Below are 115,343 nucleotides of genomic sequence, written 5' to 3'. Positions count from 1 at the left end.
AGTCGTTTCACAATGGACAGGCGTTCCTTTGCAGCAGCTAGAGAAGAAAGAAAGCGAACGATTGATGGAATTAGAAACCATTTTACATCAACGGGTCGTTGGCCAAAATGAAGCAGTTGAAGCTGTTTCACGCGCTATCCGTCGTGCGCGTAGTGGCTTGAAAGACCCAGCAAGACCGATTGGTTCCTTCATGTTCTTAGGACCAACAGGGGTTGGGAAAACAGAACTTGCCAAAGCCTTAGCCGAAGCGATGTTTGGCAGCGAAGAAGCGTTGATTCGCGTGGATATGTCTGAGTTTATGGAAAAATACAGTACTAGCCGTTTAATCGGTTCTCCTCCAGGTTATGTCGGCTACGAAGAAGGCGGCCAACTAACTGAAAAAATTCGTCAACGTCCTTATTCCGTTATTTTGCTAGATGAAGTAGAAAAAGCCCATCCAGATGTCTTTAATATTTTATTACAAGTCTTAGATGATGGCCATTTAACGGATGCCAAAGGACGAAAAGTCGATTTCCGTAACACGATTTTAATCATGACCTCCAACTTAGGGGCAACAGCGATTCGTGAAGAAAAACATGTCGGCTTCAATGTGAAAGACATTTCTAAAAATCATGAATTAATGCAAAAACGAATCATGGAAGAATTGAAAAAAGCTTTCCGTCCAGAGTTCTTAAACCGAATTGACGAAACGGTTGTCTTCCATTCCTTGAAACAAGAGGAAATTCATGAAATCGTAAAAATTATGAGTCAATCTGTCGTGAAACGGATGGCCGAACAAGAGGTTAAAGTGAAAATCACACCAGCTGCAATTGAAGTTATTGGTAAAGTTGGGTTTGATCCAGAATATGGCGCACGTCCAATTCGTCGGGCCTTACAAAAAGAAGTGGAAGATCGTTTAAGTGAAGCCCTTCTTTCCGGTCAAATTCAGTTAGGGGATAAAGTAACCTTAGGTGCTAGCAAAGGCAAAATTACGTTAAATGTGCGGGCACCAAAAGCACCAAAGACAGAAGCGAAAGAATTACAAACTGTATAGATGAGATGCAAAGGAGGTCGGGACAGAAGTGTTTAACTCCGAGAAATAAGCCGAAGGGGTTGCTTCTGTTCTCGCCGTGTATCAGTTTTTGAGCGTGGAGCAAAAATCCAAAGTGATTTTTGCTCCACGCTCCTTTTTCTATTTTCCAGTGGCGATTTCTTTTTGAGAATTGCCAGATTGATTTTTCTGTGCTACGTTAATAAGGAGGGGTGATGGAATGGAACAATCTTTTTTTCGAGAATTACTACATTATCAACGTCCAAAGGATAATCCTTTTCGACTAGTGTTTGCTGGCTTGGTTATGTTCAGCATTCTTTTTTTGGGCTATATCAATCATCAATTATTGATTTCAAGTTTTGGCTCGTTAGGTATTTTTACTTTTTTATATTATCAGCCGTTACCATTAAAACAGTTAATGACTCGTTTATCTGTGGTCGGTAGTTACCTTTTTTTAGGAAATTTGTTAGGCATGTTATCGACCCATATTGCATGGCTCATTCCCATTGTTGTTGCACTGGTCGGTTTTGGTGGCCGCTTTTTCTTTGAAGTCTACGATATTTCAAAACCAGGGGCCTTCTTTGGTGTGATGGTGACAGCGATGGGTGCCAGTACGAGCATTCCGTTAGCAAAAATTCCGTTCATGAGTGGCTGTATGTTATTAGGCATTGGCTTTTCCATTTTGTTTGCACTAGTGTTGCATTTTACAGAGAAGGAAATCAGTGCCCCGCTAGCTAAGCGATCATTACGGGAACGAATTTATCGGCATCCAGAAGCGCCATTAGATAGCATATATTATAGCTTTGTCTTATTTTTTGCTGTATATATCAGCGAAAGTTTACATTTACAGAATCCGTATTGGTTAGTCGTTTCCTGTGCATCCATTTTACAAGGAGACAATTTACGTGCGATTAAGCAGCGAAATATTCAGCGAATTTTTGGCACAACGATTGGATTGGTTATTTCCGCTTTTCTGCTTAATTTAGCTTTGACAACTTTTGAATCGATTGTCGTGATTACAATCTTATTTGTGACCGTTGAGTATTTTATTCGTCGTAATTATGGATTGGCGCAATTTTTCACAACGCCTATGGCTCTGATGCTGTCATTGCTCGTTCGTCAGCAGTACGTGATAACGTTGATTCAATTCCGCTTTTTGGGGATTGTTTTAGGCAGCTTGTTAGGCTTAGCGGCAGCGTGGTTATTCACCGTTGTAGTAACGTTTTATGAACGAAAATACCACTTGAATGAGTGACCAAAGAACAGATGATCAGTAATTAAAAAAGAACATTTGGTAGGTAAGCGGATGGTGCTTCTCTACCAAAATTTTTTTCGGAAACATTGTGAAAAATGTACGTTTAATACAGATAAGCTCTTTTAAAGTTTGTGAACGTATGATACTATTAAACGGTCATAAAGAAGGAGGCTATATTTATGATTGAACTGATTGCAACTGCAGAATCTGTTGAGCAGGCTGTAGAATTACTCGCAACAGGTGTGGATACATTATATATTGGAGAAGAAACATTCGGGTTGCGTTTGCCCGTATCTTTTACACGAGATGAACAACGCGAGATTGTGAAACGTGCACATGAAATGGGCAAACAAGTGCTAGTTGCAGTAAATGGCATTATGCACCCTGAAAAAATGAAATTAGTCCCAGAGTATCTGACATTTTTAAAAGAAATCAACGTCGATAAAATTACTTTGGGTGATCCAGGTATTGTGTTTATTATGCAACGAGATGGATTAGAAATTCCTTACGTTTATGATGGTGAAACCTTAGTAACGAGCTCACGTCAAATCAATTTTTGGAGTAAACGAGGAGCCATCGGAGCTGTTCTAGCTCGGGAAGTACCTTTTGAAGAAATGGTAGCAATGGAAGAAAACTTAGCAGTTCCAGCTGAAATTCTTGTCTATGGGGCGACGTGTATTCATCAATCGAAACGCCCATTAATTCAAAATTACTACAATTACACAAAGAACGACAAAGGGGTTACGAAAGACGAAGGGCTGTTTATTTCTGAACCCAAAAAACCAGAAACCCACTATTCCATTTATGAAGATAGTCATGGTACGCATATTTTTGCCAATAACGATGTGAACTTGATGAATGAGTTAACAAACTTGTATGACCATCACTATCGCACATGGAAGCTCGATGGCCTTTACACGCCAGGTGAAAATTTTGTCGCGATTGCTCGCTTATTTGCCGAAGCGAAAGCAGCACTTGAAGCGGGAACTTGGTCAGAAGATCAAGCAACTCATGCAACAGCTGAAATTGAAAAATTACATCCAACAGGTCGTGGCTTAGACAATGGTTTCTTTGATTTAAGTGCCGATGCAATAAAATAAATTGATTCATTTAAGGGGAAGAAGAACATGAAAGTAATGACAGAACGAACATTGAAGCGTCCCGAGGTGTTGGCTCCAGCCGGGACGCTAGAAAAACTAAAAGTCGCAATTCGTTACGGTGCTGATGCCGTTTATATCGGAGGGAATGCCTACGGTCTGCGTAGCCGCGCAGGAAATTTCACGCCAGAAGAAATGGCGGAAGGCGTAGCCTTTGCCCGCGAACATAATGCGAAAGTTTATGTCGCTGCCAATATGGTCACTCATGAAGGAAACCAGGAAGGGGCAGGAGCGTTTTTCAGAGAATTGCGAGACATCGGAATTTCAGCTGTGATTGTTTCCGATCCAGCTTTAATCGAAATTTGTGCGACAGAAGCACCAGGTTTACCCATCCATTTATCGACACAAGCTTCAGCAACTAACTATGAAACATTAGAATTTTGGAAAAATGAAGGCTTAGAACGTGTGGTATTAGCGCGCGAAGTTTCAATGGAGGAAGTTGCAGCGATTCGTGAAAATACGGACATTGAAATTGAAGCCTTTATTCATGGAGCAATGTGTATTTCATATTCAGGACGTTGTACTTTATCCAACCATATGTCGATGCGGGATGCCAATCGTGGCGGTTGCTCTCAATCTTGTCGTTGGAAATACGAGTTATTTGATATGCCTTTTGGGACAGAACGTCGGAGCAAAACCAGCGAAGGGGAAGTTGAAGAAGAGTTTTCAATGAGCGCCGTAGATATGTCTATGATTGAACATATTCCAGAATTAATTGAAAATGGTGTCGATAGTTTTAAAATTGAAGGCCGCATGAAATCCATTCACTATGTTTCGACAGTCGCTAATGTGTATAAAAAAGCCGTCGATTCTTACATGGAAGACCCTGAAAACTATGTCTGCCAACAAGAGTGGATTGATGAATTATGGAAAGTAGCACAACGTGAATTAGCAACTGGTTTTTATTACAATACACCAAGTGAAAATGAACAATTATTCGGCGAACGTCGTAAAATTCCACAATATAAATTTGTTGGTGAAGTGATTGCGTACAACGAAAAGACGCAAGTCGCGACGATTCGTCAACGGAACCTTTTCAGTGTCGGCGATGAAATTGAATTTTATGGTCCTGGGTTTACCCATTTCCACCAAACCGTTAAAGAGATGTATAATGAAGACGGTGAAGCGATCGATCGGGCACCTAATCCCATGATGTTATTAACAATGGAAGTGACGCAACCTGTTGCAGTCGGCGATATGATTCGTAAGAAAAAATAAACCAGCCAAAAGGAGGAGTAAATATGAGTGTCCGCGTGAATGATTTATTAAAATTACCGTCTTTGCGAGAAGCAACGGTACTTTCTGGTAAAAACCAATTGGACACATCTGTTGCTTCTCTTTCTTTTTTAGAAGTCTCTGATATGTCTTTGTTTTCGGAAAAACTTCACAAAACAAATGAATACCATGCTGGTGAAATTTTGATTGGTTCATTTTGTGCCATTCGTCATGATGTGGTGAAGCAATGCGAAACGATTCGGCATCTACATGAATTAGGCGAGGTAGGCCTAATCTTGTACTACGTCGGGATTATCGTACCGAAAGTTGCAGAGGAAGTGATTCAATTAGCGGATTCTTTAGGTTTTATTTTAATCCAAATGCCTAAAAACGATCCCACATTACGCTATAACGAAGTCATTTATGAAGTCATGAAATTGTTAGTCAATAAAAATAAAATGACTTCTTTTGCAACGGACCTCTTGGAAAAAGTTTCCCTTTTGCCTGAACAAAACCGCAGTGTGGAAATGACCTTGAAAATCCTATCCGATTTTTTAAAAGTCAATATTGCGTTAACCACCTATACCAATGAAATCATCAGTACCATCAATTGGCCGCGAAGCACGAAATTACCCTTAACCAAGTTACTTTATCAATCACAAGAGAAAGTAGCGTTGGGAGAAACGACCTACTTCATTACCTCGCAAAAACTTCCTCAGAAAGATGGACAAACATTGAAGCTTTACTTCATTCGAGAAGAAGAGCAGTTAACCTCTTTTGAGATGAATCAAGCGGTGGAAGTCGTTCAGATGGCTCTGAATTTATGGGGGAAAAACTATGACGAAGTCAGTGAGTATGCCTTAGTCCAAGCAATCATTAACGATGAAAGTGATAAGATGTACCAATTAGCCAAAAAATTAATGATTGATATTTCTTCTGTCGAAACGATGTGGCTTTTGCCTATTTGGCAACAAGGACAAGAAATCCACGCTATTCAGCAAGATTTGAAAGATTTCCTACGTTACTATTACCAAACAACGATTGTCCAGCAAACAGAAAATTACCTGATTGTTCTCTTAGGTAATTATTTACACAAACAGCCTGAAGCCACGATTAGTAAAGAATACTTGCAAGCCACAGACTATCAGGACTATTTAGGTGAAATCATCCTTTGTCCGAAAGTTCGTAACACGACTGAAGTGCGTGTCAGCTACCAAACTGTTAATCAAGTCGCGCCGTTTTTAAAGCGTGTCTATCCACAAAGAAAAGTGTTATCAATCGCGGAAATTCGTACAGTTCAACAAATGATGACGTGTCTCCAAGCAGGAGAAGAAGCAATCCAACAACGCTTAGCAGTTATCCAACCTCTCTTAAAAGAATCAGAACAGTTAATGACATTAGGGACGTTTTTACTAGATGCAAGTAGTGATTTTAAAGAATGCGGAGAACGCCTATTTGTTCATAAAAATACGGTCAAATATCGTATCAGTAAAATTAATGAAGCGCTCGGCTATGATATGACCAACGCCGCCGAAGCCTATGAAGTCTATTTGGCGATGATCTTATATCGCTTGGTCACGAATGAATGAAAAAAGCAGACAGAGGTCGGGACAGAAGTGTTTAACTCCGAGAACCAAGTAGGTACTGTTCAACATCTATTTACTTTGCAAATAGTGTTTCTCAGCAATAAGAAGGAATTTCCGAAAATTGTCATAAAACACAACGAGGAACGAGTTGATGTTGCATGATACCTACCCGGTGTTCTTTAATTTTTGGAGAATTTCGGCTTATTTCCGAAGGAGTTGCTTCTGTTTCCGCCGTTTATCAATTTTTAAGCCTGGGACAAAAATCCAAAGTGATTTTTGTCCCAGGCTCTTGTCTGCTTTTTATTTTAAGCCAAAACTTCCTTGATATTTTTTTCAATTTGAAAAAGACCTATGACTGATTTTTCGTTATAATTGAAAAAATAATTAAGGAGGAATGAGAATGAAATTAAAAAACGAGCAACAACAATCGTGGCTTAGCTTAGCATTTGTTTGGGCGGGCGCAATGATTAGCGTGCCAGGATTAATTATTGGAGGAACGTTAGTTGCAGGTATGCCTTTATGGGAAGCTTTGTTAACAGGATTTATTGGTTACGGTATTATTGTTATTTTAATGATTTTACAAGGAATTCAAAGTTCCGACTTACAAGAACCTTCTGTCAAAGTCGCTTCTCAAGTGTTTGGCATTCAAGGTTCGCAAAAGATTATTTCCATTATTCTAGCGATTGCTTGCTTAGGTTGGTTTGGTTTGCAAGCCAATGTCAGCGGTGGCGCCTTCACAAACTTTTTAAAAATTTACGGCATTGATTTACCTGTGTCGCTTTCTTCCTTAATCTGGGGAGTTATCATGCTTATTTCGGCTCTTTATGGCATAAAAATATTGAAAATTCTGAATTATTTTGCGGTTCCTGTGTTAGTTCTGGTTTGTCTTTATGGCTTGGTGGCTTCGTTAAGAAACAACGGTTGGGAAGCTGTTAGTCAATATACCCCTCAAACAGCAGGAAGCTTTATGTCAGGTCTTTCAATGACTGTCGGTTCTTTTGCATTAGGTGCAGTAATTGCTGGAGATTACTCTCAATATGTTTCTTCTCGTAAAGATGTGGTTAAAGCGGCCACCTTAGGGATTTTACCGACAGGCTTGTTGATGATTGGCGTTGGTGCGGTCTTGACCATTGCTTCGAACACCGCAGATATCACGGAAGTTTTTATGAATCTCGGTTTTCCAGTTTTAGGAATTATTGCGCTAATTTTAGCAACTTGGACCACGAATGCCGTGAATGCTTTTTCTGGCGGACTGGCCTTGATTAATGTCTTTGATATTCCAAAAGAAAAAGAAAAAGTCGCTGTCGGTGCGGCCGGCGCCATTGGGACCTTATTAGCAGTTGTGGGGATTTTAAATTACTTTACGCCGATTATGTCCGTCCTTTCTGCGATGGTTCCACCAGTGGCTGGTGTAATGATTGCTGCCTATTGGTTGATTAACAAAGGCGATCGAACCAAATGGCAGCCAACGCCTGGCGTGAATAAATTAGGTGTTTTTTCATGGCTAATTGGTGCTGCAGTGGGGGGCATTCCGGTGATTATGAGTTTCTTTCCCAATGCCCCTCAATTGCCTAACCAACCGCTAATTGGCATTGTTTTATCGTTTGTTATTTATTATTTCGGTGCAAAACGTCAACAGACGAACACCGAATCATTAGAAATGGAATGAAGAAGAGGAGTGTCGGAGAATGCGTTATTTAGATGCAGAAGCAATTGAGAATATAGCCACAGGAGCAGCTTTTTTAGGGACAGGAGGTGGCGGTGATCCCTACATTGGTAAAATGATGGCTTTGTCCGCCATCGAAGAAAACGGACCTGTCAAACTGGTTTCTCCAGAAGAAATTGCCGCGGAGGATTTTTTCCTACCCGCCGCAATGATGGGTGCCCCATCTGTCGCAATTGAAAAATTTCCCAAAGGCGACGAATTTGTCCGTGTCTTTGAGAAGTTAGGAAAATATTTAGACCAAGAAACGATTGCGGGGACCTTTCCAATGGAAGCAGGGGGCGTCAATTCAATGATTCCAATTGTTGTTGCAGCGAAGCTAGGCATTCCCTTGGTGGATTGTGATGGTATGGGTCGGGCCTTTCCAGAATTGCCTATGGTAACGTTCCATTTGAATGGGATGTCAGCGACCCCTATGGCAATTACCGATGAAAAAGGAAATATTGGCATTATGGAAACGATTGATAATACTTGGACAGAACGTCTTGCTCGTGTTCAAACGGTTGAAATGGGCGCCAGTGCTTTAGTGAGCATTTATCCCGCGACAGGCAAACAATTACAAGACTATGGTATTCACAACATCGTGACATTATCAGAAGAAATTGGCAAAGTGATTCGAGGTACCTATGCAGATGAACAAGAAAAACGCCAAGCATTAGTAGAAGTTACGGATGGCTTTGAATTGTTCCAAGGAAAAATTCTAGATGTAGAACGAGAAGTAAAAGGTGGCTTCAATTTGGGACGTGTCAAATTGAGTGGCTTAAACAGTGATGCTGGTTCAGAAGCAGTTGTCCATTTTCAAAATGAAAATTTAATTGCCGAGAAAGATGGCCAAGTGATTGCGATGACGCCTGATTTGATTTGTATGGTAGATTTGGAAACTTTAACGCCTGTGACAACAGAAAGCTTGAAATACGGCAAACGTGTCCAAGTAATGGGCTTGAAAGCGAATGCCGCTTGGCGAACGAAAAAAGGTATCGAAACAGTGGGTCCTCGGTATTTCGGCTACGAAATGGATTATCAACCACTAGAAAACTTAGTAGCGAAGGAGGACAAATAAATGTATAAAATCGGTATCGATGTCGGCGGCACAAATACAGATGCTGTTATTTTAGATCATCAATTAAACTTGATTCATTCAGTGAAAGTTCCAACAACCGATGATATTCAAACAGGGATTGCCGGTGCCTTAAATAAAGTCTTGGCAGAATCAGCAGTGGACCCAACCAAAGTCACACATGCAATGTTGGGCACGACCCAATGTACGAATGCCATTGTTGAACGAAAAAAATTAGCAAAAGTTGGGGTCCTTCGTTTGGGCTATCCAGCAACCGCTTCGGTCTTGCCTTACACAGCTTGGCCCAAGGACTTAGTGGCTACTCTTTCAGAAACGTATGCTTTAGCACATGGTGGCTACGAATATGATGGACAACAATTGACTGCACTGGACGAAGAAGAATTACGTGGGATTTTGGCCTCTTGGCGAGGAGAAGTAGAGGCAATCGCAGTAATTGGCGTTTTTTCTTCTTTAAAAAGTGACCAAGAATTGTTTGTTCAAGCGCTTGCGAAGGAAGTGTTAGGGGCAGATGTTCCTGTATCTTGCTCCTCAATGATTGGGTCTGTCGGTTTAATTGAACGGGAAAATGCAACAATTTTGAATGCTGCGTTGCACAAAGTAATTAAAGTGACCAGCGAAGGCTTTGAACAAGCCTTAGAACAAGAAAAAATTCATCACGCCCAAGTGTAATTATGTCAAAATGATGGTACGTTAATGTCGTTAACGTATGCCAAACAGTTTCCTATTTTAACCATTGCTTGTGGACCAACAAATAGTATTCGTGGCGCTTCTTACTTAGCTGGTTTGAAAGATGCGGTTGTTTTAGATGTTGGTGGCACAACGTCAGACATTGGCGTGTTAGTGGATGGCTTTCCAAGAGAATCTTCACTGGCCGTTGATGTTGGCGGAGTACGGACCAATTTTAGAATGCCAGATATCATGTCAATCGGTGTCGGCGGCGGCAGTCTAGTGCGTGAACAACCAGATGGTTCTGTGACAGTTGGCCCCGACAGTGTCGGCTACCGTATTACACAAGAGGCCCTTGTTTTTGGCGGCACACAATTAACGACCACTGATATTGTGGTTCGCTTAGGCCATGCCCAAGTCGGTGATCCTAGCAAAGTAGCTCATTTAGACCAAACGTTTGCGGAAAAAGTGTACCAAAAAATTGGCGAATTGGTCAGTGAAGCGATTGATCGCATGAAAACCAGTTCTGCAGACGTGACGGTCGTTTTAGTTGGTGGTGGAAGTATTATCATCCCCGAAGAATTGACAGGTGTTAAAGCGCTAATTCGCAACGAAAACGGGGCAGTGGCGAATGCCATCGGTGCCTCTATCGCTCAGATTAGCGGACAATACGAACAAATTTATGTCTATTCAAAAATCCAACGAGACGCGGCGTTGGCCGATGCCCAAGAAAAAGCCGTCCAACAAGCTGAACTTGCGGGTGCAGTTCCTGGCACAATCGAGTTAGTCGAGGTGGAAGAAACACCACTCGCCTATCATCCAGAAAATGCAACACGCTTACGAGTAAAAGTGGTTGGGAACATGTACTAAAAGAAAGGAAATCCTCTGGCATATGAGGGTTTCCTTTTTGTGCTATAGTCTCATCTTTACTTTCGAGTCAATTCAGTTTCAATGCGTTTTAAAATCCTCTTGTTCGCAATTATACCAAGTTCTTCTGTTGAGTTAAGCATATAAATCGTTGATTTCCCATTTCCTTTGTTTAACAAAGTACCTTGTTGGACTAAGCTGGTAACGGTTTTTCTAATTTTATAGTCAGAGTACCCACTATTTTTTTGAATATCTTTAATTTTTGCTTGTCCGTGATCCATCAAGTATAAAATAATTAATTGTTCAATATCAGTATAACCTTTTAGGCTATCTTTCATATTAATTTTCCAGATTTTGATAGTGGTTGCATCGAAATAGGTATCAATATCAGGTGCTTTTAAACTATTTTTAGTCGCTGCATCTATTATTCTAGGTCCTCCAGACCCTGCCTTCTCAGCAATTCCTACTCTCCTAAACAAAGTTGAAATAATCGGATTTCTAGTGACTGAATAACTTCCATGAATAAATTCTTCTTTAGACACTTTCATTTCTCCTGGATTGTAGAACTCAATATAATCATCGTAATCTGCAATCTTAATGACATGATCTGAATCATAATACGCATGCATTAAGACATTTACCAAAGCTTCTTTTAGTGATAATAATAGATCTGATTTATAGGAACCGCGAGTCATATCTTGTGATTGTCTAAAAGTATCAGGAATTGCGAGAGCGAATTTTTCAATGACAATAGTGTAAAAAGAGAAAATATTCATCTCTGGATAGTTCATATCACCTGTGGAAACTCTATCTAACCAATCGCTATCTAATGAACTTTTTTTCTTAAAATAATCCAATTGAAACTTTTTAAACCTGTCTGTAATTGAATGATATTTTCCAAAAAATAATAGTCCGCCAGTTGTTAATTTATATACATTATCGCTGTTCATTCTATCCTTTTTCAGGACACCCAAATTTATAAGTAACTCTTCATCTGAATAATCTAAGTATTTTTGCTCCTGAGTATTTTTATAAAGTAATTCTCTATATTCTTGAATTGTTTTTGTGTTTAAATCGTCCAGAGTATAATTATTTAGTAGCTCAGTATCTATATCGTTCTGAGAATCGACAATTAGGTATTTAAATTGATTATCATCTGCTTTTCGATCACCATCATCTGTTCTTATGTAGGTATTCGTTTTATTTCCATTTAGATAAATAGGTCTTCTTTCAAATGAAGCTTTTGGGACTTTAATTTGTATAATTGATTTTCCAGCAACTTTTAATGTAATAACATCTTCATTACTCAATAAATTAGCGCTCACTTTTTTCTTGTCGTGAATAAGATTCCAAAAATCCCTAAGGATCATTTCTGGCTTATCAACGCCAACAACTCTATAGCCATCGGGTATTTCTTCTACACCTAAAATAATTATACCACCCTTAGTATTTGCAAATGCGCTGTATGTACTCCAGATATCTTTGGAAAGAGAAGTCTGTGATTTTTTGTACTCTAATTGCCAACTTTCTTTTGGATGTGAAAAGATTTCGTCTTTTAATTCTATAAATTGATTCATACGTCCCCTCCTTAGTAATAAATTCAAAAGTAAATCAAAAGTAAAAAAACTGAGTGGTATCAAGCTTTTGAGTGATTTTTTCAAAAGAAAAAGTCATTTTTGAAAAGAAAACCAAAAGAATTGACATATAGATAAAATGTGGTATAATTTTAGGTTTCAATAATTAAATTGTATCATTAAAAAACTTTTTTTTCTAGAAGATTTTAGCAAGAAGTAGTTAAATGAACCAAGTAAATCAATCATAACTAGGAATTCCCTTCGACAATGCTACGATTGAATTCCTTTCCCCCAGTTCTTTTACGGAACGAATCAATGAAACAGAAGCAGCAGAAAACTAAACAAAAGTAAGTAATTCGACTGTCTTTTTTTGCTATTTTTTGCGATAATAAGGGAGAAAGTTCAAATTGAAAGGGAGCCAGAATAAATGAAAACCTATGATTATATTGTTATTGGTGGCGGTAGTGGCGGGATTGCTTCTGCTAACCGCGCAGGAATGCACGGAGCCAACGTCCTTTTAATTGAGGGTAATGAAATTGGTGGGACCTGTGTCAACGTTGGTTGTGTGCCTAAAAAAGTCATGTGGCAAGCCAGCAGCATGATGGAAATGATGGAAAGAGACACAGCAGGCTATGGGTTTGATGTTGAAATCAAAAATTTTAGCTTTAAACAATTAGTTGAAAATCGTGAAAAATATATAGACTTCTTACATGGTGCGTATAATCGTGGTTTAGACAGTAACAACATTGAACGTATCCATGGTTACGCTACGTTTACTGGGGAGCAAACAATTGAAGTCAATGGGACAGAATATACGGCGCCGCACATTTTAATTGCGACAGGTGGTCGTCCGAAAAAACTAGGTATTCCAGGAGAAGAATATGCCTTAGATTCAAACGGCTTCTTTGCATTAGAAGAAATGCCAAAACGTGTGGTCTTTGTCGGTGCGGGTTACATCGCAGCCGAATTAGCAGGAACCTTACATGGCTTAGGCGCAGAAACACATTGGGCCTTCCGTCAAGAACGACCATTACGAAGCTTTGATGACATGCTTTCTGAAAAAGTCGTAGAACGCTATCAAGAAATGGGCATGCAAATTCATCCGAATGCAACACCAGCTAAAATTGAAAAAACGGCGCAGAATGAGTATGTTATTACATTTGAAAATGGTGAATCAATTACGACAGATGCCGTGATTTTCGGGACAGGCCGTCAGCCGAACACGGATCAATTAGGCTTAGAAAATACGAAAGTAGCCCTTGATGAAAAAGGCTACGTCAAAGTAGATAAATTCCAAAATACCACGCAAAATGGTATCTACGCAGTCGGTGATGTCATTGGTAAAATCGACTTAACACCAGTCGCGATTGCCGCTGGTCGGCGCCTGTCCGAACGCTTATTTAACGGACAAACCGATTTATATCTGGATTATAACTTGGTACCAACGGTGGTCTTTACCCATCCACCAGTTGCGACAATTGGTTTGACGGAAAAAGCAGCGCTTGAAGAATATGGTGAAGACCAAGTGAAAATCTATCGCTCTAGCTTTACACCAATGTATTTTGCTTTAGGAGAATACCGTCAAAAATGCGACATGAAATTAATTTGTGTCGGCAAAGAAGAAAAAATTGTCGGTTTGCACGGCATCGGCATCGGTGTTGACGAAATGCTACAAGGCTTTGCAGTCGCTATTAAAATGGGCGCGACCAAAGCAGATTTTGATAATACTGTTGCGATTCATCCAACAGGCTCAGAAGAATTTGTAACAATGCGATAAAAGGCGAATAAACCCAAAAAAAAGAGCGTTGCATCAGCAACGCTCTTTTTTGAATACACGAGTTATACTATTTGATTGGTAAAAAGTAATTTTTTATATCATGCCAATAACCACTTTTCCATCTTTTAACTACTGACTTTTCCAAGAAATATGCTATGATTAAAAAAATCAGCAAAACAGAGGGTAGGGAGTTAGAAGATGGATAAAATTAGAATTAACAACTTGAAATTTTTCACAAAAAATGGTGTTTTGGCAGAAGAAAAACGTCTAGGACAGCAAGTAGAAATCGACCTTGAAATGCAGTTGTCGCTAGCCGAGGCAGGGCGAACAGATGATGTCACCCAAACTGTCAATTATGCCGAAGTGAATGAATTGATTGCCCAACGAGTAAACAATCACTCGTACGATTTAATTGAAGGTTTAGCGAGTGCTATTTTAGATGATATTTCCGCAGATTATCAAGAACAATTGGACAAAATTATCATTAAAATTAGAAAATATAGTGTGCCGATGCCCGGCCTTTTTGACAATATTGAAATTGAAATGGAGCGAGAAGTATAGATGATTGGCTATGTAGCATTAGGTAGTAACGTCGGCGATCCGTACACAAATTTAGTGAAAGCCCGCAATTATTTAAACGAAGACCCGCAGATTCAGGTCGTGGCTTCTTCAAAACTTTATGAAACGGATCCTTACGGCTATACAGACCAAGATGATTTTTTGAACGCCGTATTGAAAATTGATACTAGCTATACCGCTGAAGAATTACTGGCTGTTACCCAAGGGATTGAGCAAGCAATGAAACGTAAAAAATTAATTCACTGGGGTCCGCGGATTATTGATATTGATATTTTATTATTAGGGGAACAGTCAGTCACGTTGCCTCACCTACAAGTTCCTCATCAAGAATTAACAAAACGGTCATTTGTTTTGATTCCCTTAAGTGATGTTTACGCAGAGGAACAACTATTGGGCGCGCCAATAGCTACGTGGATTCAGCGCAGTGGCAATCAAGAAGAAGTGCGAGTAAGCGAAAAGGAATGGTAGAGATGGAGCAGGAAAAACAAGCGCAAATTGAGCAGGCAGTTACCACAATCTTAGAAGCAGTGGGGGAAGATACTCAACGGGCAGGACTCATTGATACACCCAAACGCGTAGCTAAAATGTATGCAGAAGTTTTTAGTGGATTAACCGAACCTGAATTTGACGATTATAAATTATTTGATAGCTTAAATGAAGGCGAAATGGTTCTAGTAAAAGATATTGCCTTTTATTCAATGTGTGAACACCATTTATTGCCATTTTATGGAAAAGTACATGTCGCTTATCTGCCAGAAGGTGGCAAAGTATTGGGACTAAGCAAGTTACCAAGATTAGTAGAACATTGTGCCAAACGTCCCACAGTTCAAGAAGATTTAACAGTGACAATTGCCCGCAAACTCCAAGAAAATATTCCCGTCAAAGGCATTGCAGTAGCCATTGAAGCGGAACATATGTGTATGACGATGCGCGGCGTGAAAACACCACAAAGTAGCACCAAAACATTTCAATTTACCGGACTATTTAAAGAACAAGAGTGGAAAAATCAATTTTTAATGGAGATACGTTAGAAAATGGAAATCATTGTCGGCACGAATAACCAAGGTAAGTTAAAAGAAATGCAATCAGGACTTAAGGACCCAGCTATTCAACTTGTCTCTTATCGAAAGTATACAACCAGTCAAGAGCAACCGGCAGAAACTGGCACTACGTATGCTGAAAATGCTTATCTAAAAGCACGCTTTTTCCAACAATTAATTGGACGCCCAGTGTTAGGTGATGATGGCGGCTTAACGTTAACTGCTTTTCCTGATTTATTAGGTATTTATACAAGCCGCTTTTTCCATTCAGCTAATCCGGAAGAACAGAACCGCGAACTGTTGCACTTATTTGAAGGGCAACAGTCGACTCGCGAGTTAACCTTATCAGCCACGTTGGTCTATGCACTCGATGACGACAAACTGTTGCAAACGGAAGCCGCTTTGACTGGTGAATTAGTTGAACCGCGCGGTACAGGCGGTTATGGCTTTGATCCGATTATTTATTTACCAGACCGAGGCAAAACCTTAGCGGAGTTGTCCATGAGTGAACGAATGAAGATAAGTCCTAGGATGCAGGCTTTACGAAAGATGATTCAGCAGATAAAGGAGCAATATGACAATGATTGATTTAAAAAAGAATTACCAAATTATGGGGATTGTCAACACGACCCCCGACTCTTTTTCTGATGGCGGTAGCTACACAACGGTCGACGTGGCCTATCAACATGCGCTTCATCTACTAGAAGCGGGGGCCGATATTTTAGACATTGGCGGCCAATCCACACGTCCTGGCTACGAAGAAGTTTCTCCACAAGTTGAGGCAGACCGAGTATTACCGTTAATTAAAAAAATACGTGAGACTTCTCTAGCGCCGATTTCTGTGGACACCTACTATCCCGAAGTAGCAGAAGCCGCGATCCAAGCTGGCGCCACAATGATTAATGACATCAAAGGATTAGACACTCCGGGGATGGCAGAAGTCCTCGCACAATATCCTGAAATCCAAGTTGTGATTATGCATTCTAGAAAACGCCAATCTCTTTCTTTAAAAGAAGAGTTGCACCAATTTTATACAGAAAAAATTGAACAATGCCAAAAATACGGGCTTTCCTTAGAAAAAATTTGTTTCGATCCAGGGATTGGCTTTCATAAAACTGTCGCAGAAAACCTTCAACTGTTAAAAGATCCTAACGCCTTTCGCTACCAAGATTATCCGTTACTGTACGGCGTTTCTCGCAAACGAACCATTGGCGCTTTAACGAATGAACCAGAACCAGCCAACCGTGATTTTGGTTCAGCCGCTGCTTCCTTGTATGCAGCACAACAAGGCGTAGAAATTTTACGTGTTCATAATGTCCAAGGCTTAAAACAAACATTTGATGTCTGGCGAGCATTGTCGGAGAAGGAGTAAAGGTAGACCAATAGACTAAACAGACCGACCATCAAAAAAGATAGTCGGTCTGTTTAGTCTATTGCTAAAATCAGTAATAAAAAATAAACCTGTCATAACTTTTACCGAAGGTTGATTATAATTAAAGATGACGTCTTAAACGTTCGCAACCTAATAAACGGCAGAACCAGAACCAACGCCTTCAGAACTAATTGGTTCTGTCCTGATCTCTTCATGTTTATCGTGTTTATTATGCTAAGTTGAAACGGGAAAGTCGATTGTTAAATAAGCTTTCGTTTTTTAGGTATTTTTAAGAAATATTTTAGAGTAGATACAGCATAGAAATTCTATTACAATTGTCTTTGGATCTTCAAATAATATCAATTGTTATTTAATATTTATTTTATTTTTTACAAGTAAAAGTAAGGAGGTTGTAATCTCAATTGAAAAAACATAACTATTTATTGATTTTATTGTGGATAGTTGGAGGGATTTTTTTAGGAGTTGAAAAAGTAGAGGCTGCTCCTAGACCATTAACAGAACTGGGCTATTTCCATTGGGCAAATCAATCGATTACACCAGCGGCAAACACATTTATTATGCATTACGGCGAAAATACATCCGTCGAACCAATTGAAGGCGAAGTGTATTCAAACTACATGGCAGTTAGTCGAACGACAAATAAAAGTAAAGCATTAGTAAAAAATGTGGGGTTCTATGAAGGAAAAGCAGTTAATTTATTAGTTACATTACAACGGAATAAAAGTAATTTGGATGGAGGATCAATTAGTTTTACTGAAAGCTATTTTTTAGGAATTACGATTAAAGGCGAAATGCTGGTTACCTATGATTTTGTTGATAATGATGGTCAGCCCTTAACGATAAAAACAGCGTTTAATTACTATGGGTTAAATTCAAACAAATATGTTGGCTATAAAAACCCTGGAACGATAATTGATGCCTTATATGCGGAAAATCCTACACATATTCTTTACGATACGTGGGATGGCGGAGACGATGATTATTGGTTATATCTAAAAAACGTTACTGCAGGGGTACCTTGGCGGGACCCTCGCCAGCGTTTTGAAATGACGACCAAAAGTATTTCTACTGTTACGTTTGTAGTCCACAACAATGACACAACGCCGTCATCCATTGTTTACTTTACGGATTTTTTGGCAAAACCAGAATTTCCAACAGCCTACGCAATGGATACTTATTTTGAAAATGCAGAGACGGCTGTTTGTTTAAATGTGCAACAGACCATTCCAAATATTGATCAGTGGACAAAACCTAGTCAAATGGCTATAAACGTTAACCTGAACCAAGTAAATCAAACAAAGCAATATCAATTTGACAAAGTCTTAGTTACAGACTTTAAAGGAGAAGATTTAACGGATTTATTTACTAGCCAAACAGATGGTGAAAATGTCCAAATTATGACAAAAAATCTGTCAGATAGTCGTTTCTACGATACCGTATTACAATATAAAGTTTACTTGAAATGGCAAGGAACTCAAAATCCAGTCGATACGGGGCTCATTTCAAATGGAAAATTAGACTTGCCGTTTAGTGCAAGAACTCTTTTAGATGGAGAAAATTTAGAGGAAACGACTGCTACATCCAGTGTGAATTATGTGGGGAAAGCAACGACTGTGTTTTTAAATGAACAAGATAATGCTATTCATGAACCAGTCACAAAAGAAGGGATTTTAACCACGCCTTTTGACTTGTCTAATCAGTATCCCCAAATAGCTGGCTATGAACCAATTAAGACCCAACAAGATCAAGGAATGTTTCTTCCAGAGGAGCAAACAATTATTCATCGTTATCGTGAAAAGAAGTTATTACAATTCAAATTGATGGATGAAGAAAATCCGCTATTGGTCTCACGTTTTACAAATCAGCGAGAAGTTACTTTTTCATTTTCCCATGATCCATCAACCAATATAACTTTAATAGCGAAGTGTGGCACGGAAGAAAAAGAATTAAAAAAATATGTAGATGCGCCAGAATCGGTTGTTGATAAAGTTACGTATACTTTTCCTGAACATTGGTTGAATCGAGAGGTTTTCTTTTATATAAAAGATGAGAACAATCAAGAGTCAGAAAAAGACAGTCGGACTCTTCAAAAAGAAGCTGGGCCCAAGCTCATTTTACCTGATACGATCAATTTTGGTGTGAATGAAATTCCCGCAACAGAGACAATGATTTCTTCTATTACAAATAAAGAAATCCGCATTGAAGATACAAGCAAACTTGATAAAAGTCGGTGGACAATTAAAGTAAAAGAAGAACAACCGTTAAAGAACGAAAACGGTGAGTTACTCGACAAAAGAATAAGTTATGGTGAGAAGAATCAGCGTGTTCTAATTAATGCAGATAGCCAACCTATTTTGCAAGGAAGCGGCAACGCTACCGCTAATTTGACCAAACAACTTCAGTTGACGATTTTTCCATCTGATCCAATCGGAAGGTATAGTGGAGTGTTGCGGTGGTCTCTGGAAGATGCGCCAGAATAAAACCTTTGTTTAATAAGAAAAAAGTGCCCAAAGATCTATCAATAGATAATTGGACACTTTTTTATAAACCTCTCTGGGGCTCCTACTTTTTTAAAGAGAGCGCCTTCTAACAAAGTGCAAATGTGTTATACTACACAAGTAGGAAGTTTATGACGGTGGCAATTTCTCAAAAAAGGGGGACTGCCAATGTTTTTGCTTGTTCGCTTTTTCCCTAGAAAGGAATAGCAGTGACTGTCTTTGAAGCATTGATGTTTGCGATTGCTTTCGCAACGTTAATTGTCAAAATCAGTAATAAAAACAACAAAAAATAAACCCGTCATAACCTTTAGCTGGGATTGACGGGTTTATTTCCGTATCAAAATCAAGCTACCGTCTTAAACGGTCTACCCGAGAGCGTATGTCTAGTACGCTCTCTTCGTGTTTATTATAGCAAGTTGAAACGGAAAAGTCGAATAGTAAATAAATTGAGATAAGACAGAGCGGGGAAAGTAGGGAGAGTTAAAAATGGCATTTGCACATATAAATATAGAAAATATGGTTGTTTTTGGAGGAATCTCATTAAGTATTTATATATTATACACTGTTCTGAATATTATAGAATTTAAGTATTATGACAAGGTATCTTTTGATGAAGAAGAACTTGACAGAATAGATACACAGGAATATGCAAGGTACTTTTCAGAACTATTAACGGAAAACCAATAATTTAAAGCCACCGTCGTAAATGGTCTACCCGAGAGCGTATGTCTAGTACGCTCTCTTCGTGTTTATTATAGCAAGTTGGAACGGAAAAATTCGAATAGTATCTAGATAAAAAAACAGTGTAGAAACGAAAGCTATGTTGAATGCTGCAGCAGATACTGCTTTTGTGATAATTAATTAAAGACTTCTGTCTCAACTTAAATCAACCAACAAAAGGGAACTTTTTATACAAAGTGTGTACACACTATTGAATAGACTTGAATCAGCGTGATTTTATTTGAATTTTTCAACAGTAGCTACAAAAAAAGTGTTAATTTATGCTTATAAAAGTAACAATTTTATTTTTGGACGACAATCAATAACTGGTTCAAACATTGGCTTTTATTTCATTTAATAATTTACATTATTTTATTATTTCTTTTTTAGGAATAAATAAAATAAAATTTTAAATTTATTTCGTGTATGCTAAATGATATACAGGGGAATAATTTTATATATTCTTGGTTAATTTTTATTTAAAGGAAGGAATTTGTATGAAGAAAATTACTAAGGCTCTTATCATTAGCACGTTAGGAATTCAAGTGTGTCTACCCATCGTGAGTTATGCAACGTCTGAAGAGCAACCGAGCGAAGTCAGTCAGCAACTTAGCGCCAGTCTGAAGGTAGCTGGTGTACCAGAATCTGAAAATTATAAAACACAGTTTTCTGTGAAACCATCTGAAAACTTATACAAAGGTTCTATGACATTTAGGCCAGCGAATCAAAACGAGTTGTTAATTGATGGCTTTGTCAACAATAACAACATACAAATTGCGATTACTGTTGACCGTACCAAACCGCGAACACTCTATATTTATGAACTTAGTCCCAACAATTCCACTCGACAAAAATACACACTAACAGAGGGGAGTACGGTGAATTCAAAAGAGTTTCCAGGACATCGTTATGTCTACCCTGGAGGGAAATATGACAATATTATTTTGGAACGTTACAACACTAGAGCGGCAATTTGGAATTTAAAACGAACGCTTTTACAAAATGATACGAAAACAGTGAATAAAGTAATCGTCCCAATTATTGATCAATTAGAACAAGAAACACATTATATTATCGCTGGTACAACAAAAGAAGAACCTGAAAATCAGCTATTAGAGAGTGTTAAACAATCTGGTTTCAAAGGAGATGCTTATACAACTGGTGCGCCGGAAACGATTGTTAAAGATGGCGTGACCTATGCGTTAACTGACCCATTACCGACCAACGCAAATGGTTACTTATCTAAATATTATAATGGTTGGTCACACTTGTATAATTATGGAAATTACGATCTTCGTCGTACGCAAATTGATGATAGCGGCACACAATTGATTGAGTTACTAAGAAAAAACGGTACAGTTGAGCAGAGCGCCAAGGTAGCTGCGGGCCAAAGCCACACATTTCCTAATAAAGGCACTGCAGGTGGACCTGTGACAGCTGTTAATTTTTACAATGGGATTCCAGAAACGACGTATCATGTGGTTTATCAATATATTGCTGTTGAAACAGAATACCGTGGTCAAATCGTGGATCAAGATGGCAATAAAATTTCTAAAGAGGGGCTCGAACTGCCATCTTTTGAAGGAAAACGTGGTGAAACAATTCAGGTGAACCCAGAGGACCTACCAGAGATTCCTGGGTATATTAAACCGAGTGCACCATTAGAGCTAGTTATTCCAGAAACAGGTTCAGTCATTGAAATTCCTTATGAACGTTATATACCATACGATCCAGACAATGGCTATCAACCTATTGAAATCACAGAAGGCAAAAGTAATAATAAAGATTATAATTGGTATTTCGATCATCAAGATACAGGCGGCCAGCTATTAGTCAATGCGGCAGTGATGGCAGAACATTGGTATCATCCAGGTTCAACAAAAACGGTTGGAGAAGCAGAAAAAAGCCAGCCTGTCAAATGGGATTCCTCGGCATTAGCCTTTTATATGTTTAGAAATAAAGTTCCCTTCCATTATTACCGAGAACCAACACTGGAGTTTATGAAAAATGAAATTGATGAAGGCCGCATTTTTATTACTTACGTAGAAACAAGTGAGTTATTTTATAATCCTACACCTGACTCCACTTGGGGGCGCTTCTATGAAGAAACAGGTCGGAACAATATAATCGTGAAAGGCTACAAATATATTAATAATCGTTTGTATTTTGAAACCTATGATCCATTATCTGGAGGTCGTAAACACAAAAATGGTGAGCCTTTAGGAAAAGATCGCCTATATGATGCAGAAGAGTTTATGCGAGCAATGGAAAAAGGTGTGCCAATTATTCAAGTCATTGGTTAAGTAAACCTAGAAATAAGTTATAACATATTTGTTTTCAAATATATTATATAAATGCTTTAAAAATACTAAGTAGAGGAGTTTTTTAAGATGAAGAAAGCTATCAAAAAAGTTTCAATGTGTTTAGGGGTAACCGCATTTTTAGGGGCAGGAGCGTTGGCTACAACAACTTCAGCTTTTGCAACAGAACAACCAGAAGTGGCATCAGAAGCCATCTCAACCTATGCGGCGACTGGTTTTTATCGTGTTCTTTACGATACAACGTTGTTATTCAGTGATAACGCCGACATTATTCATATACCAGCAGGATTTATGATTTACCATACAGGAAATGAGATGGAGTGGGGGGGCATGAAATTTTATGAAATGAATGTCATGCAAGGAACAGAAGTATACCGTGGTTATGTTCAAGATACAGCGTTAGTTAAAGCGTAAAAAAAGACAGCTCTTCTGCGTTCAGAAGAGCTGTCTTTTTACTAAATAACCAAAAGTTTTTTAATTCTCTCTTGTCAAAATCGTTTGTGTAATTTCATACAATTGTTCTTTCGCCTTAGCCTTTGTTTCAGGAAGTTTGCTGATTTCTTTCAGCGCTTTTTCCGTGTAATGAGTGGCTAATTGTTGGGCCTTTTCTACGCCACCTAGTTCATGGACAAGACGATAAATTTCCTGTGTTTCTTCATCGGTCAAGGCTTCTTTTTTCATTAAAAGTGGCAACAAGACTTCACGATTGGCTTCAAGTGCATAAATCAAGGGCAAAGAATACACGCCTTGACGTACGTCTTCTAAGACGGGTTTGCCGATGGCATCGGCAGTTTGTGTATAGTCCAAAATATCATCAATAATTTGAAAAGCCAGTCCGATGTTTTCGCCGATTTCACCACAACGTTTGGCAAAACGTTGGGAGGTGCCACTTTCATAGGCACCGACAAAACAACTTAGCGCAAACAGTTCCGCAGTTTTTCCGGAAATATTTTTTAAATATTGGTCAATCGTTACCTCGAAATTATAGCGATTGTCCATTTGACCAAGCTCACCAGTTAGGACTTTTTCCATACTGCGCGAATTTAATTGAATGCTTTTTAATGAAGAAGAATAATCAGATAAGAGCTTGAAACAGCAAACAAAAAGATAATCGCCTGTATACACGGCTGTGCTATTCCCAAAGCGCGAACGCAGTGTTGGCAAGCCACGACGCGTATCGGCTTCGTCGACAATATCGTCGTGAACTAACGTGGCGGTATGCAGTAATTCAATGGAAGCCGCTAACGCTGTCGCCTTTTTAGGGTCCCGCTGTTCACCAAAATAAGAGAACAACAGTTGGTAGGCTGGACGTAGCAATTTGCCGCCAGAATGAATCATGTCATGGACAGCAGCTTGAATCTCTTGATTATCGATTTGAACCGCTTGTTCCATCAAGCGAAGAGTAGTTGTTAATTCTTTTGATAACGTAGGATAGGTATTCCACATAGGATGTATATTCATAAGATGACTCCTTTAATTGTGGCGGACAGGTTTTCAATTAGAAAAATTGACTCCACTTATGTTTCGTTGTTTGTTCATAATTCAGTTGGAATTTTCGTAACGTCTGGACATGTTGTAGTAAATAATTAGCGGCAATCCCAATGGCAATCCCTGAAAGTAACCCAAACAGAGATAGAAATGGTAAGTACAGCATCGGCGCCCACGAATGAGCAAAGAAAGAGGTCGTTAGCAACTGACCAACGTTGTGTAAGAAACCACCAACGGCACTAATCCCTATAATGCTGACCCGTTTTGGCCCCAGCTGCTTGACAAGCAACATGCCGAAATAACTTAATAAGGCACCACTGGCACTATAGAAAAAGGTCGAAAGTGTACCGCCCAGTAATGTCGTTAAAATCAAACGTAAACAGACCAGGAAAAAACTATCACGCTTACGCATGGTGAAAATCGCAATAATAGTAATTAGATTTGCTAGACCGAGCTTTGCCCCAGGAGCAAATGCGAAAGGGTAAGGAATCATATTTTCGATTAAACCAATAATGACCCCTTGGGCAACGAGCATAGCAATATAAATATTCTTGTGTAATTTGCTCATAGTTGTCGTGCTTAATAAATTAAGCTACCGTCTTCACTCCCATCAGAAGCTTCCACGGTGATAAACAAATTGTGGGGTAGACAGGCAATCGGGGTTTCACCAGGTTTGGAAATCCAGCCTCGCCGAACATCCACTAAGTCAGCACAGTTGGCTTCCTTCACGCGGATACGATCACCATCTACTTCAATCAGGTTGTAATCACCGTCTTTTGCTTCGTATTTATATGTATAATGCGGGCCGTCCTTTTTTAAGTCAAAGACTTTGATTACTTTGTTGTCTACTTTCAAGACTGCTTGATACGTAGCCGCTTCTTGACCACGGTTTTGCATGGCAAAAACAACAAGGGGCAGAAAAGAACCAAGAACTAAAACAGCAATAATAATAACGTCCCATGTTTTCAAGCGACTTTTCTTAATGAATTCTTTGATCGTCATTTTCTTCTCTCTCCTTTGGTGTTTTTTTCTTGTCTATCATAACATAATGAACGGAAAAGAAGTATTCTTTTCCAGTTGAGCCACCATATTATATAAAAGAAAATATGTGGGACAAAAGTCATGCTTGACTGCTGTCCCACATACTAAATCCTATGATAGTCAGCTGGAGACATGTGTCTCAGCTTTTGCTCGTAGTTGTCAATCGATGATCGATTGCTTACTTACCGCCGTATCTAGCTTTCGGGGTACCATACCACGCTTTACCAAGTTTGCGTTGAATCCATGGAATTACCCAGCGGTCTAAACCGACAGCACGGCCTGAACCGTTCATCAAAGCAAAAGCGACAAAGATAAACCAGATATTTACCCAATAGAACATGCCAGATAAACAGAAGGCAATTGTTAAACCAATTGTAGCAGCACTTGATAACCAAGTGAATAAACCAGCAATCAATGCTAAAGCAATACATACTTCAACGATTGTCATGAATTTTTGCATGAACAAAGCAACTTCTTGGTTTGGCATCATAAATTTCATTACGCTTTCGAACCATTTAGGCATGTGATCAAACACTTGCATTGGTGTTTCGCCGTAAGCGTAGCTTAACCCAAAGTGCGCTGCTTGTGTTGCCGCATCGGCCCCACCGCTTGCCGCAGCATCCGCCGCACCACTTGCAGCAGTTGTTGCTGTTTCAGTTGCTTGAGAAGCACCTGTTGTTACTTGTTCTTGTAACCAAGGGAATGGGAAAACGACTTTATCTGTGAACCAAGAACCGTCACCAAACCAAGTGCTTGGTTTCAAGTAATCGCCGTTGCCGACAATTTTCTTCATTGATTCGACTAACCAAACCATACCATAGAAGACACGTAGCGGAACACTCCACAAGACATTGCCGTAACGAGACGTATGTCCGCGAGCAACAGAACGATCATCTTTAATATGGAAGATTTCGTGCATAATGTATTGGAACATGTAGTAACCAGAACGAATATCAAAGAAGTATTTCAAGTTAACGATATGTTTCATAATGATGGCTAAGAAACCACTCAAATGAATTTTATCGAATAAGTTGGCAACGCCCCATTTCGCGCCGATGGAAACCATGAATCCTTGGTAGTTTCCTTTAAAGGCATGTTTTTCGCCGCCTTTAATATCTGCAACGATGTTGGCAGCTGCAGTATGACCTGTTTGTTCAGCTGCTTGAACGATTTGAGGAGTTGGTGTATTTGGTGTTTCTTCGTAATAAACCAAGTCACCAATGATATAAATGTTTTTGTCTTCGTAACCTTTTGCTTGCATGTATTCATTCGCAACTAAACGACTACCACGTGCTGCTTCTAAACCAAAGTCAGCGGCATCAGAAGTTGCTTTCACACCAGCTGTCCAGATTAACGTATGCGTTGGTACTTCAGAACCATCTTTTAATTTAATATGATCTGCTGCAACTTCAACGATTGGTGAGTTCAATAATAATTGAACATTTTTCTTTTCTAGATAACGTTCTGCTTTGGCAGCATCGTTACGAGATAACATGTTTAAGATGGTTGGCATTGCTTCAACAACCATTAATGTAATTTCGTCTGGATCAATTTTGGCATCTTTCGCTAAACGATCTTTCCAGTCGATTAATTCGCCGACCATTTCGATCCCAGTAAAACCAGAACCACAGACAACGAATGTTAACATTGCTTTGCGTACTTCAGCATCTGGTTCGATGGCTGCTTTAGCAACGGTTGCTTCAATGTGATGACGAATTTTCACTGCATCATCAAATGACCATAAGGTGAAACCATTTTCTTTCACGCCTGGTGTTCCAAAGTCATTTGGTTCGCCACCCATACCCAGAATTAACTGGTCAAATGGATAAGAACCTGCTAAAGTTTTCACAACTTTGTTTTCTTTGTCGATCCCAGTAACAGTATCTGTTACCAATTTTACGTTTTTCTTGCGTGAGAACAAACGTTGTAAGTCGTATTGAATTGCTTCTGGTTCAACACGTCCGCCTGCTACTTCATGCAATTCGGTCATCATAGTGTGGTAAGAATGGCGATCAATCAATGTGATTGTTACGTCCGTATCTTTTTTAAATTTCTTTGCTAGAAATTTAGTAGCTGAAACGCCAGCATACCCAGCACCTACAACGACAATATTTTGCTTTGTCATTGACAATCCGCTCCTTAATATTGTAAGTAGTAAAATAGTGATAATGATTAATAAGTACACAATCGACTAACATTATATAAGTATTTCACGAATTTGTCTAATATAAATTTTAATTGTCAACAAATTTACTCCAACGATGAGTTTTTGATGAAAAAAAGACCGAAATGTAAATATTTTTAGGGGATGGTCTTGACAACGTTTTTAAAACCATTATAATGTGTAATGTATCACAAACTTTTAATGTTTGTGAAAATCATGAAAGAAAAGGTGACTATCAATGAAAGTGAATAAATTTGTTAAAGGTTTTGCGGCAATTGCATTATTTAGTTTAGTATTAGCAGGCTGTGGCGCAGACAAGAAAGACAACACAACGAACTCTTCTAGCGCAGCATCTTCAGAAACGAAAAAATCAACTGAATCATCAGCACCAGCGAAAAAAGTTGCCGGTGGCGATTTAAAAGATGGTACGTATAAATTAGAAGAAAAAAATGAAAAAAATGGTTACCGTGCAGTCTTTGAAATGACTGTAAAAGACGGCAAAATCACTGAATCTAAATATGACAACATCAATGCTGACGGCAAATCTAAAACAGAAGACACTAAGTATGAAGAAAGCATGAAAGCAAAATCTGGTGTTGGACCAAAAGAATACATCAAACAATTAAACGATTCTTTTGTTAAAGCACAAAGCGCAAGCGGTGTGGAAGTAGTAACCGGTGCGACTCATTCATCTGAATCATTCCAAAACTACGCACAACAATTAATCCAAGCAGCACAAGCTGGTAACACAGACACAATCGAAATCGACAATGGGGCAACATTGAAAGATGGTACGTACTCATTGAAGGAAAAAAATGACTCAAACGGCTACCACACAACATTCTCAATGACTGTGAAAGATGGTAAAGTGACTGAATCTAACTACGATAACGTGAACGCTGACGGCAAATCTAAAAAAGATGACACTGAATACGAAAGCAAAATGAAAGACGTTACTGGCGTTGGACCAAAAGAATATATCGAAACATTAAACAAAGAATTTGTTAAAGCAATGGGCGAAGAAGACGGCTCACCTGCAGGTGTTGAAGTGGTAACTGGTGCAACACACAGCACACATTCATTCATCAACTACGCACAACAATTAGTGAACGCTGCTGAAAAAGGCGACACAACTGAAATCGTTGTTGACAACATCGTAACAAAATAATTAGAAATAAATGAATCGTGAAGTAGTTCCTGAAATGCTTTTCAGCAATTACTTAGCACCATTGAGGGGTTGGGAAAAAGTCGGTTAGCTGACTTTCCCGCCCCTTTTTCTTCGCTAGTTCTGTCCATCATTTCACAAATTTTTTTCACAGAAATTTGTGAATTTCCAAGAGAAAGACTTTTCATTTTTTCCAAAAAAGGCTACTATGCAAGAGAACTTATTTTTTAATTAAAGAAGGAAAGAAGAGGGAATCCTATGAAAAAGAAACTTCTGCTCATGGTGAGTGTTCTAGCAGTGCTGTTTGTGGCAGCTGCTTGTTCCTCAAAACCAGAAGCGAAAATTAATACAGAACCATACTCTGACCGTCAAACAATGCTTGGTACCTACGTTCAAATTCGCATCTACGATGATGGCAAAGAAGACGTCTTACCGAAAGCTTTTGCCCGTGTCAAAGAACTAGGCGATAAAATCACCGTCAACCAACCAGGTTCAGAAATTGATGAAATCAACCAAGAAGCAGGCGTGAAACCAGTCAAAGTCTCAGATGACCTGTATCCTTTGTTGAAAAAAGCCTATGAATATAGCAAAGACTCCCGCGGCGGCTTCGACATGGCAATTGGCCCAATCACTTCTATGTGGCACATTGGCTTCGATGATGCCCGCAAACCAAGCCAAGCTGAAATTGATCAAGCCTTGAAACTTGTCGATTACACGAAAGTCAAATTCAACGACAAAGAGCAAACCGTTTACCTTGAAGAAAAAGGCATGCAATTGGATTTAGGCGCAATTGCCAAAGGCTTCATCACCGACGAAGTCGTGAAAGTTCTGAAAGACAACGGCGTTACCACCGCTATCGTCGATTTAGGCGGGAATGTTTACGTCTTAGGACACAGCCCACGTGGCAAAGACATGGACTGGACAGTTGGGATTCAAGATCCGAATAAAGCCCGCAACACTGTTTTAGGTCAAGTCAAAGAAAGCAACAAAACCTTAGTCACATCAGGAATTTATGAACGCTACTTAAAAGTCGATGGTAAAACGTACCACCATCTCTTCGATCGTGAAACTGGCTATCCGTTTGATAACGACATCGCGGGTGTCACCATTATCACCGACAAATCCATCGATGGTGATGGTCTCTCAACAGCCGTCTTCTCAATGGGCGTCAAAAAAGGACTAGAATATGTCGAAAGTCTGAAAGGAACCGATGCCATTTTCGTCACAAAAGACGACAAAGTCTACATTAGCAAAGATATCGAAGGCAACTTTGAAATCGGCAAAGACTCTGGCTATACGATGGGGAATCGGGCCGATTTGAAATAAGGAGCGACCAAAAATGTCTTTAAATGTGTTTTTAAAAGTAGTGGAAATTCAGACGAAGCTTGCCAGTCTCTTTCCTTTTATCATCGGGGTCTTGTTTTCAATGACCTATTTTGGGGAAGTCCAGTGGGGCAACACGCTGGTTTTCTTCATTGGCATGGTGGTCTTTGATATGGCCACCACCGCCATTAATAATTACATGGACTTCAAAAAAGCCAAATCGGATGTCTATAAATATGAAGAAAATATTATCGGACAATCAGGCGTTTCACCACAACTGGTCCGCAACATGATTTTCGCCATGATTGCCTTCACTGCCGTTGTGGGTGCGTACTTAACGGTTCAAACCGGTTGGCTCTTCCTTGTGTTAGGGGGAATTTGCTGCTTCATCGGTATTTTCTACACGTATGGACCGATTCCGTTATCCCGCATGCCCTTGGGAGAAATTTTCAGTGGCTTCACGATGGGCTTAGGTATCTTCGTCTTAACGGTTTACTTGAACGTGGTCACCCAGCCGCCGTTTTACTTAACGGTTGATTTCGCCAGTGGCGCCTTTCGCTTAGACGGCAATCTCTGGGCGGTGCTTGCGATTGTCGTGGCTTCCTTGCCCTTGGTCTGTTCGATTGCTAACATCATGCTCGCCAACAATTTACGGGACTTAGATACGGATATTGAGAACCACCGTTATACGTTAGTCTATTATATCGGACGCCCAGCGGGGATTGTGCTGTTTCAAGTGTTAGCGCTAGCTGGGTATCTGGTGATTTTATTCGGCTTCATTAGTGGTATTTATCAATGGCCAGTGTTAATTACGTTTGCCACTCTGCCTGTCATTTGGAAAAATATTCAAACGTTTAAACAAGAATTGCCGCAGCCGAAAAGTTTCCGTCATTCCATTAAAAACTTACTGGTTTTCAATGGTACCTATGCCTTAGGGCTATTAATTAGCGCTTTGATTGGTTGAAACCTAAAAAAGTGTGAAGAATGCGAAAAAAATCTTGTTTTTTTTCAAGAAGTTTCTTCAAAATAGTTAAGAAAAGCTCAAAACGTTAGTGGTCAACACTAACATTTTGAGCTTTTCTCGTTAAAGAGAACAAAAAATTAAACTTTAAAGGCGTGATTTCAGGGAAAAACAGGTGGGAAACAACATTCCTATTGGTTGATAATTAAATAACATGTCTTTAAACGCTGTTCTATCGCTATAATTCAAAAAATTCACATGGAGTGCGTAAAAATCGTCAATTTCTCAAGGGGGGTTCTTTGTTATTATAGAGGTATGAAAAAAGGTTGTTTGAGCATTCGATAAACACAAGTTCAAATCTGTTGTTGATTTAAAAGGAGGTTTTAAAATGAAAAAAAAGCGTTATTTAATGATTGTGTGTCTACTATTTTCCCCTAGTTTTTTTATAAATGTTGAAGCGTCTGATGGTGGTTCTAGTTCGGTGGGGATTGAATTTTACCAAAATCCGACAACACCCGCTCCTAAAGATGCCCCGCCGAAAACAGATGCGCCAGCTACTGATCCCAAGGAACCAGCTGGTCCTCCGCAAGGAGATCAACGAAGTGGTGGTTCGACACAGACCACCACAACTGGCTCAACGCTCCCTCGTACAGGGAGCAAGAGTCAGGCAAATCTTAGCATTCTCGGCTTGGTCTTAATTGGCCTTGTCGGAATGGTACATAGAAAGAGGGGACGACATGAAGCGAAATAAATGGCAACGTCTTGCAGCTATTGGCTTATGTAGTTCTTTGCTAGTGAATGCCTTTTCGGGCGTGACGGCAGTTGCGGAAACCGTGACGATTGAAAGTAGTCCGACCGCTGAAAGTAGCGTCAAGGAAGAAACGCAAGCAAGTAGTGAAACGCAAGAAACAACGACTGAAACAAGTCGAGAAGAAGTAACACAGAAAACAGAGAAACAAGCAGAAGTGGAGGTAGAAAAGAAGGAAGACACGCCAGTGAAAGCGGAGCAAAAAGAAGTGGAAGCTCAGCAGGAGGCGCAACCTACGCCACAACCACCAGTAGAAATACAAAATCGAGCCGTTGGCGTTAAGGCAGGAAATTTGCCCGAGCTTCATCAGCAGTTAGTTGATTTGTTATATGCGAGATATGGAAGTCTAGGGCAATTACTTGGTTATCAAACTGACCCTATTCCCTTTCCTGAAGGCGTAATCGGCTTCAACCTTAAGAATACTGAAAATGTTACCTTGAATATGGCTGATTTTGATTTAACTGCGACAACACGTTTTACAATTAACGAAAACAGTCCTTATAAGCCGATTAGTTCAGTCGTTGGACCTACAACTGTTAATAAATCTGCAACTGGGTTTGACCTTGTTGTCCCAGCGAAAACAATTACAGCAACTTCCAATCTCAATCAATTCTATCATGTAGAAGCTGTGAGTTTACAAGTGCCAGCTTATATCAAACAAGTATCGATTGCAGGGAGTATAGTGAATATAGGTTATGGAACTTTGGAACCACGACTAACAAATGTGGCACTGATAATAGCACCTACTGATTCATCGCATTATGATATCTCAAGTAATTTTGCTTTAGGAAAATACATCTATCAAATTAGAGATACGTCTGGAAAAGCTGAATCGCCCACTAGTTATTATGCTACACATGGAGAGGCTTATGTTCCAGCAAACGATATTGATCTAAATGTTACCTTTCGTAAAGTCACCGAAAACTTCGTTGACGCCACTGGTGCCAAAATCACACCACCAACCGGTTTCACCCAAGGGCAACAAACAAGTATTACGAGCAATGACTTCACGTACACCAGTGCCAAAGCCTTGCCGGATACGTACAAGGCAGGCGGCAAAACTTACAAGTTCAAAGGCTGGTACAAAGGCAAAACCAAACCAGCGACTTTAAAAACGACGAAGACACCTAGTTACGCAGTTACTTACGATGACAATGACGATTTAAATGTGGTCTATGAGGAAATAGAAGCATTTGATTTTCCAGCCATTACCTATCAATTCGGGTTCGTAGATGAATCAGGTAAGCAAGTCGATGCTTCCAAAGTTAGCTTGACCTATGACAATTGGTATGGGGAAGTATTCTCAAATAATGCAGCGGATACAAATATTTCTGCTAACTGGAAAACAGTCAGTCTTGAAAAAGGTCAAGTTGCGCCAACCAAAAACAACTTGAAAGAAATTGTTTATCCTGCACAGTCTCTTGAGATACTGAGTGGGCGAACTTCACAATACAGTGTGGCTAATTTAACATTTGCACTGCCAAAATACTATGAAAAAATGAGCGTTTATAACAAGAACGGTACTTTTGATGCGGCATACCCGTTTCCTAGTGTTCAAAATAATAATTCCACAATTCCAATTGTTGAAGGTTCAGATAAATATGTTTCTAAATGGTTTGAATTAAAGAAAAGTGGGAGTCAATCGTTTGTTTTTAATCAAACAACTCCGGCAGCCCCAACAGATGTTCAAGTACCTGCTTATTTGCGAGAGATTGTCCATAATCCGGCTATTGTAGCAAACAAAGGAACTTATTATACATTAGATAAACCCGTCTACTACTATCTAACCAATCGCAAGGTCACCGAAAACTTCGTTGATACCACGGGCACCAAAATCACAGCGCCAACAGGGTTCACGCAAGGTAACCAGATTCCGATGACTAGCGACACCTTCAAGTATACAGCGGCGAAAGCCTTGCCAGCTAGTTATTCAGCTGGCGGCAAAACCTATACTTTCCAAGGTTGGTACAAAGGTAAAACCAAACCGAATACGTTGACAACCAGCACTACGCCAACATATAACACAACCTTTGATGGCAATGACGATATGACGGCGGTGTATAAAGAGGAAGTGCCAAAAGCGAGTGTTACTTTAACACGCACTTCAGCTGAAACAGTAACTAGCGGCGGCAACGTCACATGGCGCGCTACGATTACCAATACAAGCCAAGCCCCGTTAACCACGGCGACCATCAAGAAATCAACGGCTTGGACAACTGGCTTAGCAGCACCAACTGCCATGATCGTGACACCAGTTGGCGGCACGGCGAAAACCGTTCCAGTCACAGCGACTACTTGGACTAATGGCGTTAGCTTAGGGACTGACATCCCAGTAGGGAAATCTGCCACGGTTCAGTTCACTACCAAAGCGACGGGCATAGCGGGGCAAGTCTTGCGTGCAGGGATTACCACCAGTGGGAATTACAGTGGCATTTCTGCTTCAGCAACTGTTCGTGTGAAAGACAATGATCAGGCGATTGTTACACCAACGGCAGAGGGATTCATCAGTGTGCCAACTTTCAATTTTGGTCAGATAGGGATTGCGGGAAACACACAACAGCATGGCCTGAAGAAAACCGCTGATTACTACGGCAACGGCACACGCAATCCCTATCTGCGAATTAAGAAAACCCAACCGAATTGGAGCTTAACGGCGCAACTGTCTCAACCAAAATCAGCTACAGACAGCTTGCCAACAGCGACCCGCCTATTACTAGGTGCAGCTCCTGTTTCAAGTTTCTCCAATTACAATCAACCAACGGAGTTGAAAAACACGATTGGCACCACCAAGGTTATTAACTTAACGGCAAATAACACGGCTACGAACATCGTTGCCAACCAACAATTTACTGGCAGTAATGTCTATCAGCTAGATTTCGTATTTGATAATATCAAACTAGAAGTACCAGCTAGTCAAGGCATGACTGGTCAACAATACCAAGCCGCAGTCACATGGAATTTAGTGACTGGACCGTAAAAATAAAAAATGCTCGAGCTTCAGAAAAATAGGAGGCTCGGGTATTTTTTATTGATGGTCTTTTTAGGGTTGTTGTGCTATAACAGCAATGAAAAGAGAGATATGCGACAACATACCTCTCTGGTGTAGAGCCGTTTAAGACGGTAGCGATTTTTAGTGATTTATAAAAAATAACCGTACTCGCTAAAGCTTCTGCGATAGACAAAGTGAGCAGCGCCCCTTTCATTAAGGGGCGCTGCTTTTTAGTCGTTATTGCGATTGTTCAGTGTCTTTCGTAGAGAGGTTCATTTGTTCTTTGATGGCATTTTCGACACGTTGGCGTTCGCTTTCTTCAACTAGTTGATAAGAAATACCTTCAATTCCTGTCACGCCATCGCCAGTATAATCGTAGCCTTTCAATTGATCGGTTTCGATTGTTTTTAGTGCGGGGGTGTATTTTTTTAGCATTGCCATCATTTGGTCAAAGGACAAGTCGGTTTCACCATGTTCGCCGATTACGTCCAGAATTTCTTGATATTTTAGCAAGCTGTTAAAAGAAAGTAACTTGTTGGTTAATTCGATTAAAACTTCTCGCTGGCGGCGTTGACGACCATAGTCGCCTTCGGGGTCTTCGTAACGCATGCGCGCGTATTGTAAAGCTTCCCAGCCACCTAAATGTTGTTTGCCTTTCGGATAATGAATCCCTTCAGCGTCAAAAGCAAAGGCATTGTCAACAGTGACGCCGCCCACCGCATCGCCAAGGTCCTTCATAGCATCCATATCAATTGAAAAGTAATGATTGATTGGGATGTGTAAGACATTTTCAACCGTTTTGATTTGCATATCGGCACCACCGAAAACGTGGGCCGCATTGATTTTATTGTATTCGCCATTGGTGCCAGCCATTTCCACATAGTAGTCACGCGGGATGCTGGTGATGGTAGTTTTTTGTAATTGATTATTCACTGTAACCACCATTAAGGCATTGGAGCGGTAATCGGTTTTGCGTTTTGAGTCATTCGCAATCCCCATAATTAAGAAACTAACCGGTTCACCTTTGGCTAAATCGGGACTCTTCGTGGAAGATTTTCTTGGTTTATACATGGTATTCGCTGTTTTTTGCAAATTGCGATACATGCTGACCCCGTAAGCGGAAACAGAAAGTGTGCCTAAAAATAAAAGGGTTAAACTAAAGACCACGAATAAACTTTTTCTTTTACGAGAATGGCGGCGCCGGCGTTGTGTCGGTACTTCTGCTTCCTCTGGTTCAGGTGCTGGCAAATAACGTTGAACAATTTGAAATGAAAAGTTGACCCAGCTATAACTTAGGAGCATCCCAGCGATGACATCACTAGGATAATGAACGCGTAAGATTAAACGACCTAACACAATCAAAACTAAATAAGTAAGTAAGAAAATTTTGATGCCTTTGGTTTTTTCGACATGAAGATAGGCCAAAACGATCAAAATCGTACAGACCAGCGCCATTGCTAATAATGAATGTCCGCTGGGAAAGCTAGCAGAGCTTCGATCAGCTAAAGCACCTAGGTTTGGTCGAGCCCGACCCACCACATGTTTAAAAACGCTCCCTAAAAAGCCGACAGCTAATAGGTTACTGACAGCCCAAAAGGCTAGAATTTTTTCTTTTTTGCGTAAAAGGTAAACCATCAATAATAAGAAGAATAGCAGCATTGGTCCAATCGTGGCAGTTTTTGCTAACAGATTGACCGCTGTTAAAAGTGGGGCATTTAATTGCCATTTGATGTGATAAATAGCTTCGTCCATTTGTTGAAACCAATTTGGACTAGCCGCCACTAACAAAGTGAGGAAAGTAAAACCAAGCGTTGTTAGGGCATAAAGTGGAAATTTTTTATTCGATGTTTGCATGAGAATCCCTTTCTTTTTCCCTTGAAAGAGTAGACTAAGCCAGCATCGATCGTAAATAAGCGCTTGCGACTAAACAGGACACAGCAAGCCAATCGGTTCTCATCGTCTGAGCTTTAGCACTATCCAACGTAAAGATTTCTCTTAGCTATTTTTAGAAGAGCCTTAATTCGACCATTCCTGTTTTACACATTGGTGTCTTTCGACATTTCTGCGCAATAGCCTATGTTTGGATAGGAGCCTCACCTAACAAGGTTATTTTATCTAACGCTAGAAGTATAGAATTTATGCAGCGGTTCTCACAATGAAGTTTAAGAAAATTTATTGTTTTTTAAATAAATTTAAAGGTGTGGGGAAGTGAAGCAGTTAAAAAAACAGTACTTGAGCATCCTAAAAAAAAGTGTACAAGGCTGTTCTCGGTTAACCGCTATAAATAGTTGGTGTTCAATAATGATAAATTAAAAAACAAACATTTTTTATAAGAGTGCTATAAGTTTTTCTCAGTAAAAAAGGCGGACAGTTGCTATTGAATTGCTAGTTCATTTAAAATAAATATGTCGACAATAATTGTGCACAAAGTTGATGGTCGCTATCGAAAAAGTAAAAATGATGTTGTGGAGATTTTACGTTTCAGTTGATTAAGATTACATGTTTTTTGAAGGGTTTTGCTTATAAGGGAGCGATATACATGAAAAAAATGATGTTATTCATAATTGCAGTAGGCGCAACGATGATCAGTGTTTTTGCTTTAGGAGATGCACAGCAGAGTTATGCACACGGCTATGTTGATAGCCCAGTCAGTCGAGTCAAAAATGCGGAAGCAAACGGATTTGGATGGGGACCTGGTCAAGACAGCTCACAGCCAGAAATTATCACGACACCCCAAGGAATTGAAGCACCAACTAAATTATTAGACACGGGTCAATTAAATGGAAGGTTGCCTTCAGCTGGATTAGCAAGCTATTCCAAACTAGATGAACAAACAGCCACTCGTTGGGTAAAAAGTAATATAACAACAGGTGAGAATAATTTTAAATGGGTGATGACGGCAAAACATAAGACCAATCGTTTTAGATACTATATGACGAAACCTGGATGGAATCCTAATGCACCATTAACGATGGACGAAATGGAACTGATTGGCATAGTAGGGCAACCAATCGGTCAAGATTTACCTCCTGGTCAAGGATTTATGGTCAATGATACAGAAACACACAGAATAGATATTCCCGCTGATAGGAAAGGATACCATGTTATTTATGCCGTTTGGGATATCAATGACACGATTAATTCATTTTATCAAGCGATAGATGTTAATGTTCAATAATCAGGTATCAAGATAATGCGGCTGAAACAAAAGTGCTTAGCGCCAAGAAATAAGAAGAAATTTCCGAAGGGGCTGCTTTTGTTCAGCTGATTATCTTCAGAAGTAGAAAGTGGGACATCAGTCAAAACGACTGATGTCCCACTTTCTTTTTTCTAAACTTCCCCACTTATCCTCGACGCCATTCACCAATCTGGTCCAAACTAATTTCCCCAGAAGACAACGTTTTGGACGTACCATCAGGCAACTGGACAATCAATTCCCCGTTTCCATTAATGGTTGTCGCAACGCCGCGGAAGTCTTGCCCGTTTTGGGTAAAAGCGACGTCTTTGCCAATCACAAAGGAGCGTTGTCGGTATTCTTCTAAAAAGTCTTTCGTTGAACGTTCGTCTAAAATTTGATAAAAATGATTCCAAATGTTGGCGACTAGTTCATTTCGCGACGCCGTCGGTTCACCATCTGGGAAAAGGGAAGTCACTTTCTGCCGAATGTCCTCAGGAAATTCGGTTTCTGTAATTGAAAAATTAATCCCCATGCCGATGATAACATTGGAAATTTGCCCTGTTTCCACATTGCTCATGGCTTCCGACAAAATCCCGCAAACTTTTTTGCCGTTTAAATAAAGATCGTTGACCCATTTAATTTCTGTTTGAACGCCTGCCAGAGTATCCATTGCTCGAGCGACCGCTACGGCCATAATCACAGTATATTGGGCGATTTCTTCAAAATTTTGGTTCGGTTGAAGCACCATGCTCATGTAAATCCCTTTACCTGGCGTAGCGAAAAACGGCCGGCCGAACCTGCCCCGCGGCATTTCTTGCATGTCAGCAACAATCAATGTATTGTCTGGCGTCTGGTCTAAAATCGCCCGCTTAGCATCGGTCATGGTAGATTCAGATGTTTCTAGGACGGTAATTGTTAAAGGCGGTGTTTGTGGCCATAATGCCAACTGAATGCCTTCTGCAGAAAGGACATCTGATTTTTCAAGGCGATACCCCTTGTTTTGCACGCTAGTAATTTGATAGCCATCTTTTTTCAATTCATTAATCGCTTTCCAAATAGCTGTGCGAGATAAGGATAGACGTTGTGCCATCTCTTCGCCCGAAAGGAATGCGGGCGTTTGTTTCATCAATAAAGTTAGGACTTGGCTTTTTGTCGACATATTTTTTCCTCCGATTCGTTATGCTTATTGTAGCGGAAAGGAAAAGGCTTGGTCAACTAGTGAAAAAATCCATCTTAGGATGGAGGAAAATGAAGCAGGCGTTTGCTATACTTGTTTTATTGAGAAGGAGTGAGGGGAATGGAAAAGCAACAATATGTTTGTGAGAAATGTGGCAACATGCACTATGTGTCGGACCAATTTCAAGCAACAGGTGGGAACTTTGCGAAAATTTTTGATGTTCAAAATAAAAAATTTATTACAATTAGCTGTACCCAATGCGGCTACACCGAACTTTACCGCAGCCAAACAAGCGGCGGCATGAATGTCCTAGACTTTTTATTAGGTGGCGGTTAGTCAAAAACGAATGCATCTTTGCATTCGTTTTTTTGTGTGCGAATAGGAAGATAGGGGAAAATGCGTAATTATTTATTACGCCTTTTTTCATTTAAACCCTTTACAAAAAAACTCCTTTTTATGAAAAAGAAAACCTTAAAGAAACCCTTGACTTTTCTAGACAAAGGTAGTAGAATCTATAGAGCAAAAACTATCTGAAAGTGACGAAGCAGGAGCGAAATATTGTCCGTTCCGGTTTTTTATAGGAAAACAAAAGTAGAAACGCCAGAAAATTTTTCGGAAGCATGTTCTATTTTTGGTTTTTTTTTGCTTAAAAACTGCAAAAAATGCTTTTTGTTACATATATTTAATATACGTAACGTAAATGTAATTTTTCGGATCGGTGTTTTGATAGACTTATAACTAGAGGGGTGAAGAGCTTGGCTGGACACGTAGTAAAATACGGAAAGCATCGCGAACGTAGAAGTTTCGCACGTATCAGTGAAGTATTGGAATTACCAAATTTAATTGAAATCCAAACAGACTCTTATCAATGGTTTTTAGATGAGGGACTTCGTGAAATGTTTGAAGACATTTTACCAATTGATGATTTCCAAGGAAACTTATCCTTAGAATTTGTTGACTATGAATTAAAAGAACCAAAGTACACAGTAGAAGAAGCCCGCGCACATGATGCCAACTATTCTGCGCCATTACATGTAACATTACGTTTAACCAACCGTGAAACAGGTGAAATTAAATCCCAAGAAGTATTCTTCGGCGATTTCCCATTAATGACAGAAATGGGTACCTTCATCATCAACGGGGCAGAACGTGTTATCGTTTCCCAATTAGTTCGTTCTCCAGGTGTTTATTTCCATGGAAAAGTGGACAAAAACGGCAAAGAAGGTTTTGGCTCAACAGTCATTCCTAACCGTGGTGCATGGTTAGAAATGGAAACAGATGCGAAAGACATTTCTTATGTTCGGATTGACCGCACACGTAAAATTCCTTTAACTGTGTTAGTTCGTGCTTTAGGTTTCGGTTCAGATGATACCATCTTCGAAATTTTCGGCGACAGCGAAAGCTTACGCAACACAATTGAAAAAGATTTACACAAAAATGCAAGTGATTCTCGTACAGAAGAAGGCTTGAAAGACATTTATGAACGTCTTCGCCCGGGCGAACCAAAAACAGCAGATAGCTCACGTAGCTTGTTAACTGCACGTTTCTTTGATCCAAAACGTTATGATTTGGCAAACGTTGGTCGCTACAAAGTTAACAAAAAATTAGACTTAAAAACACGTCTATTAAACTTAACCTTAGCTGAAACGCTAGTTGATCCAGAAACTGGCGAAATCATTGTCGAAAAAGGCACGGTTTTAACACACCAAATCATGGAAACATTAGGCGAATACATTGACAATGGCTTAAACAGTGTAACTTACTATCCAAGTGAAGATGCGGTAGTAACTGAACCAATGACGATTCAAGTGATTCAAGTTCTTTCACCAAAAGATCCTGAACGTATCGTAAATGTGATTGGTAACGGCTATCCAGACGACAGCGTCAAAACAGTTCGTCCAGCAGATATCGTTGCTTCAATGAGCTACTTCTTCAACTTAATGGAAGATATCGGCAATGTCGATGACATCGACCACTTAGGTAATCGTCGTATCCGTTCAGTAGGCGAATTATTACAAAACCAATTCCGTATTGGTTTAGCCCGTATGGAACGTGTGGTTCGTGAAAGAATGTCTATTCAAGACACAGAAACATTGACACCACAACAATTAATTAACATCCGTCCAGTGGTAGCAAGTATCAAAGAATTCTTTGGTTCTTCACAGTTATCACAGTTCATGGACCAAACAAACCCATTAGGTGAGTTAACCCATAAACGTCGTCTATCAGCCTTAGGGCCTGGTGGTTTGACTCGTGACCGTGCCGGTTATGAAGTTCGTGACGTTCACTACTCTCACTATGGTCGTATGTGTCCAATTGAAACGCCTGAGGGACCGAATATCGGGTTGATCAATAGTTTATCTAGTTACGCAAAAGTGAATAAATTTGGTTTCATCGAAACGCCTTATCGCCGTGTTGATCGTGTGACAGGCCGTGTTACTGATCAAGTAGATTACTTAACCGCAGACATCGAAGACCATTATATCGTAGCGCAAGCGAACTCAGTTTTAAATGAAGATGGCACATTTGCCAATGATGTTGTTATGGCGCGTCTACAAAGTGAAAACTTAGAAGTTGCCGTAGACAAAGTTGACTACATGGACGTTTCACCAAAACAAGTAGTCGCAGTCGCAACAGCATGTATTCCTTTCTTAGAAAACGATGACTCCAACCGTGCCTTGATGGGTGCCAACATGCAGCGTCAAGCGGTGCCGTTAATTCAACCACGCTCTCCGTGGGTAGGTACAGGTATGGAATATAAATCAGCCCATGACTCAGGTGCTGCTTTACTATGTAAACATGACGGTGTCGTAGAATTCGTCGATGCAAAAGAAATTCGCGTTCGTCGCGACAATGGCGCATTAGACAAATATATGGTTACTAAATTCCGTCGTTCTAACTCAGGAACAAGCTACAACCAACGCCCAATTGTTCACTTAGGTGAAAAAGTTGAAAAAGGCGATACTTTAGCGGATGGACCTTCTATGGAAGAAGGCGAAATGGCTTTAGGGCAAAACGTCTTAGTTGCCTTCATGACATGGGAAGGTTACAACTACGAGGATGCCATTATCATGAGCCGTCGTTTAGTTAAAGACGATGTCTACACTTCTGTGCATATTGAAGAATATGAATCAGAAGCACGTGATACAAAATTAGGACCTGAAGAAATTACCCGTGAAATTCCAAACGTTGGGGAAGACGCGTTGAAAGACTTAGACGAAATGGGGATTATCCGCATTGGTGCTGAAGTTCAAGATGGCGACTTACTAGTTGGGAAAGTCACACCTAAAGGGGTTACAGAATTATCTGCAGAAGAACGTTTATTACACGCAATCTTCGGGGAAAAAGCTCGCGAAGTTCGTGATACGTCTCTCCGTGTACCTCACGGTGGCGGCGGTATCGTTCATGATGTGAAAATCTTTACTCGTGAAGCTGGCGATGAATTATCACCAGGTGTCAACATGTTAGTTCGTGTCTATATCGTTCAAAAACGTAAAATTCACGAAGGAGATAAAATGGCGGGACGTCACGGAAATAAAGGGGTTGTTTCCCGTATTATGCCGGAAGAAGATATGCCATTCTTACCTGACGGAACACCTGTTGATATCATGTTGAACCCATTAGGGGTACCTTCTCGTATGAATATCGGACAAGTACTTGAATTACACTTAGGTATGGCTGCTCGCCAATTAGGTATTCACGTCGCAACACCTGTTTTCGATGGGGCAACCGATGAAGACGTTTGGGAAACTGTTCGTGAAGCTGGTATGGCTAGCGATGCTAAAACAGTTCTTTACGATGGACGTACAGGTGAACCATTTGATAACCGTATTTCCGTTGGTGTCATGTATATGATTAAATTAGCCCACATGGTTGATGACAAATTGCATGCTCGTTCAATCGGACCTTACTCTCTTGTTACGCAACAACCGTTGGGTGGTAAAGCTCAATTCGGTGGACAACGTTTCGGGGAAATGGAAGTTTGGGCACTGGAAGCTTACGGTGCTGCTTACACATTACAAGAAATCTTAACTTACAAATCTGATGACGTTGTCGGACGTGTGAAAACATACGAAGCCATCGTTAAAGGTGAACCAATTCCAAAACCAGGTGTGCCTGAATCATTCCGAGTATTAGTGAAAGAATTACAATCACTTGGTTTAGACATGCGTGTCTTGGACATTGAGGAAGCTGAGATTGAGTTACGCGATATGGACGATGACGATGATGATTTAATCACCGTTGACGCACTAACCAAATTTGCGGAACAACAATCAGCGAAACAGCTGGAAAAAGAAGCAGAATCAGTCGTGAAAGAAGAAGCACAAGACGTTGTTCAAGAAATTGAAACAGCCGAAGACAGAGACTAATTTGTCGCTACCACTCTGATGAGTTGATTCAACTGCGACTTTGTTGCAACTGCGCAAGCCATTACTTGTTCCAAGTGTCGTCAGACCTTCTTTCAAGTGATGCTTGCCATTTGCTAACAAGTTGCTGACTCAGCTTCTCTAAATAAGGAAATGGAGGGAATTCCTTTTGATCGATGTAAATAAATTCGAAAGTATGCAAATAGGGCTTGCTTCACCAGAAAAGATCAGAAGTTGGTCTTATGGGGAAGTTAAAAAACCCGAAACAATTAACTACCGTACATTAAAACCCGAACGTGAAGGGTTATTCTGTGAACGCATTTTTGGTCCAACCAAAGACTGGGAATGTGCTTGTGGTAAATATAAACGTATCCGTTATAAAGGTATTGTCTGTGACCGTTGTGGCGTTGAAGTCACTCGTTCAAAAGTACGTCGTGAACGTATGGGACATATTGAATTAGCCGCACCAGTTTCACATATCTGGTACTTTAAAGGAATTCCATCTCGGATGGGTCTTGTTTTAGACATGAGCCCTCGTGCATTGGAAGAAGTCATTTATTTTGCTTCATACGTTGTCATCGAACCAGGTGACACAACATTAGAGAAAAAACAATTGTTAACGGAACGTGAATATCGTGAAAAACGTGAACAATATGGCCAAGCCTTCAAAGCTGCTATGGGTGCCGAAGCCGTGAAACAATTATTAGATAACGTCGATTTAGATGGCGAAGTTGCGCAATTAAAAGAAGAATTGAAAACAGCTTCTGGTCAAAAACGGACACGTGCCATCCGTCGTTTAGACATCTTAGAAGCCTTCCGTGCCTCTGGTAACCAACCAAGCTGGATGGTAATGGATGTTATCCCAGTTATTCCACCAGATTTACGTCCGATGGTTCAATTGGAAGGTGGTCGTTTTGCAACAAGTGACTTAAACGACTTATACCGCCGTGTTATCAACCGTAACAACCGTCTAAAACGTTTATTAGACTTAAATGCGCCAAGCATCATTGTTCAAAACGAAAAACGGATGTTACAAGAAGCGGTGGATGCTTTAATCGATAATGGTCGTCGTGGCCGTCCAGTTACTGGACCAGGTAACCGTCCATTGAAATCTCTTTCTCACATGTTGAAAGGGAAACAAGGTCGTTTCCGTCAAAACTTACTAGGTAAACGTGTTGACTATTCTGGTCGTTCCGTAATCGTCGTTGGTCCGTTCTTAAAAATGTACCAATGTGGTTTACCAAAAGAAATGGCGATTGAATTATTCAAACCATTTGTAATGCGTGAATTAGTACAACGTGAAATTGCGACAAACATTAAAAATGCGAAACGTAAAATCGAACGTGGCGAAGATGAAGTTTGGGATATCTTAGAAGAAGTTATCCAAGAACACCCAGTTTTACTTAACCGGGCACCTACGTTGCATAGATTAGGGATCCAAGCTTTCGAACCTGTTCTTGTTGAAGGTCGTGCCATCCGTCTTCACCCATTAGTTTGTGAAGCCTACAATGCCGATTTCGATGGAGACCAAATGGCGGTTCACGTGCCTCTAAACGAAGAAGCACAAGCAGAAGCTCGTATGTTAATGCTTGCTGCTCAAAATATCTTGAACCCGAAAGATGGTAAACCAGTTGTTACACCATCTCAAGATATGGTCTTAGGTAACTACTACCTAACAATGGAAGAAGAAGGCCGTGAAGGGGAAGGTATGATCTTCCGCGACATGAACGAAGCTGTTTTAGCATGGCAAAATGGCTACGTGCATTTACACTCACGGATTGGGGTTCAAACAACACTTTTAGGTGACAAACCATTTACTGATTGGCAAAAAGAACGAATCTTAATCACCACAGTTGGTAAGATCATCTTTAACGAAATCATGCCTGTTGAGTTCCCTTACTTGAACGAACCAACAGACTATAACTTAACTGTTCAAACACCAGATAAATACTTCGTAGAAGCTGGTACAGACATTCCTGCACACATTAAAGAGCAAGAATTAGTTTTACCATTCAAGAAGAAAAATCTTGGAAATATCATTGCTGAAGTCTTCAAGAGATTCCACATTACGGAAACCTCTAAAATGCTTGACCGCATGAAAGACTTAGGTTACAAACACTCAACTTATGCTGGGATGACAGTAGGGATTGCCGATATCATGGTTCTTCATGAAAAACAAGCAATCATTGATGCTGCCCACAAACAAGTTGAAACAATTACTAAACAATTCCGTCGTGGTTTAATTACTGATGACGAACGTTATGAACGTGTAATCGGCGTTTGGAACGGTGCCAAAGACGAAATCCAACAAAAACTGATCGAAAGTATGGAAGCTCGTAACCCAATCTTCATGATGTCTGACTCTGGAGCCCGTGGTAACATCTCCAACTTTACACAGTTAGCTGGTATGCGTGGTTTGATGGCCGCTCCGAATGGACGAATCATGGAATTACCAATCATCTCAAACTTCCGTGAAGGACTTTCTGTCTTAGAAATGTTTATCTCAACTCACGGGGCTCGTAAAGGGATGACCGATACTGCCTTGAAGACAGCCGATTCAGGTTACTTAACACGTCGTTTAGTTGACGTTGCCCAAGACGTAATCATTCGTGAAGACGACTGTGGCACTGACCGTGGTCTTGAAATCGAAGCAATTCGTGAAGGTAATGAAATTATCGAACCATTAGACGAACGTCTATTAGGTCGTTATACACGTAAATCAGTTGTTCATCCAGAAACTGGTGCAATCATCATTGGTGCGGATCAACTAATCACTGAAGATCTTGCAAGAGAAATCGTGGACGCTGGTATTGAAAAAGTAACTATCCGTTCTGTCTTTACATGTAACACAAAACATGGTGTATGTAAGCACTGTTACGGACGTAACCTAGCAACTGGTTCTGACGTTGAAGTCGGAGAAGCAGTTGGTACAATCGCCGCTCAATCAATCGGGGAACCTGGTACACAGTTAACCATGCGTACGTTCCATACCGGTGGGGTTGCCGGTGACGATATCACTCAAGGTTTACCTCGTATCCAAGAAATCTTTGAAGCACGTAATCCGAAAGGGCAAGCAGTGATTACAGAAGTAACCGGTGAAGTTATCGATATTTCTGAAGATCCTGCCACACGTCAAAAAGAAGTAACCATCAAAGGAAAAACAGATACACGTACCTATACTGTCCCTTACACTGCACGTATGAAAGTTGCTGAAGGCGACATCATCCACCGTGGTGCACCGTTGACAGAAGGTTCAATTGATCCAAAACAATTATTACAAGTTCGTGATGTTTTATCTGTTGAAAACTACCTATTACGTGAAGTACAACGTGTTTACCGTATGCAAGGGGTAGAAATCGGCGACAAACATATCGAAGTAATGGTTCGTCAAATGTTACGTAAAATCCGCGTAATGGATCCGGGTGACACTGAAATCCTTCCAGGAACATTAATGGACATCGCAGAATTTAAAGACCGTAACTACGACACATTAGTTGCTGGTGGCGTCCCTGCTACTAGTCGTCCAGTTTTACTTGGTATTACCAAAGCGTCATTGGAAACAAACAGCTTCTTATCTGCTGCATCCTTCCAAGAAACAACACGCGTGTTAACAGATGCTGCTATCCGTGGCAAAAAAGATCCATTACTTGGATTGAAAGAAAATGTTATCATTGGTAAAATCATCCCAGCTGGTACTGGTATGGCTCGTTACCGTAACATGGAACCAAAAGAAGTTGGCGTAGCTAGCGAAAACGTTTATAGTATTTCAGACATTGAAGCACAAATGGCTGCTGAAGATGCGATGAAAAACATCAATAAATAAACCCTAAAAAGCCGTAAGGAGCATGCTCCTTGCGGCTTTTTTTATTTGCTATAACCAACTGATTGTGAGTAAGCCCAAACTTAAAAAGGGGACAAAAGGAAGTTTCTGTTCAACTGGATACCCCAAAAATTTACAACTGTAGCCATAGATTAGGCCATAACTACTGGCAAAAAATAGTAGCATCAGCAACTGAGGTACCTGTAAAAAACAGCCCCACAAAACCAGTAACAAAAGATCCCCTCGCCCCATGGCTTCGGGAAAATAATGTAAGACGGCTCGGAAAAAACAAAAACAAAAAAGAATAGTCAGTAAGTAAAACGAATGCTGACCCGCCGCTTTCAGCAAACAAAGCACAAAAAAACTAGGATAAAGAATCTTCGGTTCAACCACTAAATACCAGCAATCAATCAAGGATAATGTGAAAGCACTCGTCAGCCACCACCAGAAAATCAAAGCATCAATCGTCAGGCCAGCTGAAAAACAGCTTGCGGTTAAGCCGCCCATGACAAGTTCTGCTAAAAGATAACTCTTAGCTACTGGCTGTTGACACTTTCGACAACGAAAGCGCTGCAGCAAAATCGAAACAACTGGAATTAATTCATAGAGTTGTAGAGGCTGATGGCAACCTTGACAGTGGGAAGGGGGCCACCACAGAGAACGCCCTACTGGTAAGCGCTCCGCCACTAAGCATAAAAAAGAACCGAAACAGGTACCAATCAAAAAGAGACTCAAGAAAAACATAGGTTACCTCCTTAAAAATAAACTACGCTTTTTTTAAACTTTTTCGTTTGACTAGACAAATCTTTTTTTGTTAGGAATAATAAAAGAAACAAGAAATGAGGGAATCAAATGGAAAAATTAGCGATTGGTGTCGACGTTGGCACCACGCAAGCCAAAGCAGTGGCTTTTCAAGCAAATGGCACAGTCGTAGCTTCTAGCTATGTGCGTTATCCATTAATTCAAGAGACTGAAGGAATGGCGGAGCAAGTCCCAGAAACGCTGTTCCAAGCTGTGGTGAACTGTATTCGAACCGTCACACAGCAAGTGAAGAATCAACCAATTGGGCTCATTTCTTTTGCTTCAGCGATGCATGGCTTAATTGCCATGGATGCGCAAGGACGCCCATTGACCCAAGTGATTACTTGGGCTGACACACGAGCATCTGATTATGCGGAAGCGTTAAAAGAAACGCCAGCTGCCCAATTATTTTATCAATTGACAGGCATGCCAATTCATCCAATGGCGCCTTTGTACAAGATTCGCTGGCTGCAGGAAAATCAGCCAGCCGTTGCGCAGAGCGCGGCCAAGTTTATTGGGATTAAGGATTACATTTTTTACCGTTTCTTTGGCGAATACTGGACAGATTATAGTAGTGCTTCGGGGATGGGTTTATTTAATATTCACACGCGGCAATGGGAATCGTCGATTTTAGCGTATTTATCTATTGAGGAGGAACAGTTGCCAAAAGTTGCCCCGTCAACGTTCATTTTTCCAGCATTAGCGCCTTCTTGGCAAGAGATGCTTGGTGTTGAAGAAGAAACGGTTTTAGTTCTTGGTGGCGCGGATGGTCCATTGTCTAATTTAGGTTTGGGAGCGCTAGGAATGGGTGTAGCGACTTTGACCGTTGGTACGAGCGGCGCACTTCGGTATATTGTCGAAGAACCTTTTTTGCATCCGCAAGGTGAAACGTTTTGTTTTGCTCTAGATGAACAGCACTGGGTGATTGGTGGTGCAAGTAGTAATGGTGCAGTTGCGTTAGATTGGGCGAGCCAAACGATTTTTGCAGAAGAACGTCAGCAAGCTATCCAAAACGGGACCAATCTCTATGACCCAATTATGGCCCAAATTGCAACCGTGCCAGCCGGGGCAAATGGCTTACTGTTTCATCCTTATTTGCTTGGTGAACGAGCACCGCTGTGGAATGCAGAGGCGAGCGCAAGTTTTATTGGCTTGCGCAAAAATCACCATGCCGGACATTTAGCTCGAGCGGTGGTGGAAGGAATCTGTTTCAATTTAAAAACTATTTTAGAGGATTTGAAACAACTCGGTGGACCCGTTCAGGAGATTCGGGCGACAGGCGGCTTTGCTGATTCCCCTGTGTTCCGTCAAATCATGGCTGATGTGCTGGGAGAAACGTTATCGTTCACTGATAGTACCGAAGCTTCGGCATTAGGCGCTGTTTTGCTAGGTTGGCAAGGCTTAGGGCAGTTACCAAATTTACAAGCAGCGGCGCAACAGGTGCTGATTCATGAAACGGTCACGCCACGGGCGGATCAATTGCTAGTTTATCAAGAACTGTATCCTGTTTTTCAAGAAACCCAACAAGTTTTAGCACAAAGTTATCAAAAATTAGCAGAATTCCGCAAATAATTGATAGTAAATAGCTTTGACAAATTACTGAGAAGTTGCTTAACTAGAAGAGAGACAAAGACTTGAGGAAATGAGGATGAGGAATGAAGAAACAGCTACTACCACTATTTCTGTTATTCATTGGGGCGTTAGCAAGCTGCAGTGCACCGTCTCGTTCCGGCGAAAAAGCAGCGCAACAGTTGGTAGATTACTTTATTTATCAAGAAAAGACAGCGACATTCTCTCAAACTTTTCGTGAACCGAAAGTCTTAGCGGAGCATTTGCAGACGAGCCGTCAACAGTTCCAGAAGCAGTTTTTCAATAGCTTAAAAGAAATGAACGCTGAAGTCACCGAGACTGAAGCCCAGAAGCTTAGCACAGAATTACTGGCTCAAGTGAAGAAAAAAGCGTCATATCAACTAGTAGCCACAAAAGAATTGAATGGGCAAGCGACAATCACTTTTCAGATTAAGGGCTTAGATTTTGTGACGGCGATTGAAGATACAACCACTGCTCTTCTTCAGCAAACGCAACAGGCAACACAAGCGCTAGACATGCAGCACACGTTAGCCGTTTTAAAAAAAGAAATCCAACAAATCAATGTCAGCCATGAGCCAGTTGAACTGCCATTAACGGTTAAGCAAGTAGAAGGACAATGGTACTTGCCGGCAGCGGAGCAACTGAGACTGAATCAGTTTTTTTTAGCTTTCGTCACAGGAAAAGAAGATACTGACCAGTTGACAGAGGCACTCGACACGATCCTCACTCAAGCGGAACAAAAAGTCGTCACTGCGGATGAAAAAACAGCGATTTCAGGAAATTAATTAAATTCTTAATTGTAATTATTATAATTTGATAATAATTTTAAAAAAGAAAGGTTTTCAGTGTACTTTTTTCACAATTCATATTACACTAAGAGTGTAGAAATAATATTTAGGAGGATGACAAAGAATGAAATTTGAAAAAACAAAAGAAATTTTGAACCAACTCGTTGCAGATTTAAGCCAATTTTCCGTGGTAATTCATCAAACACATTGGTATATGCGTGGACCTGAATTTTTAACACTTCACCCACAAATGGATGAATACATGGATCAAATCAATGAGCAATTAGATGTTGTTTCAGAACGTTTAATCACATTGGACGGCTCTCCATTCTCAACATTGCGTGAATTCGCAGAAAATACAAAAATTGAAGATGAAATTGGTAACTGGGACCGCACCATTCCAGAACGTATGGAAAAATTAGTAGCAGGCTACCGTTACTTAGCAGACCTTTACGCAAAAGGAATCGAAGTTTCTGGTGAAGAAGGCGACGACTGCACACAAGACATTTTCATCGCAAACAAAACAGACATCGAAAAAAATATTTGGATGTTACAAGCCAAACTTGGCAAAGCGCCTGGTATTGACGCATAATTTAAAACAACTCCCAAAGCCGCTGACGTTGACGTTGGCGGCTTTTTTCTGTTTAAAAGGCACAAAAAAATAAGTGAAAATCTATTTTCTGAAAGCGCAGAAAAACATTGACTTTATCAGTGATTGAAGGTAAAATATTAAATGGTATTGTTTGCCCCACAATGAGCCCCGGAAACTCAAGTGTATGTCAAACATCGAAAACAAAATTGGAGGAAAGAAACGTGCGTACAACATATATGGCCAAAGCTGGCGAAGTAGAACGTAAATGGTACGTAGTAGATGCAACAGATGTTCCTTTAGGACGTCTATCAGCAGTTGTTGCTTCTGTACTACGTGGTAAAAATAAACCAACATTCACACCACATGTGGATACTGGAGATTTCGTAATCGTAATTAACGCTGATAAAGTAAAATTAACAGGTAAAAAAGCTACAGACAAAATTTACTACCGTCACTCAATGTATCCTGGAGGATTAAAATCAGTGACAGCTGGTGAATTACGCGACAAAAACTCTCGCCGTCTTATCGAAACTTCTGTAAAAGGTATGCTACCTAAAAACACTTTAGGACGTAAACAATTTACTAAATTGAACGTATACGGTGGAGCTGAGCATCCACATGCTGCACAACAACCAGAAGTATTAGATATCACGAACTTAATTTAAGGAGGGAAATTCATTGGCACAAGTACAATATAGCGGCACAGGCCGTCGTAAAAATGCAGTTGCCCGCGTACGCTTAGTACCAGGTACTGGTAAAATTACTGTAAACAAAAAAGACGTAGAAGAATATATTCCACATGCTGACTTGCGTGAAGTTATCAACCAACCATTTGGCGTAACTGAAACAAAAGGCGCTTACGATGTAATCGTAAACGTAAACGGTGGTGGCTATGCTGGACAATCAGGAGCTATCCGTCACGGAATCGCTCGTGCATTGTTACAAGTAGATCCTGACTTCCGTTCTGCTTTAAAACGCGCTGGGTTACTTACTCGTGACGCACGTATGGTTGAACGTAAAAAACCAGGTCTTAAGAAAGCCCGTAAAGCTTCACAGTTCTCAAAACGTTAATTATTTGGAGTCGTTGCGAACGTGTTCGCTTACGAAGACAATCTGGGACGAAGATTTCCTTGGGAATCGAGTGCCACTCAATTATCATTTTGAAAGACACTTTCCAATTTGGAAAGTGTCTTTTTTTGTTGTAGTAATTACAGTGTTATTTCTGCTATACAAGTCTTATAGGCTGATTACACGCTTATCTTTATTACCAATAGAATGACGGAGCCTGATTTCAAAATTATACGCCTCCTAAAAATACACTTATGCAGAGGATAAATTTCTTTTTAATTAATTTTCTAATTTTGTTCACCTACATATTTTTCTGTTTAACTTTCCTTAACAACGAATATATCCTCAATCCTCACATGGAAAAATTTAGCAATCCTAAAAGCTAATAATAAAGAAGGATTATAGCGATTTTTTTCTAATTGAAGAATGGTTTGTCTCGAAACACCGACCTTTTCTGCAAGTTCTTGTTGAGTCATGCGATGAATTGCTCTGTATACATGGATAGAACTGACGAAATTTTCTTTTTCTACTTTACTCATAAATACACTCCTTTTATATAAAATGCATGTCTATACGAACAACACTATAAAAATAGTTTACTATACGATGTTTATATAGACAACAGTTAGAAAGGAGAAAATGACTATGAGTCAAGAAAAAACATCGGTTAAAGTAGAAGTATTGATCAATGACTTACTAGCTGAAAGAAATATGTCTCTGAGAGAATTAGCGAGATTATCAGGTATTGAACCATCTAATCTCAGTAATCTTGCGAATGGCAAGCGAAAAAGAATCTATTTGGAACACATTGAACGTATTGCAGATGCTTTGGAGATTGAAGATATATCCAAGGTTATGAAATTACGAAGACTTGACTAAAAAATATAGATTATATTAATATATTTACTTATAGCTTTGTATTAAATGAGAAGAGTAGCAAGCTGTTTTTCTTACTTTCAAAGTATATTAAAGAAGACGGTAAAATATTATTGAAACGTTTAATGAAATAGGATTGTTGCTTTTTCACTCTATTTTTGGTACTATGATGGTGCGAAACGATAGTCGCTTTATCAATATTACACAAAAACCACTCTACGGCGAATAGAGTGGTTTTTCTTTACATTCGTTGCGACGACGAATGTGTGGGTTAGAAGGCAACCTGCTTTTAGTCATTGTCGTTCTCATCTAACCAGTGAGAAAAAAGTTTAATAACAATACCTACAAATATAGGCGCAATGACTAACGATAGAAGCTCATCCAATATTACACACCCCCCTTGGGGGCAAGTTGCCGAGATTAGTATAGCATAGAGAAAGATGAAAGAAAACGAGAACATCACCACCCCCATCGTCTTTTGACATCCTTTTCGAGCTTTTCTTTGGGGATAATTTCTGTATTTAGTTGTTTGATAAATTTTTTTGTATCGTGGTTGGAATATATATTTCCTTCTGAAAACATAGAAATACGTTTTTGTTCTTTTTCAAAAAAGGTTAACTGGTTTAGGCAGTCTACATAATTGTTTATCCTCTCTTTTTCAGCTTTTATTTTTTGATAGGAATTATTGCTGCTATGTTCTATGTAACCTCGATTCTTAATGATTGATGTTTTAATTAATTCATTTTCTCTATTAGAATATTTGTAATTATTTACTAAAAATTGTAAATCTTTTAAATTTACTGCTCTAGGCTCTAAGTATGTTTGTAAATCTTTGTCCGTATAAGAGTTGATATTTATAACTATTTGAGTAAATCCTAATATTAAAGCATAGTTCTCTAGTTGAATAATGAATTTTTTATATAAATTATAGAAATCATCAAAGTGAAAATTTTCACTTTTTTTATATAAATCAAAATCTGTTATCTCAAATGTTAATCCATATAAAGTAGTATTGATTCGCATATTTCCTGAAAAAGAAAACTTTTTGAAATATCCTTTGGAATAAATATTCAAGCATTGTTTTGACGAATAAGGATGATACTTGCATGAAATATGAAGGTTTTTAGAAAGTAAAGATTCTAATAGATCCAAATTTTCATGATTAAAACCTTTATTAGGTAGGAATGCTTGTAAGCACTCTTCACGGGTATATATTGTTCCGAATTCATCAAAAGATACGTCAAAATATTCTAACAACTCAGTTAATACGTTAACGGAAATATCATGAAATTCATTGTTTTTAATCTTACTAATAGCTTGCCGAGATATTGCAGTTTCTTTTGCTAGTTTGTGATTACTAATATTTCTTTCTAGCATTAAATCTTTAAGTCTATTTTTATACATATTTATCACCTCAAAATGAGTTTAGCAAAAGAAGAAAAAAATTAAAACTGTAACTTAAGTAGGCAAACTGTAAAATGAATCAATTTTTTAGTTGATGTTATAAGGTTTCTGTTCAATGAAAATATGATAAACTATATTTTATAGGGAAAGTACACAATAAAATATATAATGATATAGAAATTTGTTACAAACGAAGTACTATGAGCTATTCCAGTAGCAGTTTTGATGTAGATAGATTAGGAGGGGGAAAATGTCAAGGTTGAATAGAATTCAAAATGAAATCAAACAACTAGAGGGAGGAAAATTTCAAAAATTATGTGATAGTTATCTTTATCGTAAAAGAAGTTGGGAAAATATCGTATCTCTAGGTTCTATGGAGGGGACTGATAAGACAACAAAAGGAATACCTGATACATACTTCTTTGATAATCAAATTAATAGATACGTTTTAGTTATGTATGGTACGAGAGCAGACTCTACAGCTAAGTTAGAGATAGATATTAAAGAAGCAATTGAAAAAACAAAAATTAGCAAAAAAGATATTCAAGAAATAATTTGTTGTCACACCTCTTCTAATTTAACTGTAGCAAAAGATAAAGAGCTCAGAGAGTTGGCTGGTTCAATAGAGCTAACTCTCATTGGTATAGATACATTATCCCACGACCTTCTTCAGTTTAAATATCAAGATATTACAAAGGAATTTCTTGGAATAATAGAATCAACGGAGCAAGTTTGGAATATAGAACAATTTATTTCCATTCATGATAAAAGCAAAACTAATGCTCCTCTAAATACACCATATATTAATGAAGCAGATACAATTGAAGAATTAATAGAAGAAATCAATGATCATCAAATTCTTTTATTATCTGGTGTACCAGGGACAGGGAAAACTAGGCTAGCTATTGAAGTATGTAAAAAATTACCTATAGATAGTAATATAATTTGTGTTAAAAGTAATAGTATGCCTGTTTACCAAGACATTAAGGACGCATTAGATAATAATAGAGTAAATTACTTACTTTTAGATGATGCTAACACAATAACTAATTTTGATGCCATCGTTAGCCTATTAAGTTTGGAGGAGTATGAACAAAGATTAAAACTAATTATTACAGTTAGAGACTATGCACTTTCAGGAATCATTAATCAACTGGAACCATTTAAGACAAAAATACAAAAAGTAACTTTAATGAGTGATAAACAGATTGAGTCACTAATCAACAGCATAAATAAAGTTTCTGCTAGTAATTTAAGAAAAATAATGAAATTATCACATAATAATCCTAGAATAGCGGTAATTGCAGCTATTATGACGAAAGAAAAAAATTATGAATTTATTGATAATGGAAAAGAGGTATTAGGTAGTTACTATAATCAAATTATCAAAGAAAATTCTCTTTCTCCAAATGAGAAAATCAGTCTATTTATTTTGAGTTTTAAAAACAAATTGAATTTGACTGATAAAGAATCTTTGGAAGAATTGCTGAAATTTTTTAAAATAGATTTGGATAGCTTTTTACTCGCAATAAGGCAATTACACGATAAAGAGTTATGTGATATATTTCAAGATAAAGCAGCTAAAGTTAGCGATCAAAGCTTATCTGATTTTGTGATAATAGATTTTATTGCAAATGATAAAGTTTTTAAAGTAAGAGATTTTTTCATTAATTTATTCCCAAAAATTGAGAAAGAAATTGTTGAGATGCTTGTCCGTATTAATAATTTTAAAGTATCCAATGACTGGATGGAATATTTAATAGATGAAATAAAGTATGTCTATCATGAAGTCATTACCGATATTGATAGAGAATGTTTTTTAATACAATATGGAGTATTAATACCTATTGAAACGCTTGCCTATACTAATGAAAAGATACGATCTGCTAGTAGTAATGATTATCAGGTATCACAAAAGGAATTTGAAGAGAAGAAAAGAAGTAATAGGGTTGATGACCCAATTATTGAGATTCTTTGTTCGTTGTCAAATAGTGAAAAATTTAAAGATGCAGGGTTGCTTCTTATAGAATACTTTAAAAAAAGGCAGGATAGAGTTTACGAGGTCTTTTCAGCGATTAAATCGAATTTTGATATTGAAGAAGAATGGAATTATTATTTAGAAAAAAGATTTAGTATTTTTGAAATATTTTCAAAGCAAGAAAATATTAATGAACTAATGGCTTTGCTAATTGTTAACATTTCTGAGGAATTTTTAAAGTTTTCTGGGGAAAAAATTGTTCCCAATGGTCGAAATGTAGTAATCAACCGCTATAAATTAGTTGATGGAGATTATTTAATTAAACTTCACAGAAAAATATTTGAACTGCTTTTTGAAGTTTACAATTTGAATTATGAAGAAGCAAATAACCATATAGATAAGCTATTATTTAATTACCCAGTATATGAAGTAAAGAACGGTTTTTTAAAAACTGTTAGTTCGGATTTAAAATGTATACAAAAACTATTTTTCAAAGATTTAAGTAAATTGAATATTAGGGAAGAAGCGATAGTATTTGAATTGGACTCAGAATCAAAGAACTTAGAATTAGAACCTCAGCTGTTTGTTGAATATAAACCATCACAAAGACAAGAAATTTACAAGATTTTTTCATCTAACGGGATTTATTATGAAAAAGAAGGATTCAACTATGAGGAATCTCAAATGTTAAGAGCGAAAAAATTAAAAGAAGTTTTTGATGAACACTCTGATGAATTATTGCAATTATTTAATGTACTTGCAGAATATCAATTAGATGAACTATTAAATAAACATGAAATGGAAGGATCCATATCTGTCTTGTATTCAAACTTAGGTATAGAAGACAAGGCCAAAATGTTAATGACTTTATTGAATAGTAATTTTACTTTTGCTTACCATAATTTTGACTATTACATGGAAAAATTACCATTTGAAAAAGGCCAAAATGTTTTAAATAGTGTTGAAAAAGAACTCGATGAAAGATGGTACCTTTCAAATCTGTTAACATGTAAAAGTATTAACAAAGATAGGATACAAGAGCTTATCTCATTTTTAAAGGAACTTAAAAATTATGAGAAAATAAATACTTTCAATATTTTATCATTTGAAAACTATATTGAAAAAGATAGAGCTATTTTAGATATTTTAAGGAATAAGTATGAAGAAGGAAAAATATTGGGACGGTTTTTCATACCTGTTTATGTTTTCAAAGATATTGCCAAAAGAATTATAAATATAGTGGGCTACAAAGAATTAAAAGAAATATATTTAGATGTTTTAGGTAGTGAAGAGGTGGATAATTCAGGAGAAATTTTCAAGAGTTTATTAGAAGAACAAGATGCTAATTTTATTTATTTATTCCTTGTGAAACTAAATACTTTAAGAAGAAGTTTAAGTTTTGCAAAATATGACATTCCATTAGAGCATATATGGACATCAGAAGCTGCAGAGGATGGGATTAGAAAATATCTAGACTTTTTAATTCGAGAAAATTGTGTGATTTATGTTGGGGTAGATCCATATTTGGAAGATATATTGAAAGCAAATACTGAACGTGCATCGGAGTTTATAAAAGCAGAAGTACTTGATACTGAAGATGAGAATAGATTAGTTAACTTGTACAATCTGTCTCTTGAAATATTTGATGATGAAATATTACTACATCTATTCGAATTGCTCAAAGATAAAGCTATTGATGCTCCTTTTTTTGAAAAATTGAATTTAACGATACGTACTAATAGTTGGTCAGGTAGTTTAGTTCCTTTATTGGATAAAGAAATTAATTTTTTGAATAGCTTGCTTGATATTTTTGAAGATATAAAATATATTTCTCATGCTTTAGTTATTACAACAAGGATAGATTCCCTTAAAAAGCGAAAAGAAAAAGAGCTTCTGTCAGACTATTTGGAATAAATATGTAGGTATGATACACTTTAAATCACTATTTTAGTTACTAAAAATGAACGATAAAAGCGTGAAATATATCTTCTGATTTTTATTTTATTATTGTTCTGATTTACGCATATTTTTGGGTACGTCTTGAGGTACAATGGTCTTAAAATGTGCTGAAATTCATTAAAATCGTACCTGTTGAAAAATTGTTCAATCTATTGCTGTTAAAGGATTCTCCAACTATTTCAAAATCTCTGTCACAGAACCAGGTCTTAAAAAAGCTCGTAAAGCTTCACAGTTCTCAAAACGTTAATTATTTGGAGTCGTTGCGAACGTGTTCGCTTACGAATCAATTACAATGTTTCAAGACACTTTCCATTTTTTGGAAGGTGTCTTTTTTTATGGTAGCGACAGTGTGTGTTCTGTCATAAACCAGTATATAAAAATTCACATACTGACAATATGTTTATCTTTCTTACCAAGAGAATAATTGATTCCGATTTCAGCAAGTATACTCATTACGAATAACGCACTTACGCAGATGATACATTTCTTTTTAGTTGATTTCCTCATTTTGATCGCCGCTATTTCTTTTTTCTTTGAATTCATCATACGTTTTTGGGAGATATTTCTTTATTAACTTTTTCTCTCTTGCGTTTTGGAGGGAGTAAGTTGCGGTTTTTTGAGAGATTAGTATGTTTAAACTGAAGAGTTATTAAATAATTAAAGTATAGTAAATCAAAAAACAAATATAATAAATGAAATTTACGCCACTAATATTGCAACCATAGCTTATTTATGCGATCCTAAATATAATAAAACTAACAAAATCAATTAGATTAGAGGGTTAAAATATATGAAAAAAGAAATTCACGTAGTAGGAGCAATCATAGTGGAGAACGGGAAAGTTTTGTGTTGTCAAAGAGGACCTGAACGTGCATTAGCAAATCTTTGGGAATTTCCTGGTGGAAAAATCGAGAATGGTGAGACGAAAGTTCAAGCGCTTGAACGTGAATTGCAAGAAGAATTAAAAATAGAAGTAACGATCGTCAAGGAAGAGTATGCTTTTTGTCGATATGAGTATGATTTTGGTTTCGTTAATCTAACTACATTTATCTGTTATTTAGAATCAGGTGAACCTCAGTTGACAGAACATCTACAAATTAAATGGCTAACGCCAAATGAATTAAACCAACTTGAGTGGGCGCCTGCTGATATTCCTACTGTGGAAAAATTAGTAGAAAAAGGTGTGGGAACTGAACAAAATGGATAATTTAGAATTGGCGTTACAAAAGGCATTTATTAATAAAGAAGCTCTAGGTGACGATCTTACACCTAAATTTATTGTGAACAATCCCAAAAAACATGATTATTTATTGAATACATTGAGTAAAGATTTGAAAAGCTGTAAGACTTTTTTTATAGCCGTTGCATTTATAACACCTAGTGGTTTAAATGCAATAAAAACACAACTGGCTGATCTGGCTTTGCGTGGAATCTCTGGAAAAATCTTAACATCAACATACTTAAATTTTAATGATCCACACGTATTTCGAGCATTGTTGAATATTCCAAATGTAGAAGTACGAGTTTCTAAAAAAGAAGGTTTTCATTCAAAAGGATATTTGTTTGAGATGGAGGATTATCAAAGCTTTGTTATTGGTAGTTCGAACCTAACAATGTCTGCTTTGAAACTTAACTATGAGTGGAATGTTAGATTAACTTCAAGAGAGAATGGCGAGATGGTTTCTTCTATTCAAAAGCATCTCATTCAAGAATGGCATGAGGCACAGTCGCTAACCCTAGAATGGGTAGAAGCATTTAAAAAAAATTATCATCCTATTGTTAATAGAAAGATGTTAGTACAAGATGTTTCTGAAAACGAGTGTTTAGATACGCAATATATTTTGCCGAACTCTATGCAGAAAGAAGCGCTTAGAAGTTTAAAATCGCTTAGAGAAACGGGCGCAACTAAGGGAATGATTGTTTCGGCGACTGGTACAGGGAAAACGTATTTAGCAGCATTTGATGTGCAGCAATTCAATCCTAAACGTGTATTATTTATTGTTCATAGTGAGCTAATTTTAATGAAAGCATTAGAATCATTCAAATTGATTTTAGGTGGAAAAGATGATGATTATGGTGTTTTATCAGGGAATTCTAAGAATTTTGATGCAAAATATCTATTTGGAACAATTCAAACAGTATCTAAAAGTGAATATCAAGAGCGTTTAGGAAAAGAAGCGTTTGACTATATTTTGATTGATGAAGTCCATAAAGCTGGAGCGAAATCTTATATTAAAGCCATTGAATTTTTCAATCCCAAGTTTTTATTGGGAATGACGGCTACACCTGAAAGAACAGATAATTTTAATATCTTTGAGCTATTTGATTATAATGTAGCGTATGAAATACGTTTGCAAGCCGCTTTAGAAGTAGAACTGCTTTGTCCATTTTATTATTTTGGCATAACTGATTATGAAAAAGATGGTGAAATAATTGATGAAACAACCGATTTAAAACGTTTGCTACAGGAAGAACGAGTTGATTTTTTAATAAAAAAAATTAACTATTATGGTTATTCGGGAGATAGTCCTCGAGGCTTGGTGTTTTGTAGTCGTAAAGACGAAGCAAGGCAGTTAGCAGAGATGTTTAACGATCGTGGAATTCCGAGTGCTTATTTATCTGGTGACCATAATTTTGATAAAAGAGAAAAGGAAATTAAGCGTTTAGATACTGGAGAGATTCATTATATCTTCACGGTTGATATTTTTAATGAAGGCATTGATATCCCTAAAGTAAATCAAGTAATTATGCTGCGAAATACGCAATCTAGTATTATTTTTATTCAGCAATTAGGTCGGGGGCTAAGAAAAGACCCATCAAAAGAATTTGTTACGGTAATTGATTTTATTGGTAATTATAAAAATAACTATATGATTCCTATGGCTTTATCTGGAGATAGTTCTCAAACTAAGAATAGTTTACGTCGCGATACAATTGATGTGACGTATATCAGTGGTTTATCTTCAATTAATTTTGAAAAAGTTGCTCGTGAACGTATCTTTAAATCAATTGATCAAGCTAAATTAGATGCGATGTCAGAACTAAAAGCTAGTTATTTTAAGTTGAAAAATCGGTTGAATAGGGTTCCTTACCTGAATGATTTTCAAGTGTTAGATGGCGTGGATCCATTGTTGATTATAGGTAAAGAAAAAACATACTATAATTTCTTGGAGAGAATTGGGGAAACAGAAGCTAAATTAAGTGAAGAAGAAAACGGTGCACTAAAATTTGTTTCTGTAGAATTGCTATCAGGAATTCGCCCGCATGAACTTTATGTTATTGAAGAATTTTTAATGACAGATAAAGAACAGTTATCTTTAGAGGAAATCACAGCGCTGTTTGATACGTTTAACCTGACGTATACGACAGATACTCTAGCATCTGTTGTTAAAGTCTTAGATTTATCTTTTTACGAGTCAACAATTAGAAAACGTTATTTGTTATCACAAATGTTTAAGATGAAAGAGAATTGTTTACAAATAACAGAAAAATTCAGAGAGTTTAAAAAGAATTCTTATTTTATCAATTTGATGTTAGATGTAATCCATACAGGGATTAACAAATCTATGGAGTATGATTTATCACAACCGTTAAATTTATACAAAAAATATCGTCGTAAAGATGTTTTACGATTATTAAATATGAATTTTAATCAAAATGAACAAAGTATTGGTGGATATACAAACAGTAACAATCATTTTGCTATTTTTGTAACTTTGGATAAAGGCAAAGATTTTAAAGCTGCACGTATTGCTTATGAGGATGAATTTATTGATGAACGAACATTCCATTGGTATACAAAAGCGCCTAGAAATCTACACTCACCAGAAGTTCAACTTTTGCGAAATCCTGGGGAATATAAATTTCATTTATTTGTGAAACGGAAATATAATCAAAAAGAGAATGAAACAGATTTCTATTATCTAGGCGAAGTAGTCCCTCTTCAAGAAACTATCCAACAAGTCGAAAAACAAGACAAAGAGGGTAAGAAAAAAAGCGTCGTTAAACTAGACTTTACCTTAGAAACACCTGTAGAACCTAATATGTATGAATTTTTAACGCAGAACACAAACTAAAAAAAGCCACTTTCCAGAGGAAAGTGGCTTTTCCCATCCCATCTCACCGAGAAGACAAAATTTCATAAATCACATAGAGTTCCCAGTTGGAAATCTCTATTCGATAAAACTGTTCTAGGGTATAGAAAATGTTTTTAGCATTTTGGAAAAATGGTTTTTGGTTAATGGTTAGTTCCTCTAGGTTAGCAGGGACTTCATAGTCTTCAACGCCGAGCATGGTTCGCTCTACCATGAGCGCGTTGTGCATCATTAAGTTAAATTTCATTTTGCCGCTGAGTGTGAGGTCGAAACGTTTTTCAATGTTTTTTGTAACGTTTTCGACTTGTTTAATAATAACGTCAGGATTTAGAAATTCTAGTTTTTCTGACAAGCCTTCTTTCGAGAAGAAGTGAACAAATTCGTTAATCATGCTATCAATGTTATTGGGATGCATCAAGTTTTGGAAAGGTTCCATCAACTGGGTTCCTGCATCTTGGTCTAACATGTCTAAGAGATTCACGCTAGCAACATTCGTATGATTGTCTAAGTAGGACGTCGTCAAAATGAGCGAGGTTTCTTTTAAATAATTTTCTTCGGCGTTGGCAATGTCTAACGTGTTTACCAAATCTTTGTATTTTAGAGTAATGACTTTAATATCAGTATACAGGTATTTTTGACAGATTTGTTTGATTTGCTTGGCAATATCCAGACCTGAAATACTAGAGACAATGATATTTTTTTCCACTGAAAAGCCTTCAAAGTACTGTACATCGGTTTTAAATTTTTTTTCAACGGTTTTAGCAATACCATAGAAAAGTTGTTCGTTCATTAATTGATGACCAATTTCCAACGCATAGGCAGTGGTCAGGTTATTGATCACCAAAAGTTCTCCAAGAATTTGCGGTTTCAAACTTTTATAAAGTTGTGTCAGGGAACCCATATCGACGAGCATAATGACGCCTTGTGAAGTGTCCCGCTGAGAAAGCCAGTCTTTAACTTCGGCGACGATATCTCGGACGGAGGAGGTTAAGGGCATGTTAATCGCATCGAAAATATAGGTACCACATAATTTGTTGGCAACGGCTTGAATACTTGTGGCAGTCGATTCACCATGCGCCACGAGGAGCGCTTGGTAAGGAATCGTTTCAGAAATTTCTCCGCTGAGTAATACAGATAAGAGTACCTCTGTCAAGAAACGGTATTCTTCTGGCAGCGGACTGACTAAGTTTTTCACGAGGGAAACCGTTCGCGGATAGTGTTCTTTTAACTGTGCTTGGACTGGAAGGAGCATTGTTTCGTTAAATGTTGGCGGTAAAATTTTCAGCAATTTGGCAACATCTTTCATCGGTTTTTCAGTTTGCTCAGGTTGGTTAATAATTAGTTTGTTTTTGGTTTGGACTTCCGTGACTAGGTTTTGTAAAAAATAATCATTTTCCAAGGTTATTTCATCGTCTAAACAATATTTAATGAATTGTGTCAGTTCAGTTTTTAAGTGGGCCAGTGTTTTTTCTTTTGTAAATAAGGCTTCAAATGTTGCGAAAATATCGGAAGAAAGTGTGTCTTCTTCTAACACTTCTTTGTCTAAAGGAATCGTAATCATTGGTTGAGTCGCATCGCCAATGACGACAGGTTGATTGGGCAAAGTTTTTCGTAATTGTGACGCGCAAAGGAGCTGCACTTTGTTGGATAAACTTCCCACGTTGCCAGGTTCGTCATTTTCTAATAATGCCGTAAAGATTTCTTCGTCCACGTTGATGTCTTTGGTCATTCGTTTCGCTTCTCGGTGGAATAAGTTTTTCAAAATCGCAATCCGTTCTCGAATGGGGCGCTCTTTGAAGTTCGGAAGTGAGACGATTACGGAAATTCGGCGATAAAAGGTTGGTAATAAGACTTTTTTCGGGTTTTCGGTGGTTGCAAATAGTAGCCGGACCTTGGAATGCACCATTCTTCCTTCTTCACCAATGGGGCGGAAGGTTCCTGTATCCATAAATTGAAAGAGTTTTTCTTGGTTTTCATTGGATAATCGATGTACTTCATCTAAAAAGAGTACGGAATTATTAGCTTGGGCCAAGAGTCCTTGTTTTTCTGATTCAGCCCCAGTAAATGCGCCTTTGGTATGGCCGAAGAGAATGGATGACAGTAATTCGGGATTGTTGGCATAATCGGCACAGTTAAAGGTGTAGAATTTTTCCAGGCCAATGATTTGTTCATTTTTCAGATACTCATAAATCAGCTTTGCCAAAAAGCTTTTGCCGACGCCACTGGCTCCATGGATTAATAAAGGCATACCCAATGGGGGATACAACATAGCGGCTTTGCATTGTTCAATGGCTTTTTTGGCGCTGCCTTGGCTACCGATGTATTGTCGAAACACATCGGTCGTGGGGGTTGTTGCACGGGTTAATTGCCAATAAACGGGTTTTTTTCCCGTTTGTTGGACTTCACCTTTTTCCAATAATTTATTTAAGTATAAGCTGGTTACCGAGCGGCTTAATTGAATTTTTGTGGCAATTTCTTGTGTGCTCATCGGGGTGTTGCTGGTTTCTAAAATATCAACTAAGTGTTGGTAGGTCTCCAAGCGCATGATTCATCGTCCTTCCAAAAGAGAGGTCGGGACAGGGGTTGCTTCTGTTCCCGCCGTTTATCAGCTTTTAAGCCTGAGATAAAAATCACTTTGGATTTTTGTCTCAGGCTCTAAGTGTTTAATGATTAAATGTTTATTGTTTCAATTTTAACAGATGCCTAGTAATCCTAGCAAGATGCCTAAGAACATGATACCAAACATCACCACGTTAACATTGACTTTTTTGCGTAATAGCCAGAAAGCAAGTAACGTCACGGCTAATGGTACGATACCGACGAATAGTTGATCCAAATAGTCTTGGATTTTAACTACGTCTTCGCTTCCTTTAACGGAAACTTCAAGAATCGTTTTGAATTTTACATTTGAAGCAGTCATACTGCCCATCATCATTAAGCCTAGCATACTTGATACTTTTGTGAGTATCTTCATTCCGCCTGATTCGTACATTTTTTGGATAAAACTTTCACCGATTGAGTAGCCGCTATACAACGCATAATAGTGAATCAGGAACGCAGGGACGTTGTATAAAAGTAAGAAGACAATCGCCCCTAATGGCGAACCAGTGCTGGCTAATGAAATCCCAATACCGGCAGCAATGACACGCAAGATTCCCCAGAAGAAGGAATCACCGATGCCTGAAAGTGGCCCCATTAGTGAGGCTTTAACTGCTGTAATAGAGCTAGCATCAAAGTTTTCGTCTTCACTGTTTTGTTTTTCCATCGAAGCAACGAGCCCCATGATGAAGTTATTGATATGCATGGTTGCATTGAACCAAGTGGTGTGACGCACTAATGCCTCGGCCCGTTCTTCTTTGGTTTTATAAAAACGATTGATAACTGGGAGTAAAGTGTACATGACACCCACTGCGTGGTATTGTGTAGCTCCTGTCCGGCTAGCATTCATCGTCCAAGACCGCCAGAAAACAGAGCGCATCATTTTTTTCTCTTCTTTAGATAAATTCTCTTTTAACTTCATGCGAAAAAGTCCTCCTCTTCGATTTCTTTCGCGCTGCCTTCAACCGCAGAAGACGCCGCAGGTTTTCTTTTTAGAATGTCGCGAAATTCTACATCCCGTTGGGCACTCACGACACAAATTACTGTCCCGATGACCGCCACCGCAACGGCTGGTAATTGTAGGTACGCGGTTAAAACAAAGCCTAAAATGTAAAAGACGGCTAATTTATTATCCCATAATAGTTTCATTAACATGGCAAACCCAACGGCAGGTAAAAGTCCGCCAGCTGCGCTTAAGCCGTTCATCAAATTTTGTGGAATACTTTCAACAAACAGATTTACTGGCCCGCTTCCTGCTAAAATTCCGATAAATGAAATCGAAGCGATGATTAAATAATAAATGATCCACGTTCCGTAATGCAGTGTCACAACCATTTTTTGGTTGCCTTCACGTGCTGCTTTGTCAAGAGAAGGAGCAAAGATATTCATAAAGACATTTTTTAAAAACATCACCACGAAAGCGGCTAACATCCCAATTGGTACGGCTAACGTCATGGCGGCTTTTTGTTCGACATTTGAAATAATTGCAAACGTTGTGGCTAAAGTAGTCGCAGTTACAGGTTCCGCTGCGATAACACCACCGATATTAACATTTCCTAAGAAAATTGCTTCTAAAGAGGCCCCCATTAAGACCCCTGTTTTCATGTCGCCCATTAAAATTCCTGTGACTAATCCAACGACTAAGGGACGTTCCATCATACTTTGACCAGTTAAATAATTCCCAGCAAAACAGATAAATACAGCTAAGGCTGCCATTGTTGCATGCATAAGCATTGTTCATTTCCTCCTTTTAATTGACGGCTTGTTTTAGACTTAATTTTGAGTTGGTTGGCAGTACTTGGTTATAGCTTTCCACGTGAGTCAAACTGGCTAATTCTTTGGCAGCTTCTAACTCTTCAGGGTTTAATTGGACACTCGGGAAAACCATTGTTTTGGTGGCTGGATCTGATTTATCAAAGCGGCCAGCGTTGGCAACATTCACACTTTCAATATCTGTCACGTTTTTCGCAATTTTAGTAGCATCCGCTACACTGTTCACAATTACAAAAATTCGTTTGTCTTTACCACGAGGATCATTGAAGACATCAATCGCATCATCAACTGAGCGAATTAATAGTTTCATGCCATTAGGGACAGCCATTTTTAATGTCATTTGCATTACTTCGTTTTTGGCTGCTTCATCATTCGCTACAACTAATAAGGGGGCATTCAATTCTTTGGTCCAAACTACGGCTACTTGGCCGTGAATTAATCTGTCGTCTACTCGTACTTGTGTAATCATTTTAATTTCCTCCTAAAAAAAGTTTTCTTCTTCATTTGATGGGTTTAATTCAACGAATTGAATTTGTGCTTCAGCAATTGCTGCTTGAATATCTTCTTTGGTTAGCTTTTCGCCTTCTTTTAAGAAAATCAGCGACAAGGCAATGGCTAAGTTGGCATTGGAAATGATAAAAACATTGTCTGGTTTTGTCGTCATGACTTCTTGAACAATTTTTTGATTGACACTACCACCATATAAATCTGTTAAAATAATAGCTTGTTCTTCTGCGCCAAGGGACTGAAGAAACGTTTGAATAATTGGCGTGTAGTCCTCAGGAGTCACATAGGCATTGATGACCGCCAGCTCTTTTCCTTTGTCTGCGAGAATATCCAAGGAACTTTGGAAGCCTTTCGCTAAGTTTCCGTGACTAGCAATTAAAAATTTTCTTTTCATTCTTTTCACCTCACTTTTATATAAAGCAAGTTCTGTGCCAAAAAAAAAGAACTCTAAATCCTTGATTTGAAAGGGCTTTAACGCTCTTGGAACTGTTTAAACAGTTTCGAGTCAAAATAAACACGTTATTCGTTGGCTAGTTTGTTGTCGAAAAATAGCTAAGCAAAACTGTGAAATTTAATCAAAATAACCCCCGTTTTTATCGAGAAGTGTTACAATAATACTCATGAATATTTATACATTAAGGAGAGTTACGAATGACTGATGCTCTTGTGATACAAGATTTACGCAAAGTGTACGCTTCAGGTGTTGAAGCGTTGCGGGGGATTGATTTAACAGTCGAAGAAGGCGATTTTTATGCTCTTTTGGGACCGAATGGCGCAGGAAAATCAACGACGATTGGGATTGTGACCTCGTTAGTTAATAAGACTTCGGGGAAAGTCAAAATTTTTGGGTATGATTTAGATACGGAAATGGTGCGGGCGAAGCAACAGATTGGGTTAGTGCCGCAGGAGTTTAACTTCAATCCGTTTGAAACGGTCCAACAGATTGTGGTCAATCAAGCGGGCTATTATGGGGTGTCTCGTAAAGAAGCCATGAAACGGAGTGAAAAATATTTAAAACAATCCAACTTATGGGAAAAACGGAACGAGCGGGCTCGGATGCTTTCTGGCGGAATGAAACGTCGCTTAATGATTGCTCGCGCGTTGATGCATGAGCCGAAGTTATTGATTTTAGATGAACCAACTGCAGGTGTCGATATTGAATTGCGCCGTGAAATGTGGGCCTTTTTACAAGAGTTAAATGCGCAGGGAACCACGATTATTTTGACGACCCATTACTTAGAAGAAGCTGAGATGTTGTGTCGCAACATTGGGATTATTCAGTCTGGTGAATTGATTGAAAACACCAGCATGAAGCACTTGTTAGCAAAATTACAATTTGAAACGTTTATTTTTGATTTAGCACCTTATACGCAGGCGCCTGTTATTGAAGGCTATCAAAGCGTATTTGAGGACGAGTTAACGTTAGCGGTGGAAGTGGAACGAAACCAAGGAGTCAATCACTTGTTTGAACAGCTAAGTCAACAAGGAATCAAAGTTTTGTCAATGCGGAATAAGTCCAACCGTTTGGAAGAGCTCTTCTTGAAGATTACTGAGGATACGTACCAAAGGGAGGATCAACATGTTTAGTCTGTATTTTACTGCTTTAAAAAGTTTAGCTGTGAAGGAAACCAACCGTTATTTACGGATTTGGGTCCAAACACTGGTACCGCCAGTGATTACGACGTCCTTATACTTTGTGATTTTTGGGAAAATGATTGGCGGGCGAATTGGCGACATGGGCGGTTTTTCTTATATGGAATTTATCGTGCCAGGTTTAATTATGATGTCAGCCATTACAAGCTCGTACGCCAATGTTTCGTCTTCCTTTTTCTCACAAAAATTCCAGAAAAATATCGAAGAAATTCTCGTGGCGCCAGTTCCAACTCATGTGATTATTTGGGGATTTGTGATTGGTGGCGTTGGTCGTAGTATTTTGGTCGGTGCGTTAGTCACCATCATTTCTCTATTTTTTGTGCCGTTGCACGTTGTTTCTTGGCTGATGGTCATCATGACTTTATTGATGACAGCGATTCTTTTTTCTTTAGCTGGTTTGTTAAATGGTATTTTTGCGCAATCCTATGATGATGTATCGATTGTGCCGACCTTTGTGTTACAGCCTTTAACCTATTTGGGTGGGGTTTTCTATGCCATTTCCATGTTGCCGCCATTTTGGCAAGCTGTCTCAAAAGTTAATCCGATTGTTTACATGATTTCTGGGTTCCGCTACGGTTTCCTAGGGGTTCAAGATGTGCCAATTGGTATTTCTATGACCATTTTAATCTTATTTATTGTCGTTTTATATGGCATTTGTTGGTACCTTGTAGAAACAGGGCGTGGCTTACGTAGTTAAGCCGTAAAAAGATTAAACTGTCTGAATCACTCATTCTAGCGAGCAGATTCAGACAGTTTTCTTGTTTCTAAGTATGCCTTTTTTGATTCTTCGTGCATTTCCCTGTATAATAGCAATGTTTCGCACCAGAATATGTCGACAAGTTGTCGTTGAAAATAAAGAAAAAATCAGAAACGGAGTATATGAAGATGAGCAAGAATTTTTGGGCAACATTGCCAAAGCCCTTTTTTGTTTTAGCACCGATGGAAGACGTCACTGATGTGGTCTTTCGTCATGTCGTGAAAGAAGCTGGAGCACCAGATGTGTTTTTTACAGAGTTTACTAATTCAGATAGTTATTGTCATCCTGAAGGAAAAGACAGTGTGCGCGGGCGCCTCGTTTTTACAGAAGATGAACAGCCAATGGTGGCACATATTTGGGGGGATAAACCGGAATTTTTCCGTGAAATGAGTATCGGTGTAGCGGAGATGGGCTTTCAAGGATTAGACATAAATATGGGCTGTCCTGTGCCCAACGTGGCTGAGCGTGGAAAAGGTAGCGGATTAATTTTGCGCCCAGAAGTCGCGGCTGAATTGATTGACGCCGCCAAAGCAGGTGGCTTACCTGTTAGTGTCAAAACACGCATTGGGTTTACTGAAATGGCGGAAATGGAGGCGTGGATCACGCATTTATTAGAGCAAGACATTGCGAATCTATCCATTCATTTGCGAACACGAAAAGAGATGAGTAAAGTGGATGCCCATTGGGAGGTCATTCCGCAAATTATGGCTATTCGGGACCGTGTCGCACCGCAAACGACAATTACGATTAATGGGGATATTCCCGATCGTCAAAAGGGCCTAGAATTAGCAGAACAATATGGTGTAGATGGCATCATGATTGGTCGGGGGATTTTTAAAAATCCTTATGCCTTTGAAAAAGAACCCAAAACACATACGCCACAAGAATTACTGGGCTTGTTACGTTTACAATTGGATTTGCAAGACAAGTATGCAGAATTGGTGCCTCGCTCCATCGTTGGGCTGCATCGCTTCTTCAAAATTTATGTCAAAGGCTTTCCAGGTGCCAGTGATTTAAGAGCACAATTAATGAATACAAAATCAACGGATGAAGTGCGCCAGTTGTTAGCGACGTTTGAAGCAGAACATGGTGTGCTTGACTAAATAAAAAAAGAGAGGAGGTAGCATTTTAGCTAATGCTACCTCCTCTCTTTTGAATGCTTAATGCGCAATCATTTCTTGGGCAATTTCTTGTTTGCTTAAGTCGCTTGGATAATACGTTGGCCAGTTGTCCATTTCATTGAACAGACTTTCTTGGCTATCGCCGCCGAAGAAGATGTGGAAATGAGCGGCTTTCGTTGGTGCGATGTTGTGGTCACTAAATTGGACGTATTTAAACCGCCCAGCATTGGCATCGTCTGTTTCAAAAAGGAAACGGACGCCACGGTTGCCTTTTGCATAGTTTAAAATTTTATAACCGGCTGCTTTATAGGTGAATTTTTGTGGTTTGCCATCGACCAGAAACTCGATGGTGGAATCAGTGATGTTGATGTGGTCGACATCGGTTTGATAGCCGGCATCATAGTAGGTTTTGTATTCGGCTGGTGTTTTATCTTTTTTCAGTTTCGCTTTGTAATCGAAGACTTGGTCTAATGTGCCATCTTTTAATAAAGGATAGACGGATTGCCAATTTCCAGCGTAATCTGCCAGTGTTCTCTCAGCCACCTCACTGTCTTTGAAATAGCCGTTAGCCACGGTTTTTTCTGTTTTTTCAGAGGTTTCTGGCTGAACCTCTTTCCCGGCTGTATCTGTTGTTTTTTTCAAAGCAGTTAAGTTTTCTTTCATTACAGAAAGATAATCTTCGCCATTGTCCATTTGTTTTTGTGTCAAACTTTCTAGCGGGTTTAGGACTTCCAATTGAACATTCGCTTCGTCAGCTAACGTTTTAGCAATTTTATCGTTGGCATTTTTTTCAAAATAAATATAGCGAATTTGGTTGTCTGTGACATATTTTTTCAACTCTGCCAAGCGCCCTGCTGTTGGCTCTTGTTCAGGTGTTAAACCAGCTATTGGCACTTGTTTTAAGCCGTAATCTAAGGCAAGATAACCAAATGCAGCATGTTGGGTAACAAAACTTTTTTGCTTAGCGTCTTTCAAAGCTGTTTGGAACTCTTTGTCTAAGGCTGTTAATTTTGTTAAGTATTTTTCTGCGTTTGTTTCAAATGTTTTGGCTTTTTTAGGGTAAAGTTTGACTAATTGTTCTTTGATGTTTGTAACTTCTTGGATGGCACGATGGGGCGAAACCCAAGTATGCGGATCTAATTCATGGTGGTGGCCTTCTTCGCCATGTTCGTGGTCATGGTCGTGTCCGTCTTCGTCACTGCCAGGAAGTAAGACCATGTTTTCGGTACCTTTAATGACGTTCGGGGCTCCTTTTTTCCAGCCTTTAGCAGCTTTTGGTACCCAAGATTCCATATTTTCATTGTGGTAAACGAAAACATCCGCATCATGGATGGTAGCCATATCTTTGGCGGATGGTTCATAATCGTGGGGTTCAGAACCAGCAGGGATTAACAATTTGACGTCTCCTTCATCGCCTACAATATTTTTAGTGAAATCGTACATAGGATAAAAAGTCGTGACAATGGATAGTTTTTCTTTACCGTCAGCTGTTTTATCAGAAGTGTTTGTTCTGCCGCAAGCGCCGAAAAGAATTAGCGATAAGGCGGCTAACAGGGGAAGAGTAAATTTTTTCATAGGTGTGCTCCTTTAGTGAATTACGCAATTTTCTTTTGTTTATTGCGCTTATGTTCTTTAATGATTTTAAGTGCGCGTTTTCGTGTTTTGATGTTGGGACTTTTCAGTCGACGATAAGCACTAGATAAGTCAGTTTTTTCCATTATATATAGGACCTCCATTTCGTAAAAAAATAATTTACGGAGTAGCTATTTTGTTGAGGGTTTGAAAGGTTTCTTGAATTTTTTTTGTCTCTAATTCTTTGCCAATCAGAACAATTGTCGTTTCTTGAGGGGGTTGATTCGTCATTTGAAAGGCCACTTGCTGGTTGACGCCTTGCATGGCAATGGCCAAGTCATGCTCCTGTAAGGCGAGAATCCCTTTGAAACGGTATAACTTTTCTTGATGCGTATACATTAACCAATCAAGCCAACGAGTGAAAAGAGGTTCGTTGAGGGCTGAGGACGCCGTTAGCGTGAGGGAGTGAAAGGTATGGTGATGACGCTCGTGGGCGTGCTCATGCGGGGAATGAGTCATTTCGTGTTCTGTAAGTGTTGCCGTAAACTTATTTAATTGAAAAAAGTCACTAGCCAAAAGGGGCTCGTTGGCTTGAAAGGATAAAATATCAGCAAAAGGATTAATGGTACGAAGGGTTTCTTGGAACGTTGGTAGCTGAGTGATGTCTGCTGGTTCCTTGACAGAAAAAAAGAGACGATCTGCTAAGGCCAGTTGTTTGATGGCTTCGGTTTCTTGAAGTTGCTGTTGCCAATGATGCCCATCAACGACCGTTAAGAGACTGTCTATATAGAAATGATTTTTGATGTGCGGGGTCGTTAAAATTGTTTGAATGATTGGTTGCGGATCAGCAATGCCCGTTGTTTCTAAAATGACTTGGGCAACGGTTTGTTGTTCTTCTTGGTACACTTCTAAGATTGCTGATAAAGAGGCAAGAAGATCTCCTCGTAAGCTGCAACACATGCAACCATTATTTAATTGAATAATTCGTTCCGTGGTTTGTAAAAGTAATGCGTGGTCAACGCCTGTTTGACCAAATTCATTTTCAATAATAATAATTTCTTCTTTAGGAAACGGTGACTGCGCAAGCGCATGGTTAATTAAGGTTGTTTTTCCTGCGCCTAAAAAGCCAGAAACAATGGTGATTGGAATGCCCATCAAGTTTCCCTCCTGTTATTTGACTTCAGTGAAAAGTGCACGGCGCCGTAATTTTGGTGAATATTTTTTCAGCTGTAATTTTTCTGGTGTATTTCGTTTGTTTTTACTTGTTAAGTAAAGGCGCTCGCCAGTTTCAGCGCAAGCTAACGTAATGGTTTGGCGCATAGTACCGTCCTCCAATTTGATTTTTTTAATTGCGTATAAAAGATAAAGGGGGCTGCGAGGTCAGCCCAAAGGCGACTGTCCTCGCTAGTTGTCTTTATCGAAATAATGAGTTACCAGCTTGCTTTTTTGACGCCAGGAATCAAGCCTTGGTGAGCCAATTCACGGAAACGAATCCGAGACATGCCAAATTTACGCATGTAGCCACGTGGGCGCCCATCTGTTTGATCGCGGAGTTTTAAGCGACTTGGATGAGCATCTTTTGGCAATTTGCTAAGACCTTCATAATCGCCAGCTTCTTTTAAGGCTTGGCGAATAGGCGCATATTTTGCAATCATTGCTTGTTGTTTTTTTGCTTTAGCAATTTTTGATTTTTTAGCCATAAGGCACTTCCTTTCTTTTTGGATTTATAAAATATAAATCGTAATGGTTACGATTTGAACGGAAGTATATTATCAGGTGTTGCGTTGTTTGTCAAGTGAAAATTTCGTTTTTTTTAGGACTTGCTAAGTTGAGAAGTTAGAAATGTTTGTTTTAGCGCTGTTTTGTAGTATCTTTTAAGAAAGAGTAAAAAGGAGTGAAGATGGCAATGGTAGAACGTTTGACGATTATTCGTGGTGTGGAAAAATTTGAATTACAAACGAAAACAGCGCGCTGGGTGTTAGCAAAAGAAGAGGGATACTCGCCAGTTCAAATGCTCGTTTCGGCAATTGGCGCTTGTGGGGGGTACGTGTATCAATCCGTTTTGGAAAATTCGCACATTCCCTTTGAGTTTGAAAAAATAGAAGTCACGTATTCAAGAGAAATAGAGAGACGCGCACAACCATTAAAACAGGTGACGATTCTCTTTTATGTGTCTGTTCCAGAAGCCTTTCAAGCACGGGCGACACGGTGTTTGAAGCTTGTCTCCCCAAACTGTCCAGTGATTCAATCATTGGTTGAAAGAATTACTGTCGAAGAAACAGTTGTCTTTAAAAAGTAAACCATTAGAGACATTATCGTTACGAGCGCTTTTCCCATTTTGGATGCCTCGTTTCTGAGAATGTCTTTTTTTAGAGGAGCGTAGGGAAATAGCTGTAGAAACAGGAAATTTTTAATTCATTTGTACAAAATAATACAGACAAAAAACAGATAGTGTTTTTTTCACAAATAAAAAGGTTGCTTTTTTTTCTGTTTTAGTAGATGATGTAAGTAGTTACATCTCTGATATAACGCTGTTTTTCAAAACGTGTGTTATTTTTTAATTCGTAATAGTTTTTTTAAATCGTTTCACAGAATTACTTTAATTGTTATACAGTTTTTTTAGTTGTTATAGTTTGTTTGTCGGCCTTTAGGAGGTAATCATGATTGAGTTAGTGAATGTGTCGAAAGTCTATCAAGAGACACACGCGTTAAAAAATATTCACTTTTCTGTCCAACCAGGAGAAATCGTTGGGATTGTTGGGAAAAGTGGCTCTGGCAAGTCCACGTTGTTACGTTTGTTGAATTTAATGGAACAACCGAGTGAAGGGGAGATTCGCATTGATGGCAGAAATGTTCAAACCTTCTCTAAAAAAGAAGTTCGCCAGCAGCAACAACAAATGGGGATGGTGTTTCAGCATTACAATTTGTTAGAAAATTTGAAAATTTATGATAATGTTGCGTTGCCTTTGAAACTTTTAAAAGAGAAACAGCCTGAAAAAATTGAGCGTTTATTAACGTTTGTTGATATGGCCCATAAGGCAGAAGCGTATCCTGCTCAGCTTTCTGGTGGGGAAAAACAGCGTGTCTCTATTGCTCGAGCGTTGAGCCGTAATCCAAAATGGTTATTATGTGACGAGGCAACGAGTTCATTAGATGAAGAAAATACAGAAAGTGTCGTTCGACTATTACATAAGACGCATCAGGAATTCCGACCGACTATTTTCTTTGTCAGTCACGAATTAGAAACCGTGAAGCGCTTATGTAATCGTATCTTAGTGATGGAAAAAGGTCAGTTAATTGGCGAATTTCTGAATAATCCTCAACAATATGAAGAAGAACCGCTTTCCTATTTAGAAAAAGTGGAAAGGAGTTTGCGCCCATGACTTTTTCAGAAACCTTTGCCGAATATTGGCCATCTATGCTGGTGGGTTTAAAAGAAACAGGGATTATGATGTCGATTTCGATGGCTATCTGTTTGCTTGTCGGCTTGCCTTTAGGCTTAGGACTATTTTTGGCTAATCCGAAAGTCAAAGGGCATCAACCTTGGCTATACTGGGTTTTAAATTTCATTGTAACTGTTATTCGCTCGTTTCCTTATTTATTATTTGTGATTGCGTTGATTCCAGTTACTCGTTCTGTTTTAGGAAAGGCGTTTGGCCCAATTCCTTCCTCTGTGCCATTGAGTATTGTTGCGATCGCGATTTTTGCTCGCTTGGTTGAACAAGTGCTGTTGGATGTTCCAGAAGAAATTTATTTTTTAGCTAATTCGTTAGGTACCTCGAAAGTCCAATACATTTGGCACTTTTTATTGGTGGAAGCACGTAGCGGATTAGTCCTTGCTTACACAACCACGACAGTGAGTATGGTTTCATATTCCACGGTGATGGGTGTTGTTGGTGGCGGCGGGATTGGCGATTTTGCAGTTCGTGTCGGGTATCAACGGTATGAATACGGTATTATGTATGTTGCCATTGTAATTATGATTGCACTGGTCTTCATTTTACAAATGCTTGGGAACTTCATTGCCCAAAAACTAGACAAAAGAAAGTAGGAGGACAAAAGAATGAAGAAGTTTTATTTAGCAACATTCGCTGTTATTGCAACAGTCATTTTAGCTGCCTGTGGGGGAAATAAACAAGCAGACCAGAAAGAAGACAAGGAGATTACCGTTGCCGTGCAATTGGAATCTTCAAAAGATATTTTGGAAATTGCCAAGAAAGAAGCTGAGAAAAAAGGGTACAAAATTAACATTATGGAAGTGAGCGACAATGTTGCCTACAATGATGCCGTGCAACATGACGAAGCGGATGCCAATTTTGCCCAACATGAACCATTTATGGAAATGTTTAACAAAGAGAAAAAAGCTGATTTAGTGGCTGTGCAACCGATTTATTATTTTGCTGGTGGTTTCTATTCAAAAGAATACCAAGATGCGAAAGATTTACCTGAAAATGCCAAAGTGGGGATTCCTAGCGATCCAACCAATGAAGGTCGTGCTTTAGCAATTTTAAATGCAAACGGCGTGATTAAATTAAAAGAAGGTGTCGGCTTTAACGGTACGGTGGCAGATGTCGTGGAAAATCCTAAAAACATCACTTTTGAAAGCATTGATTTACTGAATTTAGCTAAAGCCTATGATGAAAAAGACATCGCTATGGTGTTCTGCTACCCAGCCTACTTAGAACCTGCTGGTTTAACAACGAAAGATGCGATCTTGTTAGAAGATGAAGAAGCAAGTAAACATTACGCATTACAAGTTGTGACACGTAAAGGCGAAAAAGATAGCGAAAAGATCAAGGTTTTAAAAGAAGCGATGACAACAAAAGAAGTTGCTGAATACATCAAGAAAAATTCTAAAGGCGCCAATATCCCTGCGTTTTAATGAATAGAAAAAATGAAGCCTCTTTTTTGAGAAGCTTCATTTTTTTCTTTTCCTTGATTTATAGTATAGTTAATAGGAAGGAGGTGCCGGTGTGGTCGAATTATTTATTTTAATGATGGAACGGGTGGGCTTAATTATTTTACTGGCCTTTCTTTTAGTGAATGTGCCTTATTTTAAGCGTGTTTTATTAAGTCGTGAAAAAATGTCTTCAAAAGTTCAGTTGATTTTGATTTTTGGTTTATTTGCTATTATTTCTAATTTTACAGGTATCGAAATCGCTAAGAATCAGATTGTTCCCAATAATTTACTAACCTATTTAAGCAGCAATGCTTCCATTGCGAATACGCGTACGTTAGTAATTGGCGTTTCTGGATTAGTAGGTGGTCCGATTGTCGGCAGTACGGTTGGTTTAATTGCTGGTTTTCATCGGGTTATTCAAGGCGGGGGGCATAGTTTCTTTTATGTGCCTGCTTCTTTAATTGTTGGTTTAATTGCTGGTTTTTTAGGGAGCCGTATGGCAAAGCAAACTGTTTTTCCGTCTGCCGGCTTTTCTGCCATTGTCGGAGCGTGCATGGAAATGATTCAGATGTTTTTTATTTTCTTTTTCAGCGGTGATCTAGCGGATGGGGCCACGTTGGTTCGTTTTATTGCGCTGCCGATGATTTTGTTAAATAGCGTAGGGACGTTTATTTTTATGTCGATTCTAACGACGACATTGAAACAAGAAGAGCAGGCCAAAGCGGTTCAGACGCACGATGTTTTGGAATTAGCAGCGGAAACACTGCCATATTTTCGAGAAGGCCTCAATAAAAATTCCAGCAAAAAAGTTGCGGAGATTATTAAGCATTATACAAAAGTCAGTGCGATTAGCATGACAAACAGTCATCAAATTTTAGCTCATGTTGGCGCAGGAAGCGATCATCATATTCCAGAGCTAGAAGTCATCACGGAGCTTTCTCGGGAAGTGTTACGGACGGGCCAAATGACCATCGCGCATGCCAAAGAAGAAGTTGGTTGTTCGGACCCTAATTGTCCGTTGCAAGCGGCGATTGTGATTCCATTATTTTCCCATCAGCAAATTGTTGGCACCTTAAAAATGTACTTTACGGATCCAGCGCAGTTAACGCATGTCGAGGAGCAGCTAGCAGAAGGTCTTGGGACAATTTTTTCTTCACAAATTGAATTAGGTGAAGCGGAAGTACAATCAAAATTACTTAAAGAAGCTGAAATTAAATCCTTGCAAGCGCAAGTGAACCCGCATTTCTTCTTTAATGCCATCAATACTATTTCCGCATTAATGCGGAAAGACAGTGAAAAAGCGCGGAAACTATTGCTCCAATTAAGTAAATACTTTCGAGGCAACTTGCAAGGAGCCGTGCAAACTACAATCCCAGTTTCACAAGAACTAGAACAAGTAAAAGCCTATTTGTCATTAGAACAAGCACGGTTTCCGAATCGTTATCAAGTAACATTTGACGTGGAAGAAGCGGTTGCTTCAGAAAAAGTACCGCCGTATGCGATTCAGGTGTTAGTGGAAAATACCATCAAGCATGCATTCGGCAGCCGGAAGGAGAACAATCAAGTTCGGGTAGTGGTCAAAGTAAAACAACATAAATTACATGTGGATGTGTATGACAATGGGCAAGGGATTCCTGAAGAACGCCGCTTGTTATTAGGAAAGACGACAGTGACTTCGGAAAAAGGCACCGGCACGGCACTGGAAAACTTGTCCCGCAGAATGGCGAACCTTTATGGATCAGAAGGTTGTTTTTTAATAGAAAATTTAGAGACAGGCGGGAGCCATGTTCATTTAGAAATCCCGATGGAACAGGAGGAATTAGATGCACGTATTAATCGTTGATGATGAGCCCTTAGCACGAGAAGAATTGAGCTATCTTGTTTCCCAACATCCGCAAGTGACGAGCGTTGCAGAAGCGGATTCTGTGGCGGAGGCAATGGAAGAGATGATGGATCAAAAGCCAGATTTGTTATTTTTAGATATTCATTTGACCGATGAAAGCGGGTTTGATTTAGCGGAAAAATTAACCCATCTTAAAAAAGCGCCCTACTTGGTCTTTGCAACCGCCTATGATCAATATGCGTTAAAGGCCTTTCAAGTGAATGCAAAAGATTATATTTTGAAACCTTTTGAAGAAGAAAAAATAACACAAGTCATTGAAAAAGCATCGAAAGAAATGGCTCAAGCTGTCCCAGAAAACACTGCTGAAAAAGGACCGAAATCTGAAGCAATACCTATTCAAGGGGAAGACCGCATTTATCTTGTGGCGCCAGAAGATATTTACCTCGTTTCTGTCGAAGAACGGCAACTGAGCATTTTTGTAGATCAACAGGTCTACAAGATGACAGGGACCCTCAACAGTATTGAACAAAAATTACCTGCCGCGCTCTTTATTAAAACGCACCGAAGTTTCATCTTGAATCGAACAAAAATTCAAGAAATCCAGCCGTGGTTTAATAACACGTTGCAAGTAATTTTAACCAACGGCTCAAAAGTACCTGTTAGCCGTTCATACGTCAAAGAATTTAAAGAAAAACTTGGCTTAAGTTAAAAAATCACCACTTGAAATGTCGAATGCATTTCAAGTGGTGATTTTTGCATTTGGTGAAGAAATTCTGGCATTTCATGAAAAAAAGCCCTTAAAAAAACGTTTTCTTTATATACTTAACCCATAGAAAACAGACAAAAGGGAGCGAAGAAGCATGGAAAAGAAAGTATATTCATTTTTACAACAAGCAGCAGTTTTTGCCATTATTATGTTAATCGCCAACGGCTTGGCGTTCATTTCTCCAATACCAATGCCTGCTTCAGTAATTGGCATGGTGTTATTGTTCATTGGTTTATGTACAAAAGTTGTTAAATTGGAGCAAGTGGAAGGGCTAGGTAATAGCTTATCAACGGTTATTACATTTTTATTTGTTCCTTCAGGGATTTCCTTAGTTAATTCTTTAGGGATTATGCAACAATTTGGCGTTCAAATTGTTTTTGTTATTTTAGTAGCGACACTAGCGTTACTAGCAATGACTGGTTGGACGGGCGCCTTTTTATTGCATATGAAAGATGCTCGAAAAGAAAAAGAACCCGCAGCAACGAAGAAAGCGAAAGGAGAGGTTCGCGCATGAATCCGTATGTTGGCATTATTATTTCATTAGCTGTATTTGGCATAGGTACTTGGTTGTTTAAAAAAAGTAAAGGTTTCTTCTTATTTACGCCATTATTCGTTGCGATGATTTTAGGCGTTGTCGTTTTAAAAGTAACAGGAATTAGTTACGAGCAATACAATGAAGGTGGCAAATATATCAGCTTCTTTCTAGAGCCTGCGACAGTAGCGTTTGCGATTCCTTTATATAAAAAGAGAGACGTGTTGAAAAAATATTGGTTAGAAATTTTAACGGCGTTAACAATTGGTTCTTTTGGTTCGCTAGTGGCTGTTTATTTTGCAGGAAAAGTGATTGGCATGGATAATCATTTAGTGGCCTCAATCTTACCACAAGCAGCTACAACAGCGATTGCCGTACCTATTTCTCAAACTGTTGGCGGCATTGCTTCTATTACGGCGTTTACCGTAATCTTCAATGGTGTACTAACCTATGCCTTGGGTCGAATTGCATTGAAATGGTTTAAGATTAACAATCCAATCGCCAAAGGTTTAGCTTTAGGTGCGGCCGGACATGCCCTAGGTGTGGCAGTTGGCATGGAAATGGGTGAAACAGAGGCTGCTATGGCTAGTATTTCTGTCGTAGTGGTTGGTGTAGTTACTGTTTTAGTGGTTCCTTTCTTTGCAACGGTCATTGGTCTATAAAAAGTGGGCTTCCCCACTTTTTATGAGTAGCTAATTTCTATCAACTAACAGTCTCTGCTTATTCTGTGAATGCTAGTTATCACTAATCCGCAGGCTCGGAGTTAAAATGAGTGTAAAAAAGCCAACCTTATCCATAGTAAGGTTGGCTTTTGTGTTGTTTACAGGATTTTTTGAATATAGATAGGGCGCACGGAAGGATTGACTAGTCTTTTTATAGAATGGTTGCTCCTAAAGTTTGTTTAAAGTGGCGTAACGCCCATTCGTGTCCTTGTTCATCAAAACTAGCAACGGCGCGTTCAGGAATCATTAATTGATAGCCTAAATTATAGGCATCGACAGCCGTATGCAACACGCAAATATCTGTACAAACACCAGTTAAACAAAGCTCTGTAATTCCTCGTTCTCGTAACCGAATGTCCAAATCCGTGCCACTAAAAGCAGAATAGTGCCGTTTGTCCATCCAATAAACGGTTGCCTCATTTTTGTGAGCTTGATAAAAATCAGCTAGCGAGCCAAACAGATTACGCCCGTCAGTTCCTAAGACATTGTGGGGCGGGAAAAGTTTGTTTTCAGGATGATAGTGATCTAGGGGATCATGCCCATCAATGGCAAAAACCACAAAATCGCCATTGTCAAAATAGTGCTTTGTTTGTTGAACAAGGGCCGTTTCAATGGCTTGTCCAGCGGCACCAGTGGTTAGTTTTCCGTCTGTGGCGACAAAATCATTCGTATAATCAATGGAAATCAGAGCTTTCATTTGGCAACCTCCTAAAGGTTAAAGTCATTTTGTTCATTTTACAGCTTTTAAGAAAGCATTTCAAATGATAAAAGTACATCAAATTCTAAAAAAGCTGTTTCAAAATAAACGCTTTGGCTGAAAAACATGCTATAATTTTGCTACAAATTAAAGCAGGTGAATAGAGTGAAAAGAAAAATCGTACGTTTTATCCTTTGGTTGTTAGGAATCATTGTGGTTATTTGCTTAGGCGTGTTTCTCGCCTTTCAATTATCCCCTAAGCCAGGCGCTTGGGTCATCAACCAGTTATTCGCAGGCGAAGTTGAAATAAAAGATTCAGCTTCCTATGATAAAGCATTACCCAATGTCCAATTGCAAGAAAATCAAACATACCCTTCTTCAAGAAAAAAGAATACCTTTGATTTGTATTATCCCCAAGCGTCAAAACAAGCGGTACCAGTCGTTTTATGGGTCCATGGTGGTGGCTATGTGGGAGGAGATAAGTCTGGGATGAAAGAGTTTGCGACACGTTTAGTGGCTGATTCCTCAGTTGCCTTTATTTCAATGAATTATGAATTAGCACCAGACGCACCTTATCCAAGCCAGCTCCAGCAGGTCGATGAACTTGTTCAATTTTTATTAGAAAAGAAACAAGCATATCCCATGTTAGATTTATCTAAGCTTTTTATTGGCGGGGACAGTGCGGGTGCACAGATTGCTCTACAATATGCAACAGTTCAAACCAATGCCAACTATGCCAAAGAATTAGGTATGACTGCAGCGTTGCCAGCTAACCATTTAAAAGGTACACTCTCGTATTGTGGTCCGGTGGATTTGAAACAAATGGCCAACCAACAAAGTGATAATCGTTTTATGAAATTTTTCGTTAAAACAGTGGCTTGGTCCTTGCTCGGCACTAAAGATTGGCAGACGAGTGCAGAACTGCAAGAAGTGAGTTTAGTGGATAAAGTCACCAAAGAATTTCCCCCGACGTATCTAACAGATGGCAATAGTTTTTCATTCCAAGAGCAAGGACTAGCCTTGGTTCAGAGGTTAAAAACTTTAAATGTTCCAGTTTCAACTCTCTTTTTCAAAGATAAGAAAGCAACAATCACCCATGAATATCAATTCGACTATCAAACAAAAGAAGCTAAACAATGTTACCAAGAAACAGTCCAGTTTGTGAATACGTATAAATAAACAGAGGCCTTAGAAATATTTCTAAGGCCTCTGTTTATTTATTTTTGTCATTTTTTTAGTTGGGAAATATGTATAAATTAAACAAAAATGTTTATTTAATGATGTTTACATGAGAAAAAATCCGTGCTATACTACGAACTCGTTTGTTAATTTTAATGTTAAAAAACAACGTTTTTGTTATTTTTGTGAACAAATTAACATTTTATCTTACAGAAAATAGCAAAAAATTCGTTTAGTTAACAAAAAGAAAATTAAAAAATAAATTTTTTTTTTGAAATTAAGAAAATATCTTTAAAAAAAACAGAAGAAAACTTCGTATACTTGAGCCATAGGTTGGTTGTGGAAAGTTTACTTCGAGGGAGGAGTGATGAAGTTAATGAAAAAGAAAATCGCTGTTTTATTGGCAACTTGTTTACTTGTACAACCGTTTTTATCTGTTTCAGCGTGGGCAATTGAAGAGGAGCAACAAACGGAACGTACGCAGACACAGCCAAAAACAGCAGAAACCAGTACAAGTGAAGCAACAAAAGAAAGCAGCGCACATTCTACAGAACAGTCATCAATGACGGAATCTAGTGCTATCACAGAAAAAGTAACCACCTCTTCCACAGAAACAAAACCAAGCGAAGAGCAGAAGCAAATCACCTTGACCTTTGAAACAACGGATCAAGCTTTGTTTCTAAATGATGCCAAAAGTTATCAAGTGGTAAAAGAAAAAAATCAGCCACTTCGGACAGAAGAATTACCAAAATGGGCGAATAGTGAGGAAAATGCGACTTTCGTTGGCTGGTCTTATCAAGGAAAAACATATACAAATGAAGAACTTCTTCAATTAGAGTTTTCAGAAGATACACAACTTACGGCTGTCTTTAAACAGAAACGGACACGCATGGCCAGAGCTGTTTCAGTTGATCAGTCAATTGCGGACACAATTGCTCCTGCAGATAAAACAAAAGTGATTGTTGTACCAAGTCCAGCAGGAGATGGAGCAGCGTACAAAGAATATGCATCGACAGAGGCTGGCTTGAAAGAAGCCTTGTTTGATTTGTATCAACAGGGGAACAATGGCGATTTCACTCTTTATATAGGAAACAATATTACGACGAGTGCGGCGACCACCGCTAAAGTGATTCCTGACACCGTTACGGCAAGTAATATGACTTTTTACGCCTTGCAAGGCAAGGTCAATCATTTAGTGATTACTGGAAACAGTGCAGATCCGATTAGTATGGATCAAACGGCGCCAACGGGTTCTAAGACGTTAGGATTTAATCAAAATATCTTTTTTGGCTCAAACATCACTTTGAGAAATCTAAACTATACAGGTACGAATATGTATTTAAATGGTTACAGTTTGAACTTGAATGGCGGCTCTAGTGGAAACGGTCTGACCGTATACGGTGGAACGGATACAGGAGATGTTTCAGGAAACCCAACTTTAACAGTAAATAGTACAGGTACAGGGACATGGAATTTCTATGGCGGAAACCAAAATGGTGGTAATTTAGCTGGAAATCCTACGATTGTTATTAACAATACACGGAGCGGACTAAATACATTAAGTGGGGGCGCCAATATTGGGACAGTGACTGGGAATACTTCATTGGTTGTCAATGATTCTGGTGGCAGAATTGCTTCAATTTATGGGGGCGGTTATGGAACCAACGCAACCAACACAGCGAATGTTACTGGTAACGTCTCAACAAAGGTTGCAATTACGAATGCTACTACAGGTTTCCAACTAAGTACGTATTATGGCGGTGTTCAATACGGAAATATTGGTGGAAAAGTAACAAACGATATTTCTGGATATGGCCGTTGGTATACAGCGGGACAACGTTTTATTGGTGGCTCTTCCCGCGGCGATATAGGAACGAATCGTGCGACTGATGGAATTACTACAAATTTAAATACACAGTTGTATAGTGCGGGTCGTGCAGATTTTGAAGGAGGCAACCAATATTCTGGAACGATCATCGGAAATATTACGAATGTGGTTACAGCAGGAACGAATACCGCTGGTGGTATTAATGATTTTAACGGCGGTGCTGGTAACAATGTTTCAAAATTTAACAAGAGTCAAATTGGGGCCTCAAATGAAGCAACGTATGATGCTTATACACCACAGCAAAGAGCAGAATTAGCCAAATCGGCAGCAGCTTTTAAAGTTTTCGGAAATATTTCTTCTAAATTAGTCAGCGGTTCGTTTAATAATGGTGCAATTTATTCAACTGCAGCTGGCCGCGGCGGCTATATTGAAGGAAATACAACAATTGAAGTGGGAACAGCGAATGGTGATGGGTCTTTAGGTGGCGATGGTATGGCTTATTCAGGCGCAAAACCGACAAGCTTAGATTATTCAACGACCAATAAAAGTCGTGGGTATAATTCAGGTTGGGATATTGTTGGTGGCGGCGGCTATCCTGCTAGTAATGATACTTGGGATATCTATATAAAAGGAGATACTAAGACTGTTTTAAATAATACCATTGCTCGCTGGACATATGGTGGCTCTTTTTCAGGTGTTGTTGAAGGCAATACTTCTAACACATTGAATGGCGGGATTGCTGACACATTAGAAGGAACAGGCTATCAAGCAGCTCGAGTTTATGGAAACGGTCAAACAATTGTTAATAATGGCCAAGTCGATTGGTTTCTTTCAGGCGGTGGCTGGAATGATGCCAAAAATGTTGGGAATGTCGGCGTAACGGTTTATGAAGGAGTAATTAATGCTTCGATGGGCGCTTCTTATGGAGCAAGCGGTGGCCATACAATTACTGGTAATTCAGACAATCGCATCTACGGAGGAAATTTCTCAGGAACTCCTCGGACAGGCGCGAACGGTTTTTCAGGTGGTATTACCAATGCGGGCTCACTTCTTGGAAATGCCAAACTCTTAATTGATTTAAGAAACTACAACGGAGAGTTTAAGTTGCCTGGTAATACCTACATTACTGGTGGTCGGCCCTATGGTCAAAATACGACACTAGGAACGGATGAATCAAACACAATTACTTTAAATATTTTCACTAAAACAGGTGTGGAATCTCTAAATGGGGCCAGCATTTACGGTGATGGTGGAACCAATGCTGCGTATACCAAGAACGGCAAGATTACAATGAATATTCAAGCAGCGGGTTCTAGTATTGGAAATTTATATGCAACACAGTATTCCAATATCAGTGGCGGAAAAATTTTACGTGATGTTACCGCAAATGTTCAAGGTGCAGTTAGTATTAACGGTTTATCCGGTGGTTCATCAACAGATAATTTTACTAATGCAATTGTGAATGCTAGTTCAAATAAAGTGGCCTTTAACTTTGGGACTAACGTTGACGGCACCAATAACTATCAAACAGAACCACTAAATGCGACAGGCTTAGGCGTTGTCAACTTTACGGAATTGAATGTCACCAATGGCATTAAATTAATGGCTAATGGTGGGAACATCAAAAATGGCGTTTCTGCTACTGCCGCGAACCACAGTACGACTTACAATGAATTCGGATCAATTCATCTATCTAAAAACGCTGGAATTGGGATCACCAACACAGCCAATTTAATTTCAGCTAGCAAACTAACGGTTCAGGATCATGCAACATTAGAAACAATTCCTGGTACAGGTAAGGTAAACATTGCGGATTTTGAAGCCGTCGATCCAACAAAAGATGAACTTTTATGGATTAAACCAACGACAGATACAACTGCTTTGGTGGATAGCACAGGGACTTGGTTTGGAAATGTCAAAGCCTATCAGGTCTTAACGATTAATCCAACGGTCAATAATGCTACAAAACTTACGCCAACAACGTTTCATGGGATTGAAAAAGCGACTGGAAAAACATTTATTGGCGATAACGATGTGACCAAGGGTGCCAATGGCTATGGGATAGCAATTCCTGGCTCTATCATCGATTATGAAGTGGAAAACCCTGGAATTGTGGCAGGTGCAGGTACTATTTCTCATGATGTAAAAGAGGTCAAAGCTGGCAATGCGCCGTTAACCTTACAAGCGTGGGGCACCGAAGTAGCTGGACAAAAAGTTCAAAAAGGACGTTTGATGATTCCGACCTCAAGTACTTTAACACCAACCCTAAGCTTCCTTCCTGACGAAGTAACAGGTTCTTGGTTGCACCAAGGAACGGTTAAATCTAGTGAAGTTGGGAGCACGATAGAGCAAATTCCAGAGCAGAAAGATACCACCCCGCTTTCATGGAAAGCAACGAATACGAACTACAGTTATCAGGTAAAAGTTCAATTTTCAAATAAAGTGGAACTTTCAGGGCAATCGGTGATTGTCACAGAAGATGAGGCAGCGCAACTAACGACTGTCGATAAAGTAATAGAAATGCTTGGCGCAAAAGGTCGGCCGTTTTTCAAAACCTCATTAAAAGAGACGGATTTACCACAAATCCAAGCGCCGTTAGCAGAAAAAACTGTATCGCGGACACATGATATTCAATTAGAAGCAGGGACGTCAGGAGATAATTTGCAAAACAAAACGGTTCATTTAGTTGTTGTGAAAAATGAAAGTGTCCTTGCCAAAGATCGTTCGTTTGCCTTGTATGCGACAAGTGCGCATTTGAAATTAAAAGAAGCAAATGGCTTAACGAATTCAGACGAGTTGGCACAATGGACACAAGCAACGGTGATTTTCGCAGATGGTCGGGCCAATCAAACACCAAGTCTTGATGCCGCAACCTTCCAAGCCATTCAGCAAGCGAAACCAGAAGAATTAGCCAAAACAGTGCCAGCCAATTATCAATTTACAGAAGCTGGTGAAACGTTAAATAAAAAAATCAATGTGTCTATTTCAGGTGAATTAACGTTAGAAAAAGTACCTAAAACAATTGATTTTGGCAAACAAAAAATTTCTGCCAAGCCAGAAGTTTACTGGCCAACTCTTTCAGATGATTTAGTCGTTCAAGACACACGCGGGACAGAAAGTACGCCTTGGAAACTGAATGTTCAGGTAACGAATCCTTTAACGAACGGCACAGATCAATTGGAAGATTTGTCATTGGTTACAGACAAAGGAGAATTTTTACTCAATAAAGGAGATACGGTTGTTACAGAAAATGAAGGCTCCGGTTCAGGTAGTTATACAATTAACCAAGGTTGGGGTGCGGCAAACCAACGGGGACTTAAACTATCTGTGCCAGTCGAGAAACAAAAAGTTGGCGAATTCAAAGGGACATTGTCATGGTCATTAGTCATGGCACCATAACAAGGAGGAGAGAAGTGAGATGAAAAAATACCTTTTGCTTAGTTGTTTTTTAGGTCTTTTCAGCTTCTGTCATTCAGACACTGCGTTTGGGGAAGCAGCTTATGAAAATAGTGGTGTTGTCTCCTTTTATGGAACGTATGAATATCCCACAGAAGAGTCGACAACAGCGACTAGTAATTCTTCCACAACGACCGAACCCACCAAACCAGCTGACGGAGGCGCTTCATCCGTCCTTTCTTCTGGCGTATATGGGTCGCGACAAGGAAGATTACCAGCGACAGGTACCACCAATCAAGGACCATTTATTTATTTGGGAATCAGCCTTATCACTATAGGCATATTATTTATTAAAAGGAGAAGAGAAGATGAAAAAAACAGTATTAGCAGTAGTAGGGATTGTAGGATTTAGCGGTGTCCTAGCGACACAACAAGCATTTGCGGAAGATATTAACGTGAACTATACAAGTAATGGTGCCATTACATTTGAACCAGATACAGATCCAACGAAGCCAGTTAATCCAACCAATCCAGATGAAAAAGTTGAACCAGAAGATCCAACTGACCCAACTGGACCAAAACCAGGGACTGCAGGCCCCTTATCAATTGACTATGCTTCAAGCTTTCAATTTGGCGCCCAAAAAATCACTTCCGACACGAAAGATTATTACGCACAAATTCAAACATTTAAAGATGGGACAACAGGTCCCAACTATGTTCAGGTAACGGATAAACGTGGGACACAAGAAGGCTGGACGTTAAGCGCTGTACAAAATGCGCAATTCAAAACAGCCCAAAATGAAGAATTAGTGGGGGCCGCTTTATCGATTGCCAATGCAGGTGTGACATCGATTGTTGATGCCGCATACGCACCAACACCAACAGCAGCACATACCTTTGTTCCTGGAACAGAAGTAGAATTAGTCAAAGCAGAAGATGGCAAAGGAATGGGGACTTGGGTCTATCGTTTTGGGAAAGATGCGACAGAAGGTGCTACTGCCGTGAAATTAAATGTCCCAGGTAAAGCGATTAAATTAGCAAAAGAATATCGTACGACCTTAACATGGACATTGAAATCTGTACCAACGAATGTTGGAGGCTAAGTAAATGAAAAAAACAGTCGTCTACTCCTTGTTATTCGGAACAATGTTGCTTGGCGCCACTGTTCCTGCTGAAGCGGCGACGGTCGTTTTTGATAGCGAACAGTCGATTGTTTTTACCCCAAGCACAGATGGGACGGATCCAGTAAATCCAGAAAATCCTGATCCAGAAAAACCAGTTCGACCAGTCGATCCAACGAATCCTGATGGACCTAATCCAGGTACCCCTGGGCCGCTTTCCATCGATTATGCCTCAAGTTTGGATTTTGGGAGTAATGAGATATCGAATAAGGATCAAACGTATTTTGCCAGAGCGCAAACCTATAAAAATCCAGATGGTTCAGCAAGTGAATTGGCAACTGCTAATTATGTGCAAGTAAGTGATTTACGGGGAACCAATGCTGGCTGGGTTTTAAAAGTGAAACAAAATGGTCAATTTCGTAATGCAGAAACATTACACAAAGAATTAACAGGCGCCACCGTCGCCTTTGCTGAGCCCAGTGTGCGCTCAAATGCGACGGACGTATTGCCGCCAACTGCTACCGCAAACATTCAATTGGATGCTGCAGGCGCAGAAACTGTTGTCATGCAAGCCCCAGAAAAGACCGGCGCCGGAACGTGGATCACGCTGTGGGGGCAAGCAGAAAAAGTGACCGAAAAAAATCAACAAGGACAGCAAGTAAATGCCACAATCACACGGGCAATCTCACTAACTGTTCCCGGGAAAACCCCTAAGGATGCAGTACAATATAAAACAACATTGACTTGGCTACTTTCAGATGTACCAGTAAATAATGGAGGGAAATAAATGAAAAAGACAAAAGTAATGACATTGATGGCAACCACAACTTTAGGCGCACTAGCACTTGTACCAATGAGTGCATTAGCAGTCGACGGTGGTGAATACCAAACAAACGGAGCGATTCAATTTGCACCAAATACGAACCCAACGAATCCAGTTGATCCGACGAATCCAGATCCGGATAAACCAATTACGCCAGTTGATCCAACTGATCCGACAGGGCCTAAGCCAGGGACAGCAGGTCCGTTATCCATTGACTATGCATCTAGTTTATCTTTTGGGGAACAAACGATTACCTCAAAAAATATGACCTACTATGCAGAAACACAAAAATACAAAGATAACGCTGGTGCCGACCAAGAAGGCCCAAACTTTGTTCAAGTCTCAGATAATCGTGGGACTGAGACAGGTTGGACGTTAAAAGTAAAACAAAATGGTCAATTCAAAACTGAAGCCAACCAAGAACTAACAGCGGCTAAAGTAACTTTAAGCAACGGACGCGTGGTTTCAGCTTCACAATCTGCAAAACCAACGACAGCGCCAGCTACGATTGAATTAAACCCAACTGGGGCTGAATCAGTGGTCATGGCTGCTGGCGATAAAGAAGGTGCGGGTACGTACTTAATGAGCTGGGGCGATAGTGTAGATGCCGCTAAAACAAGTATTTCATTAGAAGTACCTGGTTCAACCACAAAATATGCGAAAAAATACACGACAACTTTTACTTGGACTTTGACAGATACACCTGCTAACACAGGAAACTAAGAACGACAGCATACACGCAAGATCGGGATATAAGTCAAAAATTTTTTGGCTTATCTTTCGGTCTTTTGGTGCTTATAATACAACAAAGAATGACAGACATAGGAGAATGAATATGAACAGATGGAAAGTATATGCAACGGTAATCGCTTGTATGTTATTTGGCTGGATTGGCGTGGAGGCGCACGCTTCTGAATTTAATTTTGCGGTCACACCAACAATTCCCGAGAATCAAGTGGATAAATCAAAAACCTACTTTGACTTAAAAATGGCGCCTGGTGCCAAACAAACCGTAGAAATACAGTTACGTAATGATACAGATGAAGACATTACCATTGAAAATACAGTGAACTCAGCGACAACGAATTTAAATGGCGTAGTAGAATATGGCCAAAACGGGATCAAACCTGACAAAACTTTACGCTTTAACTTAAAAGATTATGTGGAAGCACCGAAAGAAATCATCTTGCCGAAACATTCCCAAAAGACCTTACCTTTAACCATCACGATGCCTAAAGATTCTTTTGATGGCGTGATGGCTGGCGGCATAACACTCAAAGAGAAAAAGAAAGAAACCACGACTTCTGCGGATCAATCAAAAGGGTTAGCTATTAATAATGAATACTCCTATGTTGTGGCCATTATTCTTCAGCAAAATGAGACAAAGGTTCAACCAGATTTAAAATTACTGGGGGTTAAACCAGGCCAAGTCAACGCGCGAAACGTCATCAATGTTTCTTTACAAAACCCACAAGCGGCCTATTTAAACCAATTACATTTAATCAACACTGTTTCAAAAGGAGGCGAAACGCTTTACCAATCCGATACTGAGGATATGCAAGTGGCGCCAAACTCTAACTTTAGTTACCCAATTTCTTTAAAAGGGGAACGATTAACGCCAGGGAAATATGTCTTGAAATCAACGGCCTATGGTGTAAAAGATGAAAAGGGCACCTATCAAGTCAAAGGTGCCAATGGTGAAGAACGGTACCTGTACAAATGGGAATTTACAAAAGAATTTACTATTTCTGGGGACGTTGCTAAAGAATTAAATGAAAAAGACGTAACCATTAAAGGAACCAATTGGTGGTTGTATCTACTGATTGCATTCATCATTCTAGCGCTGCTCTTATTGATTTTCTTCTTGTATCGTAAAAAGAAAAAAGAGGAAGAACAACAATCTGAGCAATAAAAAGAGCTATCTATTGACAAAAAGGGTTTTCCTTGTAAAAGTAAAGGTACTTTTACAAGGAATTGCTTCCCATAAAGTAGAGGTAGAGAGAGTGAGAAGCCATGAGAAAAAAGTATCTTTTTTTATTTAGTTCTTTGCTAATTTTTACGGCTGTCGAAATAGAACCAATTCAAACATTGGCGACACCTATTTATAATCCCTTAGAACCAACGGAAGAAATTCAACCAAAACCAGAATCAATCACCCCTCAGGAAAAGTCAGAACCGGAACAACCTGCGCCAACCCCTCCGGAAGATCAAAAAACAACGGTTCCTTCTGAAGAAAAAAAGCCTTCACCCAAGAAAAAAGACAAACCTGTGGAGAAACCGGCAATGTCAAAAGAAAAAAAGAAACAAACAAAAGAAACAACGGCTCATCCCCTACAAGTGAATAAAGATTTTGTCTTTCCTAACGGACTTGGTGCAGGCGGCGATGAAGAATCTGAAAGCTATTTAGCAGCGGTTGGGTACTTTCTTTCAGGAAATGGATTGTATGGGAAAAAAATGGATGTGAGAGAAGTCTATGATATTGATGATGTTTTTAAATAAAGTGGATAAAAGAAAAATCGCCTTATTTCAGTTACTGGAAAATGCACCGATGTTAACAGAGTCAAAAGAAACCGTAATGCAGGAGTTAGAATTATCTGAATTTATCGTGAACAAAACGGTCGCTGAATTAAATGCCGATTTTATTGAATTTGGTTTATCAGAGGATTTTCAAATTGTGAGCGATGGTATTTTCTTAACTCTTAATGAATCAGGAACAGAAACTTCCGCTACTTTGATTGATTGCTATATTAAAGAGTCGTTACGTTTTGCTATGTTTCAAGATTTCTTTTTTCAGCGTTTTGATTCTGTGAATGAGTTTGCTTTAGAACACTTTGTTAGTCACACATTGGCTTATAAGGAGTTCAAGGAATTAAAGAAAATGCTGGAAAATTACCAAATTACAATTAATAAAGAATTTCACTTAGTGGGAAATGAAACCAATTTACGCGAAGTAACAACACTGGTTTTTTTACAATTATACCAACGTGATTTTTCATTGTACGGTAAAAAAGTTTTAGAGCAGATTCGGAACTTTGAGCTATTTTTTTCTGAGAAGGTTCATCTTAATCAGCGTGCGGGCTATGCACAAGCTAAATGTTTTCATTTTTTGGCGGTTTCTTTGGTACGAACGCAGCAACAATTTTATGTAGAGAAAAAAGTAGATTCGCAGGTGTTAAAACAATTAGCGGGTGACAATCAGCAGAATGTTTTCAATTGGTTAGAGAGTTTTCAAATCCCAGAACCACAACGAACAAACGAAGGCAATTATTTACTCTTATTTTTAATTGCTGAAGAGTGGCTTCAAGTAGCTTCAGCAGCACTTTGCCAAAGATTTGCAGAAATTCAACAATTGAATCGTGACTTGTTAAGTTATTTAAAATTACAATTTCAGCTTTCCGAGGAAGTCCTGCGAGGTTTTGAACAAAAAGTAACAATCGTTCATTTTAAATTGTTCCATTTTCCAATAGAAGCAAACTATAGTTATCGCAAAATGGATATAACCTACTTTGCAGAAACGTATACAGAGTATTTTTCTGCTAGTCGACAATTTATTCAAGAACAAAAAACGAATCCCGTTGTTTGGGATGCCAGACAGTTTTTATTTTATCGGTATCTGTTGTTAATGGTGGATGCGTTACCATTGAAAAAAGTTTTGGCTCCGATTACATTGTGTGTCGACTTTTCCTTTGGTGAAGCCTATAATCGTATGATACAAAAAAATATTGAAAAAATTACGGAATGGAATATCATTTTCAAAGCACATGTAGATGAAAGTGTACAATTAATTTTATCGGATATTCATTTTGTCGATTGGCCTGAGATTACCCAAATTATTTGGCTAGCACCACCACGTCCTGTTGATTGGTCGCATTTTATTAAAACGCTGAGTGCACTAAGACCGCACTCGGGAGAAGAAAACAAGGTCGGGACAGCACCGCTTAGCTCCGAGAAATAAGAAGAAATTTCCGGAAATTGTTCTTTAATTTTTGGAGACCAAGTAGGTATTGTTCATCATCGAATCACTACGTTCTTCGTGATTCTCAACAATTTCGGCTTATTTCCGAAGGAGCTGGTTCTGTTCCCGCCGTTTATCAGATTTTGAGCGTGAAGCAAAAATCCAAAGTGATTTTTGTACCACGCTTTTTCTTTTAGAATATAAAAATTAAAAATAATAAAAAAGTTGAAACTTTTTATGCTTGTGATTCGTCTATATAAGTGTACAGGAAAGGAGGTTCCAGAAATCGATGGTTTTCGATGGTTGGAAAAGAAAAAAACAAATTCGCGCGTTAGAAACGCTTGTAGATACCAAGTATGAAAAAATGTATCGCATTGCCTTTAACTATACACATTCGAAAGAAGATGCCTTGGATGTGATTCAAGAAAGCTTTGAAAAGGCACTGAAGGCCATCCAAAAAGGACCCGATATTAAGGATTTTGAAGCGTGGTTCTTTCGAATTCTGCTTTCTGTAGCGACAGATTATTGGCGTAAAAAGAAACGAGAAGCTGTTCATATTGAAAAAGATGAACATGTGTTAGCCCTTTTAAATAATCCCCAACGCAGTTTTTTAGAAATTGAAGAAATTATTAATCAATTAGATAGTCCCAATCGTGAAATTATTCTATTAAAATTTTTTGAAGGATTTACGCTAAAAGAAATCGCCTTGATCCTGGATATTAACGAAAATACGATTAAAACGAAGATGTACCGCAGTTTGAATGAACTCCGAAGTCTATTGAATTAGTAAAAGAAAGGAAGCGAAAAAATAATGGAAGATTTTGTAAAAAGCGTTGTTAAAAACTTTTCAAAAGAATACCGCCAACAACCGTTACCAACGGATCTACAAGCGGAAGTCAAAGCGCGTTTTCATAAAGAGAAAAAGCGGTACACCTGGCTTCGTTTTAGAAACCGCTCACTGCAAAGTAGTCTAGTAGTAGCTTGTGGCTTTGTCTTATCAGTCAATTTGTTTCCAGGTTTTAGTGAAGCAGCCCGCAACATCCCTGTGTTAGATAAAATTGTTCAATTAGTCACCATCAAAACGTTGACAGCGAAAAAACAGGAAAGTGAAGTAAACATCGATGTCCCTAAAATCCAAACATCCCAAGAATCTTCAGTAGCTGACACGCTCAACAAAAAATACTTGAAAGAAGCCCAAACAGAATTTCAACAAGTCAAAGGGCAATTGTTTGATGGTTCTCGTGTTTCAGTCACTGGAGATTATGAAAAAGTCGTGGACGACCGTCGCTTCCTAGTGGTCAAACGAACCTTCACAGAAATTAAAGGCAGCTCTGCGACGACAACGAAATATGACACCATCGACAAACGAGCCAATGTTGTCGTTTCACTCCCCTTAATTTTTAAAAATGATTTTTACATTGATGTCATTAGTAGTGAAATTAAACAACAAATAGCAGACCAAATGAAGAACGATAGCAATAAAATATACTGGTCCGAAAAAGAGGATGCCCCCAGTGATGTTCAACCCTTCAAAAAAATTAAAAAGGACCAACCTTTCTATATCAATGAAAAACACCAATTAGTGATTGTGTTTCCTCAAGGAGAAATTGCGCCTTACTATATGGGCACCCCTGAATTTGTGATCCCTAATCAAGTCATTGAGAATGAATTGGCAGCGCCTAATTATTTAAAATAAACTCAGCAAAAAACACGCGACATTTCTTAAAACTGTCGCGTGTTTTTTGCTGACCTAACCAAGTCAGTTGCGGTTTTACTGAGAGAAGCGTACACTAGAAATAAGCATAACAAGAAAGGGCGAATGGCAATGGAAAAATCAGAAAAAATTAGTATTTTACAAGATGTGGTTAAAATTAAATCTGTAAATGGAAACGAAGAAGAAGTGGCAATCTATTTACAAAATCTTTTGAAAAAATATGAAATCCCTTCTGAACTTGTTTCTTATGCACCAAATCGTAGTAGTTTGGTTGCTTATTTAGGTGAAAACCGAGAAAAAGTCTTAGGGTTTAGTGGCCACATGGACGTGGTTTCTGAAGGGGACGAAAGTCAATGGACTTTCCCGCCATTTGCGGCCCATATTGAAGGAAATAAATTGTATGGACGTGGCGCAACAGACATGAAAAGCGGCTTAGTCGCAATGGTTTTAGCAATGATTGAATTAAAAGAAAAGAAAGTCCCATTAAATGGAGCGGTTAAATTTTTAGGTACAGTTGGTGAAGAAGTAGGCGAACTAGGAGCCGAACAATTAACTGAAAAAGGCTATGCGGATGATTTAAGTGCCTTAGTCATTGGAGAACCAACCAATTATAACTTGATGTATGCGCACATGGGTTCAATTAACTATTCTGTTGTGTCACACGGAAAAGAAGCCCACAGTTCCATGCCAGAAGAAGGCATTAATGCGATTAATAATTTGAACGAATTTATTACAGAAGCAAACCAACAAATGGCGGAAGTCACAGCAAACTATGAAAATCCTGAATTGGGTCGAACGATTCACAATGTAACCGTCATTAAAGGTGGTACACAAGTGAACAGTATTCCAGGTCAAGCTGCCTTGCAAGGGAATATCCGTTCAATTCCAGAATTCAGCAACGACCAAGTTATTGCGTTATTACAAAAAATTGTTGATGAATTGAACAAAAAAGAAAAACATCAGTTAGAATTAACGATTGATTACAATAAAATTCCTGTAAAAGCTGAGAAAGATTCTGCGTTAATTCAAGCCATTCAAGCCCAATTTGACCAACCGTTGCCATTGATAACAGCAGCAGGAACCACAGATTTAGCTGAATTCACTAAATCAAAAAATAAATTTGATTGCGTTGTCTTTGGACCGGGCGTTCCAACTTTGCCACACCAAATCGACGAATATGTCGAAATTGATAATTATTTAGATATGATTGATAAGTATCAAGCGATAGCAAAAAGTTATTTAAATTAAAAAAATGTCACGTCTGAATCGTAAAGTTCAGGCGTGACATTTTTTATAAGGGTTATTCCACCACAGTCCATTCATTTAAGGTTTTGCCGTTCTCATCAACTAGCTCTAACCAGCTGTTTGTTCCAGCAAAATAGAGAAACAAGCCGACTTCATTAACGCTTTTTAAGACGATATCTTCCGTTGTGACAAAGTCTTTAAATTGGCCCTTGCGTTCATCACGAAGTTTTTCACCAAATCTGGCGGAGAAACCGACAGAGCCGTCTTTATTTAAAGGGGCTTCTGGCATCATTGTCGCGCCAGCTTTAATAAGCATTTCATTGCGCTTTTGCCAAAAAACAGTTGCTTTGCTTTGTCGAGTATCAATATAAAAAGGAATTTGGCTAACTTCTTTTGTCCATTTGTGGCGTGCTTTGGCTGGTCTGGCTTTTTTCGGCGCCGGTTTTTTAAACAGAGAGTAGCCAAAACGTTCCAAGATAAAGGTGACCGTTTCTTTATAGTTAGTCACTGTCGCTACCGCACTTTTCGGAATTTTGACTGTCGTTGGGGTTGCTTCCAATGTTAAACCACTTTCTTTCGCATCATCTAGGAAAGCTTGCGCTAAATAGGCAAGTTCTGTGTCCCAAGTCGGTTTCAACAAAATCGAGTGATCAAAAGAAACTTCTTTATATGTAGCTTTTTCTTCAGCAAGTCCTAAAGCAACTAGTTGGTTATCTCTTAGCAAGAAAAGAATCGCTGCCTCTTTTTTCGGTAATTTAGTTGTTTGTTCAATGATTAAGTGGGCCTGATCGGCTAAGTCAATGAGTGTCTTTGTTTTTTTTAGATCAACGGTTAAATGTAAGTCCATGAAGTCTGCTCCTTTATCGTTAGTTTCTTCATTGTATCATGAAACAGTGTCTTCGTCTTTTAACGAGTCAGCAACCTTACAATATTGTTTGAAACAAAAAGAAGCTTTCATGATATACTTACTCACATGCATAATTTTTAATGAGGAAAGTAGAGGAACAAGAATGAAAACACTTGGCAATATTTTATGGTTTATCTTTGGCGGCTTTTTTGGTGGCTTATCTTGGCTATTCGCAGGCGTGATTTGGTGTATTACAATTATCGGTATTCCGATTGGTTTACAATGCTTCAAATTAGCGGGGTTGAGCTTTTGGCCGTTTAAAAAGCGAGTCGTGTATAGTGATAGCGGCGTATCTTTGGTGGTAAACATTATTTGGCTGATTATCAGTGGACTACCATTAGCAATTGGGCATTGTATTAGTGGCTTGTTGCTTTGTCTGACAATCATCGGTATTCCGTTTGGGCAACAGTCCTTTAAATTGGCGAAATTAGCATTAATGCCGTTTGGGGCCCGTGTGGTTTCAACAAATGATTTTTATTTTGAATAGTCAGAGGTTTCTCATTGACAAATAAAACGAAACAGCGTATTCTGTAAATGTAACAAATAACGTTACATTTAGTTTGGAGTGATTAGACATGGCCATGTCAACGAAATTAAGTGTTGCGATTCATATTTTAAGTTTGATTGAAACAGGTCCTCAAGAACAAGTGACTTCTGAATACATTGCTTCGAGCGTGAATACGAATCCAGTCGTTGTTCGACGACTAATGAGTCAGTTAAAAAAAGCCGGCTTGATTCATTCCATGCGTGGAGCCAATAAAAATACCTTATTAAAGAAACCAGAAGAGATCTCACTGTATGAAATTTATACAGCGGTTGAATTGGAACGAGAGATTTTCAATATTCATCAAAATCCTAATCCAAACTGTTCCGTTGGGGCAAATATCCAATCGGTACTAGAAACTGAATTTACTAAAGTGCAACAAAAAATGGAAGAAGAATTGAAAAGCATCACCTTAGCAGATGTGATTCATGAAATAGAAGTTAAGAGAGATAAGTAATCTCTCTACTTTTAAAGTGTCAAATGTAACTATTTTAGTTCTATTTAAAAATGAAAGGATGATTTACATGAAAGTAGCAGTATTAGGAGCAACAGGAAAAGAAGGACAATTACTTTTAGCAGAAGCTAAACGTCGCGGGATGGACGTGACAGCCATCGTTCGTAATGCCTCAAAAATAACAGATGGCACACCGACCATTGAAAAAGATGTTTATCAATTAACAACAGAAGATATTCAAGCGTTTGATGTATTAATTAGTGCCTTAGGATTCCCTAATGTGCAAGATTTCCCCAAATCTACCCAGCATTTGATTGAGATTTTAACCAATCAAAAAACGCGCTTGTTTGTCGTTGGGGGCGCTGGAACCTTATATGTGGACCCAGAACACACAACTCAATTAAAAGATACCCCATCATTCCCAGCAGAGATTCAGCCATTAGCTTCGGCGATGGGCGAAGCTTTAAATTTATTGAAAGAAGCTCAAAACATCCACTGGACCTATATTAGTCCTGCAGCCATGTTTGATGCTGAAGGTCCTGCGACAGGTCATTATGAAGTCGCTGGCGAAGAATTAACAACCAATAGCCAAGGTGACAGCTACATTAGTTACGCAGATTACGCCGTTGCCATGTTAGATGAAGTGGAAAGTAATGCACACCCAAATCAACGAATCAGTGTGTATCAATAAAAGAAACAAGAAAATGGGGCATCCGTTGTTTTAACGGAGGCCCCATTTTTCTTGTTTGATTAATTATTGCTAATGTATTTACTGTTTGGGTGCTCGGTATCCTGCTGCTTCTGCTTCTTCAACAGTAGAGAACCAAGCTACTGGATTCGTAGTTTTATTATAATATCTACTTCCAGGCACATGATAAATTCCATTACGTGACCCTTTAATTAAGGCGTTGCCGCTTGGCGCTTCTGCAGCAGCCGTCTCGACTTCCGCCGGCGCCTGTGCGGCTTGTTGCGTCTCTGCTTCAGCTTGCGCTTTTGCTGCCGCTTCGGCTTGTTCTTTTTGCGCTTTTTCAGCGGCTAGTTTCTGAGCTTCTGCTTCTTTTCGTTGTTTTTCTTTGTGGGTATCTAACTGAGTTTTAACAACGGCTACTCGTTTGGTTAAAGCTTGATTTGGGGAGTTTAAAGCGTCAATTTGTTTGATCGCTTCATTATAGTAAGCTTCATTAGTTGGTTCTTGTTCAGCTTTTTCAACAGCGGCTGTCGCACTGGCGACTAATTGTTCATTTTTTTCTTTTTCAGCGATAGCAGTTTGAACAGTCGCTAAACGTTGTTGAAAGCCTTCTTTGCCAACTGGGGCAGCAGCTACTAATTTTTCAGCTGCTTGATAATCGCTTTTACTTTTAGATTTTTCAGCAGTTGTAACTGCTTCATCAACAGGTACTGCTTCTTTGATTTTTTCAAGGCGATCATTGTATTCCTCGTATTCTTGACTTAATGAAGATACTAAGGTTGCGGCTTCATCATAGTTTTTCTGAGAAGGTTGTTTTTCAGCGTAAGCTAAGGCTTTTTCTGTTTTGGCCAATTCTTGCTCAGAATCTGTGATGCTCGCAATAAATTCTTTTGACGGTGTGACTTCGACTGATTTTTCAACTTTGGTATCTTTCTTCTCAGCCACAAAGGTGATTTTTTGCGTTTTTTCATCGGACAGTTTTACTTTGTAAGCAAACGTTTTGTCTTTCGTTTTTACTTCCTTGCCATTGGCCGTTAATTTGCTGTTGCCGTCGTATTCGCCTTTGATGGTGGCTGAGCCATTGGCATCGGTTTCAACACTCTCTGCATCAAGTGAAAGCGTTGGGGAAGAATCTGTCGTGGCAACCCCACCAATAAATAGAGCGGCACTTGCTAATGCGGCATAGCCATATTGTTTTTTCGGTTGTTTCTTAATTAATGCTTTGATAGTCAGTCCCCCGCTGACAAGTAACCCTAATAGACCCAAAAGTACTAATACTACACTCATTCATTTCTCTCCTTTCGATATAACGTTATTATACAATGTATTGTGAGAAAATGAACATTTTTTTCGTAATAATTAATAAATTTCCTGATAAAAAAATTATTTCTTGAAGCTCAAATTCTTTTGTAAAAATTTTGTTGTGCTAAAATGGAAAGTGAGTTTAACTACGTATGTTATTAGAGAAGGGGAAATCAATGAAAGCAGAAATCATTGCAGTCGGAACAGAGTTATTACTGGGACAAGTAGTGAATACCAACGCCACCTTTTTATCAGAAGAGTTAGCTGCGCTAGGCATCGATGTTTACTATCAGACCGTTGTTGGCGATAACGGCGGCCGCTTAGAAACGTTACTAACAGAAGCAGAACAAAGAAGTGATTTAATTGTCCTTTGTGGAGGACTAGGACCTACAGAAGACGATTTAACCAAGCAAGTTGTTGCACAACATCTCCATAAATCATTAGTAGAAGATCAAGAAGGATTGAACCGCTTGCACCAGTTTTTCCAACAGTCTAAGCGACCAATGACGGAAAATAATCTACGACAAGTGTTAGCCATTGAAGGTGGACAAGTTCTTCAAAACCCGACAGGATTAGCGGTTGGTTCTTTCGTAACAGAAGGCGCAACAAGCTATTTGCTCTTACCAGGGCCGCCCAATGAATTAATTCCGATGTTCCAACAAGCGGCACGACCTTTATTGATTGATGCGTTTCCACAAGAAGAACAATTGATTTCAAGAGTCTTGCGTTTTTATGGCATTGGTGAATCACAGCTGGTGACCGAGATTCAATCGTTGATTGCGCACCAAACGAATCCAACCATTGCGCCTTATGCTAAGCCTAATGAAGTGACACTTCGTTTAACAGTTAAAATAAAAGACTTAGTAGCTGGCGAAGAATTATTAACAGCGACGGAAGAAAAGATTTTAGCTAAAGTGGGGGACTATTTTTATGGGTATGGGGATGACAATAGTTTAGCCAAGGTAACAGTGGATTTGTTATTACAAAACGGACAAACCGTCACGGCTGCTGAGAGCCTCACCGCTGGCCTATTCCAAAGTACACTGGGGGAAATTGCGGGTGCTTCGAAGATTTTTAAGGGAGGCTTCGTGACGTATTCGCAAGAAACAAAAGAGAACTTTTTAGGAATTTCTCATGAACTTTTAGAAGAGCATGGCACGGTAAGTGAAGCGTGTGCCAAAGAAATGGCAGAGAAAGCGCGTCAGTTAGCTAAATCTAACTATGGTTTATCATTTACTGGGGTCGCTGGTGACCCACTCGAAGGTCAACCGACAGGCACTGTTTGGATTGGGCTGGCGGAAGAAGGCCAACCAACCGTTGCAGAATGTTTCCATTTTAACCGTGACCGAAATTATATTAGACAGAGCGCGGTTATGCGAGGGTTAGATCTTTTGCGACGCCGAATCATTAATAAAAAATAAATATGCGAATGTTTGTTCGGTTTTTTCTTGCTTTTTTGGTACAAAAGAGATATGATAGACCTACTAACAGGAAATGAAAAATAAGTTTATATAAATTAAAGGAGGATTATCCATTGGCAGATGATCGTAAAGTGGCTTTAGATGCCGCACTGAAAAAAATTGAAAAGAACTTTGGGAAAGGTTCTATTATGAAATTAGGCGAAAAAGCTGATCAAAAAATTTCAACTATCCCTAGTGGTTCTTTAGCGTTAGATGTTGCATTGGGCGTAGGTGGGTATCCACGTGGCCGAATTATTGAAGTATATGGTCCTGAGAGTTCAGGTAAAACAACTGTTTCTTTACACGCAATTGCAGAAGTGCAACGAAATGGTGGAACAGCCGCTTTTATCGATGCTGAGCATGCATTGGATCCTCAATATGCGGAGAAACTAGGCGTTAACATTGATGAATTACTTTTATCTCAACCAGATACGGGTGAGCAAGGCTTAGAGATTGCCGATGCCTTAGTTTCAAGTGGTGCGATTGACATCGTTGTCATCGACTCGGTTGCTGCGTTAGTTCCTCGTGCAGAGATTGATGGTGAGATGGGAGCGAGCCATGTCGGCTTACAAGCTCGACTAATGTCTCAAGCACTACGTAAATTATCAGGCTCAATTAATAAGACAAAAACAATTGCTATTTTCATTAACCAAATTCGTGAAAAAGTTGGCGTGATGTTCGGAAATCCTGAAACAACTCCTGGTGGACGTGCATTGAAATTCTACGCAACGGTTCGTCTAGAAGTCCGTCGTGCAGAACAGTTAAAACAAGGAACAGACATCGTCGGTAACCGCACAAAAATTAAAGTCGTTAAAAACAAAGTGGCGCCACCATTTAAAGTGGCAGAAGTTGATATCATGTATGGCCAAGGGATTTCCCAAGAAGGCGAATTACTAGATATGGCTGTGGAAAAAGACCTTATCAGTAAAAGTGGTGCTTGGTATGGCTACAAAGAAGAACGAATTGGCCAAGGCCGTGAAAATGCCAAACAATACATGGCGGATCATCCTGAAATGATGGCAGAAGTGTCTAAATTGGTCCGTGATGCATATGGCATCGGTGACGGTTCAACCATTACAGAAGAAGCAGAAGGTCAAGAAGAACTACCTTTAGATGAATAAATAACGAGTGAATACGACTCGTTAAGAAGAAAGACAACACTTACTGAACAGGACAGGTGTTGTCTTTTTTTGTTTCCTAAGGATAGGAAAAATATTTATTTGTAAGCGAATACAAGTTTTTTCTATAATTAAGACACAAAAAAGAAAGTGGTGGAGAAAATGAAAAATATTTTACTAATTTGTGGTTCGGGTGCATCAAGTGGATTCATGGCTGCAGCGATTAGAAAAGCTGCTAAAAAAAGACAGATTGAAGTGACAGTTAAAGCGACAAGTGAATCTCAACTGGATGAACGTATAAATGAAATTGATTGTTTGTTAATTGGACCACATTTAGCTTATATGTTAAATGATATTCAAGAGCAAATGGCTGAGAAAAAAGTGAAGGCTATGATTATTCCACAAGCTATTTATGGAACCTTAGATGGAGAAAAAGCCTTAGACCTAATAATGACAATGGAGGAATGAGTGAATGAAAAAAATTATGGATTTTATGACGAACTCTTTCGCGCCGAAAGTGAATAAAGTAGTTAAAAATCCTTGGATTTCTGCTATACAGGATGCAATTATGGCGGCTCTTCCATTGGTTTTTGTAGGTTCGTTAGTTACAGTGGTCTCTTTGTTAAAAAATCTCTTTCCAAGCATGCCAGATTTTTCAATGATTAGTAATTTTTCTTTTGGAATGTTTGGGTTAATCGTTTCGTTTATGATTCCTTATTATTTGATGGAGAAGAAAGGTCATAGCGGACAAAAATTAATAGCAGGTGCTACTAGCATTGTTTTGTTTATGATGTTGCTCTTTCCAACGTTATCTGAGAAAGGTGAAATTACCTTTATTCTTTCAAGGTTTGGTGCAACAGGGATGTTTTTAGCGATGATTACAGGCCTTTTTGTTAGTCTTGTGATGCATTTGGCTGCCAAAAAATCTTTTTTTGATGAAGATACACCAATTCCCGATTTTGTGGTTGGTTGGTTTAATAGTCTGCTGCCAATTACCTTTATCTTGTTTGTCGGTTGGTTGATCACTATTCAATTTAGGATTGATTTTTTTGATATCGTTATTCTAATTTTCAGTCCATTAGCAAATATTGTGCAATCATATCCGGGGTTTGTTTTATCTGTGTTTATTCCAGTCTTTCTTTATACATTTGGAATCTCTGGTTGGGTGATGATGCCTGTAATCTATCCTGTTTATATGGCTGGTTTAGCTGCAAATGCGGAAGCTGTAGCGAATGGTGGTCATGCAGTGAATATTGCGACACAAGAAACGTGTTACGCTTTTTCATCGATGGGCGGGATTGGTGCAACATTGTCCTTGTCTGTCATGATGGTTTTACTTAGCAAATCTGCACAACTAAAAGCAATTGGCAAAGCCGTGTTGATTCCTTCAATTTTTAATATCAACGAGCCACTAGTTTTCGGTGCGCCAATTGCCTTTAATCCATACTTGATGATTCCTATGTGGATTAATGCACTCGTTGTTCCATCAATTGCCTACGCTACGATGTATTGGGGATTCGTCAATATTCCTACGCAAAGCTTTTTATTATGGTATATGCCATATCCATTTACCTCTTATTTAGCGACACAAGATATTCGAGCGGTTGTTGTTTGCGTGCTTATTTTTGTCATTACATGGCTGGTATTCTTGCCATTTTTCAAAGCATATGATCAATCACTGCTTAAGCAAGAAAAAGAAGTGCAAAAAGAAGTAATTATTTAAGGTTAAAGGAGAGGTTATTATGGAAGAAAATGAGCAGTTAAATCAGTTATCAATGAATATTTTAATTCATGCAGGAAATGCGAGAGACCATCTAGTTCAAGCGTTAGAAAAATTAGAAGAGACTTCGTATGAGCAGGCACAAAAGGAGTTAATAGAGGCACGGAAAGAAGTCGTTTTAGCACATGGCATACAGACAGATACGTTACAATTAGAAGCTTCAGGAGAACAAATTCGTTACTCGACGCTGTTTTGTCATGCACAAGATACCTTAATGACGGCTCAAAGTGAAATTTTAATTGGTGAGCATTTAGTGAAGCTTTTTAAAAGGTTTAGTCAACAATTATGTCAGGAGGAAAAATAATGTTTAAAGATTATCAGATGCCAAAGGATTTTTTATGGGGTGGCGCAATTGCCGCAAATCAAGCAGAAGGAGCGTTTCAAGTAGATGGTAAAGGCATCAGTTTAGCGGATGTACACAAATACTATCCAGATAAAACAAATGCAGAAATCAGCCAAGAACAAATAAAAGGCATGTCTGTAGCAGACATTCAAGCGAATCTAGCAGATACTGATGGCTACTATCCTAAACGTCATGGGATTGATTTTTATCATACTTATCCAGAAGATTTAGCATTACTTAAAGAATTAGGTTTCAAAACATTCCGAACTTCTATTGATTGGACGCGGATTTTTCCAACAGGGGAAGAAGAAACACCAAACGAAGCGGGCTTGGCTTATTATGATCGATTAATCGACAAAATCATTGAATTAGGGATGGAACCAATCATCACTATTCTACATTATGAAACTCCGATTGAAATTTCATTGAAATATGGTGGTTGGAACAATCGAAAAGTTATTGATTTATTTGTAAAATATGGCAAAGTCCTTTTGGAACGTTACAAAGAAAAAGTAAAATATTGGATTGTCATTAATCAAATTAATCTGATTCAATTTGAACCGTTTAACTCAACAGCAATTCCTTATGATACAGTGGATAATTATGAAGAAGCAAGTTTTCAAGCGATTCACCATCAGTTTATCGCAAGTGCACAATTAGTTGCGTACGCTAAAAAAATTAATCCTCAAATGCAAATGGGAACAATGGTTGCCGACTGTACTGTCTACCCTTTTTCGTGTAAGCCAGATGACGTCATTTTAGCCATGAAGCGAAATCGAATGGAATACTTTTATACAGATGTTCAATTTCGTGGTGAGTACCCGCAATATGCGTTGAACTATTTTGAAGAACACGGAATTGAGATAGATATTACACTTGAAGATCAACAAATGCTAAAAGAAAATACGATGGATTATTTAGCAATTTCTTATTATTATTCACAGATGGTTGATTCAGAAAAAAATTCAATGAATCCAGCATCTGTCACGCCAAATCCAACACTGAAAGTCAATCCTTGGGGCTGGGCAGTAGACCCTCAGGGATTATACAACTCACTTTCTCAATATTGGGATCGTTATGGGAAACCGATAATTATAGCGGAAAATGGGTTTGGTATGTATGATAAAGTGACAGATGGTCAAATCCATGATGATTATCGAATTTCTTATTTATCTGAACACATCCAACAAATGAAAAAAGCCATGTATGATGGCGTAGATGTGATTGCTTATTGTGCTTGGGGACCGATTGATATCATTAGTTGTTCTTCAGCGCAAATGGAAAAACGATATGGGTTTGTTTATGTTGATTTAGATAATGAAGGGAAGGGAACAGGAAAACGTATGAAAAAAGATAGCTTTACTTGGTATCAAAAAGTGATTGCAACCAATGGTGAAGAAATCTAGATTAATTGAAGAAGTTGATTATTGTTTTAATAAAAAGCAATCGTCTTCTTCTTTTCTTTTAAAGGGATGTGGGAAGGTTGGAAAGTAAGCAAAGAGAGATAATACTTTTTTTAGAAAGTCAGCAACATCATTGGGTGACAGCCAAAGAGTTAGCAGAATTTTGTGGTTGTACAACAAGAACGATTCGCAACCGTGTCGCAAAAATCAATGAAGCCTACCCAGAAGCTATTTTGTCTAGTCAACGGGGCTATCGTAGAAATGATCAAATTTCGATTTTACAGGAAACGCCCAGTAAGGAACGAAAAGCTAGAATTTTTCTTGAACTATTAAAACATTCCTCTGAAGGAGTGAACCTGTACGATTTAGCTGATTGTTTATACATTTCTGAATCAACCGCCAAAAATGACCTTCAACAATTAAAAGAAGAGTTAGCAAATCAACAAACAACGATTTGTTTTAAAGGAGCGAATATTTGGTTAACAGGAACAGAACGCGCTAAACGGCAATACATGGTTTCATTATTATATGCAGAAAGTGATTTTCAAGAAAAATTGACCCGTAGTGTACGGGAAATGATTGGCTATATTTCGTTAGAAGAGTTAGAGGAAATGATTCAACAAACTTTTTTTAATTATGAAAGAAGGTTAAACCAGTATGTCTTGAACAATATTGTTTTACATTATGCGATTAGCATTGAGCGTATCCGACAAGGCCACACCTTGTTAACGAAACCAAAATTAGCAGAAAATCACTCAGAAGAATATCAAATGGCCAAAGAAATTGCCCTACGTTTAGAAGAAACTTACGACATTCTATTCTCGAAAGAAGAGTTAGCGCAACTTTCGTTATTATTTGTAGGAATTCAAAAAGAACACACAGTGAATAGTGAAAAAACACAATTACAACAGATTGTGAATCCGAAAATTATTGAAGTGTTAGAAGAAGTTTTACAAAAGGTTGAGCAAATCTATTTTATTCAATTGAAAAACAAAGAGTTTTTCAATAAATTAGCAATTCATTTACAGGGACTATATGATCGTTCAAATGTTGAAGCTTTTACAAGGAATAGTCGTTTATGGGACTTAAAGACAGGCTATCCTTTGATTTATGACATTTCTGTTTACATTTCCTCCTTTATTCAAGAACGTTTAAATATTTGGTTTACAGAAGATGAGATTTCTTTTATCGCTTTACATCTTGGCTCATTTTTGGAAAGTCAGCGAACAGAACAGCAACCATTTCTCCTTTTACTAGTGGTGGAAGATTATCATAATATGCGTGAAGTGCTTCAGAAAAAACTTCAAGAACATTTTGGGAACCAAATAAATATAAAAGTCATTCGTCAGACCAATATTGATCAGAAAAAATTTGATTTGCTAGTCACTACTAATCGTAGGTTAGCCACAAAATATGAAGGAGCAATCTTTATTCATCCCTTTATTACAACAAAAGAACTGCGGAAAATTGAAAATCGAATGTATCTTTTAAAAGGACAAAAGCGAAAGCGGCAGATGGAGATAAGAACAGATCAGTTCATTGCTAAGGAGTTATATTTTAGCCAGATTGATCCAGCAGATTTAACCCCTGAAATGTTACTTGATCAAATGATTCAACGAATGAGAATACAAAAATATTGTTCGAGTGATTTTAAAAAAAGTGTGAAAAAACGAGAACAGCTTTCTCCAACAAGTTTTCCATCAGGTATCGCTGTCCCCCATGCTATTGATCGGACAGCAGAGAAAAGTGGTATTTCAATCATGACCTTACAAGAGCCGATTCGGTGGGCCAATTATGAGGTGAAGTTGGTGGCTTTAGTAGCAATTCGTCAAGAAGACGCACCAATCTTTGATGACTTTTTTGAAAAATTTATTGAAATCATGTCCGAACCCATCCACATCAAGCAGCTTAGTCAAACAGCAGACTATGCGGCGTTTGTTCTAAAATTTAAACAATTCGTGACGGCGGAAACCTAAAAATGTGACGTTGTCTAATATTTGCTGCCCTTTCCAAAAGAAAGGGCTTTTTTAAGTTGACACCTTTCGCGACAAACATTAGAATAAAATTGTGTGTATGCACAAATATGCAAGTAGGCATATTGATAATTGATTTTAGTTTATCAAAAAACTACAAGATATGAATTAACAAAAAGATAGTATGGAGGTGGAAATATGGTTTTAAATATTCTCCTCGCTATCGTCGGTTTGATTGTCGGTCTTGGTTTAGGATTTGTTATTGCAAAGTCACGTCATGATAAAGCAATAAATGGTGCAAAAATTTCAGCGTCGAGTATTCTCGAGAACGCTCGGAAAGAATCAGAAACACTGAAAAAAGAAGCATTGCTAGAAGCTAAGGAAGAGAACCAGAAGTATCGTTCAGAAATTGAAAGTGAGTTGAAAGAAAGCAGATTAGAACTTAAATCTCAAGAAAATCGTTTAATTCAACGGGAACAAACGTTGGATCGTAAAGATGACTCTCTTGAAAAACGTGAAGGCTCACTGGAAGAAAAAGAAGAGAAACTTGGTGCTAGACAGCAATTAATTGATGAGCGAGAAAAAGAAGTAGAAAACTTAATTAATCAGCAACATCAAGAATTAGAACGAATTGCTTCCCTTTCAAAAGAAGAAGCAAAATCGATTATTATGAAGTCAACAGAAGAAGAGTTGAATCATGAACTAACCTTGATGGTCAAGGAGTCAGAACAACGTGCCAAAGAAGAATCTGATCGCAAAGCGAAGAACTTGCTTTCCCTAGCAATTCAACGTTGCGCCGCTGATTCTGTTTCTGAAACAACTGTTTCCGTGGTCACTTTACCAAATGATGAGATGAAAGGTCGCATTATTGGTCGTGAAGGACGTAATATTCGTACATTGGAAACATTAACAGGGATTGACTTAATCATTGATGATACGCCAGAAGCGGTTGTGTTATCCGGATTTGATCCAATCAGACGAGAAATCGCTCGAATGACCTTGGAAAAATTAATCCAAGATGGTCGGATTCATCCCGCTCGTATCGAAGAAATGGTAGAAAAATCACGTAAAGAAATGGATGAACGGATTCGTGAATACGGAGAACAAGCAGCCTTTGAAGTAGGTGCTCATACGTTACATCCTGATTTAATTAAAATTTTAGGCCGTTTACGTTTCAGAACAAGTTATGGTCAAAATGTCTTGAACCATTCAATCGAAGTAGCAAAACTGGCTGGCGTTTTAGCCGCCGAATTAGGCGAAGATGTTCAATTAGCCAAACGTGCAGGTTTACTACATGATATTGGGAAAGCATTAGATCATGAAATTGAAGGTTCTCACGTTGAGATTGGCGCAGAATTAGCTGCGAAATATAAAGAAAATTCAGTAGTTATTAATGCCATTGCCTCGCATCATGGTGATGTGGAAGCAACCTCAGTTATTTCTGTTTTAGTGGCAGCCGCAGATGCGTTATCTGCAGCCCGTCCAGGTGCACGTAGTGAATCGTTAGAAAACTACATTCGCCGCTTAGAAAACTTAGAAAATATTTCTAATAGTTTTGAAGGCGTGGATTCAAGTTTTGCTGTTCAAGCAGGACGTGAAGTTCGTGTCATGGTGAAACCAGAAGAAATTTCTGATTTAGAATCTGTTCGTTTAGTTCGAGACATTCGGAAGAAAATTGAAGATGACTTGGATTATCCAGGACATATCAAAGTAACGGTTATCCGTGAAACACGTGCCGTTGACTATGCGAAATAAAATAAAAAGCGAATAAGTATCGCGTGTAGTGTCTCAACGAACAATTGCAAGGATTGTTCGTTGAGACACTTTTTTTAATCTTTTAAAACCAAAACTTTCTTTTCAAAGCGAAAACAACTATAATAAACAAGAGATGTTAAAAAGAGAAGAGGAACCTTTTTGCGTATATTATTTATAGGAGATGTTGTCGGTTCTTTAGGAAGAGAAGCCTTAGCAACGTATGTCCCTAAATTAAAGAAGAAATATCGTCCACAAGTGACCATTGCCAATGGTGAAAATGCGGCATCTGGTCGGGGAATTACTGGCAAGATTTATAAGAAATTTTTGCAAGATGGTGTCGATGTTGTTACGATGGGTAACCATACGTGGGACAACAAGGATATCTTTGAATTCATTGATGATGCGAAGAAAATGGTTCGTCCAGCGAACTTTCCAGAAGATGTGCCTGGTCAAGGAATGGTTTTTGTGAAAGTCAATCAATTGGAACTAGCGGTGATTAATTTACAGGCCCGCACATTTATGGTGCCATTGGAAGATCCTTTCAAGAAAGCCGCCGAGCTAGTGGCTATCGCTCGCAAACGGACACCGCTCATTTTTGTGGATTTTCATGGCGAAACGACGAGCGAAAAACAAGCCATGAGCTGGTTTTTAGATGGCCAAGTTTCAGCCGTTGTTGGAACACATACGCATGTTCAAACAAATGACGCTCGGATTTTACCGAAAGGGACAGCCTTCTTAAGTGATGTCGGTATGACCGGTCCTTATGATGGGATTCTAGGAATGAAGCGTGAACCGATTATTGAGAAGTTTATGACAGCATTGCCGAAACGCTTTGAGGTAGTCGAAACAGGGCGGACGATTTTATCTGCCTGTATTTTAGAGATTGATGACCAAACGGGCCAAGCGAAGATGATTGAGCCGATTCAGATTAGCGAAGATCGCCCGTTTCAAGAATAATAGAAGAAAAGTTAATCTCGGATCATTAAGAGGTTAACTTTTTCTGCTCTTATAGAAAAAGTGCCGGTGAAAGATGAAGGTGAAAAAAATGGAGCCGTTGAATTTAGATGCACAAAGTAATAAAGAATTAGAAAAATTGTTACATTTAATTGGACAAGATGAAGTCATTCAGCGCTACCAAGCGATTGAAGAAAAGGTAAAGAAAAACAAAAAGCTGACAGAATTAGTGGAAGAAATTAAAGCTGCGCAAAAAGATGCGGTTCAATTTGCTCACTATGGCAAACCAACTGCTGAAAAAGAAGCCATTCAACGAGCCGATGCGAAAACAAAAGAATTTGATGAGCACCCACTCGTTGTAGCCTACCGCGAACAACTGATCGAAGCCAATGACTTAGTCCAACATGTCACGGCGCTCATTCAATACCGCGTGAACGAAGAGCTAGAGAAGGAAGGGAATTAAATGCCACAAAAGACAAAAAATACACCCATGATGGAACAATATTTATCCATTAAGGCCCAATACAAGGATGCGTTTTTATTTTATCGCTTAGGTGATTTTTATGAGTTATTTTATGAAGATGCTATCAATGCAGCGCAAATCTTAGAATTGACGTTAACCAGTCGTAACCGCAATGCGGATGATCCGATTCCTATGTGTGGCGTTCCTTATCATGCCGCGCAAGGTTACATTGATACGTTGATTGAGCAAGGCTATAAAGTAGCGATTTGTGAGCAAGTGGAAGATCCAAAGACTACCAAGGGTATGGTCAAACGAGAAGTGGTCCAGTTGGTAACGCCAGGAACGGTGATGAATAGTAAAGGCTTGGAAGCCAAAGACAATAATTACTTAACCGCTGTGCTAACAGATGGTAATCAGTTCGGTTTTGCCTATGTAGATTTGAGTACAGGCGAATTAAAAACAGCAGTCTTGGCTGATGAAGAGGGCGTTTTAAACGAAGCTTCTGCGTTGCAAACAAAAGAAATGGTCCTAGGTTCAGGGATCCCTGAATCGTTAAAAGAGAACTTAAGTTTACGTTTAAATATTATCTTTTCGACACAAGAAACGGTGGAAGAAAATGACGAGTTTAGTTTTTTAACCAATGAACTGATTAATCCATTAGAAATTGAAATTACAGGCAAGTTATTATCTTATTTATCTGTTACCCAAAAGCGGAGCTTGTCCCATATTCAGAAAGCTGTGGAATATCAGCCAGATCATTTCTTGAAAATGGATCATTATTCTAAATTCAATTTAGAATTGAGTCAGTCGATTCGAACAGGACAGAAAAAAGGGACTCTTTTGTGGCTATTAGATGAAACGAAAACAGCTATGGGCGGCCGTTTGTTGAAACAATGGTTGGATCGTCCGCTAATTCAGGAACGTCAAATTAAGGCGCGTCAAGAAATGGTGCAATCCTTATTAAATGCCTATTTTGAACGCTTAGATTTGCAAGCAGCATTGACGAACGTTTATGATTTAGAGCGGTTAGCAGGACGCGTGGCATTCGGCAGTGTGAATGGGCGTGATTTAATTCAATTACGGACCTCTTTAGAACAAGTACCAACGATTCGACAGTTAATTGTCGGGATCAATCAAGGGGAATGGGATGATTTATTAGTCGACTTAAACCCTGTTGAAGATTTAGTGGCATTGATTGCGACGGCGATTAATGAAGAAGCCCCTTTACAAATTACTGAAGGAAATGTTATTAAAGACGGCTATAACGACCAATTAGATGAATACCGTGATGCCATGCGTAATGGTAAGCAATGGTTAGCGGAGTTAGAAGCGAAAGAACGCCAAGAAACAGGCATTAAAAACTTGAAGATTGGCTACAATCGTGTCTTTGGTTATTTCATTGAAATCACTAAGTCAAATTTAGCGAATTTAGAAGAAGGAAAATACGAGCGTAAGCAAACATTAGCTAATGCGGAGCGCTTTATTACGCCAGAACTAAAAGAACTAGAGCGTTTAATCTTAGAAGCCGAAGAAAAATCAGTTGAACTAGAATATCAATTATTCTTGGCCGTGAGAGAACAAGTGAAAACGAATATTGATCGATTGCAAACACTGGCTAAAACCATTAGTGCGGTTGATGTTTTACAATCTTTTGCAACAATTAGTGAACGGTATCAATACGTTCGACCAACGTTAAGAAGTAACACGAAAAATTTGGCGATTGTCGAAGGACGACACCCAGTCGTGGAAAAAGTTTTAGGGCATCAAGAATACATTCCAAACAGTATCCGCATGAACCCAGAAACAGATATTCTCTTGATTACTGGACCAAACATGTCAGGGAAAAGTACCTACATGCGTCAATTGGCTTTGACGGTGGTCATGGCGCAAATTGGCTGTTTTGTACCAGCGGAAAGTGCTGAAATGCCAATTTTCGATCAAATTTTTACACGGATTGGGGCCTCTGATGATCTAATTGCAGGGCAAAGTACCTTTATGGTAGAAATGATGGAAGCCAACCAAGCACTGCGGCACGCCACGCCTAACAGCCTAATTTTATTTGATGAATTAGGACGCGGCACGGCAACCTATGATGGAATGGCGCTAGCGCAAGCCATCATTGAATATATCCATCGTGAAGTACAAGCTAAAACGCTATTCTCTACACATTATCATGAACTAACTGTTCTAGATGAAACCTTAAAAGGCTTGAAGAATATTCACGTGGGCGCTGTCGAAAAAGATGGCGAAGTGGTCTTTCTTCATAAAATGATGGAAGGACCTGCTGATAAGAGCTATGGGATACATGTTGCTAAAATCGCTGGTTTACCAAGCCCGCTTTTAGAACGAGCAGCCACCATTTTATCCGCTTTAGAAGCAGAAGAAACAACGATTCCAAGTTCAGTTCATCATGAAGAAGTTTCAGAAGTCCATGAAGAAACCGAGCAACTTTCATTATTTAAAGAAGTTTCAACAGAAGAATTAAGTGTCATTGACACATTGAAGAAAATGAATCTATTAGAAATGACACCACTAGATGCGTTAAACATACTTCATCAATTGCAAAAACGTATCTAATTAGGAACCGAACCGGTTAGGAGGTCGTGAAATGGGGAAAATTCAAGAACTATCCGAACAACTAGCCAACCAGATTGCTGCTGGTGAAGTTGTTGAACGTCCCGCTTCTGTCGTCAAAGAATTGGTGGAAAATGCACTGGATGCAGGAAGCACCCAAATTGATATTTTTATTGAAGAAGCTGGCTTGAAAACCATTCAAATTATTGATAATGGTGAAGGAATTGCCAAAGAAGATGTACTGAATGCCTTCAAACGCCATGCCACAAGCAAAATTCATACAAGAGATGATTTGTTTCGAATTCGCAGCTTGGGGTTCCGAGGCGAAGCCTTACCAAGTATTGCCTCAGTTTCTGAAATGATTGTCGAAACTGCCACAGCTGAGGAAGAAGAAGGCAGCTATGTGATTCTAAAAGGGGGCAAGGTCGAAGAAAACCGACCAGCAGCCCTCCGTAAAGGCACAAAAATGACCGTTTCTAATTTATTTTATAATACGCCTGCTCGTTTGAAATACGTCAAAACGATCCAAACGGAATTGGCCAATATCGGTGACATTGTCAATCGTCTGGCGTTAAGTCACCCTAAAGTCGCTTTTCGCTTAGTTCATGACGGCCACAAAATGATGAGTACAACAGGCAATGGTGATTTAAAACAAACGATTGCGGGGATTTATGGCATTAGCACCGCAAAGAAAATGTTGAAAATTGAAGGAAAAGACCTTGATTTTACTTTGACAGGGTATGTCTCATTGCCAGAAGTCACACGGGCCAGCCGCAACTATTTATCAACGATTATCAATGGTCGCTATATTAA

97 protein-coding genes, 1 pseudogene and 1 riboswitch (2 of these 99 running past the window's edge) are annotated in these 115,343 nt (G+C 38.9%); of the genes and pseudogenes, 74 read left to right on the top strand and 24 right to left on the bottom strand.

What is annotated here, in order from left to right; genetic code table 11:
* From MKZ30_RS12555 to MKZ30_RS12520, 8 genes and pseudogenes are all read left to right on the top strand, one after another.
* Window positions 1-1,033, top strand: the end of a protein-coding gene (locus MKZ30_RS12555) for an ATP-dependent Clp protease ATP-binding subunit (protein WP_002378875.1). It extends 1,463 nt beyond the left edge of the window; only the last 1,033 of its 2,496 coding nucleotides appear in the window; the start codon falls outside the window, past its left edge; it ends in the stop codon at window positions 1,031-1,033.
* 217 nt (window positions 1,034-1,250) lie between these two features.
* Window positions 1,251-2,285 (top strand): FUSC family protein, encoded by a 1,035-nt coding sequence (locus MKZ30_RS12550; RefSeq protein WP_002354721.1) that lies wholly within the window; start codon window positions 1,251-1,253, stop codon window positions 2,283-2,285.
* A gap of 179 nt (window positions 2,286-2,464) precedes the next feature.
* Window positions 2,465-3,385, top strand: a complete 921-nt coding sequence (locus MKZ30_RS12545; RefSeq protein ID WP_033601257.1) for a peptidase U32 family protein — start codon at window positions 2,465-2,467, stop codon at window positions 3,383-3,385.
* Window positions 3,386-3,412: 27 nt separating this feature from the next.
* Window positions 3,413-4,660: a peptidase U32 family protein gene (locus MKZ30_RS12540; RefSeq protein ID WP_002368523.1), complete on the top strand. Its 1,248-nt coding sequence runs from the start codon at window positions 3,413-3,415 to the stop codon at window positions 4,658-4,660.
* 23 nt (window positions 4,661-4,683) lie between these two features.
* Window positions 4,684-6,246 carry a PucR family transcriptional regulator gene (locus MKZ30_RS12535; protein WP_033601256.1) on the top strand — a complete coding sequence of 521 codons (1,563 nt, stop codon included), beginning with the start codon at window positions 4,684-4,686 and terminating at the stop codon, window positions 6,244-6,246.
* 391 nt (window positions 6,247-6,637) lie between these two features.
* Window positions 6,638-7,912, top strand: coding sequence for a cytosine permease (locus tag MKZ30_RS12530; protein ID WP_002358943.1), 1,275 nt, complete (start codon window positions 6,638-6,640; stop codon window positions 7,910-7,912).
* A gap of 19 nt (window positions 7,913-7,931) precedes the next feature.
* Window positions 7,932-9,026: an S-methyl thiohydantoin desulfurase family protein gene (locus tag MKZ30_RS12525; protein WP_002354727.1), complete on the top strand. Its 1,095-nt coding sequence runs from the start codon at window positions 7,932-7,934 to the stop codon at window positions 9,024-9,026.
* Window positions 9,027-10,580: pseudogene (locus tag MKZ30_RS12520) on the top strand (hydantoinase/oxoprolinase N-terminal domain-containing protein). It abuts the gene before it with no gap.
* A 56-nt stretch (window positions 10,581-10,636) separates the two neighbouring features.
* Here the strand turns inward: MKZ30_RS12520 and MKZ30_RS12515 are convergent.
* Entirely contained in the window at window positions 10,637-12,154 is a 1,518-nt protein-coding gene (locus tag MKZ30_RS12515) for an RNA/DNA-binding domain-containing protein (RefSeq protein ID WP_050444160.1), read from the bottom strand.
* Window positions 12,155-12,578: 424 nt separating this feature from the next.
* On the opposite strand from MKZ30_RS12515, the gene gor reads away from it, so the two are divergent.
* The 10 genes from gor to MKZ30_RS12465 all read left to right on the top strand — a co-directional run bounded on the left by gor (window position 12,579) and on the right by MKZ30_RS12465 (window position 22,893).
* Window positions 12,579-13,928, top strand: a complete 1,350-nt coding sequence (gor, locus tag MKZ30_RS12510; protein ID WP_033601207.1) for a glutathione-disulfide reductase — start codon at window positions 12,579-12,581, stop codon at window positions 13,926-13,928.
* A 198-nt stretch (window positions 13,929-14,126) separates the two neighbouring features.
* On the top strand, window positions 14,127-14,489 hold the full coding sequence (folB, locus tag MKZ30_RS12505; protein ID WP_002372599.1) for a dihydroneopterin aldolase: 363 nt from the start codon (window positions 14,127-14,129) through the stop codon (window positions 14,487-14,489).
* Complete coding sequence (gene folK / locus MKZ30_RS12500; RefSeq protein WP_002367511.1) at window positions 14,490-14,975, top strand: 2-amino-4-hydroxy-6-hydroxymethyldihydropteridine diphosphokinase; 486 nt, start codon at window positions 14,490-14,492, stop codon at window positions 14,973-14,975. It begins immediately after the preceding gene.
* Window positions 14,969-15,538 (top strand): GTP cyclohydrolase I FolE, encoded by a 570-nt coding sequence (gene folE / locus MKZ30_RS12495; protein ID WP_002383148.1) that lies wholly within the window; start codon window positions 14,969-14,971, stop codon window positions 15,536-15,538. The genes folK and folE overlap by 7 nt, the downstream gene beginning before the upstream one ends.
* A gap of 3 nt (window positions 15,539-15,541) precedes the next feature.
* Entirely contained in the window at window positions 15,542-16,135 is a 594-nt protein-coding gene (locus tag MKZ30_RS12490; RefSeq protein ID WP_010816868.1) for a non-canonical purine NTP pyrophosphatase, read from the top strand.
* Window positions 16,128-16,919, top strand: coding sequence for a dihydropteroate synthase (gene folP / locus MKZ30_RS12485; RefSeq protein ID WP_002386219.1), 792 nt, complete (start codon window positions 16,128-16,130; stop codon window positions 16,917-16,919). Before MKZ30_RS12490 ends, folP begins: the two co-directional genes overlap by 8 nt.
* A gap of 452 nt (window positions 16,920-17,371) precedes the next feature.
* The gene (locus tag MKZ30_RS12480) at window positions 17,372-19,420 is read left to right on the top strand and encodes a hypothetical protein (protein ID WP_080280009.1); all 2,049 of its coding nucleotides are present in this window, start codon (window positions 17,372-17,374) and stop codon (window positions 19,418-19,420) included.
* Between the two features lie 504 nt (window positions 19,421-19,924).
* Entirely contained in the window at window positions 19,925-20,125 is a 201-nt protein-coding gene (locus tag MKZ30_RS12475) for a hypothetical protein (RefSeq protein ID WP_002383152.1), read from the top strand.
* Between the two features lie 530 nt (window positions 20,126-20,655).
* Window positions 20,656-22,461 carry a DUF5978 domain-containing protein gene (locus tag MKZ30_RS12470; protein WP_002419663.1) on the top strand — a complete coding sequence of 602 codons (1,806 nt, stop codon included), beginning with the start codon at window positions 20,656-20,658 and terminating at the stop codon, window positions 22,459-22,461.
* Between the two features lie 87 nt (window positions 22,462-22,548).
* Window positions 22,549-22,893: a hypothetical protein gene (locus tag MKZ30_RS12465; protein WP_002383155.1), complete on the top strand. Its 345-nt coding sequence runs from the start codon at window positions 22,549-22,551 to the stop codon at window positions 22,891-22,893.
* Between the two features lie 60 nt (window positions 22,894-22,953).
* Here the strand turns inward: MKZ30_RS12465 and MKZ30_RS12460 are convergent, their stop codons facing one another.
* From MKZ30_RS12460 to MKZ30_RS12445, 4 genes are all read right to left on the bottom strand, one after another.
* Window positions 22,954-23,940, bottom strand: coding sequence for a polyprenyl synthetase family protein (locus MKZ30_RS12460; RefSeq protein WP_016614465.1), 987 nt, complete (start codon window positions 23,938-23,940; stop codon window positions 22,954-22,956).
* A 37-nt stretch (window positions 23,941-23,977) separates the two neighbouring features.
* Entirely contained in the window at window positions 23,978-24,535 is a 558-nt protein-coding gene (locus MKZ30_RS12455) for a Gx transporter family protein (protein ID WP_002354743.1), read from the bottom strand.
* 11 nt (window positions 24,536-24,546) lie between these two features.
* Window positions 24,547-24,969: a NusG domain II-containing protein gene (locus tag MKZ30_RS12450; protein WP_002358956.1), complete on the bottom strand. Its 423-nt coding sequence runs from the start codon at window positions 24,967-24,969 to the stop codon at window positions 24,547-24,549.
* A 217-nt stretch (window positions 24,970-25,186) separates the two neighbouring features.
* Entirely contained in the window at window positions 25,187-27,133 is a 1,947-nt protein-coding gene (locus MKZ30_RS12445; RefSeq protein WP_002354747.1) for an NAD(P)/FAD-dependent oxidoreductase, read from the bottom strand.
* Window positions 27,134-27,410: 277 nt separating this feature from the next.
* Here MKZ30_RS12445 and pplA point away from each other — a divergent pair, with 277 nt between their 5' ends.
* The 5 genes from pplA (at window position 27,411) to MKZ30_RS12420 (ending at window position 34,406) form a co-directional block, all read left to right on the top strand.
* Window positions 27,411-28,340 (top strand): extracellular electron transfer flavoprotein PplA, encoded by a 930-nt coding sequence (gene pplA, locus MKZ30_RS12440; RefSeq protein ID WP_002367507.1) that lies wholly within the window; start codon window positions 27,411-27,413, stop codon window positions 28,338-28,340.
* Between the two features lie 255 nt (window positions 28,341-28,595).
* Entirely contained in the window at window positions 28,596-29,663 is a 1,068-nt protein-coding gene (locus MKZ30_RS12435) for an FAD:protein FMN transferase (RefSeq protein ID WP_002354751.1), read from the top strand.
* A 13-nt stretch (window positions 29,664-29,676) separates the two neighbouring features.
* A complete protein-coding gene (gene menA / locus MKZ30_RS12430; RefSeq protein ID WP_002383158.1) occupies window positions 29,677-30,624 on the top strand; it encodes a 1,4-dihydroxy-2-naphthoate polyprenyltransferase in 948 nt (315 codons plus the stop codon).
* 385 nt (window positions 30,625-31,009) lie between these two features.
* On the top strand, window positions 31,010-31,372 hold the full coding sequence (locus tag MKZ30_RS12425; RefSeq protein WP_002383160.1) for an LPXTG cell wall anchor domain-containing protein: 363 nt from the start codon (window positions 31,010-31,012) through the stop codon (window positions 31,370-31,372).
* On the top strand, window positions 31,359-34,406 hold the full coding sequence (locus tag MKZ30_RS12420; RefSeq protein WP_249958771.1) for a WxL domain-containing protein: 3,048 nt from the start codon (window positions 31,359-31,361) through the stop codon (window positions 34,404-34,406). Before MKZ30_RS12425 ends, MKZ30_RS12420 begins: the two co-directional genes overlap by 14 nt.
* Window positions 34,407-34,655: 249 nt before the next feature.
* Here MKZ30_RS12420 and MKZ30_RS12415 read toward each other — a convergent pair whose 3' ends face one another.
* Window positions 34,656-36,272, bottom strand: a complete 1,617-nt coding sequence (locus tag MKZ30_RS12415) for a phosphatase PAP2/LCP family protein (RefSeq protein WP_249958770.1) — start codon at window positions 36,270-36,272, stop codon at window positions 34,656-34,658.
* A gap of 91 nt (window positions 36,273-36,363) precedes the next feature.
* Window positions 36,364-36,530, bottom strand: a riboswitch (M-box (ykoK) riboswitch).
* A 427-nt stretch (window positions 36,531-36,957) separates the two neighbouring features.
* Here MKZ30_RS12415 and MKZ30_RS12410 point away from each other — a divergent pair.
* A complete protein-coding gene (locus MKZ30_RS12410) occupies window positions 36,958-37,596 on the top strand; it encodes a lytic polysaccharide monooxygenase (protein WP_010816864.1) in 639 nt (212 codons plus the stop codon).
* A 166-nt stretch (window positions 37,597-37,762) separates the two neighbouring features.
* Here MKZ30_RS12410 and MKZ30_RS12405 read toward each other — a convergent pair whose 3' ends face one another.
* A complete protein-coding gene (locus tag MKZ30_RS12405; protein ID WP_010816863.1) occupies window positions 37,763-38,755 on the bottom strand; it encodes a biotin--[acetyl-CoA-carboxylase] ligase in 993 nt (330 codons plus the stop codon).
* A 138-nt stretch (window positions 38,756-38,893) separates the two neighbouring features.
* On the opposite strand from MKZ30_RS12405, the gene MKZ30_RS12400 reads away from it, so the two are divergent.
* The 3 genes from MKZ30_RS12400 to rpoC all read left to right on the top strand — a co-directional run bounded on the left by MKZ30_RS12400 (window position 38,894) and on the right by rpoC (window position 46,963).
* A complete protein-coding gene (locus MKZ30_RS12400; protein WP_002354768.1) occupies window positions 38,894-39,109 on the top strand; it encodes a zinc ribbon domain-containing protein in 216 nt (71 codons plus the stop codon).
* A gap of 419 nt (window positions 39,110-39,528) precedes the next feature.
* Window positions 39,529-43,143: a DNA-directed RNA polymerase subunit beta gene (gene rpoB / locus MKZ30_RS12395; RefSeq protein ID WP_010816862.1), complete on the top strand. Its 3,615-nt coding sequence runs from the start codon at window positions 39,529-39,531 to the stop codon at window positions 43,141-43,143.
* Window positions 43,144-43,309: 166 nt separating this feature from the next.
* The gene (rpoC, locus tag MKZ30_RS12390) at window positions 43,310-46,963 is read left to right on the top strand and encodes a DNA-directed RNA polymerase subunit beta' (protein WP_002354777.1); all 3,654 of its coding nucleotides are present in this window, start codon (window positions 43,310-43,312) and stop codon (window positions 46,961-46,963) included.
* 48 nt (window positions 46,964-47,011) lie between these two features.
* Here the strand turns inward: rpoC and MKZ30_RS12385 are convergent, their stop codons facing one another.
* A complete protein-coding gene (locus MKZ30_RS12385; protein WP_033600557.1) occupies window positions 47,012-47,704 on the bottom strand; it encodes a prepilin peptidase in 693 nt (230 codons plus the stop codon).
* A 108-nt stretch (window positions 47,705-47,812) separates the two neighbouring features.
* On the opposite strand from MKZ30_RS12385, the gene MKZ30_RS12380 reads away from it, so the two are divergent.
* From MKZ30_RS12380 to rpsI, 5 genes are all read left to right on the top strand, one after another.
* Complete coding sequence (locus MKZ30_RS12380) at window positions 47,813-49,333, top strand: gluconokinase (protein WP_033600556.1); 1,521 nt, start codon at window positions 47,813-47,815, stop codon at window positions 49,331-49,333.
* A gap of 83 nt (window positions 49,334-49,416) precedes the next feature.
* Entirely contained in the window at window positions 49,417-50,136 is a 720-nt protein-coding gene (locus tag MKZ30_RS12375; protein WP_016622550.1) for a DUF5105 domain-containing protein, read from the top strand.
* A 127-nt stretch (window positions 50,137-50,263) separates the two neighbouring features.
* Entirely contained in the window at window positions 50,264-50,731 is a 468-nt protein-coding gene (locus tag MKZ30_RS12370; protein ID WP_002354782.1) for a Dps family protein, read from the top strand.
* Window positions 50,732-50,967: 236 nt separating this feature from the next.
* Window positions 50,968-51,396, top strand: a complete 429-nt coding sequence (gene rplM / locus MKZ30_RS12365; RefSeq protein ID WP_048670019.1) for a 50S ribosomal protein L13 — start codon at window positions 50,968-50,970, stop codon at window positions 51,394-51,396.
* 13 nt (window positions 51,397-51,409) lie between these two features.
* On the top strand, window positions 51,410-51,802 hold the full coding sequence (gene rpsI, locus MKZ30_RS12360) for a 30S ribosomal protein S9 (RefSeq protein WP_002354786.1): 393 nt from the start codon (window positions 51,410-51,412) through the stop codon (window positions 51,800-51,802).
* A 314-nt stretch (window positions 51,803-52,116) separates the two neighbouring features.
* Here rpsI and MKZ30_RS12355 read toward each other — a convergent pair whose 3' ends face one another.
* Window positions 52,117-52,338, bottom strand: coding sequence for a helix-turn-helix transcriptional regulator (locus MKZ30_RS12355; protein ID WP_010816860.1), 222 nt, complete (start codon window positions 52,336-52,338; stop codon window positions 52,117-52,119).
* A 100-nt stretch (window positions 52,339-52,438) separates the two neighbouring features.
* Here MKZ30_RS12355 and MKZ30_RS12350 point away from each other — a divergent pair, with 100 nt between their 5' ends.
* Window positions 52,439-52,678 carry a helix-turn-helix domain-containing protein gene (locus tag MKZ30_RS12350; protein ID WP_373412745.1) on the top strand — a complete coding sequence of 80 codons (240 nt, stop codon included), beginning with the start codon at window positions 52,439-52,441 and terminating at the stop codon, window positions 52,676-52,678.
* 286 nt (window positions 52,679-52,964) lie between these two features.
* Here MKZ30_RS12350 and MKZ30_RS13410 read toward each other — a convergent pair whose 3' ends face one another.
* Together MKZ30_RS13410 and MKZ30_RS12340 are read right to left on the bottom strand one after the other, a co-directional pair.
* Window positions 52,965-53,135, bottom strand: a complete 171-nt coding sequence (locus tag MKZ30_RS13410) for a type I toxin-antitoxin system Fst family toxin (protein WP_174089884.1) — start codon at window positions 53,133-53,135, stop codon at window positions 52,965-52,967.
* Window positions 53,135-54,079, bottom strand: a complete 945-nt coding sequence (locus MKZ30_RS12340) for a helix-turn-helix domain-containing protein (RefSeq protein ID WP_010816858.1) — start codon at window positions 54,077-54,079, stop codon at window positions 53,135-53,137. The genes MKZ30_RS13410 and MKZ30_RS12340 overlap by 1 nt, the downstream gene beginning before the upstream one ends.
* A gap of 250 nt (window positions 54,080-54,329) precedes the next feature.
* On the opposite strand from MKZ30_RS12340, the gene MKZ30_RS12335 reads away from it, so the two are divergent.
* The 3 genes from MKZ30_RS12335 to MKZ30_RS12325 all read left to right on the top strand — a co-directional run bounded on the left by MKZ30_RS12335 (window position 54,330) and on the right by MKZ30_RS12325 (window position 62,092).
* On the top strand, window positions 54,330-57,971 hold the full coding sequence (locus tag MKZ30_RS12335) for an nSTAND3 domain-containing NTPase (protein ID WP_010816857.1): 3,642 nt from the start codon (window positions 54,330-54,332) through the stop codon (window positions 57,969-57,971).
* Window positions 57,972-58,806: 835 nt separating this feature from the next.
* Window positions 58,807-59,223 carry a (deoxy)nucleoside triphosphate pyrophosphohydrolase gene (locus MKZ30_RS12330; protein ID WP_002381045.1) on the top strand — a complete coding sequence of 139 codons (417 nt, stop codon included), beginning with the start codon at window positions 58,807-58,809 and terminating at the stop codon, window positions 59,221-59,223.
* A complete protein-coding gene (locus tag MKZ30_RS12325) occupies window positions 59,216-62,092 on the top strand; it encodes a DEAD/DEAH box helicase (RefSeq protein WP_010816856.1) in 2,877 nt (958 codons plus the stop codon). The genes MKZ30_RS12330 and MKZ30_RS12325 overlap by 8 nt, the downstream gene beginning before the upstream one ends.
* 43 nt (window positions 62,093-62,135) lie before the next feature.
* Here MKZ30_RS12325 and MKZ30_RS12320 read toward each other — a convergent pair whose 3' ends face one another.
* From MKZ30_RS12320 to MKZ30_RS12300, 5 genes are all read right to left on the bottom strand, one after another.
* Entirely contained in the window at window positions 62,136-64,655 is a 2,520-nt protein-coding gene (locus MKZ30_RS12320; RefSeq protein WP_033600555.1) for a sigma 54-interacting transcriptional regulator, read from the bottom strand.
* Between the two features lie 147 nt (window positions 64,656-64,802).
* Window positions 64,803-65,630: a PTS system mannose/fructose/sorbose family transporter subunit IID gene (locus MKZ30_RS12315; protein WP_002360964.1), complete on the bottom strand. Its 828-nt coding sequence runs from the start codon at window positions 65,628-65,630 to the stop codon at window positions 64,803-64,805.
* Window positions 65,627-66,442 carry a PTS mannose/fructose/sorbose/N-acetylgalactosamine transporter subunit IIC gene (locus MKZ30_RS12310; protein WP_002365419.1) on the bottom strand — a complete coding sequence of 272 codons (816 nt, stop codon included), beginning with the start codon at window positions 66,440-66,442 and terminating at the stop codon, window positions 65,627-65,629. Before MKZ30_RS12310 ends, MKZ30_RS12315 begins: the two co-directional genes overlap by 4 nt.
* A 16-nt stretch (window positions 66,443-66,458) precedes the next feature.
* On the bottom strand, window positions 66,459-66,950 hold the full coding sequence (locus tag MKZ30_RS12305) for a PTS sugar transporter subunit IIB (RefSeq protein ID WP_002354800.1): 492 nt from the start codon (window positions 66,948-66,950) through the stop codon (window positions 66,459-66,461).
* Window positions 66,951-66,962: 12 nt separating this feature from the next.
* Entirely contained in the window at window positions 66,963-67,382 is a 420-nt protein-coding gene (locus tag MKZ30_RS12300) for a PTS sugar transporter subunit IIA (RefSeq protein ID WP_002354802.1), read from the bottom strand.
* A gap of 257 nt (window positions 67,383-67,639) precedes the next feature.
* On the opposite strand from MKZ30_RS12300, the gene MKZ30_RS12295 reads away from it, so the two are divergent.
* The 3 genes from MKZ30_RS12295 to MKZ30_RS12285 all read left to right on the top strand — a co-directional run bounded on the left by MKZ30_RS12295 (window position 67,640) and on the right by MKZ30_RS12285 (window position 70,501).
* Window positions 67,640-68,575, top strand: a complete 936-nt coding sequence (locus MKZ30_RS12295) for an ABC transporter ATP-binding protein (RefSeq protein ID WP_002354809.1) — start codon at window positions 67,640-67,642, stop codon at window positions 68,573-68,575.
* Complete coding sequence (locus MKZ30_RS12290) at window positions 68,568-69,338, top strand: ABC transporter permease (protein WP_002354811.1); 771 nt, start codon at window positions 68,568-68,570, stop codon at window positions 69,336-69,338. The genes MKZ30_RS12295 and MKZ30_RS12290 overlap by 8 nt, the downstream gene beginning before the upstream one ends.
* Before the next feature lie 188 nt (window positions 69,339-69,526).
* On the top strand, window positions 69,527-70,501 hold the full coding sequence (locus MKZ30_RS12285) for a tRNA dihydrouridine synthase (protein ID WP_002413934.1): 975 nt from the start codon (window positions 69,527-69,529) through the stop codon (window positions 70,499-70,501).
* Between the two features lie 57 nt (window positions 70,502-70,558).
* Here MKZ30_RS12285 and MKZ30_RS12280 read toward each other — a convergent pair whose 3' ends face one another.
* The 5 genes from MKZ30_RS12280 to rpsN form a co-directional block, all read right to left on the bottom strand.
* Window positions 70,559-72,094 (bottom strand): metal ABC transporter solute-binding protein, Zn/Mn family, encoded by a 1,536-nt coding sequence (locus tag MKZ30_RS12280; RefSeq protein WP_010816854.1) that lies wholly within the window; start codon window positions 72,092-72,094, stop codon window positions 70,559-70,561.
* Window positions 72,095-72,114: 20 nt separating this feature from the next.
* Window positions 72,115-72,237, bottom strand: coding sequence for a putative metal homeostasis protein (locus tag MKZ30_RS12275; protein WP_002383181.1), 123 nt, complete (start codon window positions 72,235-72,237; stop codon window positions 72,115-72,117).
* A gap of 34 nt (window positions 72,238-72,271) precedes the next feature.
* A complete protein-coding gene (locus tag MKZ30_RS12270; RefSeq protein ID WP_033600554.1) occupies window positions 72,272-73,246 on the bottom strand; it encodes a CobW family GTP-binding protein in 975 nt (324 codons plus the stop codon).
* A 15-nt stretch (window positions 73,247-73,261) separates the two neighbouring features.
* Window positions 73,262-73,411, bottom strand: coding sequence for a 50S ribosomal protein L33 (gene rpmG / locus MKZ30_RS12265; protein ID WP_002354818.1), 150 nt, complete (start codon window positions 73,409-73,411; stop codon window positions 73,262-73,264).
* A 110-nt stretch (window positions 73,412-73,521) separates the two neighbouring features.
* Complete coding sequence (rpsN, locus tag MKZ30_RS12260) at window positions 73,522-73,791, bottom strand: 30S ribosomal protein S14 (protein ID WP_002354822.1); 270 nt, start codon at window positions 73,789-73,791, stop codon at window positions 73,522-73,524.
* A 200-nt stretch (window positions 73,792-73,991) separates the two neighbouring features.
* Between rpsN and MKZ30_RS12255 the strand changes: the two genes are divergently transcribed.
* The 8 genes from MKZ30_RS12255 to lrgB all read left to right on the top strand — a co-directional run bounded on the left by MKZ30_RS12255 (window position 73,992) and on the right by lrgB (window position 80,794).
* A complete protein-coding gene (locus MKZ30_RS12255; RefSeq protein ID WP_033600553.1) occupies window positions 73,992-74,390 on the top strand; it encodes an OsmC family protein in 399 nt (132 codons plus the stop codon).
* Window positions 74,391-74,751: 361 nt separating this feature from the next.
* Window positions 74,752-75,474, top strand: a complete 723-nt coding sequence (gene emtA / locus MKZ30_RS12250) for a metal ABC transporter ATP-binding protein EmtA (protein ID WP_002354824.1) — start codon at window positions 74,752-74,754, stop codon at window positions 75,472-75,474.
* Window positions 75,471-76,142, top strand: a complete 672-nt coding sequence (emtB, locus tag MKZ30_RS12245; RefSeq protein ID WP_002368484.1) for a metal ABC transporter permease EmtB — start codon at window positions 75,471-75,473, stop codon at window positions 76,140-76,142. The genes emtA and emtB overlap by 4 nt, the downstream gene beginning before the upstream one ends.
* 12 nt (window positions 76,143-76,154) lie before the next feature.
* Window positions 76,155-76,973 (top strand): metal family ABC transporter substrate-binding protein EmtC, encoded by an 819-nt coding sequence (gene emtC / locus MKZ30_RS12240; protein ID WP_002375473.1) that lies wholly within the window; start codon window positions 76,155-76,157, stop codon window positions 76,971-76,973.
* 91 nt (window positions 76,974-77,064) lie between these two features.
* Window positions 77,065-78,834: a sensor histidine kinase gene (locus MKZ30_RS12235; RefSeq protein WP_033600552.1), complete on the top strand. Its 1,770-nt coding sequence runs from the start codon at window positions 77,065-77,067 to the stop codon at window positions 78,832-78,834.
* Window positions 78,815-79,543 carry a LytR/AlgR family response regulator transcription factor gene (locus MKZ30_RS12230; protein WP_002408379.1) on the top strand — a complete coding sequence of 243 codons (729 nt, stop codon included), beginning with the start codon at window positions 78,815-78,817 and terminating at the stop codon, window positions 79,541-79,543. The genes MKZ30_RS12235 and MKZ30_RS12230 overlap by 20 nt, the downstream gene beginning before the upstream one ends.
* Before the next feature lie 151 nt (window positions 79,544-79,694).
* Window positions 79,695-80,114, top strand: coding sequence for an antiholin-like murein hydrolase modulator LrgA (gene lrgA, locus MKZ30_RS12225; protein ID WP_033600551.1), 420 nt, complete (start codon window positions 79,695-79,697; stop codon window positions 80,112-80,114).
* Window positions 80,111-80,794: an antiholin-like protein LrgB gene (gene lrgB / locus MKZ30_RS12220; protein WP_002354830.1), complete on the top strand. Its 684-nt coding sequence runs from the start codon at window positions 80,111-80,113 to the stop codon at window positions 80,792-80,794. Before lrgA ends, lrgB begins: the two co-directional genes overlap by 4 nt.
* A gap of 211 nt (window positions 80,795-81,005) precedes the next feature.
* Here lrgB and MKZ30_RS12215 read toward each other — a convergent pair whose 3' ends face one another.
* On the bottom strand, window positions 81,006-81,551 hold the full coding sequence (locus MKZ30_RS12215) for a cysteine hydrolase family protein (RefSeq protein WP_002383189.1): 546 nt from the start codon (window positions 81,549-81,551) through the stop codon (window positions 81,006-81,008).
* A gap of 165 nt (window positions 81,552-81,716) precedes the next feature.
* Here MKZ30_RS12215 and MKZ30_RS12210 point away from each other — a divergent pair, with 165 nt between their 5' ends.
* From MKZ30_RS12210 to MKZ30_RS12155, 12 genes are all read left to right on the top strand, one after another.
* Window positions 81,717-82,730 carry an alpha/beta hydrolase gene (locus MKZ30_RS12210; protein WP_129226007.1) on the top strand — a complete coding sequence of 338 codons (1,014 nt, stop codon included), beginning with the start codon at window positions 81,717-81,719 and terminating at the stop codon, window positions 82,728-82,730.
* Between the two features lie 367 nt (window positions 82,731-83,097).
* A complete protein-coding gene (locus MKZ30_RS12205) occupies window positions 83,098-87,957 on the top strand; it encodes a WxL domain-containing protein (RefSeq protein ID WP_010816849.1) in 4,860 nt (1,619 codons plus the stop codon).
* Between the two features lie 19 nt (window positions 87,958-87,976).
* Window positions 87,977-88,366: an LPXTG cell wall anchor domain-containing protein gene (locus tag MKZ30_RS12200; RefSeq protein WP_002365408.1), complete on the top strand. Its 390-nt coding sequence runs from the start codon at window positions 87,977-87,979 to the stop codon at window positions 88,364-88,366.
* On the top strand, window positions 88,323-89,057 hold the full coding sequence (locus MKZ30_RS12195) for a WxL domain-containing protein (protein ID WP_002354838.1): 735 nt from the start codon (window positions 88,323-88,325) through the stop codon (window positions 89,055-89,057). The genes MKZ30_RS12200 and MKZ30_RS12195 overlap by 44 nt, the downstream gene beginning before the upstream one ends.
* Window positions 89,058-89,061: 4 nt before the next feature.
* Window positions 89,062-89,862 (top strand): WxL domain-containing protein, encoded by an 801-nt coding sequence (locus MKZ30_RS12190; protein WP_002383194.1) that lies wholly within the window; start codon window positions 89,062-89,064, stop codon window positions 89,860-89,862.
* Complete coding sequence (locus MKZ30_RS12185; RefSeq protein ID WP_002383195.1) at window positions 89,863-90,621, top strand: WxL domain-containing protein; 759 nt, start codon at window positions 89,863-89,865, stop codon at window positions 90,619-90,621. It abuts the gene before it with no gap.
* Window positions 90,622-90,727: 106 nt separating this feature from the next.
* Window positions 90,728-91,810 (top strand): WxLIP family cell surface protein, encoded by a 1,083-nt coding sequence (locus tag MKZ30_RS12180; RefSeq protein WP_002372747.1) that lies wholly within the window; start codon window positions 90,728-90,730, stop codon window positions 91,808-91,810.
* Between the two features lie 101 nt (window positions 91,811-91,911).
* Entirely contained in the window at window positions 91,912-92,397 is a 486-nt protein-coding gene (locus MKZ30_RS12175; protein WP_002354843.1) for a hypothetical protein, read from the top strand.
* Window positions 92,372-93,853 (top strand): helix-turn-helix domain-containing protein, encoded by a 1,482-nt coding sequence (locus MKZ30_RS12170; RefSeq protein ID WP_010816848.1) that lies wholly within the window; start codon window positions 92,372-92,374, stop codon window positions 93,851-93,853. Before MKZ30_RS12175 ends, MKZ30_RS12170 begins: the two co-directional genes overlap by 26 nt.
* Window positions 93,854-94,142: 289 nt before the next feature.
* The gene (locus MKZ30_RS12165; RefSeq protein ID WP_002354845.1) at window positions 94,143-94,640 is read left to right on the top strand and encodes an RNA polymerase sigma factor; all 498 of its coding nucleotides are present in this window, start codon (window positions 94,143-94,145) and stop codon (window positions 94,638-94,640) included.
* A 24-nt stretch (window positions 94,641-94,664) separates the two neighbouring features.
* Window positions 94,665-95,549, top strand: a complete 885-nt coding sequence (gene rsiV, locus MKZ30_RS12160; RefSeq protein WP_002365402.1) for an anti-sigma-V factor RsiV — start codon at window positions 94,665-94,667, stop codon at window positions 95,547-95,549.
* Window positions 95,550-95,678: 129 nt separating this feature from the next.
* Complete coding sequence (locus tag MKZ30_RS12155) at window positions 95,679-96,815, top strand: ArgE/DapE family deacylase (RefSeq protein ID WP_010715480.1); 1,137 nt, start codon at window positions 95,679-95,681, stop codon at window positions 96,813-96,815.
* A 52-nt stretch (window positions 96,816-96,867) separates the two neighbouring features.
* On the opposite strand, the gene MKZ30_RS12150 is transcribed toward MKZ30_RS12155, so the two are convergent.
* Window positions 96,868-97,659 carry a hypothetical protein gene (locus tag MKZ30_RS12150; RefSeq protein WP_002367471.1) on the bottom strand — a complete coding sequence of 264 codons (792 nt, stop codon included), beginning with the start codon at window positions 97,657-97,659 and terminating at the stop codon, window positions 96,868-96,870.
* Between the two features lie 163 nt (window positions 97,660-97,822).
* Here MKZ30_RS12150 and MKZ30_RS12145 point away from each other — a divergent pair, with 163 nt between their 5' ends.
* The 3 genes from MKZ30_RS12145 to MKZ30_RS12135 all read left to right on the top strand — a co-directional run bounded on the left by MKZ30_RS12145 (window position 97,823) and on the right by MKZ30_RS12135 (window position 99,408).
* Window positions 97,823-98,206, top strand: coding sequence for a YccF domain-containing protein (locus MKZ30_RS12145; RefSeq protein WP_002358999.1), 384 nt, complete (start codon window positions 97,823-97,825; stop codon window positions 98,204-98,206).
* 88 nt (window positions 98,207-98,294) lie between these two features.
* Entirely contained in the window at window positions 98,295-98,720 is a 426-nt protein-coding gene (locus tag MKZ30_RS12140; protein WP_002383201.1) for an Rrf2 family transcriptional regulator, read from the top strand.
* Window positions 98,721-98,778: 58 nt separating this feature from the next.
* On the top strand, window positions 98,779-99,408 hold the full coding sequence (locus MKZ30_RS12135) for an NAD(P)-dependent oxidoreductase (protein ID WP_016614229.1): 630 nt from the start codon (window positions 98,779-98,781) through the stop codon (window positions 99,406-99,408).
* Window positions 99,409-99,486: 78 nt separating this feature from the next.
* Here the strand turns inward: MKZ30_RS12135 and MKZ30_RS12130 are convergent, their stop codons facing one another.
* Complete coding sequence (locus tag MKZ30_RS12130; protein WP_002383203.1) at window positions 99,487-100,692, bottom strand: sunset domain-containing protein; 1,206 nt, start codon at window positions 100,690-100,692, stop codon at window positions 99,487-99,489.
* A gap of 191 nt (window positions 100,693-100,883) precedes the next feature.
* Between MKZ30_RS12130 and MKZ30_RS12125 the strand changes: the two genes are divergently transcribed.
* From MKZ30_RS12125 to mutL, 12 genes are all read left to right on the top strand, one after another.
* Entirely contained in the window at window positions 100,884-102,128 is a 1,245-nt protein-coding gene (locus MKZ30_RS12125; protein ID WP_010816847.1) for a competence/damage-inducible protein A, read from the top strand.
* 113 nt (window positions 102,129-102,241) lie between these two features.
* A complete protein-coding gene (gene recA, locus MKZ30_RS12120; protein ID WP_002354860.1) occupies window positions 102,242-103,288 on the top strand; it encodes a recombinase RecA in 1,047 nt (348 codons plus the stop codon).
* 159 nt (window positions 103,289-103,447) lie between these two features.
* The gene (locus tag MKZ30_RS12115) at window positions 103,448-103,753 is read left to right on the top strand and encodes a PTS sugar transporter subunit IIB (protein ID WP_010715477.1); all 306 of its coding nucleotides are present in this window, start codon (window positions 103,448-103,450) and stop codon (window positions 103,751-103,753) included.
* 4 nt (window positions 103,754-103,757) lie between these two features.
* Window positions 103,758-105,008 (top strand): PTS sugar transporter subunit IIC, encoded by a 1,251-nt coding sequence (locus tag MKZ30_RS12110; protein WP_002383206.1) that lies wholly within the window; start codon window positions 103,758-103,760, stop codon window positions 105,006-105,008.
* 19 nt (window positions 105,009-105,027) lie between these two features.
* Window positions 105,028-105,369 (top strand): PTS sugar transporter subunit IIA, encoded by a 342-nt coding sequence (locus tag MKZ30_RS12105; RefSeq protein WP_010816846.1) that lies wholly within the window; start codon window positions 105,028-105,030, stop codon window positions 105,367-105,369.
* Window positions 105,351-106,814, top strand: coding sequence for a glycoside hydrolase family 1 protein (locus MKZ30_RS12100; RefSeq protein WP_002383207.1), 1,464 nt, complete (start codon window positions 105,351-105,353; stop codon window positions 106,812-106,814). Before MKZ30_RS12105 ends, MKZ30_RS12100 begins: the two co-directional genes overlap by 19 nt.
* 68 nt (window positions 106,815-106,882) lie before the next feature.
* Window positions 106,883-108,787, top strand: coding sequence for a BglG family transcription antiterminator (locus tag MKZ30_RS12095; RefSeq protein ID WP_025189257.1), 1,905 nt, complete (start codon window positions 106,883-106,885; stop codon window positions 108,785-108,787).
* A 195-nt stretch (window positions 108,788-108,982) separates the two neighbouring features.
* Window positions 108,983-110,539, top strand: coding sequence for a ribonuclease Y (rny, locus tag MKZ30_RS12090; protein ID WP_002354863.1), 1,557 nt, complete (start codon window positions 108,983-108,985; stop codon window positions 110,537-110,539).
* Window positions 110,540-110,698: 159 nt separating this feature from the next.
* A complete protein-coding gene (locus MKZ30_RS12085) occupies window positions 110,699-111,496 on the top strand; it encodes a TIGR00282 family metallophosphoesterase (protein WP_002354864.1) in 798 nt (265 codons plus the stop codon).
* A gap of 73 nt (window positions 111,497-111,569) precedes the next feature.
* Window positions 111,570-111,956: a YlbF/YmcA family competence regulator gene (locus MKZ30_RS12080; RefSeq protein ID WP_002359008.1), complete on the top strand. Its 387-nt coding sequence runs from the start codon at window positions 111,570-111,572 to the stop codon at window positions 111,954-111,956.
* The gene (mutS, locus tag MKZ30_RS12075) at window positions 111,957-114,533 is read left to right on the top strand and encodes a DNA mismatch repair protein MutS (RefSeq protein ID WP_249958769.1); all 2,577 of its coding nucleotides are present in this window, start codon (window positions 111,957-111,959) and stop codon (window positions 114,531-114,533) included.
* 31 nt (window positions 114,534-114,564) lie between these two features.
* Window positions 114,565-115,343, top strand: the start of a protein-coding gene (gene mutL / locus MKZ30_RS12070; protein WP_002383210.1) for a DNA mismatch repair endonuclease MutL. It continues 1,354 nt past the right edge of the window; only the first 779 of its 2,133 coding nucleotides appear in the window; its start codon is at window positions 114,565-114,567; its stop codon lies beyond the right edge, outside the window.

This window comes from Enterococcus sp. LX10 (genome assembly GCF_023539285.1).
Taxonomy (GTDB): Bacteria; Bacillota; Bacilli; order Lactobacillales; family Enterococcaceae; genus Enterococcus; species Enterococcus faecalis.
The sequence above is the reverse complement of the archived record's forward strand: the minus strand, read 5'-3'. Positions and strand labels throughout refer to the sequence as shown.

Bases quoted from the DNA above. Each gene is read 5' to 3' on its own strand.
- MKZ30_RS12550 (WP_002354721.1), top strand. From the start codon at position 1,251: ATGGAACAATCTTTTTTTCGAGAATTACTACATTATCAACGTCCAAAG.
- MKZ30_RS12545 (WP_033601257.1), top strand. From the start codon at position 2,465: ATGATTGAACTGATTGCAACTGCAGAATCTGTTGAGCAGGCTGTAGAA.
- MKZ30_RS12540 (WP_002368523.1), top strand. From the start codon at position 3,413: ATGAAAGTAATGACAGAACGAACATTGAAGCGTCCCGAGGTGTTGGCT.
- MKZ30_RS12535 (WP_033601256.1), top strand. From the start codon at position 4,684: ATGAGTGTCCGCGTGAATGATTTATTAAAATTACCGTCTTTGCGAGAA.
- MKZ30_RS12530 (WP_002358943.1), top strand. From the start codon at position 6,638: ATGAGAATGAAATTAAAAAACGAGCAACAACAATCGTGGCTTAGCTTA.
- MKZ30_RS12525 (WP_002354727.1), top strand. From the start codon at position 7,932: ATGCGTTATTTAGATGCAGAAGCAATTGAGAATATAGCCACAGGAGCA.
- MKZ30_RS12515 (WP_050444160.1), bottom strand. From the start codon at position 12,154: ATGAATCAATTTATAGAATTAAAAGACGAAATCTTTTCACATCCAAAA.
- gor (WP_033601207.1), top strand. From the start codon at position 12,579: ATGAAAACCTATGATTATATTGTTATTGGTGGCGGTAGTGGCGGGATT.
- folB (WP_002372599.1), top strand. From the start codon at position 14,127: ATGGATAAAATTAGAATTAACAACTTGAAATTTTTCACAAAAAATGGT.
- folK (WP_002367511.1), top strand. From the start codon at position 14,490: ATGATTGGCTATGTAGCATTAGGTAGTAACGTCGGCGATCCGTACACA.
- folE (WP_002383148.1), top strand. From the start codon at position 14,969: ATGGTAGAGATGGAGCAGGAAAAACAAGCGCAAATTGAGCAGGCAGTT.
- MKZ30_RS12490 (WP_010816868.1), top strand. From the start codon at position 15,542: ATGGAAATCATTGTCGGCACGAATAACCAAGGTAAGTTAAAAGAAATG.
- folP (WP_002386219.1), top strand. From the start codon at position 16,128: ATGATTGATTTAAAAAAGAATTACCAAATTATGGGGATTGTCAACACG.
- MKZ30_RS12475 (WP_002383152.1), top strand. From the start codon at position 19,925: ATGGCATTTGCACATATAAATATAGAAAATATGGTTGTTTTTGGAGGA.
- MKZ30_RS12470 (WP_002419663.1), top strand. From the start codon at position 20,656: ATGAAGAAAATTACTAAGGCTCTTATCATTAGCACGTTAGGAATTCAA.
- MKZ30_RS12465 (WP_002383155.1), top strand. From the start codon at position 22,549: ATGAAGAAAGCTATCAAAAAAGTTTCAATGTGTTTAGGGGTAACCGCA.
- MKZ30_RS12460 (WP_016614465.1), bottom strand. From the start codon at position 23,940: ATGAATATACATCCTATGTGGAATACCTATCCTACGTTATCAAAAGAA.
- MKZ30_RS12455 (WP_002354743.1), bottom strand. From the start codon at position 24,535: ATGAGCAAATTACACAAGAATATTTATATTGCTATGCTCGTTGCCCAA.
- MKZ30_RS12450 (WP_002358956.1), bottom strand. From the start codon at position 24,969: ATGACGATCAAAGAATTCATTAAGAAAAGTCGCTTGAAAACATGGGAC.
- MKZ30_RS12445 (WP_002354747.1), bottom strand. From the start codon at position 27,133: ATGACAAAGCAAAATATTGTCGTTGTAGGTGCTGGGTATGCTGGCGTT.
- pplA (WP_002367507.1), top strand. From the start codon at position 27,411: ATGAAAGTGAATAAATTTGTTAAAGGTTTTGCGGCAATTGCATTATTT.
- MKZ30_RS12435 (WP_002354751.1), top strand. From the start codon at position 28,596: ATGAAAAAGAAACTTCTGCTCATGGTGAGTGTTCTAGCAGTGCTGTTT.
- menA (WP_002383158.1), top strand. From the start codon at position 29,677: ATGTCTTTAAATGTGTTTTTAAAAGTAGTGGAAATTCAGACGAAGCTT.
- MKZ30_RS12425 (WP_002383160.1), top strand. From the start codon at position 31,010: ATGAAAAAAAAGCGTTATTTAATGATTGTGTGTCTACTATTTTCCCCT.
- MKZ30_RS12420 (WP_249958771.1), top strand. From the start codon at position 31,359: ATGAAGCGAAATAAATGGCAACGTCTTGCAGCTATTGGCTTATGTAGT.
- MKZ30_RS12415 (WP_249958770.1), bottom strand. From the start codon at position 36,272: ATGCAAACATCGAATAAAAAATTTCCACTTTATGCCCTAACAACGCTT.
- MKZ30_RS12410 (WP_010816864.1), top strand. From the start codon at position 36,958: ATGAAAAAAATGATGTTATTCATAATTGCAGTAGGCGCAACGATGATC.
- MKZ30_RS12405 (WP_010816863.1), bottom strand. From the start codon at position 38,755: ATGTCGACAAAAAGCCAAGTCCTAACTTTATTGATGAAACAAACGCCC.
- MKZ30_RS12400 (WP_002354768.1), top strand. From the start codon at position 38,894: ATGGAAAAGCAACAATATGTTTGTGAGAAATGTGGCAACATGCACTAT.
- MKZ30_RS12385 (WP_033600557.1), bottom strand. From the start codon at position 47,704: ATGTTTTTCTTGAGTCTCTTTTTGATTGGTACCTGTTTCGGTTCTTTT.
- MKZ30_RS12380 (WP_033600556.1), top strand. From the start codon at position 47,813: ATGGAAAAATTAGCGATTGGTGTCGACGTTGGCACCACGCAAGCCAAA.
- MKZ30_RS12375 (WP_016622550.1), top strand. From the start codon at position 49,417: ATGAAGAAACAGCTACTACCACTATTTCTGTTATTCATTGGGGCGTTA.
- MKZ30_RS12370 (WP_002354782.1), top strand. From the start codon at position 50,264: ATGAAATTTGAAAAAACAAAAGAAATTTTGAACCAACTCGTTGCAGAT.
- rplM (WP_048670019.1), top strand. From the start codon at position 50,968: ATGGCCAAAGCTGGCGAAGTAGAACGTAAATGGTACGTAGTAGATGCA.
- MKZ30_RS12355 (WP_010816860.1), bottom strand. From the start codon at position 52,338: ATGAGTAAAGTAGAAAAAGAAAATTTCGTCAGTTCTATCCATGTATAC.
- MKZ30_RS12350 (WP_373412745.1), top strand. From the start codon at position 52,439: ATGACTATGAGTCAAGAAAAAACATCGGTTAAAGTAGAAGTATTGATC.
- MKZ30_RS13410 (WP_174089884.1), bottom strand. From the start codon at position 53,135: ATGTTCTCGTTTTCTTTCATCTTTCTCTATGCTATACTAATCTCGGCA.
- MKZ30_RS12340 (WP_010816858.1), bottom strand. From the start codon at position 54,079: ATGTATAAAAATAGACTTAAAGATTTAATGCTAGAAAGAAATATTAGT.
- MKZ30_RS12335 (WP_010816857.1), top strand. From the start codon at position 54,330: ATGTCAAGGTTGAATAGAATTCAAAATGAAATCAAACAACTAGAGGGA.
- MKZ30_RS12330 (WP_002381045.1), top strand. From the start codon at position 58,807: ATGAAAAAAGAAATTCACGTAGTAGGAGCAATCATAGTGGAGAACGGG.
- MKZ30_RS12325 (WP_010816856.1), top strand. From the start codon at position 59,216: ATGGATAATTTAGAATTGGCGTTACAAAAGGCATTTATTAATAAAGAA.
- MKZ30_RS12320 (WP_033600555.1), bottom strand. From the start codon at position 64,655: ATGCGCTTGGAGACCTACCAACACTTAGTTGATATTTTAGAAACCAGC.
- MKZ30_RS12315 (WP_002360964.1), bottom strand. From the start codon at position 65,630: ATGAAGTTAAAAGAGAATTTATCTAAAGAAGAGAAAAAAATGATGCGC.
- MKZ30_RS12310 (WP_002365419.1), bottom strand. From the start codon at position 66,442: ATGCTTATGCATGCAACAATGGCAGCCTTAGCTGTATTTATCTGTTTT.
- MKZ30_RS12305 (WP_002354800.1), bottom strand. From the start codon at position 66,950: ATGATTACACAAGTACGAGTAGACGACAGATTAATTCACGGCCAAGTA.
- MKZ30_RS12300 (WP_002354802.1), bottom strand. From the start codon at position 67,382: ATGAAAAGAAAATTTTTAATTGCTAGTCACGGAAACTTAGCGAAAGGC.
- MKZ30_RS12295 (WP_002354809.1), top strand. From the start codon at position 67,640: ATGACTGATGCTCTTGTGATACAAGATTTACGCAAAGTGTACGCTTCA.
- MKZ30_RS12290 (WP_002354811.1), top strand. From the start codon at position 68,568: ATGTTTAGTCTGTATTTTACTGCTTTAAAAAGTTTAGCTGTGAAGGAA.
- MKZ30_RS12285 (WP_002413934.1), top strand. From the start codon at position 69,527: ATGAGCAAGAATTTTTGGGCAACATTGCCAAAGCCCTTTTTTGTTTTA.
- MKZ30_RS12280 (WP_010816854.1), bottom strand. From the start codon at position 72,094: ATGAAAAAATTTACTCTTCCCCTGTTAGCCGCCTTATCGCTAATTCTT.
- MKZ30_RS12275 (WP_002383181.1), bottom strand. From the start codon at position 72,237: ATGGAAAAAACTGACTTATCTAGTGCTTATCGTCGACTGAAAAGTCCC.
- MKZ30_RS12270 (WP_033600554.1), bottom strand. From the start codon at position 73,246: ATGGGCATTCCAATCACCATTGTTTCTGGCTTTTTAGGCGCAGGAAAA.
- rpmG (WP_002354818.1), bottom strand. From the start codon at position 73,411: ATGCGCCAAACCATTACGTTAGCTTGCGCTGAAACTGGCGAGCGCCTT.
- rpsN (WP_002354822.1), bottom strand. From the start codon at position 73,791: ATGGCTAAAAAATCAAAAATTGCTAAAGCAAAAAAACAACAAGCAATG.
- MKZ30_RS12255 (WP_033600553.1), top strand. From the start codon at position 73,992: ATGGCAATGGTAGAACGTTTGACGATTATTCGTGGTGTGGAAAAATTT.
- emtA (WP_002354824.1), top strand. From the start codon at position 74,752: ATGATTGAGTTAGTGAATGTGTCGAAAGTCTATCAAGAGACACACGCG.
- emtB (WP_002368484.1), top strand. From the start codon at position 75,471: ATGACTTTTTCAGAAACCTTTGCCGAATATTGGCCATCTATGCTGGTG.
- emtC (WP_002375473.1), top strand. From the start codon at position 76,155: ATGAAGAAGTTTTATTTAGCAACATTCGCTGTTATTGCAACAGTCATT.
- MKZ30_RS12230 (WP_002408379.1), top strand. From the start codon at position 78,815: ATGCACGTATTAATCGTTGATGATGAGCCCTTAGCACGAGAAGAATTG.
- lrgA (WP_033600551.1), top strand. From the start codon at position 79,695: ATGGAAAAGAAAGTATATTCATTTTTACAACAAGCAGCAGTTTTTGCC.
- lrgB (WP_002354830.1), top strand. From the start codon at position 80,111: ATGAATCCGTATGTTGGCATTATTATTTCATTAGCTGTATTTGGCATA.
- MKZ30_RS12215 (WP_002383189.1), bottom strand. From the start codon at position 81,551: ATGAAAGCTCTGATTTCCATTGATTATACGAATGATTTTGTCGCCACA.
- MKZ30_RS12205 (WP_010816849.1), top strand. From the start codon at position 83,098: ATGAAGTTAATGAAAAAGAAAATCGCTGTTTTATTGGCAACTTGTTTA.
- MKZ30_RS12200 (WP_002365408.1), top strand. From the start codon at position 87,977: ATGAAAAAATACCTTTTGCTTAGTTGTTTTTTAGGTCTTTTCAGCTTC.
- MKZ30_RS12195 (WP_002354838.1), top strand. From the start codon at position 88,323: ATGAAAAAAACAGTATTAGCAGTAGTAGGGATTGTAGGATTTAGCGGT.
- MKZ30_RS12190 (WP_002383194.1), top strand. From the start codon at position 89,062: ATGAAAAAAACAGTCGTCTACTCCTTGTTATTCGGAACAATGTTGCTT.
- MKZ30_RS12185 (WP_002383195.1), top strand. From the start codon at position 89,863: ATGAAAAAGACAAAAGTAATGACATTGATGGCAACCACAACTTTAGGC.
- MKZ30_RS12180 (WP_002372747.1), top strand. From the start codon at position 90,728: ATGAATATGAACAGATGGAAAGTATATGCAACGGTAATCGCTTGTATG.
- MKZ30_RS12175 (WP_002354843.1), top strand. From the start codon at position 91,912: ATGAGAAAAAAGTATCTTTTTTTATTTAGTTCTTTGCTAATTTTTACG.
- MKZ30_RS12170 (WP_010816848.1), top strand. From the start codon at position 92,372: ATGATATTGATGATGTTTTTAAATAAAGTGGATAAAAGAAAAATCGCC.
- MKZ30_RS12165 (WP_002354845.1), top strand. From the start codon at position 94,143: ATGGTTTTCGATGGTTGGAAAAGAAAAAAACAAATTCGCGCGTTAGAA.
- rsiV (WP_002365402.1), top strand. From the start codon at position 94,665: ATGGAAGATTTTGTAAAAAGCGTTGTTAAAAACTTTTCAAAAGAATAC.
- MKZ30_RS12155 (WP_010715480.1), top strand. From the start codon at position 95,679: ATGGAAAAATCAGAAAAAATTAGTATTTTACAAGATGTGGTTAAAATT.
- MKZ30_RS12150 (WP_002367471.1), bottom strand. From the start codon at position 97,659: ATGGACTTACATTTAACCGTTGATCTAAAAAAAACAAAGACACTCATT.
- MKZ30_RS12145 (WP_002358999.1), top strand. From the start codon at position 97,823: ATGAAAACACTTGGCAATATTTTATGGTTTATCTTTGGCGGCTTTTTT.
- MKZ30_RS12140 (WP_002383201.1), top strand. From the start codon at position 98,295: ATGGCCATGTCAACGAAATTAAGTGTTGCGATTCATATTTTAAGTTTG.
- MKZ30_RS12135 (WP_016614229.1), top strand. From the start codon at position 98,779: ATGATTTACATGAAAGTAGCAGTATTAGGAGCAACAGGAAAAGAAGGA.
- MKZ30_RS12130 (WP_002383203.1), bottom strand. From the start codon at position 100,692: ATGAGTGTAGTATTAGTACTTTTGGGTCTATTAGGGTTACTTGTCAGC.
- MKZ30_RS12125 (WP_010816847.1), top strand. From the start codon at position 100,884: ATGAAAGCAGAAATCATTGCAGTCGGAACAGAGTTATTACTGGGACAA.
- MKZ30_RS12115 (WP_010715477.1), top strand. From the start codon at position 103,448: ATGAAAAATATTTTACTAATTTGTGGTTCGGGTGCATCAAGTGGATTC.
- MKZ30_RS12110 (WP_002383206.1), top strand. From the start codon at position 103,758: ATGAAAAAAATTATGGATTTTATGACGAACTCTTTCGCGCCGAAAGTG.
- MKZ30_RS12105 (WP_010816846.1), top strand. From the start codon at position 105,028: ATGGAAGAAAATGAGCAGTTAAATCAGTTATCAATGAATATTTTAATT.
- MKZ30_RS12100 (WP_002383207.1), top strand. From the start codon at position 105,351: ATGTCAGGAGGAAAAATAATGTTTAAAGATTATCAGATGCCAAAGGAT.
- rny (WP_002354863.1), top strand. From the start codon at position 108,983: ATGGTTTTAAATATTCTCCTCGCTATCGTCGGTTTGATTGTCGGTCTT.
- MKZ30_RS12080 (WP_002359008.1), top strand. From the start codon at position 111,570: ATGAAGGTGAAAAAAATGGAGCCGTTGAATTTAGATGCACAAAGTAAT.
- mutS (WP_249958769.1), top strand. From the start codon at position 111,957: ATGCCACAAAAGACAAAAAATACACCCATGATGGAACAATATTTATCC.